Origin of the sequence: Williamsia muralis (genome assembly GCF_051487485.1) — a bacterium.
Taxonomy (GTDB): Bacteria; Actinomycetota; Actinomycetes; order Mycobacteriales; family Mycobacteriaceae; genus Williamsia; species Williamsia muralis_B.
Genome location: NZ_JAHVCV010000005.1, coordinates 460,482 through 574,525 on the forward strand (window position 1 = coordinate 460,482; position 114,044 = coordinate 574,525).

The 114,044-nt window shown below is 63.6% G+C and carries 112 protein-coding genes, 1 tRNA gene and 3 pseudogenes (1 of these 116 only partly in view); 52 read left to right on the forward strand and 64 right to left on the reverse strand.

The features are described from left to right. Positions 1-24 precede the first annotated feature (24 nt). A complete protein-coding gene (locus KXR83_RS16415; protein ID WP_437425703.1) occupies positions 25-903 on the forward strand; it encodes an alpha/beta fold hydrolase in 879 nt (292 codons plus the stop codon). Between the two features lie 236 nt (positions 904-1,139). Then, positions 1,140-2,009 carry a universal stress protein gene (locus tag KXR83_RS16420; RefSeq protein ID WP_437425704.1) on the forward strand — a complete coding sequence of 290 codons (870 nt, stop codon included), beginning with the start codon at positions 1,140-1,142 and terminating at the stop codon, positions 2,007-2,009. A 153-nt stretch (positions 2,010-2,162) separates the two neighbouring features. Here KXR83_RS16420 and KXR83_RS16425 read toward each other — a convergent pair whose 3' ends face one another. Next, complete coding sequence (locus KXR83_RS16425) at positions 2,163-3,395, reverse strand: globin domain-containing protein (RefSeq protein WP_317714596.1); 1,233 nt, start codon at positions 3,393-3,395, stop codon at positions 2,163-2,165. A gap of 64 nt (positions 3,396-3,459) precedes the next feature. Beyond that, a complete protein-coding gene (locus KXR83_RS16430) occupies positions 3,460-3,900 on the reverse strand; it encodes an RrF2 family transcriptional regulator (protein ID WP_317714597.1) in 441 nt (146 codons plus the stop codon). 575 nt (positions 3,901-4,475) lie between these two features. Between KXR83_RS16430 and KXR83_RS16435 the strand changes: the two genes are divergently transcribed. Then, on the forward strand, positions 4,476-4,868 hold the full coding sequence (locus KXR83_RS16435; RefSeq protein WP_437425705.1) for a hypothetical protein: 393 nt from the start codon (positions 4,476-4,478) through the stop codon (positions 4,866-4,868). Next, positions 4,865-5,236: a hypothetical protein gene (locus KXR83_RS16440; protein WP_437425706.1), complete on the forward strand. Its 372-nt coding sequence runs from the start codon at positions 4,865-4,867 to the stop codon at positions 5,234-5,236. The genes KXR83_RS16435 and KXR83_RS16440 overlap by 4 nt, the downstream gene beginning before the upstream one ends. A 41-nt stretch (positions 5,237-5,277) precedes the next feature. Here the strand turns inward: KXR83_RS16440 and KXR83_RS16445 are convergent. From KXR83_RS16445 to KXR83_RS16460, 4 genes and pseudogenes are all read right to left on the reverse strand, one after another. Beyond that, positions 5,278-5,367, reverse strand: a pseudogene (locus tag KXR83_RS16445) (carbonic anhydrase); the annotation flags it as partial. Between the two features lie 78 nt (positions 5,368-5,445). After that, positions 5,446-6,798, reverse strand: a complete 1,353-nt coding sequence (locus tag KXR83_RS16450) for a lipase family protein (RefSeq protein ID WP_437425707.1) — start codon at positions 6,796-6,798, stop codon at positions 5,446-5,448. 228 nt (positions 6,799-7,026) lie between these two features. Then, the gene (locus tag KXR83_RS16455) at positions 7,027-7,152 is read right to left on the reverse strand and encodes a hypothetical protein (RefSeq protein ID WP_437425708.1); all 126 of its coding nucleotides are present in this window, start codon (positions 7,150-7,152) and stop codon (positions 7,027-7,029) included. Between the two features lie 39 nt (positions 7,153-7,191). Further along, entirely contained in the window at positions 7,192-7,812 is a 621-nt protein-coding gene (locus KXR83_RS16460) for a TetR/AcrR family transcriptional regulator (RefSeq protein WP_437425709.1), read from the reverse strand. Positions 7,813-7,987: 175 nt separating this feature from the next. On the opposite strand from KXR83_RS16460, the gene KXR83_RS16465 reads away from it, so the two are divergent. From KXR83_RS16465 to trhA, 6 genes are all read left to right on the forward strand, one after another. Next, positions 7,988-9,652 (forward strand): FAD-binding dehydrogenase, encoded by a 1,665-nt coding sequence (locus tag KXR83_RS16465; RefSeq protein WP_437425710.1) that lies wholly within the window; start codon positions 7,988-7,990, stop codon positions 9,650-9,652. Continuing rightward, the gene (locus KXR83_RS16470) at positions 9,649-10,677 is read left to right on the forward strand and encodes an MBL fold metallo-hydrolase (RefSeq protein WP_437425711.1); all 1,029 of its coding nucleotides are present in this window, start codon (positions 9,649-9,651) and stop codon (positions 10,675-10,677) included. Before KXR83_RS16465 ends, KXR83_RS16470 begins: the two co-directional genes overlap by 4 nt. A 4-nt stretch (positions 10,678-10,681) precedes the next feature. After that, positions 10,682-12,031: a lipase family protein gene (locus KXR83_RS16475; protein WP_437425712.1), complete on the forward strand. Its 1,350-nt coding sequence runs from the start codon at positions 10,682-10,684 to the stop codon at positions 12,029-12,031. Positions 12,032-12,264: 233 nt separating this feature from the next. Continuing rightward, positions 12,265-13,047 carry an alpha/beta fold hydrolase gene (locus KXR83_RS16480; RefSeq protein ID WP_437425861.1) on the forward strand — a complete coding sequence of 261 codons (783 nt, stop codon included), beginning with the start codon at positions 12,265-12,267 and terminating at the stop codon, positions 13,045-13,047. Positions 13,048-13,978: 931 nt separating this feature from the next. After that, positions 13,979-14,605: a DUF2867 domain-containing protein gene (locus KXR83_RS16485; protein WP_437425713.1), complete on the forward strand. Its 627-nt coding sequence runs from the start codon at positions 13,979-13,981 to the stop codon at positions 14,603-14,605. 376 nt (positions 14,606-14,981) lie between these two features. Further along, positions 14,982-15,647 carry a PAQR family membrane homeostasis protein TrhA gene (gene trhA, locus KXR83_RS16490; protein ID WP_437425714.1) on the forward strand — a complete coding sequence of 222 codons (666 nt, stop codon included), beginning with the start codon at positions 14,982-14,984 and terminating at the stop codon, positions 15,645-15,647. 345 nt (positions 15,648-15,992) lie between these two features. Here the strand turns inward: trhA and KXR83_RS16495 are convergent, their stop codons facing one another. The 6 genes from KXR83_RS16495 to KXR83_RS16520 all read right to left on the reverse strand — a co-directional run bounded on the left by KXR83_RS16495 (position 15,993) and on the right by KXR83_RS16520 (position 22,497). Next, the gene (locus tag KXR83_RS16495) at positions 15,993-16,751 is read right to left on the reverse strand and encodes a 3-hydroxyacyl-CoA dehydrogenase (RefSeq protein WP_437425715.1); all 759 of its coding nucleotides are present in this window, start codon (positions 16,749-16,751) and stop codon (positions 15,993-15,995) included. A gap of 90 nt (positions 16,752-16,841) precedes the next feature. Continuing rightward, complete coding sequence (locus tag KXR83_RS16500) at positions 16,842-17,993, reverse strand: acyl-CoA dehydrogenase family protein (RefSeq protein WP_437425716.1); 1,152 nt, start codon at positions 17,991-17,993, stop codon at positions 16,842-16,844. A gap of 8 nt (positions 17,994-18,001) precedes the next feature. After that, the gene (locus KXR83_RS16505; RefSeq protein WP_437425717.1) at positions 18,002-18,790 is read right to left on the reverse strand and encodes an enoyl-CoA hydratase/isomerase family protein; all 789 of its coding nucleotides are present in this window, start codon (positions 18,788-18,790) and stop codon (positions 18,002-18,004) included. Then, complete coding sequence (locus tag KXR83_RS16510) at positions 18,787-20,451, reverse strand: long-chain-fatty-acid--CoA ligase (protein WP_437425718.1); 1,665 nt, start codon at positions 20,449-20,451, stop codon at positions 18,787-18,789. The genes KXR83_RS16505 and KXR83_RS16510 overlap by 4 nt, the downstream gene beginning before the upstream one ends. Before the next feature lie 7 nt (positions 20,452-20,458). Continuing rightward, on the reverse strand, positions 20,459-21,634 hold the full coding sequence (locus tag KXR83_RS16515; RefSeq protein ID WP_437425719.1) for a thiolase family protein: 1,176 nt from the start codon (positions 21,632-21,634) through the stop codon (positions 20,459-20,461). Further along, on the reverse strand, positions 21,631-22,497 hold the full coding sequence (locus tag KXR83_RS16520; RefSeq protein WP_437425720.1) for a CoA transferase: 867 nt from the start codon (positions 22,495-22,497) through the stop codon (positions 21,631-21,633). The genes KXR83_RS16515 and KXR83_RS16520 overlap by 4 nt, the downstream gene beginning before the upstream one ends. A gap of 94 nt (positions 22,498-22,591) precedes the next feature. On the opposite strand from KXR83_RS16520, the gene KXR83_RS16525 reads away from it, so the two are divergent. Continuing rightward, on the forward strand, positions 22,592-23,185 hold the full coding sequence (locus KXR83_RS16525) for a TetR/AcrR family transcriptional regulator (RefSeq protein WP_437425862.1): 594 nt from the start codon (positions 22,592-22,594) through the stop codon (positions 23,183-23,185). Here the strand turns inward: KXR83_RS16525 and KXR83_RS16530 are convergent. The 3 genes from KXR83_RS16530 to KXR83_RS16540 all read right to left on the reverse strand — a co-directional run bounded on the left by KXR83_RS16530 (position 23,091) and on the right by KXR83_RS16540 (position 25,434). Continuing rightward, positions 23,091-24,386, reverse strand: a complete 1,296-nt coding sequence (locus KXR83_RS16530; RefSeq protein WP_437425721.1) for a hypothetical protein — start codon at positions 24,384-24,386, stop codon at positions 23,091-23,093. The genes KXR83_RS16525 and KXR83_RS16530 overlap by 95 nt on opposite strands. After that, a complete protein-coding gene (locus KXR83_RS16535) occupies positions 24,374-24,721 on the reverse strand; it encodes a hypothetical protein (protein ID WP_437425722.1) in 348 nt (115 codons plus the stop codon). The genes KXR83_RS16530 and KXR83_RS16535 overlap by 13 nt, the downstream gene beginning before the upstream one ends. A 92-nt stretch (positions 24,722-24,813) precedes the next feature. Next, on the reverse strand, positions 24,814-25,434 hold the full coding sequence (locus tag KXR83_RS16540; protein WP_437425723.1) for a TetR/AcrR family transcriptional regulator: 621 nt from the start codon (positions 25,432-25,434) through the stop codon (positions 24,814-24,816). Between the two features lie 133 nt (positions 25,435-25,567). Here KXR83_RS16540 and KXR83_RS16545 point away from each other — a divergent pair, with 133 nt between their 5' ends. The 4 genes from KXR83_RS16545 (at position 25,568) to KXR83_RS16560 (ending at position 28,650) form a co-directional block, all read left to right on the forward strand. After that, positions 25,568-26,032, forward strand: a complete 465-nt coding sequence (locus KXR83_RS16545; RefSeq protein WP_437425724.1) for a hypothetical protein — start codon at positions 25,568-25,570, stop codon at positions 26,030-26,032. Positions 26,033-26,037: 5 nt separating this feature from the next. After that, on the forward strand, positions 26,038-26,589 hold the full coding sequence (locus KXR83_RS16550; RefSeq protein ID WP_437425725.1) for a hypothetical protein: 552 nt from the start codon (positions 26,038-26,040) through the stop codon (positions 26,587-26,589). 113 nt (positions 26,590-26,702) lie between these two features. Beyond that, the gene (locus KXR83_RS16555) at positions 26,703-27,566 is read left to right on the forward strand and encodes an SDR family NAD(P)-dependent oxidoreductase (protein ID WP_437425726.1); all 864 of its coding nucleotides are present in this window, start codon (positions 26,703-26,705) and stop codon (positions 27,564-27,566) included. A 13-nt stretch (positions 27,567-27,579) separates the two neighbouring features. Beyond that, entirely contained in the window at positions 27,580-28,650 is a 1,071-nt protein-coding gene (locus KXR83_RS16560; protein ID WP_437425727.1) for an NAD(P)H-dependent amine dehydrogenase family protein, read from the forward strand. Between the two features lie 8 nt (positions 28,651-28,658). Here the strand turns inward: KXR83_RS16560 and KXR83_RS16565 are convergent, their stop codons facing one another. Both KXR83_RS16565 and KXR83_RS16570 read right to left on the reverse strand, forming a co-directional pair. Continuing rightward, a complete protein-coding gene (locus tag KXR83_RS16565) occupies positions 28,659-29,054 on the reverse strand; it encodes a hypothetical protein (protein WP_437425863.1) in 396 nt (131 codons plus the stop codon). A gap of 53 nt (positions 29,055-29,107) precedes the next feature. Next, positions 29,108-29,635, reverse strand: coding sequence for a TetR family transcriptional regulator (locus tag KXR83_RS16570; RefSeq protein ID WP_437425728.1), 528 nt, complete (start codon positions 29,633-29,635; stop codon positions 29,108-29,110). Between the two features lie 71 nt (positions 29,636-29,706). Between KXR83_RS16570 and KXR83_RS16575 the strand changes: the two genes are divergently transcribed. From KXR83_RS16575 to KXR83_RS16595, 5 genes and pseudogenes are all read left to right on the forward strand, one after another. Further along, positions 29,707-30,945 carry an NAD(P)H-dependent amine dehydrogenase family protein gene (locus KXR83_RS16575; protein WP_437425729.1) on the forward strand — a complete coding sequence of 413 codons (1,239 nt, stop codon included), beginning with the start codon at positions 29,707-29,709 and terminating at the stop codon, positions 30,943-30,945. Between the two features lie 158 nt (positions 30,946-31,103). Further along, positions 31,104-31,487 (forward strand): annotated as a pseudogene (locus tag KXR83_RS16580) (cytochrome P450); the annotation flags it as partial. A 32-nt stretch (positions 31,488-31,519) separates the two neighbouring features. Continuing rightward, positions 31,520-32,632 carry a dihydrodipicolinate reductase gene (locus KXR83_RS16585; protein WP_437425730.1) on the forward strand — a complete coding sequence of 371 codons (1,113 nt, stop codon included), beginning with the start codon at positions 31,520-31,522 and terminating at the stop codon, positions 32,630-32,632. Beyond that, entirely contained in the window at positions 32,629-34,638 is a 2,010-nt protein-coding gene (locus tag KXR83_RS16590; protein WP_437425731.1) for a molybdopterin-containing oxidoreductase family protein, read from the forward strand. Before KXR83_RS16585 ends, KXR83_RS16590 begins: the two co-directional genes overlap by 4 nt. 93 nt (positions 34,639-34,731) lie before the next feature. After that, on the forward strand, positions 34,732-34,908 hold the full coding sequence (locus KXR83_RS16595) for an Lsr2 family DNA-binding protein (RefSeq protein ID WP_437425864.1): 177 nt from the start codon (positions 34,732-34,734) through the stop codon (positions 34,906-34,908). 128 nt (positions 34,909-35,036) lie between these two features. On the opposite strand, the gene KXR83_RS16600 is transcribed toward KXR83_RS16595, so the two are convergent. From KXR83_RS16600 to KXR83_RS16610, 3 genes are all read right to left on the reverse strand, one after another. Then, entirely contained in the window at positions 35,037-35,549 is a 513-nt protein-coding gene (locus tag KXR83_RS16600; protein ID WP_437425732.1) for a hypothetical protein, read from the reverse strand. Beyond that, positions 35,546-36,352, reverse strand: a complete 807-nt coding sequence (locus KXR83_RS16605; protein ID WP_437425733.1) for a hypothetical protein — start codon at positions 36,350-36,352, stop codon at positions 35,546-35,548. The genes KXR83_RS16600 and KXR83_RS16605 overlap by 4 nt, the downstream gene beginning before the upstream one ends. 122 nt (positions 36,353-36,474) lie before the next feature. After that, complete coding sequence (locus KXR83_RS16610; RefSeq protein ID WP_437425734.1) at positions 36,475-36,990, reverse strand: hypothetical protein; 516 nt, start codon at positions 36,988-36,990, stop codon at positions 36,475-36,477. Positions 36,991-37,364: 374 nt separating this feature from the next. Between KXR83_RS16610 and KXR83_RS16615 the strand changes: the two genes are divergently transcribed. The 5 genes from KXR83_RS16615 to KXR83_RS16635 all read left to right on the forward strand — a co-directional run bounded on the left by KXR83_RS16615 (position 37,365) and on the right by KXR83_RS16635 (position 41,294). Beyond that, positions 37,365-37,682 carry a mycothiol transferase gene (locus tag KXR83_RS16615; RefSeq protein WP_437425735.1) on the forward strand — a complete coding sequence of 106 codons (318 nt, stop codon included), beginning with the start codon at positions 37,365-37,367 and terminating at the stop codon, positions 37,680-37,682. A 478-nt stretch (positions 37,683-38,160) separates the two neighbouring features. Next, positions 38,161-38,973, forward strand: coding sequence for an ABC transporter ATP-binding protein (locus tag KXR83_RS16620; protein WP_437425736.1), 813 nt, complete (start codon positions 38,161-38,163; stop codon positions 38,971-38,973). A gap of 3 nt (positions 38,974-38,976) precedes the next feature. Further along, the gene (locus KXR83_RS16625) at positions 38,977-39,738 is read left to right on the forward strand and encodes an ABC transporter permease (protein WP_116914671.1); all 762 of its coding nucleotides are present in this window, start codon (positions 38,977-38,979) and stop codon (positions 39,736-39,738) included. A 15-nt stretch (positions 39,739-39,753) separates the two neighbouring features. Then, a complete protein-coding gene (locus KXR83_RS16630; RefSeq protein ID WP_437425737.1) occupies positions 39,754-40,569 on the forward strand; it encodes a MerR family transcriptional regulator in 816 nt (271 codons plus the stop codon). A 275-nt stretch (positions 40,570-40,844) separates the two neighbouring features. Next, entirely contained in the window at positions 40,845-41,294 is a 450-nt protein-coding gene (locus KXR83_RS16635) for an Hsp20/alpha crystallin family protein (protein ID WP_437425738.1), read from the forward strand. A 104-nt stretch (positions 41,295-41,398) separates the two neighbouring features. On the opposite strand, the gene KXR83_RS16640 is transcribed toward KXR83_RS16635, so the two are convergent. Continuing rightward, a complete protein-coding gene (locus tag KXR83_RS16640) occupies positions 41,399-41,632 on the reverse strand; it encodes a hypothetical protein (protein WP_437425739.1) in 234 nt (77 codons plus the stop codon). Positions 41,633-41,899: 267 nt separating this feature from the next. Next, on the reverse strand, positions 41,900-42,694 hold the full coding sequence (locus KXR83_RS16645; RefSeq protein WP_437425740.1) for an ANTAR domain-containing protein: 795 nt from the start codon (positions 42,692-42,694) through the stop codon (positions 41,900-41,902). Positions 42,695-43,079: 385 nt separating this feature from the next. Here KXR83_RS16645 and KXR83_RS16650 point away from each other — a divergent pair, with 385 nt between their 5' ends. The 3 genes from KXR83_RS16650 (at position 43,080) to KXR83_RS16660 (ending at position 44,739) form a co-directional block, all read left to right on the forward strand. Further along, the gene (locus KXR83_RS16650) at positions 43,080-43,238 is read left to right on the forward strand and encodes a hypothetical protein (RefSeq protein ID WP_437425741.1); all 159 of its coding nucleotides are present in this window, start codon (positions 43,080-43,082) and stop codon (positions 43,236-43,238) included. Positions 43,239-43,970: 732 nt separating this feature from the next. Then, positions 43,971-44,405 (forward strand): hypothetical protein, encoded by a 435-nt coding sequence (locus KXR83_RS16655; protein ID WP_437425742.1) that lies wholly within the window; start codon positions 43,971-43,973, stop codon positions 44,403-44,405. Further along, a complete protein-coding gene (locus KXR83_RS16660; RefSeq protein ID WP_437425743.1) occupies positions 44,398-44,739 on the forward strand; it encodes a hypothetical protein in 342 nt (113 codons plus the stop codon). Before KXR83_RS16655 ends, KXR83_RS16660 begins: the two co-directional genes overlap by 8 nt. Before the next feature lie 70 nt (positions 44,740-44,809). Here KXR83_RS16660 and KXR83_RS16665 read toward each other — a convergent pair whose 3' ends face one another. The 3 genes from KXR83_RS16665 to wrbA are packed head-to-tail and all read right to left on the reverse strand — an operon-like array spanning position 44,810 to position 47,351. Then, positions 44,810-45,223 carry a hypothetical protein gene (locus KXR83_RS16665; protein WP_437425744.1) on the reverse strand — a complete coding sequence of 138 codons (414 nt, stop codon included), beginning with the start codon at positions 45,221-45,223 and terminating at the stop codon, positions 44,810-44,812. Then, the gene (locus KXR83_RS16670; RefSeq protein WP_437425745.1) at positions 45,220-46,740 is read right to left on the reverse strand and encodes an MFS transporter; all 1,521 of its coding nucleotides are present in this window, start codon (positions 46,738-46,740) and stop codon (positions 45,220-45,222) included. Before KXR83_RS16670 ends, KXR83_RS16665 begins: the two co-directional genes overlap by 4 nt. After that, entirely contained in the window at positions 46,737-47,351 is a 615-nt protein-coding gene (gene wrbA / locus KXR83_RS16675) for an NAD(P)H:quinone oxidoreductase (RefSeq protein WP_437425746.1), read from the reverse strand. The genes KXR83_RS16670 and wrbA overlap by 4 nt, the downstream gene beginning before the upstream one ends. Before the next feature lie 87 nt (positions 47,352-47,438). Between wrbA and KXR83_RS16680 the strand changes: the two genes are divergently transcribed. Continuing rightward, positions 47,439-48,080 (forward strand): TetR/AcrR family transcriptional regulator, encoded by a 642-nt coding sequence (locus tag KXR83_RS16680; RefSeq protein ID WP_437425747.1) that lies wholly within the window; start codon positions 47,439-47,441, stop codon positions 48,078-48,080. Here the strand turns inward: KXR83_RS16680 and KXR83_RS16685 are convergent. After that, positions 48,061-48,252 carry a hypothetical protein gene (locus tag KXR83_RS16685; RefSeq protein ID WP_437425870.1) on the reverse strand — a complete coding sequence of 64 codons (192 nt, stop codon included), beginning with the start codon at positions 48,250-48,252 and terminating at the stop codon, positions 48,061-48,063. The genes KXR83_RS16680 and KXR83_RS16685 overlap by 20 nt on opposite strands. Here KXR83_RS16685 and KXR83_RS16690 point away from each other — a divergent pair. After that, on the forward strand, positions 48,169-48,420 hold the full coding sequence (locus KXR83_RS16690; RefSeq protein WP_437425748.1) for a DUF6924 domain-containing protein: 252 nt from the start codon (positions 48,169-48,171) through the stop codon (positions 48,418-48,420). The genes KXR83_RS16685 and KXR83_RS16690 overlap by 84 nt on opposite strands. A 14-nt stretch (positions 48,421-48,434) precedes the next feature. Here the strand turns inward: KXR83_RS16690 and KXR83_RS16695 are convergent, their stop codons facing one another. The 3 genes from KXR83_RS16695 to KXR83_RS16705 all read right to left on the reverse strand — a co-directional run bounded on the left by KXR83_RS16695 (position 48,435) and on the right by KXR83_RS16705 (position 50,593). Next, entirely contained in the window at positions 48,435-49,073 is a 639-nt protein-coding gene (locus KXR83_RS16695; RefSeq protein ID WP_437425749.1) for a DUF6461 domain-containing protein, read from the reverse strand. 39 nt (positions 49,074-49,112) lie between these two features. Further along, a complete protein-coding gene (locus KXR83_RS16700; protein WP_437425750.1) occupies positions 49,113-49,730 on the reverse strand; it encodes a DUF6461 domain-containing protein in 618 nt (205 codons plus the stop codon). 68 nt (positions 49,731-49,798) lie between these two features. Further along, positions 49,799-50,593: a hypothetical protein gene (locus tag KXR83_RS16705; RefSeq protein WP_437425751.1), complete on the reverse strand. Its 795-nt coding sequence runs from the start codon at positions 50,591-50,593 to the stop codon at positions 49,799-49,801. A 359-nt stretch (positions 50,594-50,952) separates the two neighbouring features. Between KXR83_RS16705 and KXR83_RS16710 the strand changes: the two genes are divergently transcribed. Together KXR83_RS16710 and KXR83_RS16715 are read left to right on the forward strand one after the other, a co-directional pair. After that, positions 50,953-52,461 carry a hypothetical protein gene (locus KXR83_RS16710; RefSeq protein WP_437425752.1) on the forward strand — a complete coding sequence of 503 codons (1,509 nt, stop codon included), beginning with the start codon at positions 50,953-50,955 and terminating at the stop codon, positions 52,459-52,461. A 33-nt stretch (positions 52,462-52,494) separates the two neighbouring features. Beyond that, positions 52,495-52,812, forward strand: a complete 318-nt coding sequence (locus tag KXR83_RS16715; protein WP_437425753.1) for a hypothetical protein — start codon at positions 52,495-52,497, stop codon at positions 52,810-52,812. Between the two features lie 518 nt (positions 52,813-53,330). On the opposite strand, the gene KXR83_RS16720 is transcribed toward KXR83_RS16715, so the two are convergent. The 6 genes from KXR83_RS16720 to KXR83_RS16745 all read right to left on the reverse strand — a co-directional run bounded on the left by KXR83_RS16720 (position 53,331) and on the right by KXR83_RS16745 (position 63,747). Continuing rightward, entirely contained in the window at positions 53,331-54,125 is a 795-nt protein-coding gene (locus tag KXR83_RS16720) for an SDR family NAD(P)-dependent oxidoreductase (protein ID WP_437425754.1), read from the reverse strand. A 71-nt stretch (positions 54,126-54,196) separates the two neighbouring features. Further along, entirely contained in the window at positions 54,197-56,206 is a 2,010-nt protein-coding gene (locus KXR83_RS16725; RefSeq protein WP_437425755.1) for a fatty acid desaturase, read from the reverse strand. 162 nt (positions 56,207-56,368) lie between these two features. Beyond that, a complete protein-coding gene (locus KXR83_RS16730; protein ID WP_437425756.1) occupies positions 56,369-57,607 on the reverse strand; it encodes a PucR family transcriptional regulator in 1,239 nt (412 codons plus the stop codon). Positions 57,608-57,899: 292 nt separating this feature from the next. Then, positions 57,900-59,531 (reverse strand): purine-cytosine permease family protein, encoded by a 1,632-nt coding sequence (locus KXR83_RS16735; protein ID WP_437425757.1) that lies wholly within the window; start codon positions 59,529-59,531, stop codon positions 57,900-57,902. Between the two features lie 107 nt (positions 59,532-59,638). Next, the gene (locus tag KXR83_RS16740) at positions 59,639-61,651 is read right to left on the reverse strand and encodes a hydantoinase B/oxoprolinase family protein (RefSeq protein ID WP_437425758.1); all 2,013 of its coding nucleotides are present in this window, start codon (positions 61,649-61,651) and stop codon (positions 59,639-59,641) included. A 44-nt stretch (positions 61,652-61,695) separates the two neighbouring features. Beyond that, positions 61,696-63,747 carry a hydantoinase/oxoprolinase family protein gene (locus KXR83_RS16745; protein WP_437425759.1) on the reverse strand — a complete coding sequence of 684 codons (2,052 nt, stop codon included), beginning with the start codon at positions 63,745-63,747 and terminating at the stop codon, positions 61,696-61,698. A gap of 323 nt (positions 63,748-64,070) precedes the next feature. On the opposite strand from KXR83_RS16745, the gene KXR83_RS16750 reads away from it, so the two are divergent. Continuing rightward, entirely contained in the window at positions 64,071-65,174 is a 1,104-nt protein-coding gene (locus KXR83_RS16750) for a transporter substrate-binding protein (RefSeq protein WP_437425760.1), read from the forward strand. Here KXR83_RS16750 and KXR83_RS16755 read toward each other — a convergent pair. The 8 genes and pseudogenes from KXR83_RS16755 to KXR83_RS16790 form a co-directional block, all read right to left on the reverse strand. Continuing rightward, on the reverse strand, positions 65,157-66,662 hold the full coding sequence (locus tag KXR83_RS16755; RefSeq protein WP_437425761.1) for a PucR family transcriptional regulator: 1,506 nt from the start codon (positions 66,660-66,662) through the stop codon (positions 65,157-65,159). The two genes, KXR83_RS16750 and KXR83_RS16755, sit on opposite strands and share 18 nt — an antisense overlap. A 224-nt stretch (positions 66,663-66,886) precedes the next feature. After that, positions 66,887-68,149, reverse strand: coding sequence for an allantoate amidohydrolase (locus KXR83_RS16760; protein ID WP_437425762.1), 1,263 nt, complete (start codon positions 68,147-68,149; stop codon positions 66,887-66,889). A gap of 14 nt (positions 68,150-68,163) precedes the next feature. Next, positions 68,164-68,262, reverse strand: a pseudogene (locus KXR83_RS16765) (helix-turn-helix domain-containing protein); the annotation flags it as partial. Between the two features lie 56 nt (positions 68,263-68,318). Then, positions 68,319-69,632 carry an FMN-binding glutamate synthase family protein gene (locus KXR83_RS16770; protein WP_437425763.1) on the reverse strand — a complete coding sequence of 438 codons (1,314 nt, stop codon included), beginning with the start codon at positions 69,630-69,632 and terminating at the stop codon, positions 68,319-68,321. Positions 69,633-69,675: 43 nt separating this feature from the next. Beyond that, entirely contained in the window at positions 69,676-70,410 is a 735-nt protein-coding gene (locus KXR83_RS16775; RefSeq protein ID WP_437425764.1) for a protein glxC, read from the reverse strand. Further along, positions 70,395-71,294 carry a class II glutamine amidotransferase gene (locus KXR83_RS16780; protein WP_437425765.1) on the reverse strand — a complete coding sequence of 300 codons (900 nt, stop codon included), beginning with the start codon at positions 71,292-71,294 and terminating at the stop codon, positions 70,395-70,397. Before KXR83_RS16780 ends, KXR83_RS16775 begins: the two co-directional genes overlap by 16 nt. A 45-nt stretch (positions 71,295-71,339) precedes the next feature. Beyond that, positions 71,340-72,713, reverse strand: coding sequence for a type III glutamate--ammonia ligase (gene glnT, locus KXR83_RS16785; protein ID WP_437425766.1), 1,374 nt, complete (start codon positions 72,711-72,713; stop codon positions 71,340-71,342). A 47-nt stretch (positions 72,714-72,760) separates the two neighbouring features. Beyond that, entirely contained in the window at positions 72,761-73,951 is a 1,191-nt protein-coding gene (locus KXR83_RS16790; protein ID WP_437425767.1) for an NAD(P)/FAD-dependent oxidoreductase, read from the reverse strand. Between the two features lie 277 nt (positions 73,952-74,228). Between KXR83_RS16790 and KXR83_RS16795 the strand changes: the two genes are divergently transcribed. From KXR83_RS16795 to KXR83_RS16830, 8 genes are all read left to right on the forward strand, one after another. Beyond that, complete coding sequence (locus KXR83_RS16795) at positions 74,229-74,612, forward strand: ethanolamine utilization protein (protein ID WP_437425768.1); 384 nt, start codon at positions 74,229-74,231, stop codon at positions 74,610-74,612. A 14-nt stretch (positions 74,613-74,626) separates the two neighbouring features. Further along, positions 74,627-75,130, forward strand: a complete 504-nt coding sequence (locus tag KXR83_RS16800) for a dimethylamine monooxygenase subunit DmmA family protein (protein WP_437425769.1) — start codon at positions 74,627-74,629, stop codon at positions 75,128-75,130. Further along, the gene (locus tag KXR83_RS16805) at positions 75,127-76,098 is read left to right on the forward strand and encodes a PDR/VanB family oxidoreductase (protein WP_437425770.1); all 972 of its coding nucleotides are present in this window, start codon (positions 75,127-75,129) and stop codon (positions 76,096-76,098) included. Before KXR83_RS16800 ends, KXR83_RS16805 begins: the two co-directional genes overlap by 4 nt. Continuing rightward, a complete protein-coding gene (locus KXR83_RS16810; protein WP_437425771.1) occupies positions 76,098-77,108 on the forward strand; it encodes a heme-dependent oxidative N-demethylase family protein in 1,011 nt (336 codons plus the stop codon). The genes KXR83_RS16805 and KXR83_RS16810 overlap by 1 nt, the downstream gene beginning before the upstream one ends. 180 nt (positions 77,109-77,288) lie before the next feature. After that, on the forward strand, positions 77,289-78,653 hold the full coding sequence (locus tag KXR83_RS16815) for an ammonium transporter (RefSeq protein WP_116914683.1): 1,365 nt from the start codon (positions 77,289-77,291) through the stop codon (positions 78,651-78,653). A 113-nt stretch (positions 78,654-78,766) separates the two neighbouring features. After that, on the forward strand, positions 78,767-79,429 hold the full coding sequence (locus tag KXR83_RS16820) for a helix-turn-helix domain-containing protein (RefSeq protein ID WP_437425772.1): 663 nt from the start codon (positions 78,767-78,769) through the stop codon (positions 79,427-79,429). A 494-nt stretch (positions 79,430-79,923) separates the two neighbouring features. Further along, a complete protein-coding gene (locus tag KXR83_RS16825) occupies positions 79,924-81,387 on the forward strand; it encodes an APC family permease (protein WP_437425773.1) in 1,464 nt (487 codons plus the stop codon). 260 nt (positions 81,388-81,647) lie between these two features. Further along, positions 81,648-82,277: an LppP/LprE family lipoprotein gene (locus KXR83_RS16830; protein WP_437425774.1), complete on the forward strand. Its 630-nt coding sequence runs from the start codon at positions 81,648-81,650 to the stop codon at positions 82,275-82,277. 4 nt (positions 82,278-82,281) lie between these two features. Here the strand turns inward: KXR83_RS16830 and KXR83_RS16835 are convergent, their stop codons facing one another. From KXR83_RS16835 to KXR83_RS16915, 17 genes are all read right to left on the reverse strand, one after another. Next, positions 82,282-83,556 carry an MFS transporter gene (locus tag KXR83_RS16835; protein ID WP_437425775.1) on the reverse strand — a complete coding sequence of 425 codons (1,275 nt, stop codon included), beginning with the start codon at positions 83,554-83,556 and terminating at the stop codon, positions 82,282-82,284. 60 nt (positions 83,557-83,616) lie between these two features. Next, positions 83,617-84,009, reverse strand: a complete 393-nt coding sequence (locus tag KXR83_RS16840) for a RidA family protein (protein WP_437425776.1) — start codon at positions 84,007-84,009, stop codon at positions 83,617-83,619. Then, positions 84,006-84,338, reverse strand: coding sequence for a hypothetical protein (locus KXR83_RS16845; RefSeq protein ID WP_437425777.1), 333 nt, complete (start codon positions 84,336-84,338; stop codon positions 84,006-84,008). The genes KXR83_RS16840 and KXR83_RS16845 overlap by 4 nt, the downstream gene beginning before the upstream one ends. Continuing rightward, positions 84,338-85,429 carry a Rieske 2Fe-2S domain-containing protein gene (locus KXR83_RS16850; protein ID WP_437425778.1) on the reverse strand — a complete coding sequence of 364 codons (1,092 nt, stop codon included), beginning with the start codon at positions 85,427-85,429 and terminating at the stop codon, positions 84,338-84,340. The genes KXR83_RS16845 and KXR83_RS16850 overlap by 1 nt, the downstream gene beginning before the upstream one ends. A 1-nt stretch (position 85,430) precedes the next feature. Further along, a complete protein-coding gene (locus KXR83_RS16855; RefSeq protein ID WP_437425779.1) occupies positions 85,431-85,664 on the reverse strand; it encodes a recombinase-like helix-turn-helix domain-containing protein in 234 nt (77 codons plus the stop codon). Next, on the reverse strand, positions 85,661-86,116 hold the full coding sequence (locus KXR83_RS16860; RefSeq protein ID WP_437425780.1) for an alpha/beta fold hydrolase: 456 nt from the start codon (positions 86,114-86,116) through the stop codon (positions 85,661-85,663). The genes KXR83_RS16855 and KXR83_RS16860 overlap by 4 nt, the downstream gene beginning before the upstream one ends. After that, a complete protein-coding gene (locus KXR83_RS16865; RefSeq protein WP_437425781.1) occupies positions 86,113-87,792 on the reverse strand; it encodes a thiamine pyrophosphate-binding protein in 1,680 nt (559 codons plus the stop codon). The genes KXR83_RS16860 and KXR83_RS16865 overlap by 4 nt, the downstream gene beginning before the upstream one ends. A gap of 28 nt (positions 87,793-87,820) precedes the next feature. Beyond that, positions 87,821-88,603, reverse strand: coding sequence for an SDR family oxidoreductase (locus KXR83_RS16870; protein ID WP_437425782.1), 783 nt, complete (start codon positions 88,601-88,603; stop codon positions 87,821-87,823). A gap of 38 nt (positions 88,604-88,641) precedes the next feature. Continuing rightward, complete coding sequence (locus KXR83_RS16875) at positions 88,642-89,385, reverse strand: SDR family oxidoreductase (protein WP_437425783.1); 744 nt, start codon at positions 89,383-89,385, stop codon at positions 88,642-88,644. Beyond that, entirely contained in the window at positions 89,382-90,179 is a 798-nt protein-coding gene (locus KXR83_RS16880; RefSeq protein WP_437425784.1) for an alpha/beta fold hydrolase, read from the reverse strand. Before KXR83_RS16880 ends, KXR83_RS16875 begins: the two co-directional genes overlap by 4 nt. Beyond that, a complete protein-coding gene (locus KXR83_RS16885; protein ID WP_437425785.1) occupies positions 90,176-91,174 on the reverse strand; it encodes a VOC family protein in 999 nt (332 codons plus the stop codon). Before KXR83_RS16885 ends, KXR83_RS16880 begins: the two co-directional genes overlap by 4 nt. An 11-nt stretch (positions 91,175-91,185) precedes the next feature. Then, the gene (locus KXR83_RS16890; protein WP_437425786.1) at positions 91,186-92,139 is read right to left on the reverse strand and encodes a PDR/VanB family oxidoreductase; all 954 of its coding nucleotides are present in this window, start codon (positions 92,137-92,139) and stop codon (positions 91,186-91,188) included. Between the two features lie 54 nt (positions 92,140-92,193). Then, a complete protein-coding gene (locus KXR83_RS16895; protein WP_030173083.1) occupies positions 92,194-92,712 on the reverse strand; it encodes a cupin domain-containing protein in 519 nt (172 codons plus the stop codon). A 44-nt stretch (positions 92,713-92,756) separates the two neighbouring features. Next, positions 92,757-93,125, reverse strand: a complete 369-nt coding sequence (locus tag KXR83_RS16900) for a RidA family protein (protein ID WP_062799343.1) — start codon at positions 93,123-93,125, stop codon at positions 92,757-92,759. Then, entirely contained in the window at positions 93,122-94,669 is a 1,548-nt protein-coding gene (locus tag KXR83_RS16905) for an aldehyde dehydrogenase (protein WP_437425787.1), read from the reverse strand. Before KXR83_RS16905 ends, KXR83_RS16900 begins: the two co-directional genes overlap by 4 nt. A gap of 241 nt (positions 94,670-94,910) precedes the next feature. Further along, positions 94,911-95,435, reverse strand: coding sequence for a MarR family winged helix-turn-helix transcriptional regulator (locus tag KXR83_RS16910; protein WP_437425788.1), 525 nt, complete (start codon positions 95,433-95,435; stop codon positions 94,911-94,913). A 136-nt stretch (positions 95,436-95,571) separates the two neighbouring features. Continuing rightward, positions 95,572-95,648: transfer RNA gene (locus KXR83_RS16915), tRNA-Leu, on the reverse strand. Between the two features lie 117 nt (positions 95,649-95,765). Between KXR83_RS16915 and KXR83_RS16920 the strand changes: the two genes are divergently transcribed. Both KXR83_RS16920 and KXR83_RS16925 read left to right on the forward strand, forming a co-directional pair. Next, the gene (locus tag KXR83_RS16920) at positions 95,766-96,395 is read left to right on the forward strand and encodes an ANTAR domain-containing response regulator (protein ID WP_030173097.1); all 630 of its coding nucleotides are present in this window, start codon (positions 95,766-95,768) and stop codon (positions 96,393-96,395) included. Between the two features lie 243 nt (positions 96,396-96,638). Then, on the forward strand, positions 96,639-97,988 hold the full coding sequence (locus KXR83_RS16925; protein ID WP_437425789.1) for an ABC transporter substrate-binding protein: 1,350 nt from the start codon (positions 96,639-96,641) through the stop codon (positions 97,986-97,988). Positions 97,989-98,173: 185 nt separating this feature from the next. On the opposite strand, the gene KXR83_RS16930 is transcribed toward KXR83_RS16925, so the two are convergent. From KXR83_RS16930 to KXR83_RS16945, 4 genes are read right to left on the reverse strand one after another with little or no spacing between them, the layout of a single operon-like run. Then, positions 98,174-99,022, reverse strand: a complete 849-nt coding sequence (locus KXR83_RS16930) for an ABC transporter ATP-binding protein (protein WP_437425790.1) — start codon at positions 99,020-99,022, stop codon at positions 98,174-98,176. Continuing rightward, positions 99,019-100,140, reverse strand: coding sequence for an ABC transporter ATP-binding protein (locus KXR83_RS16935; protein WP_437425791.1), 1,122 nt, complete (start codon positions 100,138-100,140; stop codon positions 99,019-99,021). The genes KXR83_RS16930 and KXR83_RS16935 overlap by 4 nt, the downstream gene beginning before the upstream one ends. Then, complete coding sequence (locus tag KXR83_RS16940) at positions 100,133-101,122, reverse strand: branched-chain amino acid ABC transporter permease (RefSeq protein WP_023960754.1); 990 nt, start codon at positions 101,120-101,122, stop codon at positions 100,133-100,135. The genes KXR83_RS16935 and KXR83_RS16940 overlap by 8 nt, the downstream gene beginning before the upstream one ends. Positions 101,123-101,125: 3 nt before the next feature. Then, positions 101,126-102,448: an ABC transporter permease subunit gene (locus KXR83_RS16945; protein WP_437425792.1), complete on the reverse strand. Its 1,323-nt coding sequence runs from the start codon at positions 102,446-102,448 to the stop codon at positions 101,126-101,128. Positions 102,449-102,670: 222 nt separating this feature from the next. Here KXR83_RS16945 and polA point away from each other — a divergent pair, with 222 nt between their 5' ends. The 9 genes from polA to KXR83_RS16990 all read left to right on the forward strand — a co-directional run. Then, entirely contained in the window at positions 102,671-105,412 is a 2,742-nt protein-coding gene (polA, locus tag KXR83_RS16950; RefSeq protein ID WP_437425793.1) for a DNA polymerase I, read from the forward strand. A 133-nt stretch (positions 105,413-105,545) separates the two neighbouring features. Then, entirely contained in the window at positions 105,546-105,968 is a 423-nt protein-coding gene (locus KXR83_RS16955; protein WP_437425794.1) for a YciI family protein, read from the forward strand. 59 nt (positions 105,969-106,027) lie between these two features. After that, the gene (locus KXR83_RS16960; protein ID WP_437425865.1) at positions 106,028-107,233 is read left to right on the forward strand and encodes an RNA polymerase sigma factor; all 1,206 of its coding nucleotides are present in this window, start codon (positions 106,028-106,030) and stop codon (positions 107,231-107,233) included. A gap of 83 nt (positions 107,234-107,316) precedes the next feature. Then, entirely contained in the window at positions 107,317-107,610 is a 294-nt protein-coding gene (locus KXR83_RS16965; protein WP_030173116.1) for a hypothetical protein, read from the forward strand. Continuing rightward, a complete protein-coding gene (locus tag KXR83_RS16970; protein ID WP_437425795.1) occupies positions 107,607-108,431 on the forward strand; it encodes a hypothetical protein in 825 nt (274 codons plus the stop codon). Before KXR83_RS16965 ends, KXR83_RS16970 begins: the two co-directional genes overlap by 4 nt. Before the next feature lie 76 nt (positions 108,432-108,507). Further along, positions 108,508-110,430: a fumarate reductase/succinate dehydrogenase flavoprotein subunit gene (locus KXR83_RS16975; protein WP_437425796.1), complete on the forward strand. Its 1,923-nt coding sequence runs from the start codon at positions 108,508-108,510 to the stop codon at positions 110,428-110,430. A 36-nt stretch (positions 110,431-110,466) separates the two neighbouring features. Next, a complete protein-coding gene (locus KXR83_RS16980; protein WP_062799328.1) occupies positions 110,467-111,213 on the forward strand; it encodes a succinate dehydrogenase/fumarate reductase iron-sulfur subunit in 747 nt (248 codons plus the stop codon). Positions 111,214-111,409: 196 nt separating this feature from the next. Further along, complete coding sequence (treS, locus tag KXR83_RS16985; protein ID WP_437425866.1) at positions 111,410-113,443, forward strand: maltose alpha-D-glucosyltransferase; 2,034 nt, start codon at positions 111,410-111,412, stop codon at positions 113,441-113,443. Next, positions 113,380-114,044, forward strand: the 5' portion of a protein-coding gene (locus tag KXR83_RS16990) for a maltokinase N-terminal cap-like domain-containing protein (protein ID WP_437425797.1). It continues 601 nt past the right edge of the window; only the first 665 of its 1,266 coding nucleotides appear in the window; its start codon is at positions 113,380-113,382; the stop codon falls past the right edge of the window. The genes treS and KXR83_RS16990 overlap by 64 nt, the downstream gene beginning before the upstream one ends.

A 114,044-nucleotide genomic window follows, 5' to 3' on the forward strand; every position in this document is an offset into this window, starting at 1 on the left:
ACGTGCTCCGCGTAGCCTGCGACGGTGAAAGAGTTCAAGGTCTCGGTCGGTGATCGGTCGGTCATGGTCAGGGATGCGGGAGATGCGCGAGGAGTCCCGGTCGTGCACTTTCACGGAACGCCAGGTTCCAGACTGGAGCCGGGTTTCGGTGATGAGATCGCCCGACATCTGGGTATCCGGGTGATCAGCTTCGACCGACCTGGCTACGGCCAATCCGGCGCCGCCGTCAGCAGTCTGCAGCGGGTGGCCCGAGGTGTCGAGGCAATCGTCGACGAACTCGGTATAGCCGTGTTCGCCACCTTTGGTTGGTCGGGAGGCGGGCCCTTCGCACTGGCGGCTGCAGCTGCGATGCCAGGCCGAGTAACGCGAGTCGGTGTGTCGGGTGGTCTTGCGCCCACGCAGGAAATGCCCAACGCCCGAGATGCGCTGACTCAGAACGATATTTCAGCTCTGTCATACCTTCCGGACGACCCCATCAGGTCGGCAGAGAGTTTTCGTCAGGGTAACGAGGAACTGCTCGACGCGATGATGGGCGTGCGTGACGATGAGCAGGCTCCGTGGATCGACTGGATGTGGGGAGAGAGTGACCCGAAAATCGTCGGTGACGAAACAGCACGACAGGCACTCCATGGCTCGTTCAGAGAAGCGCTGCGACAAGGGCCAATGGCCATTGCGTGGGACAACGTCGCCTTCGTAGGACCATGGGGGTTCGATCTCGCGGAAGTCAAGTCGCCGGTGCGGCTTTGGTACGGCGACCGAGACCAGATGGCCCCGGTAGCCAACGGCCGATGGCTCCAGCGACACCTCCCCGAAGCCGAACTAGTCGTCTACCACGACGGAGGTCACCTGTTGCCGCTGGAGCACTGGGCCGAGATGCTGCAGGCGGTGACAGCTGGCGATTGACTCGGCTATCGCCGCTGCCGAGCCACAGGGAGGGTCGCTGGAGCGGTTGCTTCCTGATCGTGCAGACCTGACGGCCGACGATGTGCCGGATGACGAGCACGCGGCGCAGCCCAACGCTTCTTGCTCCCGTCCGAAACGGCCCATTCTGCGTTCGGGATTGATTAGCGTGAAGCAGACGCCTGCGCGGCGACGGTGTGGACATTCGCCTGCACACTCCCATCGAAGGAGACGGTCTGATGAACGTAAACGCCCCTGTCGTGGTGGCCGTCGATGGGTCCGTCCACTCGCACCACGCTCTACGGTGGGCCGCCGACGCTGCGGTTCGGAAGAACCTGCCGCTGAAGGTGGTCACAACAGTCCAAACCATCACCTCCGGATACGCGCCGGGAGTATCGAAGACACAGGCCCTCATCGACGCAGCCCTGCGAGATGACGCCCATAACGTCGTCGATGCGGCCGTCGAGAAGGTCGCCAAAGAAGACTCTTCCGTTGTTGTCGACGGTCAGGTGATCGAGGGAAGGCCGGAGCTGGTACTACGCGACATCTCCAGCGATGCGCACCTCATGGTGCTAGGGAGTCGAGGGAGGGGTGGAGTGACCGGGCTTCTGCTCGGTTCAGTCAGTACCGAAACTGCCGCTCACGCCGACTGCCCTGTTGTCGTAGTACACGGTCAGTACCCGGCAACTGGCCCGGTGGTGGTCGGAATAGACGGCTCGCCGACATCACATGAGGCGCTGACGCGTGCGTTTGCCGAAGCCGATGAACGAAACACCCCGCTGATTGTGGTGCACACGTACCTCGGATTTTCCAGCGACGTCTTCTACGGCCATTCCGAGGTGATACAACAACTCCGCGACGAAGCTGCTGAGCTTGTGGGAGAACTGCTTTCGGGCTTCCGTCAGGACTACCCCGACCTCGTTGTCGAGACACGAATCTCCGCTCTCGACGCCGCACGCTACATCCTCGACGTCGGCAACGATGCACAACTCATTGTGGTGGGAAGCCGGGGGCGTGGGGGGTTTCGAGGACTGTTGTTGGGCTCGGTCAGCCGCGCCATTCTCCATGGCGCACCGTGTCCAGTCATGGTTGTGCATCCAGTTAGGTAGGCCGGAGACTCGCGCACCGCCCCCAAGACGTCAGCGTCCAGATCCCCGAGATTCAGGTTTGCACTATGGGCGGGACGCGGAGATCCATTGGGGTCATGTCTGGGGTGCCTTATGCGGCGTTCCGCGACGAGACCCTAGGTAAACGGTTGCAGGTCAGGAGAGGAGCCAGTCGTTGGGGGAGAACAGCTCACAGTGGATTCGGGCAGGATTGACATCTTGGTCGAGGAGCTGTTCGCGCACATGCTCGACAAATCCGTTGTTGCCGCACACGAAGATCGAGGACTTCGGATGTAGGGCTATGTCGGTCAGGTCAATTTGCCCGCGGTGAGCGTGTGCCGAGTCGCCTGGATCGGCGTACCACAGGTCCAGTGTGGCAGCAGGTAGGGCCTTGATGAGTCGCAGATGCAATTCTCTGAGTGGGTGAGTGGCTGGTGAGGTGTCCGCGTGCAAAACCTGGACGGTAGCAGCGGTGCCGGTGTCGTGCAGGTGGTGCAGGATGGCGATCATCGGGGTGATACCGATGCCTGCGGAAATCAGCACGACGGGTTGCGACCCGAGGTCGGCGGTGGGTAGGTCCCCGAAGGCTGTGGTGATGTCGATCAGGTCGCCTGGTCGCAGGTGCTGGGAGATGTGGTTTGACACTTCTCCGGCGGGCCCGTTGGCGTTGGCTGCGACGGGCTTCACGGCGAACGTCACCTCGTGGGCGGCGCCGGTGATCACCGTGTACTGGCGAATCTGACGGGCACCGTCGGGCAGCGTGATTCCGACGGATACGTACTGCGCCGGATGACGTTGGTAGAGAACAGGTTCTTCCGCGGTTACGGTGATGAGGACTGCTCCCGACGGGTCGTCGACCCGACTTGTGATGCTGGCGCGGTGGAAGACCTGCCCATCGCCGACGCCTGCTTGCTGATATAGCTGGTGCTCGAGGTCGATGAGAGTTTTCGCCATCAGCCAGTAGACCTGGTCCCAGGCAGCTGCCACATCAGCGGTGACAGTCTCGGCACCCAGTACCTCGACTATTGCCGCGAAGAGGTGCTCGTGGACAATGTTGTACTGGTCAGCGGTGATGCCCAGAGAGGCATGTTTGTGCCCGATTCGCGACAGCAATTCGGCAGGATGTGGCAGATTCGGATCGACCAGGTGGGTGGCGAAGGTGGCAATGGAAGCGGCCAAGGCCCGTTGCTGGGCACCTTGCGCCTGGTTTCCCCGGTTGAACAGGGTCCGCAGAAGCTCAGGTCGCGCGGTGAACATCCGGTTGTAGAACACTTTGGTGATGTCATCGACCTTTCCGCCCACCAGGGGCAGGGTGGCGCGGATGACCTCGGCGTGGCCGGGGTCTAGTTCTGGGGCAGTAGCGGCGTGGCTGGAGGTTGGAGTGGGCATGGAAGTGCTCCGATCATGTTGCGGGAAGGAAGAAGCGGTCAACAACGAGAGATGCTGCGTGGGTTCAATGTTCGCGCGGCGATGCCGCTGTCAATGTGAGGAGCGTTGGCGCTGTGAGATCGTCCAGGGTGTACTTGTCGAGTTCTTGATAGAACGCTTCTTTCGCGGTGGCCAGCGCGTGGCGTAACCGGCACGCGGCGACCAGGGGACAGGGACGTGCCCCATCGCAGTCAATGACCTCCCGGTCGTGTTCGAGCGTACGAATTACATGGCCCACCGGCATCGCCCGTCCAGCGTCCGTGAGAAACAATCCCCCCGTTCGGCCACGTCGTGCACTCACCCACTCGAGCTCAACGAGCCGAGTCACTGCCTTGGCTACATGATGCTCGGACGCGTTCACGGCCTTGGCAACGGAAGCGGTTGTCAGTCTGCAGCGTGCGGGGTCGGAGGCTGCGAGCAACATCATCGTCCGCACCCCCAGGTCGGTGAACCGTGTCAGCTGCATAAGACCCACGCTAGTTAACCTCTACGCGGGGAGCGACATTTATCGACGTGGCCTCAAACACCACGTTTCGTGCGGGTTTTCTACCAGCACTTACGCCCAATACAACGCACACTCTGCCGGTCTAGGCAAAGTCCGGTTGGGGCCTGACGAGAATCCGGGGAGTACGCACTCTCGGACTGTCAGACAGCGTCTTCGCAGACGGTCTGCACGGTCTTTCAAGAGCCGCGATCGGAACGGATTGCACGTGGTGTTCAGGCTGAGGACAGAAGTCGGCCTACTAATGCCAGTTAGCGCAGTGCCGACAGATACTCACAGGAAGCCAGAGTCTGCACGCTCGAGTTCACTTTCCGCTTGGAACTGTGCGGCCACCCAACGCCAACAAATCTGATTACGTCTACTGCAGCAGGGTCGTCGTCCCGCGAAGGACGTGGTCGTGATCGCTGCGGCCGACCGTTCCTGGTGGGGTTGTCGGTGGCCGCTGTTAGGTTCGGCGGGTGGTAGGCGCGTCACGCCCAGCTCGCTCGCCGCTGTCGCCTAGGGTGCACAGTGGGGTTTGGTCAGCGGAGGATGATGACGTGACGGTGGCGGTCAGCATGCGCGCTGAGCTACGCGATGCGGTGGTGGGCGATTGCCCTACGTGGCTGAAATCCGCGTTTGCCGACATGTATCCCGATGACACAGTGATGTGGCCATCCGTGGATGCGCCGACGGTGCTGGCGGCCGAGGACGAATGGGACTGGATCACCGAGCACCTGGTGGTTGTTGCCGGCGCCGTCGACCACACGCTGACCATGCTGCCCAAGGTTCCTGCCGGCGGGTGGATTATGTGTAGGTACTCAACTGGCAGCGACCACTTTCTGGTGTCGACGACACCCCCGTCCGCCACTGCGATGGCACTGGGCTCAGTCGTCCTATTCTCGCGCCCTCCAGCACGTGACGCGCTGGAGCCGAAAGGTGTTGTGGCGTGACGGAGTTACTGTCACCCGCTGTTTCTGCTCCGGCGCCTAATGCTGTGGCGTCGTTGGATGTTTCGGCGGAGGTGCGGCGGCGGGTGGACACCTCGCTGCTCGATACCCGGGCAGCGTCTACGCGCCGCAACTACACGCGGGCGTGGTCGGTGTTCGAGAAGTACTGCGACCAGCACGGGCATCAGGCGTTGCCGGCGCATCCGCATGTGGTAGCCGATTACCTTCTCGCGCTGGAGAACACCGTCGACGTTCGCGGGTATGCGGCGTATTCGATGTCGGCGATCGAGGGTGCGGCCGCGGCGATCAAGTTCGTCCACAAAGCCCAATCAACTGGTCGAACACATCACCAACCTAATCTGATGCACTAGCGGCCCGGCACGCTGCACGTGAGTGATGGCCATGCAGTGTCCATCAACCGCCGGCTTGTTTCGGTGACGTGGCGGACGGTGAGCTCGTCGACGGTAGATAGCCCTTCGCTGCGGCCGAGCAGGATGCTGGGGGGGGGACACGGTCGACGGCCCGTGCCCTGGTCGCCGTCCAGGTGGGGTACTCGGCCTCATCGCCGCACGGCATCTGCTCAGCGTCGGGGAAGTCCCAGCAGGCTCCGCACAGTTTCGTCGACGGTCTGCACGGTCGCGGCCGGGTCCGCTCCCACAAAACTGGGAACTGTGCTGATGTCGCAATACGGTTGTGTCGGTGCGGGTTCGTCCGACAGGGTGTCGAGCCAGTCCATGCTGAGCGCAAGCCCGGACACGGCGGTGGTGAGGTGCAGCCCCAGCTCTTCTCGTCGGACGGTCAGACGCGCGCCGCGCTCGCACTCGGCGCGCACGTACCGGTCGAGGCCGGTCACGGGGACCGCTTCGTCGTTCACGCTGTGGTAGAGCAGGCGGGGAACGTCGGTGGCCGTGGTACCGAGGCGGGCCTGGTCCAGCACGGCGCGGATCTCAGGCTTGCCCCACACCGATGCGAAAGGTTCGGTGAACAGGGTGTCGTACTGTCGTGCGATGTTTGTGAGCTGGTTCGACGTCGAACACGCCGTGGCCATGGCATCGAGGGTCGTGCGGCCCAGCGGGGTGAGGTACGGGTCCAGTCGTGCTTTCAGATCGGGGTAGGTATGGCGAAGTCCGGATATGAGGAACAGTCCCGTTCCAGCCTGGGCGGAACCGTCGAGGTTGTACGGCGATGCGGCGAGATCAACTGGTGTCCCGCCCATTGCGGCACCGACGAGGTCGATCTCCGGGGCGTACGTCGCGTGTTCCTCTGCGGCCCATCCGGTGGCGAGCGCTCCGCCGGAGTATCCGGCGGCCCCCACGCGTACCCATTCGGGGAGACCCAGCGGGGCGAAGTCCCGTGCAGCTCGAATCCCATCCAGCACTGCACGACCCGGCTCGACCGCGGCTCCGAATTCAGACATCGGCCCGCCGTGGTCGGGTATCGACACTGTCCAGCCCCGATACAGAGCGGCCTGCACCAGGGCGAGACCCGCCGAGATCGCCGTGACCCCGTCGAGGTCTGGGTCGGTGGACAGATTCCTCGACGGCGCGCACTGCGGCGCGGTGGCATCCTCGAACACCTGGTAGGACAACAGTCGTTGCGTCGACGTCCCTTCGGGCGGAGCCAGGACGGTGGTGACGGTGGTGCTGGGTGACCCCTGTGCGTCGGTGGTGCGGTACAACAGCTGCCACGCCGTGACTCCGACCGGTACCGGGAGTCCGAACAGGGCGACCGAGGTCGCTCTGGATCGAAGCACCGTCCCCGGCTCTGCGTCCTCGAAACCTGGGGGCGGAACGTAGAACTGCTGCGGCGGCGCATCGGCACCGGCGCGGGCGGTTCCCCACAGCGAGGTCGAGGCGAGTGCCATGAGTATCGCTACGCCGAATGCCATGATGCGTCGACCCACGGTCGATGTCTGCACAATCCGAGTGATCACTGTGTGTTCCCTGTTCGATGTCCGAGCGACGCGTGGCCGCCCGCGGCGCGGCGCGGCGCGGCTGACTTGGAATGGTCGTTCCTGGTCGGAACTGGAATCGCCGCGACCCTGATCGAGGGCGAAGCAGGGATCACGGTACGTCCCCCGCGACGCAATTCTCAGCAGAATCACCGAATCGACCGAATACGTCGCCCCGCGGAGGAGCCCCCCGGGTTGTGGTGCCTCTCGTTACCACGGCCGGAATGCGAGCAGGACCGTCACGGCGAGCTGATCGAGGTCGCTGGTGGCCGTCGGCCAGAAGATCGGCCGAACGAATACATTCGCGGTCGTGAGCGTTCCGACACCTATGGACACTTCAATACGGTTGCTGGCGTGCACCATCGGCGTGCATCCTTACGCCTGCCGGCGGGTGTAGTGCCCGACCAGTACCGTGAACAATTCTGTTCGCCGCACGCGAGCAGCCTCGGCATTGTCTTCGATCAGACACTGCACCAGGGTGCCGTCGTGCGCGGCGACTAAGGCGGGCCCCAAAGCCTCGCGGTCGGTGATCACGAGCCCGAGCTGGTCGAGTAGTTGGTCGAGCAGTGGCATCAGTGTGGCAAGGATCCCCTGTTCACGCGCAACAATCACTGGTTTGAGCGAGGAGTTGCGCAGCGCGTGGGCGGTGAACTCGGCGTTGACCCGATACCACTTGTCGTCAATCGGTACCACTGCTAGAACGCATTCGACGATATCGCTCAGTGAGTGGACCCGTGGCTGCATACCTGGAGAGAGCAGCGCCTCGACGTCTGCCAGCATTCGTGTTGACCGCTGCTCCCACATCGCGAGGAACAGCTCCTCCAACGAGTTGAAATTGGAATAGAAAGCACCTCTAGTGAATCCAGCACGCTCGCACACATGTTCGACACTGCTGTTGCCGAATCCGCGCTCTGCGTACACCTCCAAAGCGGCATCGAGCAGCCGCTGGCGGGTCTGAGGTCGCCTTCGTTTCACCGGTCCGGTGGTGAGGGCCATGTAGGCAGCCTAGCGAACAAGATGCATCCTCGTTTCAATACGATTTTGCATTGAATGCAATACTGTATCAAGCGGGGTGTGGCTTACAAGTCGATCAACCCATGTGTACGCCAGGTTGTAGTCGAGTTGTTGCCTGGCTCGTATCCAGGACTGCGAGAAGGTCAAAAGGCGGATGATGGACGCGGATGTAATCGTGGTCGGAGCTGGGCTCGCGGGCTTGGTGGCGACAGCGGAACTGGCCGGTACAGGCAAACGGGTGTTGCTGCTCGATCAGGAACCCGAGCAGAACCTGGGCGGGCAGGCATTTTGGTCGCTGGGTGGCCTGTTCATGGTCGATACCCCCGAGCAGCGGCGGATGGGTATCAAAGATTGCGCCGAGTTGGCGTGGCAAGACTGGCTGGGCAGTGCCACGTTCGATCGCGGTATCGACGATCCCGTTGGTGAAGACTACTGGGGCCACAAGTGGGCACGGGCATACTTGGAGTTTGCTGCTGGCGAGAAGCGATCGTGGTTGCACGCGCAGGGCGTGCGCTGGGTTCCGATCGTGGGCTGGGCCGAGCGCGGAGGGTATCTGGCCGAGGGGCATGGTAATTCGGTTCCACGCTTCCATCTGACCTGGGGAACCGGGCCCGGTGTCCTCGCACCCTTCGAGAGACGTGTTCGCGAGGCCGCGGACAAGGGTGTGGTGCAGTTCGGGTTCCGTCACCGAGTCGACGAGTTGACCACGACCAATGGAGTCGTCGACGGTGTCAGGGGAGCAATTCTTGAACCCAGTACATCCGAGAGGGGTGCATACAGCAGCCGAGCCGAAGTCGACGACTTCGAACTACACGCCGGAGCCGTGCTGGTGACTGCGGGTGGTATCGGTGGCAATCACGATCTGGTGCGCGAGAACTGGCCGGCGCGATTGGGCACAGCTCCGGCCTCGATGATCTCCGGGGTTCCTGAGCACGTCGACGGCCGCATGCTCGGCATCACCGAACGCGCCGGTGGGCGGCTGGTCAACAAGGACCGAATGTGGCATTACACCGAAGGCATCAGAAACTGGAATTCGATTTGGAAGAATCACGGGATTCGGATCATTCCCGGTCCGTCGTCGATGTGGTTCGATGCTCGCGGCAAGCGGTTTCCCGTCCCGAACTTCCCGGGATTCGACACCCTCGGAACCTTGAAAACCATTCAGGACAGTGGGTTCGACTACTCATGGTTCGTGCTCACGCAAAAGATCATCGAGAAAGAATTCGCCCTGTCAGGATCTGAGCAGAACCCTGACATCACCGACAAGAATCTCAAATTTGTGCTCGGCCGCGTACTTCCAGGGGCAAGCCAACCGGTGGAGGCATTCAAGAAGCACGGTGAGGACTTCGTCGTCGCCGATACCCTCGCCGAACTCGTCGACGGGATGAACAAGATCACCGGGGACGATCTGATCGACCGAGTCGAGCTGGAACGTCAGATCGTGGCCCGCGACCGCGAAACCGAGAACCCGTTCACCAAGGATTTGCAGATATCTGCAATCCACAACTCGCGTCGCTCGCGTGGTGAACGACTCGCACGAATAGCGTCCCTGCACAAGATCCTCGACCCCAAGTCCGGTCCGCTGATCGCGGTGCGACTCAACATCATCACCCGGAAAACACTGGGCGGCATACAAACCGATCTCGATGGGCGCGTACTGAGTCTCGCCGGTACGGCAGTGCCGGGATTGTGGGCGGCGGGGGAGATCGCCGGCTTCGGCGGCGGCGGTGTACACGGATACCGCTCCCTCGAAGGCACCTTCCTCGGCGGTTGCATCTTCAGCGGCCGGCAAGCCGGTCGAGCCCTCGCCGAGCAGGCATGACGACGCGACTGCGGTGGGGTCGTCCCGATCTGGCCGCGCACAAGGCGATGACCACGACGGCATCGTCGTCACCGTCCTCTGCGGTCACCGTGTCGTTCCTCGGCGTCACCACACTGCTCTTCGACGACGGCGAATCGGCCATCATGACCGACGGATTCTTCACCCGGCCATCGATGGCACGGACGCTGCTGACACCGCTGCGAACGGACCCCGATCAGGTCGACTACGCCCTGAGACGAGCAGGTGTCGACTCACTCGACGCGGTGATCTGCGCACATTCCCACTACGATCACGCTCTCGATTCGGCCCTCGTCGCGCAACGCACCGGCGCGGTACTCGTGGGGGGTGAATCGACTGCACTGATAGGACGCGGAGCCGAAATGCACCAGAGCCGGATCGTGACGGCTCATCCAGGTAGTGAATTGGACGTGGGGCATTACACGCTCACGTTAGTCGAATCAGCGCACTCGCGCCCGGACCGCATGCGCGGGGCGATCGATCGCGCTCTCGTGCAACCCGCTCGGGTCCGGGCGTACAAATGCGGTGCGGCATGGTCGATCCTCATCGCCCACAACCGAACCGGTCATACCGCGCTCGTGCACAGCAGTGCAGGCTTTCGGTCGAACATGCTCGCTGGTCGCACCGCCGATGTCGTGTACCTGGCCGTCGGACAACTCGGTCACCAGCCTCGCAGCTTCATCGAAGAGTACTGGGTCGAGACAGTTGCAGCTGTGGGAGCACGCACCGTGATCCTCACCCACTGGGACGACTTCTTCAGGCCTCTGACTGCACCATTGCGGGCGCTTCCGTACGCCGTCGACGACCTCGACGCCTCGGTAAGGGCACTGTCCGATTGTGCCCGACGTGACGGTGTACGCCTCGAATTACCTACCCTCTGGCGGCGAACGGACCCGTGGGCCACTCGATCGTTCAGGCAGCGCCTGATTCCCGCCGAGCGTCCGACAGCCCTGCCCCGCCCGCGACAACGCAGTGCGCCATCCACTACTACCGCAACAGACAGGTGACACCGTGCTCCGCAGAACTCGTTCGCTCCTGATCGTCGGCCTTGCCGCCGCCGCCATCCTCACCCAGGGAGCAGCGGCGGTGTCCGGGCAGCCGGTCGACGATCCCTTCTTCCGCTACACCGGCACGGCCCCCCTCGAGAGTTACGTGCCAGGATCCGTTCTTGGTGTGCGCACCGTCCCCTATCACCTGCTCAATCTGGCGACCCCACTCGATGCAGTGCAGATCCTGTACCGATCGACCGACGCGCAGGGACGACCATCCGCCAACGTCACCTCGGTGCTACGGCCCCCGAACGCGCAACCGGACAAGGTCATCTCCTACCAATCGGCGTACGACTCGCTCAACCCCGACGACGGCCCGTCCCGAGCCATCGCCGGCAACACCCCCCTGCTGTCGCTGACACCGAGCGGACGGAACGTCGGTGTCGGCGGCGCTGCCGCATCCGGCGAAGGCACGGTCATCGCACCGTTCCTGGCTCTCGGTTACACCGTCGTTCTCGCCGACACCCAAGGCCCTACCGCGGACTTCGCAGCCGGCCCCGAGTACGGAATGATGACTCTGGACTCGCTGCGCGCTGCACAACAGGTGCCGGGCAGCGGCGTCACCGACACTTCCCGCATCGGACTGCTCGGATACTCGGGCGGCGCCATCGCCACAAATTGGGCGTCGATCATGGCGGCCGACTACTCGCCCGACATCGCGGACAATCTGATCGGTGCCGCCCAGGGCGGTTTGCTGGTCAACCCGGCGAACAATCTTCGATACGCCAGCGGCAGCATCAGCTGGGGCGGAGTGGTCGGAATGGCCATCGTCGGTATTGGACGTGCGTACGGTATCGACTTCGACCCGTACATCAACGACTACGGCCGTGAGATCATGGCAAAGCTCAATGATGCTTCCATCCTCAACGTCCTTCTGCAGTACCCCGGATTGCGGTGGACCGACCTGGTCAAGCCGCAATACGCTGACCCGAACACAATCCCCGAGTACGTCGACGTGGTCAACAAGATCAACATGGGTCAAGCCGCCGTCCCGACCGTCCCGATGTTCGTCGCGCAAGCATCCAACGGAATTCTCGAAGGCACCCAACCGGGCCCGATCGGCACCGGGCCCGGCGACGGCATCATGGTCGCCGGCGACGTCCGCGCCTTGATGAACAAGTACTGCGACGCAGGTGTGACCGTGCAATACGACGAATACGACACCATCAGCCACATTCCCGGAGCCGCACTGTGGCTCCCCGGTGCCGTCGAATGGCTGATCGACCGCTTCTCCGACAAGCCGGCACCGACCAATTGCGGGCGCATCGCCCCCGGAAACTCTCTCGAACCTCAACAACACTCACCGCGCTGACGAACGGGGCGCCCACGACCAGTACAGCTGCAGAGGGCTCGCCGCCGGGCGAGCGCCGTCGAGCAGAAGGCGCGGCCCTATCTGGTCTGACTGCATGTCCGACACATCTACGGTTCCGCCGCGTGCACGTGGACGGATTGGTATGCGACACAAACATTGAACGAATTCACAACGGGGGTACTGTGCGAGCGCGTCACGTTTTCGGCCGAATCATTTCGATGTCCATGGGTCCGATGCACGTCCGAGTCGACGGGCCGATTTATGGCCCAGCAATCGTTCTAATTCATGGGTTCGCCGGATCCGTTCACTGGTTCGACCGTGTCGTGTCCCTCCTCTCGTCCGACTCCCGCCTCATTCGGGTGGATCTATTCGGACACGGGTGCACGGGCGGAGATGTGCACCTTGAGGCCGACCTGCAAGCGCAAGCGGTGATCGACGTTGTCGAAGCTTTTGGTCTGATGGACGCCACAATCGTGGGGCACTCCTTCGGCAGCGACGTCGCATTGGAAGCGGCCGGATCGTCATCGCGCATCTCGCGGGTGGTTTTGATCGACCAGGCCCCCGACCTGGAATCCGGCCACTTCCCAGCAGGGAACGCGATCATGACTATCCGCTGGGTCGCTCAACTCGCTCGGGCGAGCGCGTTCCCTGCGCTCGTTCGCCGGATCGGGCACCACGCATTCGCCGACGGCTTCGACGCCCGCACGGCATTCGACAACCCACAACAACCGTTCCACGACTTCACAGCCACAAGCCCGGCCATGTATCGAACCGTGTTGATCGATCGCCGCCGACGCCTGCAGAACCAGCCACTCGACTCCCTTGTTCGCACCATCGACAAACCGGTAACGGTGATTCACGGTCGCCGCGACAAATTCTACGATTGGGAACCGACGCTGGCGCGGTATTCCACTGCCGGTGCTCACACAGTTCTGATCGACAATGCTGGTCATTCGCCGAACGTCGAGCAGCCGGACGAAGTCAGCGCCGTCCTGCGCCGGGCCTCGCGTGCTTGACCTCGACCTGTCACTTTGCACGATCGAGTTCAGCAATCGGACGTGCTCGGCTGTGAGTCGCTGGATGAGGTAACGACAGGGAAGCCTAGGCGCAGGCCGACGTCACTCGCGGCGGCGCGAGACGTTGTATAAGAGCGGCACCGTCTCCGTTGTCGCTCTTGTGTCTTGCGGGTCGACCGTCGACCGAGTTGGTGATTCACTGCTGCATTCAGACGACTGCGTCGATATCCGCCACTGCCCACTGCCCACTGCCCACTACCCACTACCCACTACCCAGTCCATAGTCCTACCAGGAGGCCCTCGATCCGCATGCTCCACATCGACCACGGTTCGCCCTTGCCGGAGCCGTACATGGGCCACGATCGCTCGCGTGTGGTCGATTAGCTCGACGTGCTCGACGCCCGACGCCGCGCGCCACAAGCTGCTGACCGACCTCCGGGGCTTCTCTCGAACCCGACATGACCTGGCGGTGAACTGGTCCAGCGAGGTTTGCGACCGGGGCATCGGTCCGAAGCGTTCGTCGAAATGAATCCCGCCTTTGCCCAAGCGAAGGCGGACCGCGAACCCAGCTACAGGTGCACCTGCGTGCTGCCGATATCTCCATTCAGTGAGTCGGAGAACGCTGTCCAATAGTTCCATGGCGTTGGCGCGTAGTCGATCTCGCGCGGGAGCGTTGTGAGTCCCGAACCGCAGGTCGAACCATTTGGGCTTGAGGGGTCGGAATGACCCCCAGCACAGGTGCTGTCAATCACACACGGCCCGCGACGAACAACATCAGAGCCGCGTTAGTCTGACCACGTTGACCGATGAACGGATGTCGACTGACTCGGATCTGAAAGGTGGGCGCTCCGATGAGAGTTTCCAATTCCGAGTTTACGGAGCGCCCGTGGCGCATTCACGAATACGCAGGTGATTTTGAGGTCGAAGATGTGTGGTCGTTACCGACCCGGGCGGTCCAGGTGAATTGAGTCGGTTCGCGCGCGGATTCAGTGCTTCGCAAACTAACGAGAACCAATACTCGGCGACGGCGATTCTGTTCGCCATTCGGTGGCGTCTTGGCACAATATTCGGATGGGACGATCCCAGCAATGGTGTGTCGAAGCGGGTGCCGAGCTTGCGGGACCGTCTTCCCCCGAATCTACTGAACGGTAACCGGGGTCCTGATTTCGCCGATGGACCGTTTCGGTCGGTGTACTTGGCCGAGGACGAGTGGGTGTCCGAGTTGGCTAACAAGACCGTCCACGCACTGATGCACGTGGGGTGGATATCGGACGGGCAGGGCGGGTTTCATGCTCAGCTGACCGCGCTGGTCAAGCCCAATTCCAAGCTCGGACTGTTGTACATGGCAGCGATCAAGCCGTTCCGGCTCGCGGTCGTGTATCCGCAAATGCTTCGGACGATCGATAGGAACTGGCCGCTGTACAGATCAACTTCGCGATGCGCCGAGCCGCTTCGGCTGGGCGCTAACGGTGACCGATCGCTAGCTAGCGCAAGACCGGGCGGGCCGCCGAGAAGATCTCGCGGATTCTGCAGGATCTTACGCGGTTCGCGGACCTAGCCAAGCCGGCCGGGCGCGAAGATTTCCGAGCGCAACCAGGTTGAAATCGAACCGGGACTCGTCAATCGACATCCCGTCCGCAGCGTGGGACGCGGCAGTGAACGCCTTCGCAAACAGAGCAGCAGAATTGGATGCTGAGTGACGGCTCTTCTGTAAAAGAGTTCACGTGAGCCCTAGGGACATCGCTGGCGAGATACCGGTTGTGGGCGCCATCTCCCCACTGGGGCCGCTGTGTTCATCCTGAGCAGCTACACCGAGCCGCTGAAACCCGTTCTTGCCGCTCCCAAACCCAAGGACAGGTCACGCCGAAAGCTACTCATCGGTACATTACGTGAAGCTACGGTCACGTAGGTTACCCAGCGACGGAGGTCATCGAATGACGATGTTCGGAATTGACGAGCTACCGGTTAAGCCTCGCATGCGCGGATGGATCCATCTCTACGCGTTCTGCGTCGCAGTCGTGGTCGTTGTCGTTCTCGTCACAGTGGCGTTCAGCCTGGTGTCCGGCACCGCCGGTGTGGCAAGCGCCGTGTATGCCGTCTCCGTGTGCGGCGTGTTCGGCGTGAGCGCTGCATACCATCGAATCCACTGGGCCACGACGACAAGCCGCACATGGATGAAGCGCGCCGACCATTCGATGATCTTTTTATTCATTGCCGGCAGTTACACACCGCTCGTGGTACTCGGACTCCCCTCCGACACCGCTCGCACCCTGCTGATCGTCGTCTGGCTCGGCGCGCTCGGCGGCGTCGCCCTCAAAATGCTCTGGCCGCAGTCACCGAGTTGGGTCGGCGTGCCGCTGTACATTATTCTCGGCAGCGCCGTAGTCCCCGTCGCGCCGACGCTCATCGAGCACGTCGGCCATGCGCCGTTCCTGTTACTTCTCGTGAGCGGCATGCTCTATAGCGCGGGCGCAATCCTGTACGCGACCAAATGGCCGAACCCATGGCCCAACACATTTGGCCATCACGAGTTCTTTCACGCTGCCACTGTGCTAGCAGCGATCTGCCACCTCGTAGCAGTTGGGCTTGTAATGTTCTAAGCGTTCGCTTGCTCTGCGCCTAGCCTTGTGCGCGGTCGAGCAGTGGGTAAAGGTGGCTAGTGCAGTGCACTTCTGACATTGTGCAGTCGTCTTCTGAAACTGACAGATTCACCTGGGAAAATTTCAGCGTGTCCCGTCCATTTTGCTGTCCGTTGAAATAATCCGGTATGGCATAGTTTCTAGTGGACGATTCGTGTGCAGGATCCCAGTGGGCGGCTAAGTCGACGAGTTCGGCCTCGGTCACCGTGTGTGAGCCTAAGTCGAAACGCTGGCCGATGCCCAGGTCCTCGGCGTACACAAGGCGTGTGTGCTCACGGTGCGATCCCACCTGCGCGCCGACGGGTTTCACCGCGGCGCCATGCGGATCGCGCCGTCGAGGCGGATGGTTTCGCCGTTGAGCATCGGGTTGGTCACGATCGCCTCGACCAGCTGCGCGTACTCGGCGGGGTCGCCGAGCCGGCTCGGGTGCGGCACCTGCTGTCCCAGCGAAATCTGAGCCGCCTCGGGCAGAGTGCCCAGCAGCGGGGTCTTGAACAGGCCGGGCGCGATGGTGTTCACCCGGATCAGCAGCGACGCCAGGTCGCGGGCGATCGGCAGGGTGGCGCCGACGATCCCGCCCTTCGTTGCCGAGTAGGCGGCCTGTCCGATCTGCCCGTCGAAGGCCGCGACCGAGGCGGTGTTGACGATCACGCCGCGCTCGCCGTCGACGGGCTCGTTCTGCGACATCGCGTGCGCGGCGAGACGGATGACGTTGAAGGTTCCGATCAGATTGACCTTGACGATCTTCTCGAAGTCGGCCAGCGGGAACGGTCCGTTCTTGCCGACGGTCTTGACGGCGTTGCCGATGCCGGCGCAGTTCACGGTGATTCGCAGTGAGGACTCCGCGTTGGCGCGCTCGACCGCTTCGGTGACCGCGGCCTCGTCGGTGACATCTGCCGGCGCGAATTCCACGGTGTCGCCGAGAGCAGCCAGCGCATCCGTGTTCGCGGTGGGCAGGTCGACGGCGATTACCCGGGCGCCCGACTTGGCGAGGGCGGTGACGGTGGCCAGTCCGAGACCCGAGGCTCCGCCGGTGACGAGTGCGGTGGTTCCGGTGATATGCATGAATGCTCCTGCCGTAATAGGTTGAGAACAGTGGTTTTTGACAAAGTGATGTGTGACTGACGCAGTGGTGTCACTGCGCGAAGGTCAACCTCATAGGGCGCGGCCGATGAGTTCCTTCATGATCTCGTTGGTGCCGCCGTAGATCTTCTGCACGCGGGAAGCGGCGTACATCTGCGCGATCGGGTACTCCATCATGTATCCGTATCCGCCGAAGACCTGCAGGCAACGGTCGACGATCTCGCACTGCTTGTCGCTGCCCCACAGCTTGGCCATCGACGCGGTCGACGCGTCGAGGGTGCCGTCGAGGTGCCGCTGGATGCAGTGGTCCATCAGGGTCTTACCGGCCAGCACGTCGGTCTTGCACTCGGCGAGTACAAATTTCGTGTTCTGGAAGTTCAGGATCGGCTTGCCGAAAGCGTGCCGTTCCTTGGCATACCTGATGCTCTCCGCCACTGCGGCCTCGGCCACCGCGACACCGAGGATCAGCCGCTCACGCTGCAGCTGACCCATCAGCTGGTAGAAGCCCTGCCCCTCGACGCCGCCGAGCAAATTCGCTGCCGGCACCCGCATGTCGGTGAACGACAACTCGCGGGTGTCCTGGCCGTGCTGGCCAATCTTGTCCAGCACCCGCCCACGCTCGAACCCGGGAAGGTTCTCCGTCTCCGCGACGAGCAGCGAGATGCCCTTGGAACCTTGGGTCGGATCAGTCTTGGCGACGATGACGAGCAGGTCGCAGTGCGACGCGTTCGAGATGAACGTCTTCGAGCCGTTGATCACATAGTGGTCGCCGTCGCGAACCGCAGTGGTCCGTACGGCCTGCAGGTCCGAGCCGGTCCCGGGTTCGGTCATCGCAATGGCGAGAACGTTCTCACCGCTCGCACATTTCGGTATCCAGCGCTTCTTCTGGTCCTCGGTGGCATAAGCGGCGATGTAGTGCGCGACGATCGTCGAGTGCACGGCGAAGCCGAACGCGGTGTCGTGGGCGTAGGCGATCTCCTGCTGGACGATGGCCTCGTGGCCGAAGTTGCCGCCCCCGCCGCCGTATTCTTCGGCGATGTCGAGGCACAACAGCCCCGCCGCACCGGCCTTTGTCCAGAACTCGCGGTCGACCTGGTGCTGCGCGGCCCAACGGACCTGGTTCGGGGTGGCTTCCTTACGGAAGAACTCGGCTGCGTGCTTGCGCAGCAGGGCCTGATCGTCGGTCTCCCACGGGGAGCGGTAGTCGGGGAACAGCTCGCTCATGATCGGTCCTACTTTCCGGTGAATTCGGGGGCGCGCTTGGCGAGGAACGCGGCTTGGCCCTCGCGACTGTCGGCGGAATGGATGGCAACGTGAAAGTTGCGCTTCTCGTGCTCGAGTCCTTGCGTCAGAGAGGTTTCCAGGGCCTGGAGTGCGGCATCCTTGGCCAGCGCCACCGCGAGCGGTGAGTTGGTGGCGATCCGCTGCGCCATAGCGACCGCCGCTTCGAGGGCGGTGCCGTCCGGGACTGTCTCAGCGACGATGCCAGCCGCGCACGCCTGCTGTGCGGACAGGAAGTCGCCGGTGAGCAGTAGGGTCATCGCCTTGGACTTGCCGACGGCCTGAATCAGGCGCTGGGTTCCGCCGCCGCCCGGGATCACGCCGAGCTTCACCTCCGGGACACCGAACTTGGCGGATTCGCCGGCGATGACGATGTCGCAGGCAAGCGCCAACTCGCAGCCGCCGCCGAGTGCGAGGCCCTCGACCGCAGCGAGGACCGGCTTCGGGAATCGGCCCAGGTCGGCCCAGATGGTGCCGCCAAGCGCGGAACGATCGCCGAGCAGCGACTGGTCGCGAATGGCGTCGAAATTGGTGATGTCGGCTCCGGCGCAGAAGATCCCGCCGGCGCCGGTGAGCACGATGGCACGGATCTCGTCGTCGTGCCGAGCCGCGGCGAGCTCGGTGTTCAAGGCGGTGAGCACCGCCTCGTTCAGACTGTTGCGAGCCTTGGGCCGGTTGATCTCCAGGATCAGGAGGTGGCCGTCGCGGGCCGGGCGTAGCGGGGCGTTGTCGGGGTTCATCGGACTTCCTCGTAGACGTTGGTGTGCGCGGCGCGCATGGCCTTCTTGTCGAGCTTGCCGCCGCTGGTGCGGGGCAGCTGGTCCAGATACAGGACGGTCTCGGGCAATTGCCATTTGGCGAATGCATCAGCGAGCAATTCGTGGATCTCCGACAGTGGAAGTTCCTGCCCGTCGGTCGTCACGACGAGTGCTACTGGACGCTCCTGCCATTTCGGGTGCGGGACGCCGATGACGGCCGCCTCGGCGATCTTCGGATGGGCAACGAGTGCGTTCTCCATGTCGATGGAGGAAATCCATTCGCCACCCGACTTGACCACGTCCTTGATCCGGTCGGTGATCTTCAAGTAACCATTCGGGTCGATGGTCCCGACATCGCCGCTACGCCAATACCCGTCGAGGAACTTGTCGGCGTCGTCGTCGAGCTTGTGATAACGCTCGATGATCCACGGTCCGCGCAGCAGCACTTCACCCTGACTCGTGCCGTCGTGTGGGAGATCGTTGCCTTCCGCGTCGACGATCCGGATGTCGATGCCGTTGACCGGAAAACCCTGCTTACGCTTGAGGTCCCACTTCTCCTCGTCCGAGATCGCACCGCGCAGCGAGGGCTTCAGTCGCCGGTTCACCGCGACCAGAGGGGTGGTCTCGGTGGCGCCGTAGGCGTGGATGACGTCGGCTCCAGTGATGTCGTGGAAGTCGCGCATCAGCGACAGCGGCGGCTCAGTGGCACCGGACAGCAGCCGCGCCTGGGAGAAGTCCGGTGCGATGGCAAGCGTCTTGATGTAGTTCATCATGGGCTGGAAGATCGCCGGCGCACCGTTTGCGACGGTGACTTGCTCCGCGATCATCGCGTCGACGAGGACGGATGTGTCCTCGGCGATGTAGCGACCGGGCAGCACGATTTTTGCGGCACTGTAGGCGGCTGCCTGGGGTAGGCCCCAGCTCTGGCCGTGAAACATCGGCGTGATGAGCATGACGGCATCGTCGCTGCTCATCACGAGTCCGGCGACCTCGGCGAGGGTGTGCAGGTAGATGCCGCGATGCGAGTAGTAGATGCCCTTGGGCCTGCCGGTGGTGCCGGTGGTGTAACACGCGCTGTAGGAGGAGGTTTCGTCGATGACCGGCCAGTCGATCTCCGGGCCGGCGTCCGCGAGCAGGTCCTCCCAGTGCACCGCGTGCGGGAGCGTGGTGATGTCGGCGAGCGGCTTATCGGTCATCACCACCCACGTCTTCACGTTCGGCGTATGCGGTGCCAGCGCCTCGGCAACCGGAAGCAGCGACTCGTCGATGAGGACCACCGATGCATCACTGTGTCCGGTGACGTAAGCGAGATCCTCTGGCGCCAAACGCAGGTTCATCTGCAACATCACAGCAGCGAGGCCGGGAATCGCCCAGTACAGCTCGTAGTGTCGCTTGCTGTTCCAATCCAGGATCCCGACCACATCGCCCGGCCCGACGCCGATCGAGCGAAGTGCATTGGCACTTCGTTGGATTCGCGCGTAGGCATCGGCGTAGGTGTACCGGTCCCAGCCGCCGTCGGCGGTGCGGTACACGATCTCCTGCTCGGGATAGGTGCGCGCTGCGTGCCGGATGATGGTGGTGGTGTTGAGTTGATAGTGATCACCGTGGGTGGAGGGCAGACCCTTCACGATCTCGTGGCTCATGGCGTCCTCAGATGCGTTCGATGATGGTGGTGTTCGCGGTGCCGGTGGCCTCACAGATGGTCTGCAGGCCGAGCGACTTGTTGCTGCGCTCCAGTTCGCACAGCAGATCGGTAAGCATGCGAGCCCCGGTCGAGCCCAGCGGGTGCCCGAGCGCGACAGACCCGCCGTTGATGTTCAGCTTCTCGTCGGAAACGCCGAATTCCTGCTGGAACATCAGCGGCACACCGGCGAACGCCTCGTTGACCTCGAACAGATCGATGTCGCCGACGGTCAACCCGCTTCGCTCGAGTGCCTTGTGGGTGGCGTCGAGGATCGCGGTGAACTGGATGATCGGGTCGGCGGCGGCCACCGACAGCGCCCGAAAACGGGCCCGTGGGATGAGGCCGTTGCGCTCGGCGTACGCGCGGTCGGCGATCAGCAGCGCGGCCGCACCGTCGCTGATCTGCGAGGAGTTAGCCGCGGTGGTTCGCCCGCCGGCACCGAAGACGGCCTTCAGGCTCGCCATCTTGGCGGGATCGATGTGCTCACGGATGCCTTCGTCCGAGTCGATGACCGGACCGTCCGAGTCGGCGGGATCGGCGGTGATCGGCACCAACTGGTCGCGGAACTTTCCTGCCTGCGTCGCGGCGTATGCCCGCTCGTGACTGCGAGCACTGAAGGCGTCCAACGCTTCCCGGCTGAGGTCGAACTTCTCGTTCATCAGCTCCGACGAAGGGCCCTGCGCCATCAGCCCACCGTCGTAGCGATCGAGTTCCCGCGGGCTGTACTGCGGTCCGAGCGGTGCGCCGGGCAGAAACGCCGGCGGCATCGGCACCCGCGACATCGACTCGACGCCGCAGGCGATCACCAGGTCGTGGGAGCCCGCCATCACCGCTTGGGCGGCGAAGCTCACCGCCTGCTGACCGGAACCGCACTGCCGGTCAATCGTCACCGCCGGGACCGACTCGGGCAGCCCCGCGGCGAGCGCCGCGTGGCGACCGAGATTGCCCGACTGCAGGTCATGTTGAATGACGCAGCCGGTGATCACATCTTCGATCGCGGCGGGGTCGACTCCGGTCTTCGTGACAAGCTCCCGCAGGGTGTGCCCGAGCAGATCCACCGGATGCCATGCTCTGAGCACCCCTCCGCGACGACCGACCGGGGTACGGACTGCGCCGACGATCACGGCGTCACGAACGCTCATTGCAAGGCTCCTTGTATTGGATTAGGTTGTGCTGAATTGCGGATTCCGATCAGGGGAATGTCGAGACGCTCGGCGACCTCTTCCCACTCGCGCGTCGACCTGGACAGAAACGTCCGTTCTAGTTCTTCCTGGGTGCCGTCCACGCCGAGACCGTCGCGAGTGCGCTCCCAGAAGTGCGGCTCGAGCGCGGCCAAGGCGACGTGGCCGTCTGAGCTGGAGTAGATCCGGTAGCCCGGATGCGCCCCGCCGAGCGGCGCACCCGCACCCATCAGACCGTGTCGGACGGCGGCGCCGGCATCGGCGGCCGCCTGTTCGAGGACGACTCGCTCATGGTGTCCCGCACCTGATTCCACAGTGGTGCGCAGGGCGAGCAGCGCAGCGGACACGGCGCGCTCGGCGCCGAGGAGGTCGGCCACCGGGACGGTAGGCATCGCCGGCGGCACCAGCGTGCCGTGCACGGCCTGATAGGTCAGGTCGTGGCCGGGTTGCTCCGCTGCCGCGCCGTCATGACCGACGATCTCGATATGCGACAGCCGCGGATACACCGCGGCCAGATCGTCGAGGCCTAGTTTGACCAGCGCCGAGGGACGCATGGCGGTGAGCAGCAGGTCCGCGCTCGACAGTGTGTGCTCGGCGACCGCCCGCTCGGCGGTGTCCTTGAGGTCGAGCGTCAAGACCCGCTGTCCCTCAACGAGCTCGTCGTACCAGTTCGGCACAACGGCCCGCAGCGGGTCGCCCGTCGGCGGCTCGATCTTGGTCACCGCCGCGCCCAACGCCCGCAAACGTGCAGCCGCGAGCGGGCCCGGCAGATTGATCGCGAGCGACACCACGTGCACACCCTGCAGCGGTTTCGACTGCGGCATCACCAACCCCTTTCGACTATATGAATGTATAGCTATTAATGCGTACGTATTGGAACCTGTCAAGGGTGTATGATCTTTTCGCTGATAGGAGGCAATTTCTGTGACCGACCCCCGCGCTAGTGACGAGGATCTCACCGCGAAGGCGCGCATCCGCAACGCCGCACTCGACCTCTACGCCGAGCACGGCGAGGACCGCGTCTCGATGCGCGCCGTCGCCGCTGCCGCCGGGGTCGCCGTGGGATTGGTGCAACACCACTTCAAGACCAAGGACGGGCTACGCGTCGCCGTCGAACAACTGGTCGTCGACTATTACGCTCTGGCGATCGCCTCTTCACCGAACGAGGGCACCCCGGCGCAGGTCGCCGCCGCTCGAGACGAGGCGGTGCGACACATGCTCGCGACGCATCCGACGGTGGTGAACTACATCCGGCGCGCTGTGCTCGATCCGCAGGGAAAGAGCGAGTTACTCGAGCGGCTGACCGACCTGAGTCGCAGAGAGATCTCCAAACTCCGCTATTCGGGCAAGACCTTGACACGGCGGTCCGAGTCATCACAGGTCATCGGGCTGATGGTTCGTCAGCTGGGGCAGCTGCTCATGCAGCCGATGATCGATGACATGTGGGACTACCTCGACCGGACGGGCGCGCCGCACGGCGACAAACCGACGATCTCCGTGACCGTAATCTAGCGGTAGTTTGTTGGGTCAGGTCGGGAGGTAGAGGTGCACGCCGTGGCCTGGTTCCCGGCTCAGGTTCCCGGCTCAGGAGAGACTTCCGCCGACATGCGTCGTCAGGTCCTGAGCGGTCATCCGCCACCCTTCGACTCGCTCTATTCGTCGTCGTGGCGATCTGATCCGAGCTCGACGCCGAGGACGCCCAGAACGCGAACAGGTACAACAGCGTCGCGACGGGCTTGAACAGCAACGCGCCGAGGGTAAAGGCGATCATCGACTTGTAGGAGCTACGTCCGGTGCCGGTCGCCGACGCAGCGGCGGCAATGGGGATGACGGCGACGACGACGCACAGCACCGCTTCGCGGATCAACAGTGCGATCAATTGCGCGACGGAGCCGAGGAAGGCGAACCCGGCGCAGGCGAGCGCGAGGATCGGGCCAAGGCCGGTCTTGTCGTCGAAGGCCGTGATGGCAGTGATCTTCTCGTCGAGATTGCCGCCGACGAACTTCTCCAAAGCGTAGGAGGAGGCGATGTCCCCGCCCTGGTGGAACATCAGCACCAGGATCGGGAGCAGTGAGACGGTGATGACGGTGCGGACCAGCATGTTCGCGGTCTCGGTGGCTCCCTCCATGACTGCTTGTTTGCGGGCGATGGCGAGTTTGGTCATCGCGATGACGATTGAGGCGAACAAGGCGACGACGGTGAATGCGGAGATGATGTTGCGGAGCCCGGACATGGCGTTCTCGGCGGCGAGGCCGGGGATGCCGGAGGACATCCAGAAGGTCATCACCGACCGGAATGCTTGGGTGTTGCCTTCCATGACCGATTTGGCGAAGTCTCCGACCGGGTCACCCCAGAATGTCGAGAGTGTGGAGTCGACAGCGGTGGAGAACGCGTCGCCGGGGTGATCGGTGAACGCGTTGTCAAGGCACAGTGCCTCGTCCATGAAGCCGCCCACCGCGGTTCCCTCGAGTGCGTCGTTGAGCCAACCGTCACCGAGGACCGGCGAGCCTTCGGCAACGCACTCGCGGCGTTGTTGCTGAAAGTCGTTGCCGTCGGCGTCGGGGTTGATCTGCTCGGTCAGATTCGGTGTGGGTGCCGGTGTCGGATCTTGGGCGTGGGCGAGTCCGCTGGCCCCGACGACCGCGATCAGTGAGAGCAGTGCGATGACGACAGCGCGGGCGGCGTAGGCCGCTGTGCGAGTCACAGTGCCCACCGGGTGAAACCATCGAGTGAGGTGTACGGGCCGCCAGTAGTGGCACCGTCGAGTTTGCTGACCTTCCAGGTACCCCCATCCCACGCCATATTCAGGCGCAGTCCTGTGTAGGTCGGGTTCTGCATCCGTCTACCGGCGTCGTCGACATCGCGGATCTGAGCGAGCTCGACGACGGCGAAACTGTCTGTGCAGGAGAGGATCTTGAACGCCATGGGTGCCCGCAGTGCCACAGTCTCGGTGTTGACCGGTTTCGCGAGTTCTGCTTCTTTCTTCTCCTGGGTACCGATCTTCTCGTCGGGTATCAGGGTGAGCTTCTCCGTGGATTCGACAGCCACGGGTCCGCCCGCGAGTCCGCGGGGTAGGAAGTTCGCGGCGGCGGGTCAGGTCGCCAAATTGGAAAGGCCCGGCGCCCGTAGAACGCATTCCGTCAACGGTCCTTATCGATGTAACTACTGATGACGTCGGCGAGTATGGCTCTGTCGCTGGCGGTATCGACGGGTCGGGCCATGATCAGTTGGGTCGCGACCAGTCCGCGGAGGTTGCTCAGCAGGAGGTCGCCAATGGCGACGCTCTGCGTGGCATCGAGGTCCGCTCCCACCGTACTACCCAACTCCGCGAACGTCTTTGCAAGACGATTGAGATGCTTGGCGGCTGCGGTTCCCCGCGTGGCGCGGGTTCCGATCAGGATTTCGATCGCCGCCCGTGACGTAGCGCTTGACATCGCCTCCCATGCCGCATTCACCACCTGTTCCACCCGTTGTCTGGTGTCGGTCTCCGCGGCGGGCGGCGGCAGCGTCCGAAGCGTGGCCAACAGATCGGCGAAGCCCTGGTCGGCGACGGCCATCAGCAGGCCATCGCGATCGCCGAAGTGATACTGGATGACACCCCAGGTCATTCCGGCCCGCTCGGCGATGTGTTTGGCGCTAGCAGCAGCAAACCCTTCCTCCAGCACGCACCGCACGGTCTCGTCGATGGCCAGAGCACGGGTGCGCTCAGCGCGTGCCTGGTTACCGTGCGCGGGTCGGCGTGGAGCAATTCGGGGAGCCATGCCGCTAAGGGGACCACACCGGTCGCGGCCCGAGAAGCTATTGACACCAAAACATTAATAGCTTTATGGTTCTGGAAATGGTGGTCGGCGCCGCAGCGTCGGTCGGCTTCCGCGTCGATGCGAAGGAGAAACCGTGGGCGATCCGTTGGCAAACGGCAAGCGGTACAAGGTGATCCTGTGGGCCACCGGCACCATAGGACGGTTCGCCATCCGCACAATCCTCGACCGGCCCAATCTGGAATTGGCGGGAGTGTGGGTGCATTCGGAAACAAAGGACGGCCAGGACGCCGGCACGTTGGCCGGTCTGGATCCAATCGGTATCGCCGCCACCCGCGACGCCGAGGCGCTGTTGGCGTCGGACGCCGATTGTGTGATGTACGTGGGGACCGGCACGTCGCGGCCCAAAGAGGCCCGCGACGACTTCTGCCGGATCCTGCGGGCGGGCAAGAACCTGGTCACTACGTCGATTCCGGGCTTGGTCTACGAGCGTGGCTCGCTATCGGCCCGCTGCGCGAAGCCGCGCTTGCCGGAGCAAGTTCGTTGTTCTCCTCGGGCGTGGAGCCAGGATTCGGCTGTGACCTACTGCCGATCGCGCTGACGACGATGTCACACACCGTGTACTCCATCCGGGGTCTCGAGATCACCAACTATTCGGAGTATCCAGTCGCCTTCGATGTGCGCGACACCTTTGGGTTCGGCATACCGCTGGATTATCAAGGGGGACTTCGCACTCCGGGTGCGTTGAGGTTCGGGTGGGGCGCAGCGGTGACCATGGTGGCCGACGCCATGGGCGTCACGCTCGACGAGATCCGGGAATCGTGTGAGTTTGCACCGGCGACACGACGCATCGACGCGGCGTCCGGGGTCGTCGAGGAGGGCAAAGTCGGAGCGGTGTGGACGCGCTGCATCGGCGTCGTCGACGGCGTTGAAGCGATCACCATCGAGCATATCGACCGGATGGCCGACGACTTCGCGCCGGACTGGCCCAAAGGTCGTGACGGCGGCACCGACGGCATCTGGCGGGTCATCATCGACGGCGAACCCAGCTTCGACGCCGAGTTCCAGGTCGGGTTTCGGCCCGGCGAAAACACCAGTAACCAAGGGCTGTTTAGCGACGGGAATGCGGGCGCTCAACGCGATCCCGTGGGCGTGTGAGACCGACCCAGGCATCGTCGACGCCCTACACCTTCCACTTACCCCAGCGGTAGGCGGCATGCGACCGCACCGCGACGGCATTCGCGCCTTCTGAGCAGAGAAAAGAGACACCGATGGGTTCACTTGACGGAAAGATTGCGATCGTCACCGGCACCAGCCGCGGCGTCGGGGTCGGCATCGCCCACGAACTGTTGCGAGCGGGCGCCACCGTCGTCGGCTGCTCGCGCAAGCCGCTCGACACCATCCCCGGTACCGACGAACATCCAAATTGGGCGGACCGCTCGGCGCAGCTGGTGTGCGACCAGGGCGACCACCACGCGATCGATGCCATGGTGCAACAGGTGGCCGACACCTACGGCCGCATCGACATCCTGGTCAACAACGCCGGCGGGACAGTACCCGCGCCACACGCCGAAGACATTCCCGAACTCGTGCAGAAGATGCAGGGCGCGCCGCGCAGCGACGATGACTACGAACGCACTGTGCTGTTCCACGCGTTCGCCATCCAGATGAACCTCACCAGCCCGCTGTGGTTCGCCATCAGGGTATATCGGCAGATGCGGCGCCAAGATGGCACCGGTTGCATCATCAACATCTCCAGCGGCGCCTCGCACCCGGCCGGCTCGCCGACGCTGGTGTCCTATGGCGCGGCCAAGTCCGGCCTGAACCATCTCACCCGGTCACTGGCCGAGGAATGGGGACCGCACGCGCGCGTCAACGCGATCGCTCTTGGGCCACACATCACCGAGAACTTCCGCTCGTTCGTGCTGCCCAACGACGATCCCACCGGCGCCGGATACTTCGCCAGAATCCCGCTACAGCGAGGAGGTGAGCCTGCGGAGGTCGGGCGCACCTGTGTGTTCCTCGCCGGTGGCGGGGCCGATTTCATCAACGGCACCACGATCGAGATCGATGGCGGCATGATGCCCGGCGTGCTCTACGAAGCCGGTTTGAAGACAATCACCGATCTGCTCTGAAGGGACGATTCTGATGAAACGCAGAGTGATTCAATTCTCCACCGGCAACGTCGGCGAGCATGCCCTGCGCGCGCTGATCGGCCGGCCCGATCTCGAACTGGTCGGCGTGCACGCCAACGGAACCGACAAGATCGGGCGCGACGCCGCCGAACTGTGCGGGCTGACCGCACCGACCGGCATAACCGCGACCGACGATCTCGACGCGCTACTGGCGCTGGACGCGGACTGCGTCGTCTACACCACCCAAGCCGAAACCCGGCCACAGGAGGCCGTCGATGAACTGACTCGGTTCCTGAACGCGGGCGTCAACGTGGTGGGCACCTCGCTGGTTTGGATGGTCGCGCCCCAGCATGCCGATGCCTGGCTGCGCCAGCCGCTGGAGCAGGCCTGCAAGCAGGGCGACTCCACGTTGTACGTAAACGGCATCGACCCCGGCTTTTCCGGGGACACCTTGGCGCATGCGGCGCTGAGCCTGTCCACGCGGGCCACCGCGGTGACCGTGCAGGAGATCTGCGACTACGGCAGCTACGACGACGCCGAATTCACCGGCGTCAGTTTCGGATTCGGCACGACACCGGACCACACGCCGATCATATTTGCGCCCGGCGTCTTGACGTCGCTGTGGGGCGGACAGGTGCGCACCCTCGCCGACAACCTAGGCATCAAACTCGACGAGGTGCGCGAGCGCCACGAAAAGTGGGTCGCCGAGCGACGCATCGATTGCACAATGATGACGGTTGAACCCGCCCAGGTCGCCGCGGTGCGGTTCGGCGTCGAGGGCGTAGCCAATGGTGACGTCGTGATCACCATGGAGCACGTCAACCGGCTCACCGATGCCGCCGCGCCGGACTGGGCCTTCCCGCCTGACGGGCGGCCTGGCGTGCACCGCGTCGTCGTGGACGGCGATCCCGGGGTCGAGATCAACACCCACATCGGGATAGGCGTCGACCACAACCAGGGGGGCGTCATCGGCACAGCAGCGCGTGCGGTCAACGCCATCGACGCGGTCTGCGCGGCTCCGGCAGGCATCCTCGCCGCACACAATTTACGGCCGACCGATCATCTACGCGGCACCATGTGGTGACGCCAGTTTCAGGGTAAGTCGGTGGCCAGCAACGTCATTGGCAGGCCCAGTACCGTCATCTCCGATTCGTCGAGTGCGAAGCCGTCACCGTCTCGATGCTGGCGGAACCGGGTGATCGCCCCATACCGGGCGGCCACCTGCTCACCGGCAGCCATGTCGGCGACCCGGATCGCGACCGAGTAGACGCCGTCGCCGCGGGAGGCGAGAAACTCGGCCACCGCGCTGCTGCGTCCCGCCTCGGTGTCCAGCGGGCTGATCAGCTCCACCCCTCCGGTCCAATCCACCCTCACCTGCAAACCGACGTCTCCCAATTCGACGGCGGTGAAGGTGAATCCGACTTCGGAAAAGAACGCAGTGGCCGCCTCGAACCGCTCGCGGTCAACGGCATAGATCACGTGATGCATTCTCGGCGATGCGGTCACATCGGCCTTTCCGACGGTGCAAAGGTGGACATCTTTCAGACCCCGACGATGCTCTGGATAGCCTGGCCGTAAACCGCGACGACCGCGGCGGGATCGTCATCGCGCAACGCTTCATCGGACATGCTCAGCGACTGCAGCAGCCCACCGACCTGGGCGGCGATCAACCTCGCACGCAGCACCGGATCCGGCCCGGGTAGCCGCTCCCTTAGCAGCTCGATGAACGACGAGTCCACGATCTCGTAGAGCCGCGCCCGCACCGCCGGGCTGTCGGACGCCCGCACCAACGTGGTGTGCACCCGCAGCATCTTCCCCGACGCGCGACTGAGCACGAAATCCACCAGCCGGGTACCGAGCGTATCCAACGGGCCGGCCAACACGTCGTCCCAAAACCCTCGCACCGGGAGCGTTTCGAGGAACAACTCCTCCTTCGATCCAAAGTGGCGGATGACCAACGCCGGGTCGACGCCGACGTCCGCGGCGATCGCGCGCACCGAGGTTGAGGCGTAACCGTCGCGCCAGAACCTTCGGGCCGCGCAGCGCTTGATCGCTTCGGCGGTCGTCATGGACCGACCGCGTCGAGACGCCGCGTTTGTGGCTGCCTGCGCCATCGTGGTCCTCCTAGGACTCGAAGTGAATGCCCATCCTGCCCTCAGCTCCCCATCTGGTCAACACTGTTGACGGGCATGGGGTCAACGGTGTTGACTTGGCGAGATCATCCGCATCTGGGCAGGAGCTGTGCACCATGACCAATCCATTGGACAACATCGATAAGAACTACAAAGTCGTGGTCTGGGCGACCGGCCGGGTCGGTAAGCTGGCCATTCGCTCGGTTGCCGGCCGCCCGAATCTGGAACTTGTTGGAGTGTGGGTCCATTCGGAATCCAAGGACGGTCAGGACGCCGGCACGCTCGCCGGGATCGACCCCCTTGGTGTCAGCGCAACCCGAGATAAAGACGCGATTCTGTCCGGTGACGCCGACTGCATCATCTACACCGGGCCGGCGACCAACCGTCCACGTGAGGCGTTCGAGGATTTCTGCAGGATCCTACGGGCGGGTAAGAATATCGTGACGACGTCGGTGCCGGGGATGGTCTACCCGCGTGGCTCGTTGAAGCCCTCGACGCTGCAGCGGGTCGTCGATGCCGCCCGCGAAGGCGGCAGCTCGATCTATTCGACAGGCATCGAGCCTGGCTTCGGATGTGATCTTTTCGCGGTGGCGCTGTCGTCGATGTCGAACCGGGTGTATTCGGTTCGCGGCTTGGAGATTACCGACTACTCCCGCGACAGCACGATCTACGAGATGCGCGAGTTGTTCGGCTTCGGTCAACCGCTGGACTATCAGGGCGGCGTGATGATCCCGGGCGTCATCAAATTCGGTTGGGGTGCGGCGGTGACGATGGTCGCTGAAGCGTTCGGGGTGCAGCTCGACGAAGTTCGTGAGGACTGCAAGTTCGCGCCTGCGCCGCGCCGACTCGAGACGCTCTCCGGGGTCATCGAGGAAGGCACCGTGGGCGGCGTCTGGTTCCGCTGCATCGGCGTGGTGGACGGCCATGAAGCCATCACCATCGAGCATGTCGACCGGATGGCCGACGATATCGCCCCGGATTGGCCGAAGAGCCGCGCCGGCGGAATTGACGGAGTGTGGCGCGTCATCATCGAGGGCGAGCCGAGCTTCGATGCCGAATTCGAGGTCGGTTTCAACGACGACGAGGACTCCACAGATCACGGCTTGCTCGCGACTGGCATGCGGGCCATCAACGCCATCCCGTGGGTATGCGCTGCCGAACCCGGCCTTGTCGATGCATTGCGCATCCCGCTGACCCCTGCCATCGGGTCGCTGCGTCTGAAAGGAGAAGGCATCCGGGCAATCTGACTGCATCGCATGTCTTCAGCACACGTCAATCCATTCCCGAAAGCCAGTTGCTTCGGCGATCGACAGGAGGCCAACTGTACCGAGCCCGTGGTGCGCTTGCCGGCCTCGCTCGTCGAAGTACCCAGCAGGTCAATTCACCACTCGAACAGGGATCGACAATGACACTTGACACCGGACCGCGGAAACGGCCAGATGTAGACCTGACCGACGGCACGTTCTACGCAGACAGCAGCACTCGCGATGCGTACCGGTGGATGCGGACCAACGAGCGCAACCCCGAGTTGTTCTCGTCCACCGGCGGCATCCGGCCCGACCAGCCCGGGATGCCGTACATGATCGAGATGGACGATCCCGCCCATCTGTGGCGGCGCAAGTTGGTCAACGCCGGCTTCACCCGCAAACGGGTGATGGACAAGGTGCCCTCGATTGAGCGGCTGTGTGACACGCTGATCGACGCCGTGTGCGAACGCGGAGAATGCGACTTCATCCGCGACATCGCCGCACCACTGCCGATGGCGGTCATCGGCGACCTGCTCGACGTGTACGGCATTCCGCACGAACAAAGGCCAATCCAGTGACTGAGGCTGAGCAGCGAGTGCTCCGCGTCGTGCAATGGACGACGGGCAACGTGGCTGCGGAGGTCGTGCGTGCCCTCACGAGCCGACCGGATATCGCTGTGGTCGGCGCATACGCCCGCTCGCCCGAGAAAGTCGGGGTCGACCTGGGCGCGCTGTGCAGTCTGGGAACGGACCTGGGCGTCTGGGCTACCGCCGACGTGGATGCCTTAGTCGAGTTGCGGCCTGACTGCGTGGTGTACACGCCCCTGCACTTCAACCTTGCTGAGGTGCAACGCATACTACGAGCCGGTGTCAATGTCGTCACCAGCGCGGAATTCCTGACAGGCGTCAATCTGTCCAGCAATGACCGTGCAGCGCTCAACTCTGCTGCGCTCGGCGGTGGCTCGAGCATTTTCGGCAGCGGAATGAACCCGGGGTTCGTGCAGCTTGCCGCCGCGGTGGCCAGCGGTGTCTCCACGGACGTGCGCAGAGCAACAGTAGTGGAGTCCGTTGACGTCTCCGAGTTCATCGGAGATGCCAACTTCGCTGGGGTCGGATGGGGTCGACCCAAGAACGCGCCCGGCCACGTGGAGGACGTACGCGCCGGGACGGCGGTGTTCGCCGAAGCGGTTGACGTGTTAGCGCGCATGCTGCGCGTCGAACTCGACGAGATTTCCTGTTCGGTCGAGTTCGCGCACGCAACAGAAGAAGTGGTCGCAGACGGCGTCCTGATTCGCGACGGCCATGTCGGCGGTATCGAGGTCAGATGGAGCGGACATCAGGCTGGCCAGGAGGTGGTTTGTGTCAAGCAGCGATGGGCCGCCACGCCGCTGCTGGAGCCAGCATGGCACATAGAACACGGCTACGTCATCGACATTTCTGGCGACCCGAACGTGCGCATGAAGATCGACCTGCTGCCCACCGATGCAGATCTCGCCGATTGGTCAACGCAACGCATGCGCAACATTGGCCTACGGATCACCGCCGCACCATTGGTGAACGCCATTCCGGCGGTGTGCGCGGCGCCGCCCGGCATCGTCACCTACGCTGAACTTCCCGCGATTGCAGCGCTTCTCGCACCCGAGTCCGGAGCACGCCACAGACGGTGCACCGACGAGGTGACCGCATGATCCGAAAGTCCTTCTGCCGAATCTGCACATCCGCATGTGGGGTGTTCATCGAGGTCGACGACGAAGAGCATGTGCTCAGCGTCCGCGGCGACGCCGATAACCCACTCTCGCGCGGCTACACCTGCTCCAAGGGCCGGGCCATGGGACACGGCCACCACCGCGAGGACCGGCTGCTGTATCCGAAGATACGCAACGGCGTTGCAATGGAGCGGGTTTCGTGGGATGAAGCGCTTGACGACGTCGCTGCCAAGCTGCGCGCCATCATCGACGAGGCCGGACCGGACGCCGTCGGCATCTTCCTCGGCGGCGGCGGGTACCTCGACAGTGCCGCCTACGCGACCGCGCAGCTGATGCGCAAGGCACTTCGCACTCGCTCCTACTACAGCGACATGACGATCGACACCGTATCCAAGATACTCGTGGGCGAGATGATCGGCGGCTTTGCCGCTTTGCCGCGTCCGGACTTCGGCCGCTGCCGAATGACGATTTACGTCGGCACCAATCCCCTTGTCTCACATGGACACACCGCGATGCTGAACAGCCCGGCCGTGCGGATGCGGGAGTTCACCACTGAGGGGCAGGTGTGGGTGCTCGACCCGTGCCGCTCGGAGACCGCGGTCAAGGCGACGCGACACCTGCAGACCAGGCCGGGGACCGACTACGCGGTGCTGGCCTACCTGGTGCGCGAGCTGCTGCGCGATGGCGCCGATCGCGAATACCTCGACCGGCACGCGCAGGACGTCGAGGCGCTGGCAGCGGCCGTCGAGGGCTTTACGTGCGCCCGGGCGGCGGCGATCAGCGGCATCGCGACCAAGGGCCTGGAAGAGTTCCTGGCCGCAGTACGGCGCGCCGGCAGGGTCAGCGTCGAGTCGGGCACCGGCGTGTCAATGTCGCCTGCGGCCAACGTGACCGCGTGGATGACCTGGGCGCTGATGATCGTCACCGGGTCACTCGACCGCGAGGGCGGCGCCTGGTCGAATCCCGGCATGCTCACCCAGCTCGACAACCGCCGCATCCCGACTGCCCCGGAGGAGGGGTTCCGCGGGCCCGGACCCGCGAGCCGCCCCGACCTGCGCTCGGTCGCAGGCGAATACCCTTGCTCGGCAATGCCGGACGAGATCGAGAGTGGTAACCTGCGCGCGCTGATCAATCTCAGCGGCAACCTGGTCACCTGCATGCCGGGAACCGAGCGGATCACCGACGCGCTGCGACAACTCGAGGTCCTGGTCACGGTCGAGATCGTCGACAACGCGACGACGGCGCTGTCCACTCACGTGTTGCCCGCCAAGGATCAGCTGGAGCGTCCCGATGTGTCGCTGGGTACAGACCTTTCGTTCCCCGAGCTCGGTGCGCAGTTCACCCCCGCGGTGGTAGCGCCGCGAGGTGACGTCCGGTCCTACTGGTGGATCCTGACCCAAATCGGAAAGCGGATGAGTCAGGACTTCTTCCCCGGAGTGAACCCAGACACCGCCACCGACGACGACGTGGTGGCGCTACTCGCGCTGGGCGCGCGGACGCCCATCGACAGCAGCGGCGAAGCGAATTATACGGTGGCGGGGCCGCGGCCATTTGGCTGGCTGCAGTCACGAGCCGACGAGTTCGGGGGCTGGCGACTGGCACCAGGCCCGCTCGTGGCTCAGCTTGCAGCGCTGGCACCCCCATCCGAGCTGGTACTGATCTCGCGACGGCAGAAGCAGCACCTCAATTCCCGCAAATCGGCCAGTCCCGACACCGGGTGCATCTACGTCAATCCCGACGACGCCGCCAAACGAGGCCTGGGCGACGGGGACATCGCGGTCATTCGAAGCAGGCACGGACAACTCAAGGGCCCCGTGAAGATCGATCCCACCCTTGTGTCCGGTGCCGTTTCGGTGCCGCACGGCTTTGAGGGCAGCTTCAACGTCAACCAGCTCACCAGCGCCGAAGACATCGATTCGATCACCGGGATGCCCGTCTTCTCGAACTTGCCTGTAGAACTTGCTAGAGCGGGCAACCCCTGGAGGTAGTAGCACTTTGATACCAGCACAATCAATCTCGAGCGAATCGAGGCTGGGCACATATCTGTGGGAGTGTTGTTGGACAAGTCGGTTCGGATCGACATGGGACGAGGTTCGGCGGCTGGCGGCGGGGTTGCCGCTCCCACGAACACGGTTACGTCGGCACGAGCTACGGTCGGCGATGTGCGTTCCTGGGCCTTGGCTAACCATTGCAACGGCGTGGGAATGCGTGGACGCCTGTCCCAGAACATCATCGAGGCATACAACCGAGCCCATTGAGTGCGGTCCGGGCACCCGTACCTGGCGCCGTAAGCAAAATTGAATCCATCGTCGTGGGCTCTGCATTTCGTCACTGGTAGCGAAATGCGTTGCGCGACAATTTGTTACGCCGATAATAGATATTATGTCTAGCGGTGGGTGGCTTTGGTGTCGACGGTGAGAGCGTTGAATCGGATGTCGTGTTCTGCGGGGATGTCGCCGGCGGGGGTGTAGAGCGGCGACCCGCTGTAGTGGATGTCGAACCATCCGGGTAGTGGGGTGGGTGTGAGGTGTCGGCGCTGGATGATGTGTCCGGCGCGGTCGACGAGGCGGAGTTGGCCGGTCGATTCGGTGCGGTAGGTCAGCCACAGGTAGCGATCCCACATCAGACAACCATGCAGGAGCGCCTCGCCTGCGGTGTGGTCGCCGGGGAGCATGGTGGTGAATCCGTCGCCGAGGTCGGCGACCCATTCCACGTGACCGTTGTCGCTGGCCCGGCTGATGACAGCTGGCACGTGGGAGCACACCGCCGCGGGTAGTAGTTGGTTATCGAGGATGGCGGTGCGGGTGTCGACCCAGAAGGTCGTGGGCGTAAACAGCTCGCCGGGTTCGGGTCGGTCAGGGAACGGTTCGAGGTCCTCCAGGAGCCACAGCTGAGTCATAGTGGCTCGTCGAGCACCAGGACGACGAACAGGTGCCGGTCGACGTCGGCGGCGGGAACGCCGGCGCCGGCGTCGATATAGGCGGTGAGCCCGACGAGGCCGAGCCCTCCATTCTGAACCGCTTGGCTCACCTGTGTTGCGACGCCGGTGACGACACCGCGCGCCTCGGGTGGCCCGTTGCTGATGGTGGCGGTCGGATCGTCGAGGTCGACGGTGATGCGATCACCAACGCGAGGGATGGTGGGTCCGAACGCTATTGGGGGAGCTGTGATGTGAATGGTGCGCCGCGCGCGCTTTTGCTGCACACGGAATTCCGCGACCTGCTCCACTGTCGGTGCAACGAGCAGCAGGTCGGTCAGCGTGACGACGGCACCGCCGGGTTCGCATACCCCGTCGGGGATGCGCAGTGGCTCGGGGAACTTGTCGACTCGCGCGGCCGGGACGAGGGTTTCTGCGGCGGTCGGGTCGGCTGGCGAACCGAGATAGATTTGGCTCAGCTTGTCGATGGTCGCTGTTACTTCGACACCGGGTTGACCGTCGCGGTGCCAAGACAACCAGATGCCGACAGGCTGCTTGTGGGGGTCGCCATAGCTCGGGTCCCACCGCGCGAGGCCGCCGTGCACGACGATCAGGTCTCGCGTACGGTCCCAATCTGCTACGGAGACAGGGGATTGGTGATGTGAGGTTGGGTGGGCGGTCAGGGTACCGGCGATGGTGGCGCCCACCTCGGGTGGTGTGCGGCAGCATCCGTACTCGAACGGGGCTACCCGAACGGTCAGCGACGGCGGCGGGGGTGTTGTCACGGATTCACCGGGAGATCGACGATCCGCAGCGCGAAGGCAGCGGGTCCCAGTGCACCTGGCCAATGACCCTACGTCCGGCGGACGTCCTGCGTCAAGTAAACGGTTCTGGCGGTTACGTTTCGTCACCGGTGACGAAATAGGTTGCGGCACAACGGCTGCACCGATAAGCGGCGATAGTACGTCAGCTGGCCGAGGGGGGCGACTACTTCCAGTGTTCGGGGTCGGGTCCACACCAGGTTGTCACCCCGGAATTGCAGACTCAGTAACCCGCCATCGTCGTCATGTGGCCAGGCCACATTGGTGTGGCCTGCCGCGTCCTGTGTGAGCTCTGCGAGCCACTGGGTGACTTCTGTGGGTGAATCTTCCATCCGCCATGTCGTACCGCCACCGAGACCGCCGGTCGACTTGTCGAGAAAGATCCAGACGTACACAGTGGTGTAGCCGTTTGCGTCGGGTTCACGGCTGATTTCCCAACTCACACGGCGCGCGGCATTGCTGTACTGGCGCCGACCGAGATCATGGCAAATGCCACGTAAAGCCTTCGACCAAGCCTCTGGGACCTCGACGTCATCAACAGCTCTGGCGCCGCCGTTGGGCGTCCACTCGATTGCGAACGACTCTGTTTCGGTCGACCCCATCTAGTGACTCTGGCACACAACTACGTTGGACGCCTCTACTTTCGTCACTGGTGACGAAATGCGGTGTGCTGCAACATTTTAACGCCGATAAGATACCTTATGTCAAGTAAACTTGACAACGTGCTGGCGAGAGTGGTTGTCGGCCCGCTGTGGTGTCATGGGTCTGTGGTGCTAAACCGCCCTGGATTTTCCCGTGATGTGTTAAGCGTGATTGGAACGTGAGTTGAACGCACCTTTGCCTGCCTGGGCTGACGCCCTGCGTGGCCTGATCATCGAGACCCTCGACGGCCTCGGCGCCGTCGCCGATCAGATCGGCGACGAACTCATCAACGTCGTCCCGCCGCTGCCGCAGGCCAATTTCGGGATACGGGATCGTGTACCACTGCACGCAGGTCGTCCTGTTCTGGGCGGGCAGCGTGATCGGTGGCGAACGCATTCCCCGCGACCGTGCCGCCGAGTTCACCGCGACCGGAACAGTCGCAGGCCTGCACACGGCGCTCGACGACGTCGCTGCCCGATTGCCGGCTTGGATCGCGATCGCCGCTACCGACGGAGTTCGCGACCGGACCGCGGCCGGATCCCGCGCCGCGACGGCCACCCCGGAGTATCTCCTTGGCCACCTGGTCCGGGAACTGGCCCAACACCTCGGGCAGCTCGAGATCACGCGCGACGCCATCGCGACCGGGCCGTAAGGCCGTGCTCCGGCGCGGCTGCTCTACCGCACGAGGACATGCATGCTTCTGTTCTGAGTCAAGTGACGAAATGCGTTGCAGCACAACCTGTGGGCCGATGAGATAGGTCATGTCAAGTAACCTTGACGGCGCGCTGGTGGGGTGCTTGCCCGAAGAGCGGTTCGTCGGGCCGAGGTGGTGGCACGAATCTGCGGTGTGTTTGAACTCAGGTCGTCACTTGCTTGTGCCAGTCATGCGTGCGCGGGCGGCGACGAGGGGGTCGACGGCCACCCTTGACATTGACCCATGGTCAACCTTTCATCCTGTTTCACATGAGCGCTCACGCAGTCAGCGTGAACGCTTCGACAGGGAGGTCGACCATGCCATACCCGTACACATTCGGCGGTGTCACTCGATGCGGTGACCGCTGCAGCAGTCTGCATGACACCACGGACGATGACTTCAAATGTCCTCACACTCAGCGTGATCGGGCACTCGCATGCCGATAGTATCGGATGCCGATCGGGCCATTCGTGTAGAGAATCTTCGGAAGTCGTTCGGTGAGCTCGAGGTGCTTCGAGGCGTGGATTTCGATGTGGCGCGAGGCAGCATTTTCGCGCTTTTGGGCTCGAACGGGGCGGGCAAGACCACCGCCGTGAAGATCTTGTCGACGTTGCTGCGACCCGACGGAGGTTCGGCCGTCGTCAATGGTTTCGACGTCACTACGCGACCCGGTGATGTGCGCGAGTCGATCAGCCTCACCGGACAGTTCGCCGCGGTGGATGAGATCTTGACCGCGCGGGAGAACCTGGTCCTCATTGCAAAGCTCCGGCACCTTTCAGACCCTGCGGGCACCGCAGATGCCCTCTTGGAGCAGTTTTCGCTGGCCGACGCGGCTTCTCGGAGAGTGTCGACGTATTCAGGTGGGATGCGCCGTCGTCTGGACATCGCCATGAGTCTCATCGGAGATCCGCCGGTGATCTTCTTGGACGAGCCGACGACCGGGCTTGACCCTGAGGCGCGCGTCGAGGTGTGGCGGACCGTGAAAGAGCTCGCCGGGCGCGGTACAACCGTTTTGCTGACCACGCAATATCTGGAGGAGGCGGAACATCTCGCGGACAGGATCGCCATACTCCATCGTGGTCGGATCATCGTGAACGGTTCACTCGATGACCTCAAACAGCACCTTCCTCCCACAAAGGTTGAGTACGTGGAGAAGCAGCCGACACTCGAAGACGTGTTCTTCGCCATCGTCGGTGACAAGTCAGACACGACACGGGCTGCAGAGCCTCGACCGACGACCAAGGATTGACTCATGGCCATTCAGTCTCTAGGGGACACCGCTGTCCTCACCGGACGCACATTGCGTCACGTCACACGCAGTGTGGACACCATCATCACCACCGCGCTCATGCCGATTGCCATGATGCTCATGTTCGTCTACGTGTTCGGAGGCGCAATCGACACCGGTGCAGTCGAATACATCGACTACATGCTGCCCGGCATTCTGCTCATCACGATCGCCTCTGGCACCTCCTACACTGCATTTCGACTCTTTCAGGACGTGCAGGGCGGCATCTTCGAGCGTTTCCGTTCTATGCCGATCGGCCGATCAGGGGTGCTGTGGGCACACGTGCTGACCTCACTGGTCTCCAACATCATCTCGTTGGTGATCGTCGTTGTGGTGGCTCTGCTCATGGGATTTCGTTCCGCCGCGGGGATGCCGGCCTGGCTCGGAGTTGTCGCGATCCTGCTGTTGTTCACGCTTGCGCTGACCTGGATCGCGGTGATCCCCGGGCTCACCGCGACATCGGTGGAAGGGGCGAGCGTGTTCGCCTACCCACTCATCTTCCTGCCCTTCGTCAGCTCAGCATTTGTGCCCACCGAGACCATGCCCGGCCCGGTGCGATGGTTTGCCGAGAATCAGCCTGCGACGTCGATCGTCAACGCGATCCGAGAACTTCTGACCGGTCAGGCTGCGGCCTCGGACACGTGGATCGCGGTGGCGTGGTGTGCCGGTATCTTCGTCATCGCATACGGTTTCGCGGCAATCACCTACCGGCGGAAGATCGGCTGAGGCAGTCTGAGACCCATGCTCACCATCAGTCAACTGGCCACCTACGCGGGTGTGACTGTGCGGGCCATCCGGCACTATCACAAGATGGGGCTGCTGGCCGAGCCCGTGCGCGACCACTCCGGGTATCGAAGCTATGACGCAGCGGCGGTTGTCAGGCTGATCCGAATCCGCACATTGGCCGACGCAGGTGTGCCACTTGCCCGGGTGGAAGAGTTACTCGACGCAGAGTCGGACGAGTTCGCCGAGGGGCTGACCGAGATCGACAGAAAGCTACGCGCCGAGATCCGCCGACTTCAAGACACTCGCAAACGGCTGACCCGTCTCGCCGCAGGGGATCACTTGGCCCTCCCGCAGAGCGTGGTCGATTATCTGGATCGGTTGCGCGGTCTCGACGTTGAGGAACGCTACATCGAGATGGAACGCGACGCGTGGATCATGATCGCCGCCCAAGTACCGGACCAGATCGACGACATAATCGTGTCGAAGCACAGGCAGCTGGACGACCCGGATACCTTACGGCTCTACAGTCTGCTGAGCGATGCGTTCGATTGGGCCGTCGATGATCCGCGAGTCGATGAGGCGGCCGAGATCATCGAGCGCCAGATGATCGCGGCTGTGCAGGCAGGCGAGATCGAGGTCGACGGACTCGACGACCCGTTCATCAATTTGTTGGACTCCACCACTTTTGATGCTGCGCCGGTCATGAAAGCAATTTTCTCGAACCTCGAGAAACGAGGATGGAAAGGGTGGACGCGCATCGAACGGGTACCAGCCGACAGACTCGACATGACGCCCTTTGGTGTGACGCCTGCCCAGTCGAGCGGTACCTGAGCGGCTGGACGGGTTACCGCCGCCGGTATCGCCGCAGCTGGTCGGGCATCGCGTCTGCTTCGCGCTGTGCGCCCTGTTGAAGCTCGTCGTCATTCTCTGGGTAGCAGGTGACGGGAGCCTTGCTGACGGAACGTTTTCGGGATCGGGGGGGTCTAGAACCGGTGGTGGGGTCTCGGACGTGCGGAGGCTTGTTGAGTCTGGGAATAGAACTTGAGTTTGATTCGCTCAATGGGGTGTCACTGTTTTGGCTCTGTGCAGGTAGGAGGTTGATGACAATGGCTGTTCCTGCTCGTCGTAACACTGCTGTGGCGCAGTGGAATCCGTTCCGGGAGCTCGATGATTTCCACACCCGGATGAACCAGTTGATGGAGTCGGCCTTCGGCGGGTTCGCGGGTGTGGACTCGTGGGTTCCGCCGGTCACCGTCGAGGAAACCGAGTCGTCGTTTGTCGTGGAAGCTGAGGTTCCCGGGGTGAAGCGCGAAAACCTGACTGTGGACGTTCAGCGCAACGAACTGTCGATTTCGGGACAGATCGACGACAGTGATCGTGAGGGCGTGGTGCACAGCTCCACGCGTAGAACGGGTTCGTTCTACTACCGTACGACTGTTCCCGGGAACGTCGACGCTGACTCAGTCAGCGCCACCCTAAAAGACGGTGTCCTGCGGGTGGAGGTACCCAAAACCGAACCAGTGCAGGGCAAGCGGATCGAGATCACGGCAGGCTAAGGCTCTGCGGCACACAGGGGGCCTCGGCCAAGGCCCCCTGAGTGGCGATTGCGCCTCGTGCCCGGTCCGCGCCGACCCGGGTGGTCGTGTTGAGTGCGGCCGTGTCAGAGCATGGCTGCAGCTAGCGCCACCACACACGCCGCGAGGGCGCCAGCGATGAGGGCCACTGCCACGCTGCTGACGAATAGTCCCGCGACCGTGACCACCGTGGCCGTGGTGGCCGTGAGGATGGCTGCGGTACTCATCCGGATCGGTGCATCGACCGCGTCGGTCGGCGTGTCATCACGGTGTATCAAGGGCGCCGATGGATCGCGCTCGGGTGGGTAGTTCAAGGCCATTGGTTCTCCGCTCCACACGGTGGGCCGCCCAGATGGGCAGGGTGAGTCGGTGAACCAGCGTCAAGGGTGCAGTGGCGGCCGGGATTCACCAGGGAACCGATCAACGGGTGAATCGCCGCAGGTAGCTGAGAAATGAGCGGCGGCGCCTGCCGCGGATGCAGGCTGCTGGTCGGGCACGGCTGGTGATCAACCGTTGTGCGTAGCCTAGGTATTCGGTGCGCCACCCGCAACATATGCGCTGCTCTGGTCGTTCGCGCACAGACTGGCTTACCAGTTGTCGGAGTCGTGGTGGCGGGTCGCCAGTGTTTGGGCCAGGGTGGTGAGTTTGATGTTGAGCTGCTGGGACGTGCGGCGCAGGACGTCAAAGGCTTCGTCGGCACTCATGTTGCGTTTGGCCATGAGGATGCCTTTGGCCTGCCCGATCACATCACGGCTGTCGATCGCTTGACGCATGCGGGTGGCGTGTAGCTCGGCGGCGGTGGCGGCCGAGGTATGGGCCACGGCCAGGGACGCATGGGTGGCCAGCAGCAGGGCCGCTGTGTGGTCGTCTTCGGTGAACCCGCGTGGTTGCCGCGTGTACAGGTTCAGGGTCCCAGCCTTGGCTGGTGCCATGGCGTCGGGGTGCAGGGACGTCGACATCACCGCGGAGATGCCCAGTTCGCGGGCAGCGGTGGAGAATTGGGGCCAGCGTTGTTCCGTCGCGAGATCGGCTGACTCGGTGAGGCCGGTGCCGTTGAAGGTGACGGACTGCAGCGTGGGTCCTTCATTGAGTTTGTGCTGCAGGTCGTCGAGTTCGATGGCGAGGGGGTCGGTGTAGGCGGGTGTGTGGAAGATTCCGTCGGGTCCCTTGATGCTGACGCTGGCGACATCGACGTCAGCGATGACGTGTCGAGCCGTGTCGACGACTTGCTGAAGTACCTCCCCCACCGACTTGATCTGCAGCAGTGCCCCAGTCAGGGTGGCGAACTCCCGGGCGAGGCGACCGAAACCGACGCCGGCGTCCGAGTCGGCTGCATCAACAAACCGTTGTTTGTCTGCGCTCCAACCAAAATTCTCTGACATTGTCCGCTCGTTAGGTCGCTGTGGAATCCCAGGGTGTGAGGTTCAGGACGAGGACACCGATAATACCGGCAACTGACTGCCGGTTGACCGCCGTCAGCACCCGGGTGATTGCTCACTGGTACCGGATCTGGCCCCATGTCGCCGCTGCTATGGCCCTGCTCGCCGCCGGCAGTCATCGTCGCCTAGCCGTCGTGGCCTGTACACGCATCAACACTCAGTTCCTGTCGGGCCGAGCGACATTGACAGTGGGGGGATACACCCACCCATCGACCGCGAGCGTGATCGCCGCGCGGACCGGTGGTGGCATCGACTGTTCGCCGGTGTTACAACCGACGGGGTTGACCCACCGCAGGTGGGTGGATTCGAGTCGACAGGAGGTGACACCATGGACCGCATTTTCGACACCACGGTGTGCAATGAGGCAGACCGTGCTGAACAACAACTCGAGCTCTCAGAGGACGTCAGCGGCACCGACGAATATCCTTACACCGATCATTCCAGTGCAGGGCACATTGTTGGTCGCTCGACGCGATCGGTTTGGTGACCCGACGTGGCCCGGCCATCGTCAGACGCGTGCCAGGTTCCGTCGTCCCCGCAGCGGTCCCGGCCCCACCAGGGCGGTCGGCCGGACAGCGCGCTGGACTTGTTCGAGTTCGCACTGCGCTGGTATCGATACGGAGGTGGGCCGGCAGTGGAGATCCTCACGCGGTTTGGCCTCGATCCTCGCACCTTCTTCTCCTGGGAACTCGACTACTTGGAGACTGACCCACCTACGCCGGTACGCCCACAGGTCGTTGGCGCGATGAAATCGGTTGCACGCAAGAGGCTCTGGCTCCTTGGCCCTTAACCCAGATCGGCTGTGCCAGCGACGGGTGGCTGCGATGGACCACCTGCTTTTGCACACCCGGTGGGCAGAGTTAAACTACGTGCAACGGTTGATCACCAGCCGTTTTCCGAGCGCCGGTCGATCAGAGCTGCCGATGTGTCGGTGCTCTCCCGTGTGTGATACGACTGTGGGCAGCGGCCTGGCGGCTGTGAATCGACGGCTTCGCCTGTGTCTGAGGTTCATTGGGCAACCCTCTGGTCTGCTGTCATCTGCGGTGGTGTCAGCCACGCGGGCGCTTGGATTCACTCAAAGTGCGTCCCTGAGTGCGCACTACTTCGACCTTTAGGGGGCGCACGTGTCCACGCCGCTATGCAGCGAAACTGCCAGTCTCGCTGCATTGTTGAACCTGACAGCACTGTGGGTGGCCGCGCACCTACGGACGGTGCCGGCATGTTGAAGGGTGAACGCGTGCCGCCCTGGCAGTGGTGCACCGGCCCCGAGGCCACCAAGGCGTCACCGCACGACATTTCGCCCTCGCCCCTCGCTGCCTCCACCGCCTGGCCGGACGCGCCCGCACCACAGGCTCGGACCCAAGGGCGGCGTTTCCACCATCACGGCCAAGCTGCCGGCACACGCGGTCCCCACCGGCCGGCCGGCTGCGATGCCACCGCCGAGGTCGGCAGGGCGACTGTCTGCGACCTGCTGGTCCTCGCGGCGGCGATGTTCGCGATCGTCGCCTTCCCGTTGTGGTTGTTAGCCGGCAGTATCGGGGCGGGACTCGGGCAGATCGGGGCGATCGCGGCGGCTACCTGTACGACGCTGTCGCCCGTTGGTCTGGTCGCTCTGGCCTGGTGGATTCGCGAGGGCGCCAACAACAATGGATGACGTCGTCGTTGCACAAACACACCCTGCTGCCCAGGCCCAGTCAGGCGTATCCATGGTGGAACGGCTCATCGCGATCAACCCTGACCGGTACGGGCTGCTGGTGGCGGCCACATGGCTGTGGACACGGTTTGATGACGCCCGCAACGCGGTCTTGGTTGGTGAGTTGGCGGCACGCGATATGGCCCCGGAGGACATGAGCAACCTTAAAATGGTGGAGCAGGCACTCCGCCTTGCATGCCTGGAGGCGCCGGACATGGTGCGCCGCTGGTGCTTAGGTGAGGACCAGCTATTCTCCCACCCCTGTCCGCCGCCTCAGGCCGACCAGGTCGCCTAACTCCGCCGCCCCGATTCGCATCACTTGCCCGCCTGATCGGGGGTGGGAGTCAGCAGCGATGAACGGTAGCTCACCAGGGTTGCGGTTCGGGGAGCGCTTTTTGCCTCCGCACGAAGCCGACGTGGTGCGCTCCGGTGAGGTGTGCGACGCCGTCGGCGAGCATCGACGACAGGCCCTCGGCCACCGTGTCATCGGGCTCGCCGTACACCTGCAGACTCTCGACGGTGCAGTGCTGCATGACGTCGCTGATGTACGGGTCTGACAGGCTCCAGTGACGCAGCACCGCTGCCGAGTCCGGGTACAGCTGAAAGCTGTGCGCGATCATCTCTGAGTCGTCGATGAACACCTGCACGGTCAGTTGCGGCCCGTGCTGCTGCACAAACTCCACTGCGCGGCGCACAGCCTGTTTGAACTCCTCGAGGTGGCCGGGGGTGATGCGCATGGTGTTGTGCATCAACAGGGGTGTGCTCTGCGTGACTGTCATGACTCCTCCTTCATCATTCTCGGTTCGCTGGTATCGGGATGTGTTCTGCAGGCAGAGACCGCACTAGTGTCGGATACCCAGCCATTCGAACGGTGTATTCGCTTCTGTGACCGTTGAGCTATCAGGGCAATGCCCATGGCTGCGGTGAGCAGGAGCAGCGCTGCGATGAGACCAGCGTGTGCGTAGCCTGCGACCGCGGCCTCGACTGGTTCGGCTCCCCTGGCCAGTTCGGTGCGGGTGGTTATCGTCATCGCTGTGGCCAGCAGGGCGGTGCCAGTGGCGGCACCGATCTGTTGTGCGGCGTTGACCAACGAGCCGGCCACACCACTGTGTGGTCCGGCTCCGGCGGTGGCGACCTCACCGGCGGTGATCATGACGAGGGTGCCGCCGGCGCCGAGCAAAAGCATCGCCGGCAGAACGTGGGTGCTGTAGCGGCTGCTGGGCTCGAGAGCGACGAAGGTGGCGATCGCGGCCGCGGTCAGCATCAAACCTACGGCGAGTACCACCGCTACCGGCAGCCGTGTGCGAACGCGGGGGAGGGCCCAGGTGGTGACCACGGCACCCACCGCGAACGGCAGGAAGGCCAGGCCAATCTGTGTCGACGACAGACCCAGGACGGTGTGGAGAAGCGCTGTGAGCACATACATGCCAGCGAACATGCCAATACCTACCAACCCCGAAGCGGCATAAGCGATTACCCGCAGACGGTCGCCGAGCAGTGACGGCGGTATCAGTGGCTGGTCTTTGCCGGGCAGGGTCGCGGCGAAGATGCCGATTCCAGCCGCCCCACCAACCAGCAGGGCCACGGTGCCGGTGTGGCCCCACCCCCAGGCGGTCGCACGATCGAGTCCCAGCATTATCGCACCCAGTGACAGGCAGATCAGGATCGCGCCACCGACGTCCAGGTGCGCCTGCGTCGTGCGGGGACCTTCCGGTGCGGTGTGGGCGATGCCCGCGGCGAGCAGCAGCGCGATCGGGACATTTACTAGAAGGCACCACCGCCACGATGCGAGGTCGACCAGAACGCCGCCGGCCACGAACGATCCCGCGGTGCCGATGCCCATGACCACACCCAACGTGGTGAAGGCGATCTCGCGGCCACGACCGCTGGGGAAGATTACCGACATCAGCGATACCGCAGTTGCCGCGACCAATGCGCCCGCCGCACCCTGCGCAAGGCGCGCCGCCAGAAGCACGCCCGGCTCGGGGGCGAGGCCGCCAAGCAGGGACGCTGCTGCGAAACCCACCAATCCCGTTGTGATGCAGCGTCGTAGTCCGACAATGTCGGCGAGTCGACCCCCCAGCACCAGGAGAGCCCCGAATGCCAACGAATAGAAGGTGACCACACCCTGGGCCTGCCCGTGCGACAGCAACAAGTCCGTCTGAAGGTCGGGCAACGCGACGTTCATGATCGTCACCGACGCAAACACCAGGAGGTTCGCGCTCGTGAGCAGGCCAAGGGCGAACCCACGCCGGGCACCGAGTGCGGCGGGAGTGGGGACGGCGCTCGAGCTCATGAGACCGGCTCCTTGCAGGTGCTGACGGCCTCAGCGAGCGCGGCCAGGCGTCGCCCCTGAAAACGTGCCAGATCCAGGACATCACTATTTGGCGGACCGTCACCACCGACGCTGCTGACCCCGTACGGGTTGCCGCCTGCTGCGTGGGCAAGGTCCTGGTCGACATAGCCGGTGGGTACGACGATCGACCCCCAGTGACAGAACGTGTGATACAGCGCGAGCAGCGTCGCCTCATGACCGCCGTGGCGTTCGTAGGCACTGGTGAAGCCGGTCGCCGGCTTATCGGCGAGTAGGCCGGCCTGCCAAGCGGCGCTCGTGGAGTCGATGAATTGTTTGAGCTGGACAGCCGGTTGCCCGAACCGGGTTGGGGTGCCAAGGGCGAATCCATCGGCCCACACCAAGTCCTCCACCGTCGCCGTCGGTATATGCGCTGTTGCCGCGAGGTGGTCGCGCCACTGTGGATGTCGCGCTATCACCTCATCGGAAACGATCTCGGCGACACGGCGAAGGCGAACCTCGGCGCCGACGTCACGACAGCCCGCTGCAAACGCTTCCGCGATTGCATGGACCGACCCGGTCGAGGAGTAGTAGGCAACGGTGATACGGGGCATCTCTCCCTCCTAGATCCATATTATGGAATTACATTCCACAATATTAGTGATCTAATGGCGGGTGGGCAACAGCGTGGAGGAGTCGGGATGACGGTGCGACGAGGACGGCCTCGCAATGACGAAGCCAGGACTCAGGTGGTCCGGACGGCGACCGAGTTGTTCATACAGCACGGCTATGTGGCTACCACCCTCACCGATATTGCCGCGGGCGCCGGAGTGGCGGTGCAAACCATCTACTCGACGTACTCATCCAAGGTCGGAGTCCTTGCAGCTGCCCATGACGTGGCACTGGCCGGCGACGACGAACCGATTCCACTCGCCGACCGGGCGTGGTTCGGCCAACTGGCTGCCAGTGCGAGCGCTCACGATGCCTGGCACGTGGCGTTAGCGGAGATGCATCTCAGGACAGCTCGCGTGGCTCCGCTGTACCGCGTGATGCTCGCGGCCGAGGCGGACGCCGACGTGGCCGCGCTGATGGAGACGTTGCGTTCACAACGCAACACCTTCAGCCACCTACTCGTCGACCAAATTCTCTCGCGGCCCGGCGCCGAACACGCCGACCGTGAACGACTTGCTGCTGTCATCTACGCGGTTGAGTCGGTCGAAACCTACACACTGTTCGTCACCGAAGCAGGTTGGACCCTGCAGCAATGGCGCGACTGGGTCCACACCACCGTCGAGCGAGAACTCGTGCATGGCCAGAGCAGCATCATTGCTGATACGGACTGACTTCTCCGACGAACAGGCGTGAACCGATATCCGCCGGCGCGCGACGACTCCGGTCCTGGTCGCTGGCGGCGATGAGTTCCTGGCTGACGTGCGCGTCGTCGACGACCCGCAGTTCGAAGGTCTCGAGGCAGCCGAGTTGGCTGCCGCGGGTGCCGATTCGAGCCCGGGGCAAGTAGCCTTCCTGGTCGACGACACAGCTTCAATTCGGCCTCACCCCATCGTGGCCGTCGAGCTGACAACGGGACAAACTTTGCGGGTCCTGGTGATGTCCCTGTGGGTTATTGAAAACAACATGTCAGGGGAAAGCCTCTGTCGCAGTATGTCGAGAGACATCCGGTAGGGACGCTTCTACGCTCAGTCGCGCGCAGCGGCTTGGACTAGCCCAAGTATAAATTCGTTGCTGTGGAGCATCTCTGGGCGTACGGGGGTTCCGGTCACCCGTTCGGCTAAGGCGAGGGTGGCTTCGTTGATCGGGACGTCGCGAACATCGCGGGTCATGGTGGTGTCGAGGCCAACTTCACTCATGTCCTGGAGGTGATCGTCGGGGTGAGCACCGGTACGGCCGGCGCCTGGCCCCAACGGTTCAAACTGCAGTTCTAGGGTCCCATCGATCCACCACCAGAACTGGCTCAACCCCACCGCGCAATAGCACGACACGACTTGCCGGCCACGGGACATCGGCTTCATGTGCTTCGAGGTGACGCCGATAAATCCGGCGCTTTCGACCATGAGTGCGGTGGTGCCAATAGCAGTAGCTGCTACGAGCGTCTTTCCGAACGGGCCTCCTCCGCGCGTGTCCCAGGCTTCGCCTGCCCGAATGTGGAGGTCGTCGACGCCTCTCACTGTGGACGTGTGCTCGGCCTTTAGCAGGGTTAGGACCTCGACGGGTGTGGCATCGGTGATGTGCGTGAAGCAGTATCCGACCTCCTGCCACACCGCGAAGTCGTCGGATGTGAGCCATGCGTAGTCGCTGTATGTAGCGGTCGAAATCATAAGCAAAGATCCCTAACTGGGCGGACGGCTTCGTGGGTGTTACGACATCTCAACGCGAAAGACTGAGAATGCGGTGTCGGCAATCGTGCGTGGTTCCAGCTGCACGCCTGTAAATCGATCCGACAGGGCGAAAGCTGCTGCGCGGCCGTGCTGCTGCCCATCGACCGGATCCTCTTCCGGTTGATCGAATCCGACTTCTTGCATCAGCGAGGTCAACGTGGACAACATGTCTGGGTCCGCGGCCCACAGATCGGCGATACCTATTCCGGGGTCAACGCTCGCTGCGAGCCGCCCGTCCATGTAGAGCTTGAAGCTGTGGCTGAGGTTGCCGTCGCTGTAGTGGTGGCTGACGATCCGCCGGCCCGTCGACATCGGAATGACGATTTGGCGGGTGATCCCGACGTACCCGTTGACCTCGTACATCGCTGTCCACGAATCGATTTGGAGCAGCCCGACGAGCAACCTGTCTGGATCCCAGTCGCGGTAGGAATGCTCGTGCAGTTCGGGGAAGCTCAGCGACCCGAGATCTTCGATCACCGGCAGCTGCGCCCTGATGTCGTCGACACTCGAATCCTGCACGAGTGCAAGGCAGAATGACTGGAATTCGAGGTTGCGTTCAGTCCAGAGATAGTCCTCGTACGTTGCTGCTTCACCCATGCAGCCACTGTAGAGATGCACCAGCCACAGCAGAATTAGCGGCGATTGACAACCCCTATCGGTAATTGTCAGGACGAGGTCGATTCGTCGCTGCGGGCGTAACGGGGTCGGCGGTGAAACGCAGCCCGTAGCTCTTCGTCATCCATGATGTAAAACTCATTCGCGACTCGATGCGCGATCCCCGGATTGATCCTCAAAAACGCGGCCTTGAGCCCGCAGGGGTCGTCCACGTTGCAGACAACGCATTGCTTGCTGTCGTTCTCGTTCATGTGATCCCTGGTGAGCCTGACCAGTGCCTCAAGCCAGCGATTGCGAGCTGCGTAAAGCAGTTGCAGCCGCCGCTCGGGATCGTCGGCGGTCATCAACGAACTGTCCGACCCGCTGCCCGCTCCCCATACCGCGATCTCGCCGACGAGACCTCGGTCGAGTTCTGTCAGCGTCCGCTTCGTCAGGCACGGAGTTCGTTGGCTGCATACGCCGCACCGGCCGGTGCCGTCGTCGGCGATGTGATCCTTCGTCAGCGCGACGAGTGTCCTGCGAGTTTTGATCAGGGAAGCCATCGCGGTCTCGATCTGGGCCTCGAAGTCGACGGGCGGCTCTGGTGGCGGCCCCTGCTTGATTGGACGGACCGGGGTCGTCGCCACGTGTCGGAGCCACTCGCTTCGCTGTTGAGCCTCTCGGCGGTCAGCGCTCACGTAGCGCAGCAATGCCTTCTGGTCCTTGACCGACAGCATGGTGTGCTGGTCATTGGGCCTGACCTTGGCCTTTGTGCGGTAATCCCGGAACTGTGGCCGCGTCAGTCCGTAGTGCTTGCAGAAGTCGCGAACGGACCGACGCGTGAGCGGTGGTTCATCATCAGGCAAGGGGGTTACCTCCTGGTTCGTTGCGCGACCAAGACATCAGCGACCCCGATGTGGCGGAACCCCTACTGCGTGGCGAGGCCCGCCCTCTAGGCTGTAGCTGTATAGCCAAATACGCGTCGGAGCCCTGTCGGAGTCCGCTCTGGCAGGGCCTCGGCGTCTCTCGGGCAGATCGAAGAATCTGCTGCTCACAGGGTACGGCTCACCGCCGACACCGGTGCGCACGTTGAAAGACGCGTCCGCACCCGCGACCCCGAGACCAGAAGTATGAGGAAACAGCCGCGATCATGACACTGACGTAGATTCCGATTTGTGGGCGCCGAGACCGACCGAAATTAATGACCAACACCACTGGAGAAAGCGTGTCCGAGCGACGTCGCACGTTGACTGTTCTGGTCGATCGGACCGCGATCTCAGACGGGCAGATCGATCCGCCCGAGATTGGGGCGGTGACCTCATTCCCGCTGCTGTTCACCGAGACCCCTGCAACTGCACCCGACGCGGTCACCGTGCGGGGCACGCTCGAACCGGCAGGCCGCGGTCCGTCGCAGTGGCGCGACGTCTGGCAATGGAGCGGATTGCTACGTGGTGACGGGTGGACGGCGACTTGGCACGGTCGACGCCCGCTGGCCGGTCGAGTTGAGGTGACCGGACAGTTCATGGGGGTGATGGGGATCGACGCCACCGGATGGGTACGCGGGCGAGTGACCAGCGTGCAGATTGCTAGCACTTTCTGGGAACGCGTCGACACTCGTGAGCGGTGGGCACCCGTGGCCGGGCGTCGCGAATACAAGACAGTAAAGCGGGCTCCCCGCTTCTTCTCCGATGAGCGCATGTTTAACAACAACCCCCCAGCGCCGGCTCGTGCTGACATCGGTGTGCTGATCACTCTTGATCTCGACGACGTTCCTCCGCTCCCGCTGCGGCCCAGTCTCGTTGCCGGCGACATTTCGGCCAGCGGTTCACATGTGTGGGTGCTCGATCGACTACTCCCGACCGCGATTCGCTTAGATGAGACCGGTGTCAGCACAACACATCTCTTTCCAGCGGCAGTCGCGCCGGGCCGGTCGATATGGGCCACACCCGCCGGCTGCTGGATCAGTGGACCCGACGGCACGTACCGAATCGAAACCACAGCCGAGATCGGTCGTCAGGTGAACGAGACCCCAATCGTGGCCGGCGCCGTGAACGGTGAGGTTCTTCTCGCATGCACCAACGACCAACCGTGGCTCCTTCACACGCCCATCGGCAAGCCCGTCGAAGTTAAGACGCCTGAGGGTTCACCGATCGACGCAGTTGCCGACGGGAGTACCTTCGTCGTCCTGCTCCGCCGCAGCGCCTCTAACTCGAGGCGCTATCAGCTCGTCAGAATCGCAATGAACGGCACATGCGAGACCGGCCCGCTACTGCCGGCCGAAGGTGACCCCTATCCTTCTGACCCTGGCCTGCTCGGCAATCCGCTTACGGTGGCCCACAAACACACTTTCACCGACATCACACCCGAACTCACCGCCGCCGACGATCGACACGTCCCACGCCAGTTCTTTCGAGCCGGAACCGTCGGCGACTACATCTGGACCATCGGCCATCCGCCCGACAGAACCAGCCGTTCATGGTGGCCGCTCGCAGGACCGACCTCCTACGACCACAGCCGTGGACAATTCTGGCTGCTGACCATCCTCGACCGCGCAACCTTGCAACCGGTGCACACCGCACCGGTGTTCACATCTCAACCTGAGTTGGCTCAAGACGATCACGGAACCATCTGGCTCACCGCTTCCGGACTGATTCAGCACATCGTCGAAGTCGGTAGCACCATGGCGTGGCCCGAGACGGTCGAGATCACCGACAGTCGGCCGCCCTCCACCTAGCGGACACCAACGAGTCTGAGCGAGACTGGTGCGATGAGTCCTTCCGACTACCCCGACGACTGGAGACCAACCGCCGACGACGGCCCGATCACCCTCACCGTGCAGGGCGAGACCTTCCAGGTCACTGTCAAGCCCGACGGAGGATGCTCCTACAAATGGGCGTCGGGCCCGAACCCGGGATACGGATTCGGCTCAGGCGCACCAGCAATAGCGCGGCGAGGAGTCGGCAGAAGCACGTCATCACTCCCCCCGGTTCCGACACGCACCATTGCCCAACACCGCACACCGATCCGAGGCTTCCTCGCCGAAATAGACCCCAACACCGGTTACATGACCGAGGCCCCGCAGTAGACCGACACCTGAGCACTTCACCCGACGTACCGAGGTGTTGTCGCTTCAGCTAAAGCTGTTGTTGGACAATAGCTGTCGCCGGTAATAGATACTATGTCGCCTCAAGGCAGTCTTGACGAGACCATCCCCCGGCAGTCGGTGGCGAACACCCTGCAGCAGCTGAACCGAGTCGCCGCAATTCAGCCACACGCAATCTGCGCTATAACCAGTTAACGCAGGGCCGACGGGCACTGACAGCAGGCTGGAGGTTGCATGTTCGAGTCATGTGCCACTGGGTAGGTATCCGTACGGTACGGCGACCTAGCGCCGATAATCTCTGTTTATGTCGGGCTGGGGCACCGAGTCTTTGGTCCGCCGCCGCCGCTGCCAAAACTAGTTAGCGCGCAGGCACCCATCGGCAGGGTTGACTCTGCAAGCGTTGCGGTTTCGTCCAACTACCTTGGGCGGATGGCATCGCGTCGGAACCCGCAGCCGTCTGCGCCAGCGCTCTCAACGCAGGCGATGGGCCGAAGAACTGGTCAATTTCGTTGGGCGCCGGTGCGTGCGGTCACGTAAGCCATCGGCCGGGGGAAGGCGCGGGCGATGGGAGCCATCATCGCCCACCGCCACGGGAGATGGACGTCGCGGCGTTCACGTTCGAGGGTCGACAGGATGCTGTGGGCAACGGCCTCGGGCGTGGTGGAGCCCAGTAGCGCTTCGGCTTTCGGGATCCTCTCGGCTGCCCCCGGGTTGTTGTCGAAGTAGGGACTGTCGACCCGCGTGGGAGTCACCGAGCTCACGACGAGACCGGTTCCGCGAAGGTCCTGGCGAAGAGCTTCGGTGAATCCCTTGAGGGCGAATCGGGCCGATGCGTATCCGACGGCGCCGGGCCACGGCATGACCGACACCGGCGAATTCACCATCAGGACAACGCCTGTGCCACGGGCCAGCATTGGCTCGATGAACACGCGCGTGGTGAAGAATGCCGCGAAGTAGGGCGCAGCCATCATCTCCTCGGCCTCCGCCGGATCGGTCTCCTCAATGCGCAGGAAGCGACCGGCGCCGGCGTTGTTGACGATTGCGTCCGGGACCCCGATTCTTTCGAGCACGTACTGAGCCATCCGCGCCGCATCTTCGTGGCGTCCGAGATCGGCAGCGACGGCGGTTGCAGCTAAACCCTGTCCTCGCAATTCGAGTGCGGTTGATTCGATTGCCCCTGCGTTGCGGGCGACGAGTACCACGTGAGAACCGGCGCGCGCCAACACATGTGCGGTCTGAGCTCCGATACCCGATGACGCACCGGTCACCACGATCACGCTTTTGTCGATGTTCACGGGGGTTCGTCCTTCACGGATGAGGGTGATGTTGCGGTCGCGGCGCGAGGTCGCCGGTCTGTGTTCTGGATCTAGGCGGGTTGGCTGTCGTAATCGACTGCGACAGTGTCGGTTGTCGGGTGTGATTGGCACGTCAGGACGAACCCTTGTTTGACCTCGGTCTCGCTGAGTGCGAGGTTCTGATCCATCGATACCGATCCGGACGTGACCTTCGCGCGGCACGTGCCACACGCACCGCCGAGGCAGCTGTAGGGGACGTTGATCTTGTTGGCGAGTGCAGCTTCGAGAACACTCGAACCCCGCGTCGACGTCAGTTGATGATCGGCTCCCGACAGTTTGATGCTGATGGTGGACTCGAGCTCGTCGCCGGCCTGCGCCGCACGGGTGGCACCGCCGAACAGTTCCACGTGTACCTGCTCGGATGGGACACCGTTTGCGAGAAGGTCGGAGCGCACCGATGTGATCAGGTCGGTGGGACCGCAGAGATACCACGTGCCTATCGCGGTCACGTCGGCGTCGAGCAACTTGACGATGAGCGGTGTGTTGATCCGGCCGCTGAGGCTCTCGGGGTGGTCCGGTTGCTTCGACCGGATATGGAGAACTCGCAACCGCTCCGGGTAGCGCGTCGCGAGCTCGTAGAGTTCGGTTGCGAACATGGTCGATTCGGCAGAGCGGTTGCCGTAGAAGAGCGTGAATCGGCTGTTCGGTGTGGTCTCCAGCGTCGTTGCCACGAGCGACAGGATCGGGGTGATGCCGCTGCCGGCAGCGACTGCGACATGGTGGTCAGAGGTGACGGACTCGCTAGGTGCGCCGAATGTCCCGGTGGGTGGCTCCACGTCTAGGACGTCCCCGACACGTAGGTTATCGACGGCGTAGGTGGAAAAGGTGCCGCCGTCGACCTTGCGGATCCCGACGGCGAGCACGCCCGAGGTTGCCGACGTGCAGATCGAATAGTTGCGGCGGACCGGTTGTCCGTCGACGCGATGGTGGATCGTGATGTGCTGCCCCGGCTTAAAGCAGAACTCCTCGCGCAAACTGTCAGGGATCTCGAACGTCACACGGACGCTGTTGTACGTGAGCTGCTCGATCCCGCTCACCGTGAGTGGGTGAGTGGTGCGGGTGCCCGCGCCGGTGGTGTGGATTCGTCGGATCGGCAATAGGGGGATTGTCTTGCCGTTGAGCTGCTTCCACTCCCGGTACTCCTGCGGGTCGAGTTGCTGGCCGAACACGGTCCCGATCGCTGCGCCCCGCTCGAGGTAGGCATCTTCGTTGCGCCGCCACGCAGCGACATATCGGTAGAAGGGTATGGAGGGATGCAGATGATGGACCAGGTGGTAGTTCTGCGACAGCAACAGCGGAGTCAGTATCCATTCCGACCCCATTCGGTTGCGGGTGGTGCGATAGCGGTTTTCGCGCGGGGTGTCGTAGAGGTCGTGATGCGGAAGCCAGTCGAACCACCACGCGAGAACGAACATGGCGACCCTAGACGGGATGAGGTACACAACCGCGAACATCCACAGGTGCCCGAGGACTGCGGCGGCTGCGATCGCAATGACCGTTGCCGACATCAGGAACGCCGTCTCCGCTATCTCGGAGCGAGGCCGCCGCTTGATGTTTCGCACCAGGCAGCTGAGGTAGGGAAGGTCCATGATGGGAAACCGGAAGGGTAGCTGCCAGTAAGTCGCGGCGCTGACAAAATGATCGGGATCGGAATCGTCGTCGTTGGTGTTCCGGTGATGCTCGATGTGGATGAAGGCGAACGCCGAGAACGAGATCAGGGGAGATACGAAGAGCATCGCAACCCGACCGAAAGCAACGTTGACCCATCGGTGTGAGCTGATCGAGTAGTGCGACGCGTCGTGCAGGACGGTGAACATCATGAAGATCGCGACGCTGCTGGCTGCGATGGTCGCGGCGGCGGGAGCCGCGTGATTGACGGCAGCAACGCTGGCCCCGGCGAACACGGCAAGCGACAGGGTGAAGATCCCGACGATGGGCCACGACAGGGTGGGCACCCGCTCACCGGGGTCGGGCAAGGGGAGGCTCGAATCTGGCGCCGCAAACGACGGTTGCTCGGTCATTGTCGACACAGGTACGCCTCCAGCTCGGGATATCAGGACATCTCGAGGCTAAGAAGTTTCGCTCTTCGTCAACAAGGCCTTTGCGCCCACCGTCATGTGCTGAGCGCACACTGTCTGGCGGTAGGTGTGCTGGCGGTGGGTCGAGAGGGTGCCGCGCTGCGGTCAGGGCTGGGACGGCGCGAGAACGGTGGGACCTATCGCGTCGCAGACACGTAAAGCCGCGTGTAACTCGGCGACCCGCTCGGAGACCGGGCGACCGCGACTGTGCTCGGCGCGCCGGACCCGCTGCAGGACGGTGTTGCGGTGGACCCCCAGGTGGCTCGCGGCACCGGCCAGACTTCCCTGTGCGTCGAGCACCGCGAGCAACGCAGCTCGTTCGTCGGCTTTCCGCGGGTCGTTCGACGCGAGGTCGCCGAGCTCGTCCGCGACGAAGGACCGTGCTGACTCGAGATCGCGAGTGATCACATCGACCAACGCCACATCGGCGAATCGGGTGATCGACGCAGTGGTGCGCTCCGACATCTCGGCGACCCGCCGTGCACGTCGCGCCTCGTCATGCGAGCGCCGGAAACCTGCCGGACCAGGGTGCGGAGAGCCTACTGCCACGTGCGCGATGGATCCGACCGCTGAGGACGTGATCGTGGGCTGGTCGGTCGCGGCTCTGCTCGAGATCGACACCCAACCCTGCACTGCCTCTGGCCCGTCGATGAGGACCAGCGGATGCGGCGAGCCCAGCAACACCGCGACCCGCCGAGCCACCGTTTCGAGGTCGACGTCGCGGTCGTGCGACCAGCAGATGAAGCCGACTTGCATCCCCGTAAGGCGGTGCCCCAGAGTGCGTTCGGCCATTGCTCTGTTAATCGGTTCGCCCGCCAACAGTGCACGGACAACCTCGCCGCGTTCGGCACGCGCCTGGTTCTGCCGACGTCTGAGTTCTGCGAGATACTCGACCGCCACTGCGCTGGAAATGCGATCGATGTAGCGAATTCCGTACCGCTGGAGCGTGATGAACGTACTCAAGGCCACCGACGGATCGTCGATCCAGGCCGGAATCGCGTCGCCCAATTTGCCGAGAAAGAACTCGTACCCGAGCCGATAGAAGCGCAGCATCACGTCGACGTCGTATCCGCGCGCTGCCATCCCTCGTGCATGCTCCAGCGCGGTGACTGGCGCCTCGGCAGCCGACACGTCGATGCCGTGGCGCACCATCGACAGCACTGATTCGATATTCGACGAGCAGGACCCGAGGGTGAGCCCGCGCAACTCGTCGTCGACCACGGCCTCCGGGATCCGCTCAGCGAGATAGGCAAGCATCTCGTCGGCGAACGGGGTGATGTCGGAGAGCAGTCTCGTGGCCACCACCCCGGCGCCCGCCATCTCGCCGGACTGTTCGTCTTCCATCATCGGACCCTAACCGCGCCCGCCGATGTTTGAGGACGTGTGTGCGTTAGGGGGTGTCGCTCATGGGGGAGTGGCGCCCTGAAGCCTGACGTTGGTCTCTGCCCTGTTGAAGAGGTTCGGGCCCTGGCCTCGATTGTCTCCGCACTGCTGAGCGCGCCCGCGGATTGGGGAGCGGTCGGCGTTCCCAGTTCGTCGGCGAACTACGAGTCACTGTGCTGCGCAGATGTTCCGGACCCGAAAAGACCCGGGCCGCCAATGGCGAGCCCGGGTCTTGGTGGATCTTCGGTACTTCTTACAGTTTGCTGTCCGCGCGGAATTGCGCTGCTTCTTTGGCCGCCGCCCGCTGGAACTCGAGGTCGTCGGACGCGCAGGCCAGGCAGATCGGTGCGTGACCTGCTGCCGGATCCCGGTCCATTTCGTATGCGATGTAGCTGTCTTCGCAGCGGTGGCACTGGATCCGGGCTTCCCACATGTCGTCGACTTCGTCGCGGGGATCATGCGGTCGCCGCATCGTGAACCAGCCGTCGCGGCTGAATCCGAGGGCTACCCCGTAGATGGCGGCGGCGAGGACGAATGACACCGGTGGCGCCCACACGGCACCTTCAGGTCCGCCGGTAGCGACCATCACGATCCCCACCGCCGAGGACACCCCCCACGCGGCGACACCTGCCGGGTTCACCGCAGGCACGCGACCCGGCCGGAACTCGAGAGAATCAGCAGGGATCGACCGCAGTCGCATCCATGCGATGTGGGTCAGGGCGATCGCCACCCAGCCGACGATCACCACGCCCTGGTACTGCAGCGCCTGCACGATCCAGGACAGCACGTTGGTGAGCATCATCAGGTACACGAGGACTGCCACCACGAGCACCCAGAAGGTGCGCGGCATCGAGAACTTCAGTGTGCGGGCGAAGAAGTTCTGGAAGTTTGTCGACGCCAGGTAGAAGTTGCCACTGTTGACGCGGGTCTGGCTGACGACCACCCACAGCAGGCCCCAAATGCCCATCATGCCGATGATTCCCAGGATCGCCGATTCCTCGGACAGCGGGCCGGCGATGGTGATCGTCTGTGCCAGGAAGATCCCGACCATGGCATTGATCAGCAACGTCACGATGTAGAAGGGAGTGCCGAAGCTGAACCGGGCGTTGAACTTCGCGTCCTCGGGCCTGCCGAAGCGTGCGTAGTCCCACGCCATCATCGTCACGACCCAGACGCCCATGTAGATCACGAAGGCATACCACCAACCGGGAACGCCGAGATCTGCGGTGGATTCAGGTGTGTAGGTCAGCCATTCGTTGCTGTAGCCGTACTCGATGATGGTCCAGACCACCGATCCGACGAGGCCGATCACGTAGAGCGGCAACAGGACCCCGTTGAGCTTGTCGAGCCACGTGGTGACTCCGCGCCACGCCAGCGGCGCCTGATAGAGAACAACGACCAGAGACCAGAAGGCGATCGGCAACGCCCCGAAGTACGCATGGAGCGCCGATGCGACGATGGAACCCTCTGCCACCACGTAGTAGGCGATGGTGATCCCGAACAGTGCTGCTGCGAAAGCTGATCCGGCGCGGCCGAACAAGACTCTGGAGAACAAAGAGACACTGGTGCCGGTTTCGTTCGCAACCTTCGCTGCGATCGAGTTGATGACACCGTAGGCCACCACCGACAGGCCGATGCCGATGATCGAGTTGATGGTGCCGACCGCCAGGGCCACGGTGGCACCGATGACAACGAAGAACATGGCGCTCATCAGTCCGAACCACGCCATCGACACCGATGTGCGGGATGTCCGCCAGGAGCGCGGAACGATGTGCATCGAGTAGTCTTCGCTGGCCGCCTTGGCAAGCACATGGGGATCGTCGGTGAATGTGACTGCGAGTGGGGGTATTTCACTGGCCGCAGGTCTGCGTGCTTCTGTGGTCATGACCGGTTCCTAGGTGAGTTGTGAAGCGAAACAGAAGTGGATGAACAGGAGGTCTGGGTGCCTCCGCGGCCCTGAGGAGGCACCCAGACAGCGAGAATCGAGCTGTACTAAACGGTTGCGTAGTCGTGGACAGTCAACGTTCCCTTGACGTACGGAACGTTTGCGTCGTCAGTCCAGTGGACGATGGTGCGACGTTGAAGCATGGCGCGGAACTGTTCGGTGGTCGTTGTGAGGACCTCGCCGCTGCCCCAGTCCAGGATCACACCGTACTGGCGCAGGCAGTCCATCTCGTTGATGAGGCCTGACTTGTATTCGGCGGACACTTCCAGCGGATCTCGCGTCATCCAGGCATGTCGGTTGTTCCGAATGTATTCGCGGGCAGCGAGTGTGGCCTCGATGTCGACCTCGTAGTCGAAGACCTCCGGATCGATCTCCTTGATGACGACGCCGTAGTCCTTCTCTGCCCGGGCGATGGTGACGTACCCGTCGATGACGTCTTCGAGGATGGAGTCGACGTCACGTTGCAGGGCGTCTCCGAGACCGCCGCCGCCGGCGGACGGCCGGGTGAACACGTCGCCTGCCTTGATCGGCACCGCGGCGAAGATCGAACCGAGATACTCCTCGCGGTCGGTGCCCTTGTTCAACCACACGCCGTGCGGGATGGAGGGCAGCCCACCCCAGAGGCCCCAGGTGACCGAACGCTCGCGGTCACAGCAATAAGACATCACGGTCTTGCTGCTGGCGGTCAGATACCCGCCCTTCTCCGCGCCCACACCGCCGCGGAACTTTCCGGGGCCACCGGAATCGGGAACCAACTCGTGACGGGTGGTGAGCACCGGAGCCAGACGCTCTTGGCCTTCGAAAGGCTGTGTTCCGTACTGGACCCCGAAGACTGCGGCTGACGCGTTGTGTCCATCGCCACCGTTGCGGGCCCCCCAGCCGCCCATCATCCAGTCGTACCACATGAAGCTCTCGTTGCCGTCTTTGCGTTTGTCACGGCCACCGACCAACAAGTACTCGAGATTGAAGGTGCAGGCCATGGCCCGATGCGGCTGGATGTCCGACCAGATCTCGAAGACGGAGCTCATGATCTTTTCGAAAGGGCCGGAACAGAATCCAGCACAGGGTGACGGCCAGTCCGCGTTGACAACCGAGCCAACCGGACCGAGATCGGCCGTGACCACCCGATAGAAGCCTGAGTTCAAGGGGATGTCCGGGAATTGCATCTTGGTACCGGCGACAATGCCGGCGAAGGACCCGCCGAACCCGGCGTTGAGCATCGAGGCGATCGACGCGTGCGAGCCACTGAGGTCGTAGTGGCATGTATCGCCAGAGATGGTCATCTTCATGGTGACCGGGATCAGACCTTCCTCCTCGCCGGGGTCCTGGTCGATGTAATCCTCGGTGTACCAGACGCCGTCGGGCAGGGCGCTGATCTTGGCGCGCGTCAGATCCTCGACGTAGTCTTGGACTTCGGCCATGGCGGTCTTGATCGTCTCGACTCCGTATTTGTCGCAGAGACGCTGGATTTCACGCTCGGCTACGCGGGTGGCTTCGGCCTGCGCCTGCATGTCGCCGATGATGTCGCGCGGATTGCGGGTGTTCTTGGCGATGAGGTACGCGACGTCTTCGAGGAACTCGTCCTTGCTCCACAGGCGAGTCGGCGGAATCCGCAAGCCCTCACCCATGTGATCGAGCGCCTTGACGTTGAATGAGCCCGGAGTCGCGCCGCCGACGTCGGCCCAGTGTCCGTTCGCCTGCGCGTAACCGAGCAGTTCACCCTTGTAGTAGATCGGCCGGATGATCCGGGTGTCGTTGAAGTGGCTGCCACCTTCATAAACGTCGTTGATGACAAAGACGTCGCCGGGGTGGATGTCGCCGTCGAACTGCCGGATCACGGCTTTGGCCGTGTAGTGCAGGGTGCCGACGTGTGCGGCGATGTCGCCCGTGCCCTGCATGACGGTGTCTCCGTTGGGGTCACAGAGTGCCGAAGAAAAGTCGCGCGAGTAGATGACAAACGAGTAGCAGGTTCGGAGGATCTGCTCGGCCATCTGGTCGACGGTGTTGATGAAGGCGTTCTTGAGTACTTCGAATGTCACTGGATCGAGTGATGCGGGCATGTCTTGTACCTCTAACGGTGAGTGGTGTTGTGACGGAGAAGGAGTCAGGCGTCCTGGCTGAGGATCAGGTTGCCCCAGGCATCGACACGGGCTGTTGTCTGCGGCGGGACCACGGTGGTGGAATCGAGTTGATCGACGATGCACGGACCGGAGAGCACAGCACCGGCCGGAAGGTCGGTGCGGTCGTAGACCGGAGTTTCTTGCCGGGTCGTCTCGTCAGGGAACAGAACCTGACGAATCTCCGTCGGCACCGGTGTGAAGTCGGCCGGGTCGATGAGTTCGGCGGGCTTTGCGTCCACACGGGGTGTCAATCCGATGGCGCGCACCGAGATCCGGTAGATCTCCACGCCTGCTTCGTCGCTCGCGTAGTTGTGTTCTTTGAGGTGGGTGGCGTGGAATGTTGCAACCACCTCGTCGAGGCCACCGAATGGCATGGTCACCGGCACGGCGATTGCTCGCCACTGGCCGTTGTAGCGCATGTCCAGGTAGTACTCGAAGACCATGTCGGCGTCGTTGACGTGTTCGGCCGTCAGTCGCTGCCGACCCTCGTCTCGGAGGTCCGCGAAGGTTTGCGTGAGGTGGTCGAGGTCGGCGTTCGCCGCGTCGGTGAGATACATCCTGGTGATGTCGTGCTGGACGTCCACGAGCATGCAGCCCATCGCGGATGTCACCCCCGGATGTGGTGGAACGATGACAGTCGGGATCCCGAGCTCTTTGGCAAGGTACGCGACGTGCAGTGGGCCGGCACCACCGAATCCGACCAGCGCGAAGTCGCGAGGATCGTGGCCTTTGCGGATCGAGATCAGGCGCACAGCGTCCGCCATGTTGGCGTTGGCCACCTTGATGATCGACTGCGCGGCGGTCTCCACTTCGAGACCCAGTGGTGTGGCAACCTTCTCGACTGCCGCATACGCGGACGCCACGTCGAGTTCCTTGACACCGCCGGCCAATTTCTTGCCGATCGTTCCCAGGATCAGGTTGGCGTCGGTATTGGTCGCGAGTTCCCCGGCGGCGCCATAGCAGGCGGGCCCGGGATCAGAACCCGCCGATTGTGGTCCGTTGCGCAGCGACCCGGCTTCGTCGAGCCAGGCGATGGATCCTCCGCCGGCGCCGATGGTCAACACCTCGATGCTCGGGAAGCAGATCGGGTATCCGAACTCCACGCTCCACATGTTGGTGGTTCCGAGAACGCCGTTGTCCGTCAGAGACACATCGGTGGACGTGCCGCCCATGTCGAACCCGATTGAGTTCTCGTAGCCGCACTGGCGCGCGATGTGGCGGCTGGCAATTGCGCCTGCAGCGATGCCCGAGGCCGCGAGTCGAGCACCGTACTTCTCGGCCATCTTCGGGGTCATGACGCCTCCACCCGAGTGCAGTAGCAGTACATCGTTCGTGTAACCGCTGTCTTCCAGGCGAGCCTCCAGGGTACGGGCGTAGGGTCCGATGATCGGTACCAATGCCGCGTTCGCGACGGTCGTCGAGAACCGTTCGTACTCAAAGATTTCCGGGAGAACGTCGCTCGACGTCGTGACCGCGACACCCGGCAGTTCCTCCGCGAGGATCTCTGCCATCCGGTTCTCGTGTACCGGGTTGGTGAATGAGTTGATGAAACACACTGCGATGGTCTCGATTTCACGTCTCTTGAGGATTCGCGCGATATCCCGTGCGCCGGCTTCATCGAGGGGTTCGATGATCTCACCGTCGTATCCGATGCGCTCGGAGACGGTGAGGCGGTGGCGGCGGGGAACAAAAGGCTTGCCGACCTCCTCGTACGGATCCCACGATTCCCGGTCACCACGACGGATCTCGATGACGTCGCGGAATCCCTCCGTGGTCACGAGAGCGATCTTCGGGAATGTCCGTGTGATGAGGGCGTTGGTCGCAATTGTTGTTCCGTGAGAGAAGAATTCGACGTCCTTCCACTCGACTCCCGCGCGGTCCATGCCGGCGAGCACGCCTTCGATCGGATCCGATTGTGTCGGGTACTTGGCGGTGGTGATCAGACCGTCACCGTGCTGAACAAAGATGTCGGTGAATGTTCCGCCGATGTCGACGGCTGTGCGGATCTTCCGTGGCCTGCTGATGGCTTCGGTCATGGGTGCCTCCTCGGCGATAACTCGGACGGTCCATACGAAACCGCCTGGCGGCCGCTTCAACAATTGGCGCATCACCCAACTCGAATGCCGCACCGACTGGACGTTGACACACCCCGCCCCGACGATCAGGCGCTGACCTGCGCACATACGTCTGCGCTGGACGTAACAACCGCGTGACCGATATGCGTGCGTTACGTTTGTTCATCGGATCGAAACGTCGCCGAACGTGCTTTTTGCGACCTGGCCACGCCCTCGCACTGTTCCCAAAGATGCGGCTACAGTGGGCTTGTCCGCTGATGACATCCACCGACGGGAGCGTGTGAGTGAAGATCGGCATGCTCTTCTCGCTGACGGGTCCGCTGGCTCAGATGGAACAGTCGATTCTCGACGGTGCCCTGCTGGCGGTCGATGAGATCAACAACGATGGCGGAGTGCGCGGTCAAGATTTGCGTCCGGCGATCTACGACGATCACTCCGAGGTGTTGTCGAGCGCGCGCGGAATCAACCATCTGTGTGGGACGGAGCACGTCAACGTGATCGTTGGCGGCTACACGTCGGCGAGTCGGGTGGCGATGCTTCCGGCGATACACGCCAACCGCGCACTGTTGATGTACCCGACCTATTTTGAGGGCGAAGAAGCCGATCCTCGAGTCTTTTATTGCGGAGCCGCGCCCAACCAGTACCTCGCCGACTACCTGAGCTGGGTCGCCGACAATCTCGGCCGTCGGGTCTACATCATCGGATCGGACTATGTGTACCCGCGCGTCCTGGCCGAGGCCATCGCACGGCACGGCGTTCATCTTGATGTCGAGACTGTTGGAAGCTGGTACGCCCCGCTCGGCGAGACCAACTTCCAGACCGTTCTGGACGACATCCGCCGTAAGAATCCGTCGGTGATCATCTGCAACCTGGTCGGCATGGACTCGACCTCGGCTTTCTACCAACAGTTTCACGACGCCGGATTCAGTGCGGCGACTCTGCCGATCGCGGCCACTGTCACCACCGAGGTCGACTTGGCCCACATGTCGCCCGAGTTGACCAACGGACACTTCATGACCGGAACCTATTTCTCCGGCGTCGATTCAGAGGTGAACAGCTCGTACCGTGAGTCTCTGTGGAAGATCCGGGGGCAGCGATGGTCGCATCCAGCCCAGGTCGGTGCTTACAACGCAGTTCATGCGATTCGGATCGCCGCCGAACATGCGGACTCTTTTGACCCCGCCCACTTGTCGGCCGCCCTGCTCGGGGTTCGATTCGAGCGCAACCCCGAGGGGCTTCCGTTCTATTTCCTGAACAATCATTACAGCGCCCATCCGTCGTACGTCGCACGGGCGTCAAATGGTAAATACGATGTCCTCGAGGAGTTTTCACCACGATTGCCAGAGCCGTGGTGGTCAGGAAAACGGTCGCTAACCGCTCCCGGGTAACTCGCGCAAACACAGGGCCAGGTAGTAGTCCGAACGGTCGGCCGTCGTGTGGAGCCCCCGTCCGGTCAGTCTTTCGATACGTTTGAGCCGGTATCGGAGCGTGTTGATGTGAATACCCAATTCCGTGGCGGTGGTGGCCCATTGACAGTCCAACGCCAGGAACGTTCGAAGCGACTCCAGATAACTGGTGCCTTTCTCCCGGTCGTAGTCGATGACCGGCTGCAGCAGCGCTCGGCCCAGAACCGCCGCGAGTTCGGGTTCGGCGGCGAGCAACGTTGCCGACAGCGGCACTGCCAGTGGGATCTCGTCCATCTCGGCGACTGTCGATCGCGCCTGACGATCAGCAAGCTGTCGTGCGTTGATCAAGCCGCGTACCAGATCGTCACTGCCTCGGAGAACGCAGGAACTCACCCCCAGAGACAAGGCCTGCTGGTGGCGGAACTCGAAGAGGTCCGCCAGAAGCTTCAATTGATGCTCGAATCCGGTGATCTCGTCCGATCGCCCGAATTCGCCGTCGGGCAGGGTGATCAGCGCGTACGCACAGCCACCGTGTGCCCCGGTGACGCAGATACCGCCATCCAGTAAACCCAGGTCACGCAGGGCATTGCCCACGACCTCGCTCTCGGACTTCAAGAATTCGGGTAGCACGGCTGCGATTGCCCGGACACGGCTCCCTGGCGCGAGATCGAAGGACCCGACCCACGGATCAAGGGTGGCAGAAGCGACGTTGGCCTCGATGAGTTCTCGGACCAGCGCGGTTTCGATCTGTCGTCGAGCTGACCGCTTCACCTCGATGGCCTGGGCGTAGGTATCGATCTCGCGGACGAGACTCTCGATACCGGTGAGGTCCAGTGCGACACGACTCGGATTGTGGATCGCCAGTGTGTGACCAGATGCAGGTAGCGGAACATTGAGAGTGGCCATCGCACACATGCTTTGCTGTAAAGCTATTGGTTTGCGCGCGAGGATCTTGATCAGATGTGCGATGTCCACCGGTGCACTGGACACCACGGCGCCTTCCATGACGACCCACGCTTCGGTCCCGGTGACCGCGGTGAAACCGTTCAGCGCTCTGCGGATCGCATCGAGTTCGGAGATGTGCACACCGCGGGTGTCGAAGCGAGTGGTCTGCTCCGCCAGAGCAGCTCTCAGCTCATCCAACGTCTTGGACTTCGGCAGGAGAAGGACCGGAATAGACGCGTGCACGCAGGCTTCGACGAACTCGGGCGGGAGTTTCAGATCGTCGTTGTTGACCACCACCGCCAACGCTCCTGCTGACTTCAGTTGCGAAGGAAGCGTTTCCGGTGTTGTCAGAAATGACCACGAGGTCGACGGGACGTAGACCACGGATCCGTCGTCGAGATCCAACGGACCCTGCGTCGTCATCTCGACAACCGTTGCGACCGTGCGGTCCAGGATCCGGTCGGCGGAACCTGGAATCAATGACCCGAGGCCGACACAGGTGACGAAGTCACCAACCGTGGCCATGTGACTCCTTACACCTTGGGCGATCACCCGGGCCTGCTCGTGCAGCACGATTCAGGTGAGACGTCCAGCAGTGACTCGCAGTACGTCTCGCCTGTACAGGGTAGCGGGACTCGCCGGTGCGCACCCGAGTTCAAACGCCGCGGCGGTACGTCAGCGACTGGGTGGCAACGCAGTTCGAAGCCGAGGTCCAGAGCCGTGGCCGAGATACAGATCGAATCCGTGATCTAGCTGGCGGAGAAATCGTTGGAGTGGCGATCAGCGCTCGGCTCTTGAACCCACTCCGCCATCACATCGGCCAGTGCCTCGGCACCACGATGGCAGTCCGCGGCTTCAGCGAATTCGAGCGGCGAGTGCGACACCCCAGTCGGATTCCGGACGAAGAGCATCGCGGTGGGTACTTTCGCCGAGAGAATGCCTGCGTCGTGTCCGGCGGCGGTCGGGAGCGCCGGAATGTCACCGAGGTGACCGAGCGCGGTTTGCAGGCGTTGCCGTGTGTCGGCGGGGAATTCGACGATTGGGGTGATCGACTCGGCTTCGACGGCCAGGCCGATGCCATCTGCGTCGGCGTACTTTCGGGCCTCGGCTGAGATCTGCTCGACCATCGCGCTCAACGTCGGTTCGTCGGCGGCGCGGGCGTCGAGCCAGGCGAGAACCTCGGACGGGATGGCGTTGGCGCCGTTGGGCAGTACCCGGACCTTGCCGAACGTGGCGACGGCGTCGTGCAGGGTTGCCGCGCTGCGGGCGGTGTGAACCGACGACGCGAACGCGAGCATCGGGTCGCGGCGGTCGACCAATCGGGTGGCGCCGGCATGGTTGGCCTCACCGGTGAAGCTGAACAACCACCGCCCATGCGGCCAGATCGACGACGCCACAGCGATCGGCTGATCGACCAGATCGAGACCCCGGCCCTGCTCAACGTGCAGCTCGACGTAGACCCCGACGCGGTCGGTCAGTGTGGGATCGGCGCCGAGGTGCGACGGATCACGGCCGGAGCGGGTGAGCGCCTCGGCCAGCGTGACTCCGTCGGCGTCGCGGAGCCCCAGTGCTCGCCCCGGCGTGAGTGCGCCGGTGGTCAATTGCGACCCCACGCACGCCACGCCGAACCGTGCACCCTCTTCGTCCGAGAATGCCGTGACAGCAATCGGTTTGGTGGGGACGATCCCGCGATCTCGCACGATGTCGATGGCGATGAACGACGACACGACTCCGAGTGGTCCGTCGTACGCGCCGCCGTCGGGCACCGAATCGAGGTGCGACCCGGTGACGAAGGCGTCGGTCGGATCGCCCTCCCAACCGGCCGGCATCCACCACGCCCAGAGGTTCCCGTTCCGGTCTTCTTCGACGGACATGCCGCGGTCGGTGGCGGCGCCGGTGAACCACTCGCGCAACGTCATGTCGGCGTCGTTCCATGCGAAGCGACGGTAGCCGCCGGTCGTGGCACGACCGACATCGAGTATTGATGCCCACATGGAATCGAACGCGGTCATGTCAGGTCCTTCTGTCATTCTGAGTAGTTGTCGGGATACGCGGTGACGGCGAGGAATCGGATCGGCAGGTGCGTGAGTTCGGTTGGGCCATGCACACCTTCGCCGTCGAACACCTCGCGAGGGGTCGTGTCCTCGACAACCCCCGGCGAGAAGGCGGGCTCGGGCAGGGTCACATCTTCCCAGGGATCCAGGTGGTGCCCGCCAGCGGCACGCGAGCCATCGCCGACGATTCGACTGTCAGTGCCACCAGGTCCTCGGGTTCGAGGTTGCGCAGATGCGACTTGCCGCAGGCGCGTGCCAGGGTTTGGGCCTCCATGGTCAATACCCGTAGGTAGTTGGCGAGTCGACGTCCGCCCTCGACGGGATCAAGATTCTTGGACAATTCGGGATCCTGGGTGGTGATCCCGGCAGGATCGCGACCGGCCTGGAAGTCGTCGTAGAATCCGGCATCGCTACCGAGCTCTTGATATTCCTTCGCATACCGAGGGTTGTTGTCGCCCAACGCAATGAGGGCAGCGGTGCCGATCGCGACGGCGTCGGCACCGAGAGCCATGGCCTTGGCTACGTCGGCGCCCGAACGGATACCGCCGGAGACGATGAGCTGGACCTTCCGGTGCTGACCCATCTCTTGCAGCGCTTGGACTGCCTGCGGGATCGCTGCGAGCGTCGGGATGCCGACGTGCTCGATGAACACGTCCTGGGTGGCGGCGGTTCCGCCCTGCATGCCGTCGACGACCACGACGTCGGCACCGGCTTTGACGGCCAGTTTCACGTCGTAGTAGGTGCGGGTGGCACCGACCTTGACGTAGATGGGCTTCTCCCAGTTGGTGATCTCACGCAGCTCGATGATCTTGATCGCGAGGTCGTCTGGTCCCGTCCAGTCTGGATGTCGGCACGCCGACCGTTGGTCGACTCCCATGGGCAGCGTCCGCATCCCGGCGACACGTTCGGTGATCTTCTGTCCCAGGAGCATCCCACCGCCGCCGGGTTTGGCGCCCTGGCCGAGCACGATTTCGATCGCGTCGGCCTTGCGCAGGTCGTCGGGGTTCATGCCGTACCGCGACGGAAGGTACTGGTACACCAGGTTCTTCGACTGACCGCGCTCTTCGGGGGTCATGCCGCCGTCACCAGTGGTGGTCGAGGTGCCCACTTCACTGGCACCGCGGCCCAGGGCCTCCTTGGCCTGTCCCGACAGTGCACCAAAACTCATGCCTGCGATGGTGATCGGGATGTCCAGGTGCAGTGGAAACTTCGCGTTGCGGTCGCCGAGGACCACGTCGGTATCGCAGCGTTCGCGGTAACCCTCGAGCGGGTATCGCGACATCGACGCGCCCAGGAACAGTAGATCGTCGAAGTGGGGGAGTTTGCGTTTGGCACCCCAGCCGCGGATGTCGTAGATGCCGGTGTCGGCGGCCCGTTGGATTTCGGCGATGACGCCTCTGTCGAAGGTGGCCGATTCACGCAGGGTCGGGTTGTATGTCATCTGTATCGCTCCTTGTACGCCGGAATGTCAGGACGCCGGGATGTCAGTACGCCGCGGCGTTGTCGACGTGGAAGTTGTAGAGCTGCCGGGCGGAGCCATAGCGGGTGAAGTCGGCGGGATCGGCGTCGATGCCCGCGGTGGCGAGCAGGTCACCCAGTTCGGCGAGGTGTTCATCGCGCATCTCCTTCTTGATGCAGTCGGCACCCAGCGATGCGACCGTGCCGCGGACGTAGATACGGGCCTCGTACAGCGAATCACCAAGGGCTTCACCGGCGTCGCCGCAGACGACAAGACGTCCGGCCTGGCCCATGAAGGCGCTCATGTGGCCGATGTTGCCACCGACGACGATGTCGGCGCCCTTCATGGAGATCCCGCAACGTGCTGCGGCATTGCCCTCGATGACGAGCAGGCCACCGTGGGCGGTGGCTCCGGCCGACTGCGAGGCGTCGCCGGTGACCCGTACGGTCCCGGACATCATGTTCTCGGCCAGCCCGACACCGGCGTTCCCGTTGATCGTGACTGTGGCCTGCTGGTTCATACCGGCGCAGTAGTAGCCGACATGCCCTTCGATGGTGACGTCGATGTCCTTGTCGAGTCCACAGGCCAGGGCGTGCGCGCCTTGCGGTGCCGTGATGACCGACTGGTTCGGCGCCTGCAGGGACTGCAGGGTCTCGTTGACCGAGCGGACGGTGGTGGACAGCAGATCGAACGTCGTGAACTCGGCGGTGTCGTCCGCTGTGGCGACGGCGTTCGGCGTCTCGGTCACTGACGGTGCCATACGTACACCTCTTCTGGTTCGGGTTCGAAAATGCGGGCGGTGTCGACGCCGGGCAGTCCTGCCAGCGCACGGTATTCAGAGGCCATCGCGACCCAACGGTCGGTTTCTGCGATGACGGCGGGCTTGCATGAGATGGGGTCGCGGACAACGGCGAACGAGTCCTTGTTCGAGACCAACAGTGTGTAGAAACCGTCGAAGGTCTCGTTGAGCATCAGCAGTGACTTCTCGAGATCGACGCCCTCGGCGAGTTGCTTGGCGATGAACCGTGCGCCGACCTCGGTGTCGTTCTGACTGTCGAACACAACACCGGTGCGTTCGAGTTCGTGCTTGATGCTCATGTGGTTGGAGAACGATCCGTTGTGCACCAGGCACTGATCCGTGCCGACAGAGAAGGGATGCGAACCTTCAGCGGTGACAGCCGATTCGGTCGCCATACGGGTGTGGGCGACGCCCTGCCAGCCTGAGGCGTTCGGTAGGCCGAAGCGGTGGGCGAGCTCGGTCGGATTGCCCATTCCCTTGAGAACGGTGACCTCGCTACCGAAGCCGATGATCCGCGCCGCCGGTGCGACACCGCGCACTGCCGCGACGAGCTCATCGGACGGAACGGCCGCGTGGAGCACGGTGGTCGGTTCGAGGTCGATGACTGTCGCCTCGACGCCGAGCGCGGTGGTCAGAGCCGACGCCAGGTCGGATGCCGAGAGTGGGTTCTCGAGAAGGGAAACGGTGGCGTGGCCCTCGGGCGACCACGTCGGGTCACCGTAGATCGACATGCCGGCCGAGTCGGGGCCGCGGTCGCACATCTGGTCGAGCATGCCGGTCAGCAGTGCGCCCAATTCGGGGTACAGAGCCCGGTCACGTAGGTGCAAACCCACGATTCCACACATGTGGAACTCCTGTTCTTCGTTGTTGGTGGCAGAAAGTCGTGGTGGTCAGAAGGCCGTGAGATATTCGTCGATCTCCCACGCAGAGACCGTGTTGTGCCAGGCGAAGAACTCTTCGCGTTTGCGCTGGGCGAAGTACTCGCTCACGCCTGGACCCGCGACATTGAGTGCGGCGGTGAGGACGTCGTCCTTGTCGAGGGCGTCCATCGCGTGCAGCAGGGTCATCGGGAGCATCTCGCTGGGGCTGTCGCCGCTGCCGGGAGCGCCGGGATCGAGGTTGCGCTTGACGCCGTCGAGTCCGGCAGCGATGGCGCCGGCTGCCGCGAGATACGGATTGGCCGATCCGTCGCCGCCGCGCAGCTCGACGCGGTTGTGGTCGGGCACGCGCAGGTAGTGGGTGCGGTCGTTGCCGCCGTAGGTGGCGAAGCGCGGCGACCAGGTTGCGCCGCTGCTCGTGGTGGTGGCGCCGGTTCGCTTGTACGAGTTGACGGTCGGGGCGATCACAGCTTGCAGGGCGCAGGCGTGCTCCAGGATGCCTGCGATGAAGCCGTAGGCGATGCTCGAGAGTCCGAGTCCTTTGTCGTCGGACGCATCGGGGAAGACGGCACCGGTCTCGCTCCACAGTGACAGGTGCATGTGCATGCCTGACCCGGTGCGGTCGGTAAACGGCTTGGGCATGAACGTTGCCTGCATCCCACGTTTTTCGGCGATCACCGAGAGGAGGTATCGGGCGGTGATCACGCGGTCGGCGGTGACCATGGCGTCCGCGTAGTCGAAGTTCTGCTCGAACTGTCCGTTCGCGTCCTCATGGTCGTTGGCGTAGTTGCCCCAGCCCAGCGAGTTCATGGCCGTCGAGATCTCGGTGAGGTGGTCGTACATGCGGGTCACGTCGCGGGCGTCGTAACACGGCTGTCGTTTGGAGTCGGCGGGGTCGGCGGTGGTGAGCGCACCGGAGTCGTCCCTGTTGACCAGGAAGTACTCGATCTCTGCGCCGACGTTGACGCTGAACCCGAGGTCTGCAGCTCGGCGCAGGGTCTCTTTGAGGATGATGCGGGGAGCAAACGGCCAGGGCTTGCCATCGACGTGGGGATCGCAGTGCACCAGGGCGAGGCCGGGCTGGATGAACGGGATCGGGGTGAAAGACGACGCGTCGGGCATGGCGACCAGGTCGGAGTCCTTAGGTTCCTGGCCCATCATGCCTGCCGCATAGCCGGCGAAGCCGACGCCGTCTTCCTCGAGCATGCCGACCGACTGTGCCGGAACGAGTTTGGCGCATGGCTTGCCCGACATGGTCACGAACAAAGCGAGGATGAACGTGGTTCCGCTGGACCGGACCAACTCGGTCAAGGTCGGTTCGGCACCCACGGGATCTGGGGCGGCTACGGGTGTGGGTGTGAACGCGTCGGCTGTGTCTATGGCCATGGCAGGCTCCTGGTCGGGGGTTTCGGTCGGGGGAAGGGAGGTGGTGGTCATCGCATCTCACCGGCGCCCTCGTAGGGGTTCAGGCTCAGCAACAGGTCGTTCTCCTCGAATCGGCTGTACCGGAAGTCGTGTGGATCAACGTTCGGCAGCGTCGTCGTCCCGGTGGTGAGAAGGTCGGCGACGAGTTCGCCGACGGCGGGGGAGATCTTGAACCCGTGACCGGAGAATCCGGTGGCGAGGAACAGCCCGTCCGCCGGGGAGGGGCCGATGATCGGGTTGTAGTCGGGAGTGACGTCATAGGCGCCGACGTAGGAGCCGGCTATCCGCGGATCGGGCATGTCCGGCAACCGGTTCCCGAGCTTCATGATGTTCTTCTCGATCGCCGAATCGTCCGCGCGGTTCACGTAGTCGTCTGGGTCGATGTACTGCGGTGCCTGGTGATCGGAGTTCCCGACCAGCAACTCACCGTTGGGTTCACGGCAGATGTATTGCAGCCCGGCCAGATCCGACAGCACGGGAACCTCGGGGGTCGGCGCCCCCTGGTCGACCAGGACGAGCTGTGCACGCTGGGCCTTGACATCCACCGGAACGCCGACAGTCGCGGTGAGCGCCGGTGTCCACGGCCCAGCAGCAACGATGACATGCTCGGCGTGGATCTCGTCTCCGCCGGCCAACGTGACGCCGTAGACGGTCCCGCCGGCATTCTGCAGCAGACCGCTCACCCGGGTCGATTGGCGCACCGTGACGCCGAGTCTGCGGCCCGCGGCACCGAACGCCATGCCGGCCATGTAGGCCTCGCCGCGTCCACCAAGTGGCTCGTAGGCGAACGCCGCGAAGTCGTCGAGGTGCAGGCCGGGCCAGAGACCGGCCATGGTCTCGTGGTCGATGAAGTCGACGTCGATACCCAGACTTTGCATCATCGCCACATTCGCCTTGAGGGGCACGGTGTTGTTCTCGCCGACGCCGACCACGTAGCCGCACTGCCGGAAAGCCATGTCGTCGTCGAAAAGCTCAGGGGCGCGCTGGAAGACGTCCACGCTGTACCAGGACATCGCCGCCAACGACGGGGTGCCGTAGTGGCAGCGGACCACCCCACTGGACTTGCCGGTCATCCCCGAGCACAGGGTGTCACGCTCGAGGATCAGCACATCGGTTTCCCCCCGATTGGCGAGCGACCATGCGATGGCGAGCCCTTCCAGGCCGCCGCCGACGATCACGTACTTCGCTGTCTCTGTCACTGTCAGTCTTCCGCTCGTGTGTTTCTTCATGTGATCCGGTGTTCTCTGTTATGAAACAGGCCGATTGTGTCAGCGAAGTTTCCGGACAGTGTCTGGCGTATCACGGAATCGGGCTATGCCAACCGAGATCGCAGGGATTCAGGTGATCTACGCTGGGCGTTTGTCGAATTTAACGTGCATGTCACGCGGCTCATCGTTTCCTGCCACTATATTTGGTTTCACGCCTTACTCGCGGCGCTCTGCCGCATCACCTATACGCCCCCTCAAGGAGAAGCCAATGACCACAACCGATTCCGACAAGACGACCGCCTTCCGGGTCACATCAGATTTTTGGGCGACGCTTCCGCAGATGCCGGTCACCGAATACCCCGGCACGGAGGGCTTCATCGATGACGTCTACGCGAACCCGGAAGGTTCCGAGATGTCCGCCGGGTACTTCGAACTGCGCCACACCGACGCACCGCTCGACTACTACTACGCCTACGACGAGATGAAGGTGGTTCTCGAAGGCGTCTTCCATCTCGAGAACCTCGAGACCGGCCAGGTCGAGACCGCCGGACCGAAGGACGCCATCTTCTTCCCGAAAGGTTCGACCATTCGCTTCACCACCGAGGACCGGGCTCTGGCGTTCTTTGTCGGCCACCGCTCGTTCGCACCGTAACCATGGCGGTCTCGATGGCCACCACCACCGTCCCCCGGTGGCAGGCCACTGCTTTCACCGACGTCGAGTTCGATGAGGCGGCGTCACATCACCTCGTTGTGACCACGGACGAGGAGGCTGCCGAACATGTTGGTGACCCAGCAGGTGTATCGGTGGTCCGCCTTGCCGGTCCGGAGGATGACGCGCTGGCCGCTGCACTGCGGCCGGCGCGGGTGGGTTGGCGTTTTGTGGTCGTCGGGCGAGGGGCCGCGCCGGTGCGGGTTCGGGCTGCCATCATCGACGCAGGTGCCGTTGACGCAGAAGTGACTGTTGTCGACCTCGGCGGCGGGGACGGATTCTCGCCCGGGGAGCGCGATGTCTACTGCGCGCATTGTCATTCCGTCACCACCACCTTCGCTGGCATCGACGAGTCGCTCACCTGTTCCGGATGCGGATCTCCTTTGGTGGTCTACTACCACTTTTCGCGACGACACCACGCCTACTTGGGATTTCACCCAGACGCGGAGGAACTACTATGACGCGCACGGTCAACGCGCCACCCACCGGGCTCACCGGCACCGACTTGCTGGTGACCGTCGGCACCGTCCGGGATCTCTGCGACGGCATCCGTGAAGTCACATTCACTGGCGCGCAAGCGCTGCCTTCGTTCACTCCCGGAAGTCACATCGGCGTGCGGTGGGGGACCGGCGTCCAGAACTCGTACTCGCTGACCGGTCCATGCACTGATCCCGACCACTACGCGATCTGTGTGCGCCGTGACGATGCCGGTAGGGGCGGCTCTGCGTGGATTCACGCTCTGCGAGTGGGCGATCAGGTGGTGATCACCCCGCCGCGCAGCGCGTTCGCGCCGATATCCGTTGCCCGCCATCACGTCCTCATCGCGGGTGGCATCGGGGTCACGCCGATCTTGTCTCATGTCCGAGCAGCTGTGCAGTGGCACCGATCTTTTGAAGTGATCTATTCACACCGGCCCGGGCAAGACGCGCTCGCCGACGAGTTGCAGAACCTCTGTGGAGATCGACTGACCATCGTGCATGACGTCGACGACTTCTGGTCGCACCTGACTCCGATCCTCGAAGACTCGGTGCTCGGCACCCACCTCTACACCTGCGGGCCGGCAATGATGATCGACGCCGTTGCGGCAGCCGCCACCGCCGCCGGTTGGCCGGCCCAGCGCATCCATTCCGAACAGTTCTCATCCGCCGTGGCGACCGGCGGTGCACCGTTTGCCGCCCGCCTGCGCCGTACCGGGGTGCTGGTCCCCGTCGGCGCCGACGTGTCGCTGCTCGAGGCATTGCTCGAACGCGGTGTGGCCGTGCCCAATCTGTGTCGCCAGGGCGTCTGCGGCGAATGCCGGGTCACCGTGCTCGGTGGCCGAATCGACCACCGGGACTTCTATCTGACCGACGACGAGCGAGCCGGAGGCGACGCGATGATGCCATGCGTCTCTCGGGCCGCCGGTGACCAAGTGGAGCTGGAACTGTAATGACCGCAGCAGCTGTGTTCACACAGAACGACATCGAGAACTTCCCCTTCCCGTTCCCGAAAGACCAGTACCGCTACAGCGCCAATGTCGAACCGACCGGGCAGAAGGGGTCGACCGCGGCCGGTTCCTGGGGAGAGCACCGAGTGGTGATCGACGCCCACTATCGGCGAGAACTCGACGAACGCTCACGGATTCTGGCGGCTGATCCCACCCGATCACAGTGCTTGCCGCACATGATTCCCGCGGCCTGGGACGCGATGCTCACCCTCATGCACGAGCTGGGCGATGGGTATCCGCAGCACATGACCCTGGAACGGGTCACTGCTGAACCGGCGTCGTACCGTTGGCGCAACGCGCTCCTCGACATCGACGAGACCTTCACGTTCGGCGTCGCCGATACGCTGCCGACCGATCCGCTGCACTACATCTGCAGCCAGATACAGGAAGACGTGGTGCTACTCGATCAGCGCGACGACCAAATGTGGGGCGACGCGGGAGTGGTGACGTTCGCCGCCGACTGGTCCTTCGGGTTCGACGTCGGCATGAGCTTTCTGCAGATCCACGGTCCGGTGCCACGACTGCACAGCGAGAAGATCGCCACGCGCGCACACGAATTCATCAAACGCCTGCAGCCGGCCCAGAGCTACCGACGCACGAATTGGACACTCACCGTCGACGGCAAACTCGACACCTCCACCGAGACCTACCCGGAGTGGGGAAAAGATCGGCGCACGCTCGCCGAAGGGCCATTGGAGGACGTGGGGGACAGGCTGTTCTTGCGCACCGAGGTTCAGCACCTCATTCGGCTGCCGCAGTCGAATGCCGTCATGTTCCTGATCCGGACCTACCTCTTACCGTTCAAGGCCATCGCGACCATTCCCGAATGGGCCGACAGGCTCTACCGGGTCCTCGAAGACCTGCCCGTTGACATGGCCGACTACAAAGGCATCACCCGGACCCGCGGCCCCGGTCTGCAATGGCTGAGGACTCACGGCCCCGTGGTGCCTTGATCGTCGGGTTCACGACAGCGACTGGCACTCAACGGATTCAGCCGAACCGCGCAATGTGGACTTCGTAACACGGCCGCAACCGGCAGTCTCGAAACCGCAACACGCGAGTGGTCCACTATCGGTGAACTTCGATTCCCGTAAGCAGACTTCCGGTCTGCGCCCGACTCTTGAGGATTGACAATGGACGAAGCGATCGCGGCCGCCGATACGGCCTGGCTGCTGGCTGCATTTGCTGCGGTGAGCCTGATGGTTCCTGGCCTGGCCATGTTCTACGGCGGCATGGTCAGCGCCAAGAACACCCTGAACATGGCGATGATGACGTTCGGTGCGTTTGCCGTGGTGGGCATCTTGTGGATCCTGTTCGGCTACTCGGCCGTGCTCGGTGATTCCCTTGGCGGAAAGGGCATTCTGGGCGATCCCCTCGAGGCGATGGGACTCTCGTCGATGCTCGAAGCACCTGCTGATCCCGGTCTGCCGCCCGCGCTCGTCGCCGGATTCCAGCTGCTGTTCGCAGGCATCACCGTGGCCCTCATCTCGGGTGCGGTCGCCGACCGCATGAAGTTCGGTGCGTGGATGCTGTTCGCCGGAGTCTGGGCGACGCTCGTGTACTTCCCTGTCGCGCACTGGGTGTTCGCATTCGATTCTGAAGACGGATCGATCACCGGTGGCTGGATTGCCAACCAGCTGGCGGCGATCGACTTCGCCGGCGGTACCGCGGTCCACGTGAACGCCGGTGTTGCGGCCCTGGCCCTGGTCATCGTCCTCGGCAAGCGACGCACCTTCCCGGCCGCGCCGCGTCCGCACAGCCTCCCGCTGACCATGCTCGGCGCGGGCATCCTGTTCTTCGGCTGGTTCGGCTTCAACGGTGGATCGGCCCTGGCCGCCGGCAACAGCGCGGCCGTCGTGGTCCTCAACACCGTTGCAGCAGCGTGTGCCGGCATCTGCGCCTGGCTTGTCGTCGAGAAGTTCCGTGAGGGACATGCGACGTCACTCGGTGCCAGCTCGGGCCTGATCGCTGCCCTCGTCGGCATCACGCCGGCCTGTGGTGCGGTCTCACCGATGGGTGCGCTGCTCGTCGGTGCTGCCTCGGGTGCCATCTGCTGCCTTGCGGTGTCGATCAAGTTCCGACTCGGCTATGACGATTCGCTCGACGTCGTCGGGATCCACATGGTCGGTGGCATCCTCGGCACCATCCTGATCGGCTTCATCGCCGACCCGGCCGCGCCCAATGGTGTTGCGGGACTGTTCTACGGCGGCGGATTCGACCTGCTGTGGCGCCAGACGGTGGCTGTCCTCGCGGTTGTCGGATACTGCTTCGTCGTCACGTGGCTGATCGCCAAGGCAATCGACAAGACCATGGGTTTGCGAGCACATGAAGATCACGAGACCGAAGGTCTGGACGTTGCCGTGCACGGTGAATCGGCCTACGTCATGGAGAACGCGACGTTGACCGGCAAGCCTGTCACCGAGGCCGACGCCGTCGAGGCGGCCGAAGCCATTGCGACCGAGGCGGTTGAGAAGCCGACACCGGCAGCCTCCACATAAAGCCTCTGGAAGCTCTCAGCCCTCTTCCCGGCATCGCCAGGAAGGGGGCTGAGGCGTATCCCGTGCGCGCAGTTGGTTTCACGACAGTAGACGCAGTCGGCTAGGATCTGTACATGCCACCGCGGTCAACCAAGACGGTCCGGGATACCGGTGACCCCGCACCCGTGCAGCGTGAAGTGCTCGGCGAACCACCAACCGGCAATGACCTCGAAGAGGCGATAGCGCGACAGGTCCGCGCGCTGCGACGTGCCACCGGACTTTCGGTGGGGGACATGGCCGAGAAGGTCGGCATCTCGAAAGCGATGTTGTCCAAAATCGAGAACGCTCAAACGTCCTGCAGTCTCTCCACTTTGGCCAGACTTGCTGCAGGCCTCGACGTCCCGGTCACCTCACTCTTCCGCGGCGCAGACAACGAACGCGAAGCGGTGTTCGTCGAATCCGGGCACGGCGCCGTGATAGTCGGGCGGGGCACCCGGGTCGGACACCACTACGAACTCCTCGGCGCGCTGCGCGGTCAGCACAAGCGACTCGAGCCCGTGCTGGTCACCCTCACCGACGCCAGCGAGGTGTTTCCTCGCTTTCAACACGCCGGAACCGAACTGCTCTACATGCTCGAAGGCGTGATGGTCTACGGCCACGGCGATGCCGAATACACCCTGCGGCCCGGGGACTCGCTCTTGCTGGACGGCGAAGGCATCCACGGACCGAACGACCTGGTCCGCTTGCCGATCCGCTTCCTGGCGGTCACGGCATACCCGGACAACCACGAAAGCTGATGTTCTCGATCTAGTTTGCAGTGGACTATCTGATCCACAATCGCGTTGCGCAATTGGTTCAGGCGGCAATCATAATCCGCTGTATGACGATTGGACCAAGTTTCTGTCGCTGAAACCACTTCGTTCGGCTAAGCGGATTCACTGTGTCTGACAATGCGTTCCACAACGACGCCATCGACAAGAGCAGATGATTTGGGCCGACTGGGTCAACTGGCCGTGCGGTGGCCCCATCCCCATGCCCGCCTTCGCGATTCGATCGCGAGGGCGGGGTTTCTGCTTTAGAGTTCCCGGCAACACCGCCACAACAGATCGGGTTGCTCGATGAAAGCAGAGATTGTGGCGACTTCCGCTGTGATGCGCGCTCTGGCCGCCGACGTCGGCCCCGCAATGAACAAGGCGTCTGAATCGCACCGGGCGAGTGATGGATTCCCCACGTTTGAGCCACCCGCGACCGCACGTCCTACAGAAAGGCCTGTGACGCAGTGACAAAGAGCATGGCAGGAGATGAGGCCGCCGACGAAATCGGGCGGGATCTCGGGTATGAGCCCGAACTGAAACGGTCGCTCAACGGATTTCAGATGTTCGCCATCTCGTTTGCGTCGGTGTCGGTGGTCATCGGCATCTTCGCGACGTATGACGACGTCCTGCAGAACGCCGGACCTGTAGGGATCTGGTTGTTTCCGGTCGTTGCGCTCGGACAACTATTGGTCGCACTGGTGTACGCGCAGTTCGCGGCGCGAATACCTCTCAGTGGATCCAGCTACACGTGGGCATCACGGCTGGCCAGCCCGAAGATCGGCTGGGCGTTCGGTTGGGTTGCGGTCCTCAGCGCCGTGACCGCGCCGGTGGCGATCGACAACGCTTTGGCAAGTCAGTGCCTGATGCCGCTGCTCAACATGGAACCCGACGAGACGACCGCGCGCGTGATCACCGTTGCGCTACTTGTGATTCAGACCGTGCTGGCAATAGCGGCAACACGCATCGTCGGCTGGGTCAACTCCTTGTCGGTGGGCGTCGAGATCGGCATTCTCCTCGTCCTTGGAACCGCGTTTGCTATCGCGGTGATGGTGACGGGCGATGGAACGACGGACAATTTGTTCTCCCGTGGTGTCGCCGGGGGAGACCCAGACTATTTCGCCATCGGCGGTGGTTTGATGGCGGCCTCGCTGATGGGGCTGACCACCCTGGTCGGATTCGAAACGGCCGCAAACATGTCCGAGGAGGCCGAGAATCCCTTCCGAAGCGTGCCCCGCGCCATCATCGGGTCGGTTGCCGCCGCAGGCGTGCTCGGTTTCTTGTTCATCCTGGTGCTGACAGTGGCGATCAAGGATCTGCCGTCAGCGTCCAATAGCGAATCGTCGGTCGCGGAGATCATGCACCAGCAGTTCGGAAACGGCTTGGAGCGGCCGCTACTTGCTGCCATCGCCGTGGCGTTCTTCGGAGCCGCGCTCGTCACCATGACTTCGACAGCGCGTTACATCTTTGCGATGTCGCGCGACAAGCGGTTCCCAGGCCACCAAGTGATGCGCAGAGTCAACCCGCGCACCAAGACACCCATTCCCGCCACACTCCTGGTGTTGGCCGTCGGCGTGATCTTGATGCTTGTGATGCCGGGCTCGGCACTGTTACAGCTCATCGCAACCGGTGCCATCTTCAACATCGGCCTCTACCTGATGACGATCGTGCTCTACCTGGGAGTGCGCCGAAAGTTCGGGCGCGGACAGAGCGGCTTCGACCTCGGCCGGTTCGAAAAGCCCGTGGCGATCGCGGCCCTGGTGTGGGTGGTCACGGCGTTGGTCGTTGTGCTTACCGCCTCCACGACGTGGGCGACCATCGTGATCGTTCTCGGTCTGCTGATCCCCGGCCTCGCATATTTCCTTTACATGCTGCGGTTCGACCGCGAAGTGCTCGAGACCACATCCGACGACACAGACCTCTTCACTGACCCCACGAAGTGACGAACTGGTACGACGACCGGTTCCGGACGTCCTGACGGAGCAGAGTGGCGTCAGCGTCAGGGCGTCCCGATCTCCGACCCAGGCGTATCCCGGTTCTGACCTCGATAACAGCCCCGTCTGACTGTCGTTTGGCCGGTCGACGCTCGTGCCCACTGACCTGCGACGACTCCCGGCGCACGTCATCGACACCTTTCCGTGACTAACTGTTCTGACGTTGGTAGCGACGTTGAGAGTGGGTCGGCAACGAAAGGATCTGCTCAATGAAAAGTATTGTCAGCGCTCGGATTTTGAAGTCAGTAGTCGGTACGGCGCTCACCGCCTTCGCGGCTGTGGCGCTCATGTCGGGATGCGCCGGCAGCACCACGGACAGCTCTGCCCCCGTCACGACCACGTTGACCGAGACACGCACCGCAGGTCCTGCCATCACCTCTCCGCCGCCGGCAGCAATGGACGTGCCGGCCACCGAGCCGGATGTGGAGGAAGCGCCCTGCGGGTCGCAGGTCGATACGACGACGATCGACGATGCGATCGCGCAGATCGCGCCCCCGATGCCTGGTGTGAATTGGGTGAAGGGTGAAAGCAACGCCGGTACTTGTTCGTTGCTGGTTTTCGTGGCGCTCCATACCCAGGGTGGCACGGGCTCGTCGCCAAATCAGCTGTTGCTCTTTCGTAACGGTGACTTCCTCGGTACCGGCACCGCCTGCAACCTGAGCTACCAGATGATCACTGGTGCGGCCGACGATCAGATCGACGTTCGATATAGCTACATCGTCGCCGACGAACCCAATGCCGCCCCACAGGGCGAGGTGAACGTCGCCTACCGATGGAACGGGTCTGGCATCGACATGATCGGCGAACTACCCGAGGCGGCCACCGAAGGTAAGTGCTGAACCGTCACCGGTGATCGCCCGGGGCTTGACGCGCGGTGCCGTCGGAGTAGCGCGACTGAACCTTGCCGAGCGCCAGAACGACCACCAGCGCAGCCGCCACGGGTAGGCAGGCAATCAGAACGATCCAGCTGGTGGATACACCGAGCCCGATGAGCGCTCCGCCGATGATGGGTCCGATGACTGATCCCAATCGCCCCATCGAGCTCGCCCAGCCGACGCCGGTTGCCGCGGTGGCCTGCGGGTACAACGAGACGGCCACGGCGGCTTGCCCGATCATGCCGGCCTGTAGACCGAGGCCCACCCCGCCGAACACCAGCAGCAGGAGAGCCTTGTCTGCGCCCAGGAACGCAGACAGGACCAGAAAGACGATCGCGACCGCCGTGGTGCCGGCAAGAACCGAGGTCATCCGAAATCGCCTGGCCGCCAAGATCAATACGCCTGCTCCGATGATGCTGCCGACTCCCAGCGCCGCTGATCCGAGTGGGGCGAGTCCCTTGGTGAAGCCGTAGCTGGTCAACAGCGTCGGCAGCCACGAGGAGAAGATGTAGAAGACCGAGAACACCAGGAATGCGAAGACCCACAGCAAAATCGTGCGGGTCCGCACCCCGGGCTCGAAAAGGCGGGCGACCGATGCGCCGTGTTTGGCATGAGGCGATGCCACGGTAAGGCCTGTCATGCCTCGTTCGTCGGGAAGCCATCGCCACAGGAAAGGAAGCAGCAGCGTCGATGCCGCGGCGCCGAGGATGAAGACCCATTCCCACCCGAATGCGCCGACGATCTGGGAGCCCACGAGTCCGGCGATGAGCGCACCGAGTGAGATGCCCGTAGTGACGAACACCGCGATCGACTGACGATGGCGCGCCGGGTTCAGTGCGGTGGCCTGAGCAACGGCCGCCGGCATCACGGCGCCGAGTCCGAACCCGGTGATCAACCGCAGCGCACTGAGCTCGATGATGGATCCACTCCAAGCGGTGAGGAATGATCCGATGGTGAACGCGACGACCGCGGCGAGGATGACGTTGCGGCATCCGAAGCGCGCCGTCAGCCGCCCGACCGCTATGTAGCCCAGCGCGACCCCCAGGCTGGTCAAGGACAGCGCCGGGGTGAAGTGCGAGGTGGGTACGTCCCAGTCGTCGGCCAGGGCGGGTACCGACAACCCGAGCGCAATGGTGTCGTAGCCGTCGAGCACGACGGCGATGAATGCGAGAGCGAGCACAGGCCAGTTCGGTCTGGTGATCTCGGCTGTGGTGGCCGGCTGGGTCATGGTCGGTCCGCTCATGATGGCGTCCTTGTGGTTGTCGGCGCGTGAGCGCCGGTTCGGCTGATGTTAGTCGTCCGGCTATCGGACGTTCGGGAGAAAGCCTTGGGCTTCGACCTCGACGGTGAGGCCGGGTTCCACCAGCGCCGACACTTCGACCAGTGTCGAGCAGGGCAGAGGTTCGGAGAAGGCGGCACTTCGGGCGCGACCGACCGCTGCCTTCTCAGCGATGTCGGTGACGTAGATGCGCAGGGTGACGATGTCGTCGATCCCCGCACCGCACGCTTCAGCAAGTGCCCGGGTTCGCCGGAAGGCCTCGACCGCCTGTGAGTAGGTGTCGTCGCCGCCGACAGGTCCGTGTGGGGTACCCGCGTGCATTCCGGAGAGGAAGAACTGACCTCCGACGACCCGGGCATTGCTGAACATGCCCGGCCGTGGCGGTTCCGGGACTCCGGGGTGACCGACCGAGGTCATCGGCCCGACACCTCGCGGCGCGCATCGGACTCCTCTGTGAGGCGGGCACGCACCTCACGGAAGTCGTAGGTGGGGTAGAAGTCTGTCCGGAACGTGCCCCAGGCCCGTCGTTCGAGCTCGACGTTCACAGCGGACAGACGGTCAGGAGCCAGCCGGAGCGTCACGATTTGTCCGACACCCATCGCTACAACCCAGGAGACCACCTCGCAACCCTCCGGGGGGAACTCATGCCACCAGTCGTTCTCGTCGAGACGGGCCTGCAGCTGGTCCAGATTTTGGCCCTGGTCGTGGCGCAGGAAGATCGTCAGCATCATGGTGGCATCGCTCATCAGGCGTTCGCCGCCGCGAGAACTTGTGCCTGCGCGACGGCGTCGGCGCGGTACAAGCGCCTGATGCGGGAGACCCCCAGATCGTGCTGATACAGGTGCTCTTCGCGGTCGGCGTCACCGGCGAGCGCTTCGAGGACAGCCCGGTCTTGTTCGAGTACCTCCCAGTGCTTCTCCTCGAGCCGCGTCCGGTAGAGGAACCGCCAGGTCTCCCGTTCCCAGCCGCTCACCCGCCGGGTCCGCCAGTGGAAGATCGCAGACGTTTCGCGGTCGATCGGGGTGCTCATACCGACGATGCCGAACACTCCGCCCGGGCCGGCCGCTGGGCCATAGGGGATCTCGAGATCAACAAAATCCATGGATCCCCGGACGAACTCGACCCAGTCGAAGTTGACGCCGCGTTGATCGGTCTTCTCGAAGAAGAAGCCACGGTCGGTCTCGCGGATACGGAACCGAGCCGAGATGTCGCCGCCGAACATCGAGTGAGAATTGCGGTGCAGGAATGCGCCGTGCATTGGATCGAGGACGTTGTCCATGTAGAACCGCCAGGGACCTGCCCACTCGGCGTAGTTCGGGAACCACGACACCTCGGGGTCAGAGAGTCGGTCGGGGAGCGCAAACGGTGTCGGCACGGATTCTGCGGTGAGCGGCACGAACGCAAAAATCGTGTCGGCCGCCTCGACCACGCTCAGCGACACGGTTGCTCGCCGACCTTCGAGGGCGCACCCCGGCATGCCGGGAACCGAGACGACAGTGCCACCTCCGTCCACCTGGACCCCGTGGTAGAGGCAGGCGATCCGGTCACCGAGGTGCTGTCCGACCGACAGCGGGGCGCTGCGATGAGGACACCGATCCTCGAGCATGTGGACAACGCCCTGCGCGTCGCGGAACAGCACCCAGTCCACCTCGAGCCGGCGAACCGGCACCATTGCACCTGGTTCGACCATGTGCGAGGGGAGGATCGGGTACCACCGGTCGCGCAGACCCGTTGCCGCGATCTCGTCGGCATCGAGGTGTCGCCGTGTGCCCACGGCGAAAGTGGGTCCGCGATTCCGGGCGGTTTGTCTTGTATTGGTGACTGTTTCGGTGCTCATATCACTTTCCCAATCTGCGCATCTCGGCGCGGAAGCTCTCGTCGGTCCACCGATCGCCGCCAGGACCGTGAAGGCCCAGATCATTGAGACCCGCGACGACCTCGGCGAGAGTTGTTGCGCCGCCGGTGAACACCTCGGAGATCGAGCCGGCGAGTTTGGTCTCGTAGGGCGTGATCGGGTCCGGGTGGGTTTGGTGGACTTCGAGATAGGGCTCGCGGGCTGTGCGAGTTTTCATCGGAGGGCTCCTTCGACGAGAGGGGTTGGTGGGGTGAGTAATCTGCCCTCACGGGCGGCGAGTCCTTCGGCGATGGCGACGAAAGATGAACTCCAGTCTGTGAAGGATTCGCGGCTGGCTGTGTGGACAGGACGAGCAGAGCCGTCGACGACCACAAAAACCGCGTTGTCGATGTCGCCCGCGAAGAGCTGGGCGACCGCCAGGTCGGTATCAGGGCGCGGTGCCGAGGCGACGACAAGGGTGGGAACTGAGACTCTGGAGAGCAAGGCGGCCGAGTCTTCCTCCGGCGTAACAGGATCGGCCAGAACGAGGCTCAACACGAAGTCGGGGCACCGGATGGCGAGCCGAACTGCCTTGATGGCATCGGCACCTGCCGCGAACACGTGTGTCCGTTCGCCGGCTTCGACCGAAGCCTGGGCTCCGTCGTCCCACCACAGCATGGAGGCGTTCACGAGTGGGCCTCCGTCGGAATGTGGACAGGAGGAACAAAGGCGCCGGGTGCCGGGTCGAGTGCGGTGACGTCCACTTCGATCATCGTGGGACCGGTCCGGTGCACTGCGTCGGCGAGGGCGCCGGCGATGTGACCAGGGCCCTGGATGAGTCGATAGGGAATGTCCATCGAGGCGGCGAGCAGGTCGAAACGGGGTGTGTGTAGATCGACCCCGGAACGCCGGAACCCGTTCTTCTCCTGCATATTTCGGAGCACTCCGTATCCGCCGTCGTTGAAGACCATCACGATGACATGTGCTCCTGATCCGGCGAGCGATGCGAGTTCCCCGAGGTGAACTGCCAGTCCGCCGTCGCCGACCATGACAAGCGTCGGGACTTCGGGTCGGGCGTGCGCGGCCCCGATGCCCATCGCCAGGCCCTGCCCGATGCCACCGCCGAGGGGAAAGATGTTGGTGGCGCGGTGGTAGATCGGAAGAAGGCGATTACCCCACTGGCTGCTCGGAATGGTGACATCACGCGCGATCACCGAGCGGGCCGGAAGAGCCGACCGGATTGCGGTGCATATCTCGGCGTAACCGCCGATGTACGCGGACAGGTCGGCGCGGACACGCGCACGAAGCGTTTCGACCCTCGCTCGCCAGCCGTCGGTGTCGGAGCGGCTTTCGATGGCCTCGTCGAGTGCGGTGACGGTGCGCTGAGCATCGCCGATCAGTGCGACCTCGGCGGGGTACACCCGGCCGATGGTGGCCGACTCGACGTCGACCTGGATGAGTGTCCCCGGGAGCGAAAGTGTGTAGGAGGCTGTTTCATTCGAGCGAAAATGTGTGCCCACCGCGAGCATGACATCGGCATCGGCGATGAGCTCACGGGCTGCTGGGGTGGTCGCGAAGTTGCCGATCACCAGGGGATCGGCCTCGGAGACGATTCCGCGGCCCGAGTTGCTGGTGAAGATGCCCGCACCGAGTCGATGCGCCAGCGCGGACACGGCGTCGCCCGCGTCGGCAGCGCCACCGCCGAGCCAGATGAGTGGGCTCTTCGCGCGTGCCAACAGGTCGGCGGCACGGGCGATGGAGTCGGGGTCAGCGGCCGCGACGACGCGTGGCGAGCACTCCGCGGGTCGCTGCCGGTCAGGCCAAGCGAGATACTGCAGATCAGTAGGCCATTCGACGCTGGCAGGCCCGGTCGGTGCCGACTGAATGCGCGCTATCGCGGATTCGAGTTCGGCGTCGGCATCCTTGGCGTCGGTGATGGTCGAGGCGTGTGCTGACACCGCGTCGAGCATCTGCGGTTGCGCAGGGAACTCGTGGATCACCCCTCGACTCGCGGCCGGTCGCCCAGGGGCGAGGTACTCGCTCTCGATCTGTCCGGTGATGTGCAGGACACGACTACCGGCGGTCAGCGCCTCCACCATCGAGCCCGCGGCGTTACCGGCGCCGGTTCCGGTGCTGGTCAATGCGACTCCGATACCGCCCGACGCGCGAGCAAACGCATCGGCAGCATTGACGGCGGCTGCCTCATGCCGCATCTCGACAAACTTCAGGTCTCGGTCGACGGCCTCGACCAGCGGAAGGTTGTGGATGCTGATCACACCGAACGCGGTGGTGATGCCATGCCGGCGCATCACCTCGACCAGTACGTCACCGCCGGTGCGGCGCGGGGTCTCGGGTGCTGGATTCATCGTCTTCTCCTGATGTTCGGTGAATGCGTCAGACGTAGCGGTGGACTCCGCCACCGACGTCGAGGGATGCTCCGGTCATGTAGCTGTTGCGCGGTGAGAGCAGTGTGGAGATGGGAAAAGCGAGTTCGTCGGCGGTTCCGAAACGACCGAGCGCGATCCTCCGGTCCTGCGCGATGTCAGCGCTCCAGGTGTCGAAGTCGACACCCGAACCGTTCTCCTGAAATCGACGTTGCCACTGCCCGGTGTCGACCAGGCCCAGTAGAACCGAGTTGACCCGGATACCTTCGGGCGCGAGATCGTCTGCGAGGGAACGCGACAGGTTGAGCAGCGCGGCTCGGGCAGCTGCGGTGACGGCGAGCCGCAATTCGGGCTGACGCGACAAGATGGCGTTGACCATCACGATCGAACCCGCGTCGGACGCCGCCAACGCCTTTCGTGCCGCGCGGACCACGTTGAGAGCCCCGAAGATCTTGAGGTCGAACTCGTCTCGGACCTCTTCGTCGGTGGTCTCGTCGAGGGTGCGCATCAACGACCTGCCGGCATTACACACAACACCGTCGATTCCACCGAGTGAATCGATGGCGCTTGAGACGAAGGTGTTCACCGACGCTCTGTCGGTGACATCGCAGGCCGCCGTGACGACATCGGTCATCGCCGCCAGTTCGGCTGTCGCGGTGCGTAACCGGGATTCGTCGCGTGCACACAGGGCGAGCGTTGCCCCTTCTGCAGCGAGCAGTCGTGCCGTCGCAAGCCCGATGCCGGAGCTGGCACCGGTGATCAGAATGCGGCGTCCCTTCAACTGCAGGTCCATCGGTTCTCCTTGTGGCGTGATTGTTCGTGTTACCGGCGTCAGCGAAAGATGAATCCGCCGTCGACGACGATGGTTTGTCCGGTGACGAACGCGGCGTCGTCTGACAGCAGGAAGCGCACGACACCGGCGACATCGTCGGGTGTCTGTTCGCGTGAGAGCGCGCGGCCGTCGGCATAGGTCCGGTACCGCTCATCGGGAACGGTTTCCGTCGCCTCGATACGGATCAGTCCGGGAGCCACTGCGTTGACTCGTACTCCGTACTCGCCGGCGTCTCGGGCCATGGATCGCGTCATGCCGATCACCGCCGCCTTTGACGAGACGTAGTGCACCAGGCGCGGCGAGCCGTACATGGCTACGTCAGAGGCGATGTTGACGATGGCGCCGCGAGCGGCAAGCAGTTGCGGCCACAGGTATTTGGTCACGGACCACGTACCTCGAACGTTGACGTCGGTGACCCGGTCGAACTCGTCGTCGGCCAGCTCGAAGAAGGTCGCACCCCCGACACCGTCGGCTATCGCGGCATTGTTCACCAGGCCGACCAGGTGAGAGTCGAGACGCTGCAGCTCGTCGGCCAGGGCGCGGACGGACTCGACGTCCCCGATGTCGGTAACGACGGCTGTCGCGAGGCCCCCTGCGGCGACGAGGTCTTCGGCGGCGGCATGCGCCGTGTCGGGATCACGTTCGGCGATCACCACGTGATGGCCCTCGCCGCAGAGCCGTCCGGCAATGGCTCGCCCCAGTCCGCGTCCGCCGCCGGTGACCACCACGGTCCCGGCGTTCACGGCAGCGTCCTGATGAACTCTGCGACCATGTCGGCGACGTGTTCCGGTTGTTCCTGGATGGCGACGTGACCGGCGTCGGGCAAGATGCGCAGCAGTGCGCCTGGGATGCGCTCGGCCAGCACTCGTGACTCGTCCACTCCGGTGACGACGTCGTGCTCACCCACCAGAACGAGTGTGGGGCAGGAAATGTTCTGCAGGTAGGGCCCGTGGTCGGTGGCTGCCATGTACTCGGCCGCCGCCCGGAACCCGGGTAGCCGCAGGGCTGCCATCGAGTCGTGAACCATGGTGACGATTGCGGGATCCGCACCGGGTGCGGTCAACCGTGGCGCTCTTTGCAACGCGACCGTCGCGGCGCCGACCGCCACGAGTTCGTCAATGCGGCTCAGCATCGCAGCGGCCTTCTCCGGCGTGGTGCCCGAGCCCCGGGTGCTGTCGATCAGGACAAGCGCCGCGACCCGGTCCGGCCTACGAAGGGCCACCGCAGTGGCGACGACGCCGCCCCAGGACGTGCCGAGCAGCACGACGGGGAGCGTGGGTGAGACCGCCTCGAGAAACTCGATGACTGTAGCGATCAGGTCTTCGCCGGCCGACGGATCGGCCGACTCCCCGTATCCTGGCGCATCGAGGCACCATGATGAGAATCCCTGTGCCGCCAAGTTTTCGGCGACGGGTTCGCATGATCGGGCCGATCCGCCGATCCCGTGCAACAACAGGGTGCGCGGAGCGTCGAGCGGGTGTTCTGTGAAGCGTTCGACAGCGTGCAGGCGCTCGCGGACCGCCGATGCTGTGGTCATGACGCGCCCACCGTCTGCAAGGCGCCGTAGAAGTAGTCGGCGTCGCGGGCGGTCACCAGAGCTCGGGCGCCTGGGTCCGGTATTCCTGCCATTGCTGAACGGACGGTCGCGGTGGGAGGACCCGCCGTTCCCCACTGGTCAGACAGTTCGGCAGTTCGACGCCACGTGCGGCAGAGCCAGGCATCCTCGTCGATCTGCGCAACCTCGGAGGTGTACTCGCACACGAGGCCGGCAGGGTCGGTGAAGTACGAGAACGTGTTGTCGCCGGGGCCGTGCCTGCCTGGCCCCCACTGTGGCGAAATGCCATGAGAGCGCAAGCTTCCGATGCCTCTCATGAAGTGGTCGATGGTGGGCATTTCGTAGGCGATGTGGTTGAGCGAAGCCCACGGTGCCTGATTGAGTGCGATGACGTGATGATCGGAGTTGCATCGCAAGAACGTCATCTGGCGTTCCGACCAGTCCGAGATACGCATCCCCAGCACCTGGGTGTAGAAGGCCGCGGTGCGCTCGATGTCGGTGGTGTTGAGGACGACGTGCGCGATCTTGCGGGGGGCGGCCCTTCGGCCGGCTGGTTCCTGAGCGGAGACGGCGAACGTGTCGGCAGATAGTTCCACCACGCGTCCCTCCGGATCGACCAGTTGCAGGCCGTATCCACCGCCCGCGTCGTCGAGCAGACCCGGCGTGCGCAGCATCGGCACGCCGATCCGGTCCAGCGCTCGAGCGGCGTCGTCGACCTCGCGTGGCGTGCCGACGGCAAAGCTGATGTGGCCAAGCGCATTCAGATCACCTCGCCGCAGATCGAGGACGTGATGGTCTGTGCCCGTGGCGCGCAGCCAGAACCGGTCGCCGTCCTCGTCCACGGTCGACAGGCCCCACACCTCGTGATAAAAATCGCGAGAGGCAGCGGGGTCCGGAACGCTGAGCGCGACGGAACGCAGACTGCGCAGCGTGCACACCGGTGTGTCGGCGAGCACCGGGAGTTGGGAGTAGAGCATGAGCACTCCTGTCAGAGGTCGAGTACGAGTTCGGCAGAGCGGCAGCGGGATACGCAAGGGAACATGGTTGTGTTCGCGGCGTGTTCGGACTCGCTGAGCAGGAAGTCGCGGTGGTCGACGTCGCCTTTGACGACGCCCACCTCGCACGTGCCGCAGATTCCTTCGGTGCAAGAACTCGGAACATCGACGCCTGCGTCGATCAATGCATCGAGAACGGACACATCGGGTCCCACCTGCAGTCGCGTCCCGCTGCGTTCGAGGACAACATCGAAGGCTGATTCGTCGCCGGAGGGAGGGGCGGCAGGCGGCGCGGAGAATCGCTCGGTCCGCAGTGTGACACCGGTCGGGGTGACCGCTGCGACTGCGTCGAGCAGAGCTGCCGGCCCGCAGCAGTAGACCACCGCGCCGGGCCCAGCGGACCCGACAAATGACGCCAGGTCCGCAAGGCCGCCGTTCTCGTCGTCCGCATGAACGATCGACTGCCCGACGTGACCCGCCACCTCGTCGACAAAAGCCATCGAGGTCCGGGAGCGGCCCGCGTAGAGCATTTTCCATGCACAGCCGTCGTGGTTCAGCCTGCGCATCATCGTCACGATTGGGGTGATGCCGACGCCTCCTGCCACGAGCAGGTGTTCTTGCGCATCGGGGTCGAGCTCGAAGGCGCTACGGGGGCCCTCGACCTCGATCAGTGCACCCACGGACAACTGATCGTGCACGAGAGTGCTTCCACCCCTGGACTGTTCGGCGCGCAGGACGGCGACTGTCCACAGCGTTGTGTCCGTGGGATCAGAGCACAGGGAATACTCGCGAACGAGACCGCCGGGCAGATGCAGGGCGATATGTGCACCTGGTTCCCAAGAGGGCAGCGATGCACCAGCCGGGTCGACGAGCGTGATGCTGGTGACCCCGTCGGCTTCCCAGGTCTTCTGGTGTACGCGTAGAACTCGCGACGTCGGTTCGTGCATCGCCGTTCCTCTCGGTGTCGTTGGTCGGTGGGGTGTCGGTGTGGCTATTCGGTGTCAGCGGGTGACGCCGAACATCTCCGAGCTCGGGGGATAGGTGGGCAGCTGCGGCTTGGGTGCGCCGATGATCACGCAGAACAACGCGTCGGTGTCGCCGACATTGGCAAGGCTGCGGGGAACACCGGCGGGGACCCGGATCAGGTCCCGATAGCCCAGCCGTCGCACGGCCTTCTTGGTGCCGTCTTCGACGTCATGCACCGCGACCTCGAGCTCACCCTCGAGGACAAAGAAGACCTCTTCAACATCGTGGTGGGTGTGTTCAGGGCCGACTGCTCCTGCGGGCAGGCGCATGTTGGAGAACGTGAAGTGTTCGGACGGCAGCGTGCGATTGTCGCCGTCGTGATTGCCGGTCGCGCCAGAACCGATGTATCGAATCTGGGCACGCTTGAAGCGATCCCCGCCCTTGGCAGCCTGGAACCCGAGGGTGTCCCAGTCTTCGTATCGGGTGTCGCGGCTCGCGATGCAGGAGTCGATCTGCTGGTCGAGATCGGAGATCGTCTTTTCAGGGGCAGACATGATGTGTCCTTTCGATGGGTGTAGACAAGGGTTTCGGGGAGCGGTCAGGAGCGGTGTGCGATGGCTTCGATCTCGACCGTGGCGCCGTAGGGCAACGCAGCGACCTCGACGAATGACCGGGCCGGGCGCGGTGCATCGAAAATGTTCTCGTAGTGGAGATTTGCGGCATCCCGCAGAGACACGTCGGTCACGAAGTAGGTGGTCTTGACCACGTCGTCGAGTGTCATGTCGATGGTTGCGAGTCGTTCGGACAGTCGGGCGACGGCAGCGTCGAGTGCGGGCTCCACGCCGGCAACCGCACGGCCGTTCTCGTCGACCGACAGTGCGCCCGAGACGAATCCGAAACCGGCGACGGCGAAAGCCGGACTGTATGGGTGCGCCGAACCGGTGCCGGTCTGGGTTGAGGTGGTCATGAACGAGCCCTTTCAATCGGAGCGCCCCAGGCCAGGGGAGCGTCGGTGAGGTCGAGATAGATGCTTTTCTGGTCGGAGTAGTGGCGAATGGCGTCGCGTCCCTTCTCGACACCAAGTCCGCTGTCACGAAGTCCGGTGAACGGGGTGGAGATGGAGAACTGCTTGTACGTGTTCACCCAGACTGTGCCGGCGTTGATCGCGTCACCGATCCGCAAGGCACGGCGGTAGTTCTCGGTCCAGATACCGCAGGCGAGACCGTAAACGGTGTCGTTGGCTTGGGTGATGACGTCGGCCTCGTCGTCGAACGGCATGATCGCGGCCACGGGGCCGAAGACTTCCTCCTGGCAGATGGCGTCCTCGTTGGTGACGTCGGTGAGGATGGTGGGCGGGTAATAGCAGCCGTGCTCGAGCCGATCGTCATTAGGCGGCGCACCGCCCAGGCGTACACGGGCGCCGGCAGCGACGGCAGCATCGACCATCGACGCGACCGAATCGCGGTGCTGCGCCGAGATCATCGGCGCAACGGCGGTGTTCGGATCCGTTCCGGGGCCGAGTCGCAACTGTGCCGCCCGCTCGACCAATCGGTCTGTGAAAGTATCGAACATGCTGCGCTGCAAGAAGACTCGGGATCCGGCAATGCAACTCTGGCCGCTGGAGGAGAAGATGCCGAACAGCACTCCCTGGATCGCTCGTTCGATGTCGGCGTCCTCGAAGACGATGGTGGGTGATTTGCCGCCGAGTTCGAGTGTGATGGGCATGAGCTTGTCGGCGGCGATGTGGGCCAGGTGCCGTCCCGTCGAAGTTCCACCGGTAAAGCTCACTTTCGCCACGTCCGGATGACGCACCAGCGCTTCGCCGACGGTCCGTCCGGGGCCCGGAAGCACCGACAGCACGCCGGGAGGTAAGCCGGCTTCCTCACACAGGCGCGCCAGGAGCAGTGTCACCCAGGGTGCCCACACCGGCGGTTTGCTGATTACGGCGTTTCCGGCGGCCAGAGCGGGCGCGAACTTCTGCGCGTCTGAGGCAATCGGTGAGTTCCATGGTGTGATCGCTCCGACCACGCCCATCGGCCGATGGGTCGACATCGTCAGCCACGGCCCACGAGGAGTCGTCAGCGCGCCGTCCATGGTTTCCAGCGCCGCGGCCATGTATCGAAAAGTGTTGGCAGCACTGGTTGCAAGTGCTCGCGTCTCAGATAATGTCTTGCCGGTGTCGAGCGTCTGCAACGCCGCGATCCGTTCGCGGGCGTCGTCGATTGCGTTGCCGATCCGGTGCAACACGGCGGCCCGCTCGTGCGGGAGCTTGGTCGACCAACCGCTCGTACGCGCCGCTGAAAGACCCTCGCGGACTGCGACATCAACGGTGTCGGTGGTTGCTGCGTGCAGGGTTGCGAACACCTTGCCGGTCGCCGGGTCGACCGACTGGATCAGTTCGCCTTGTCCGCGCTGCCACCTACCGGCGACGTAGATCTGGTCGATGAGATCACGAGCGGGATCGTGGGCGGCAGGTGCCGGGTTGCGCGGGGCGCTCACTGCGAGTGTCATGCGGTGTCCGTTCCGACGGGTTAGACGTCCGGCGCGATGTGCGCCGTATGCGCAACTATCTTTGCGCTAAGACAGTTGTAATCCCTTAGCGCTAAGAGGTCAACGCCGGAACGCCCAGCGTAGAGCTTTGTAACGGCAGATTTACACGCCCGAAATCAGCGAGACGCAGGTCACACGGGGTGTGGTGGCAATCACTCAGTACCGAAAAAAGTTTGAGAAAGTTTGTCAGACGGGGCTTGAATCAGCCGGGAAAACCCGAATCCGCGCTGTCCTCGTGCGCCACCGAGCGGGCCGAGGTCTCGAGTTTGGTCAGGAGCGAGGCCAACGTTGAGGCTTCGTCCTCGGTGAGCTGACCAAGCATGGAATGGAGTTTGGCGAAATGTTCGTCGGCAACCCTGTCAACGAGGGCGGCTCCCGCCGGTGTGAGTTCGACGTACACGACGCGGGCGTCACCGGCGTCTCTGGAACGAGTGACCAGGCCTGCATCCTCGAGCCGTTTGACCCGAAGCGACAACCCGCCCGTGGTGACCAGCGTCTGTTCTGCGAGTTGACCCGCGGTCAATCGGTGATGTGGCACCGAACGCCTCAGGCACGCAAGCACATCGAAACCGGAGTCGGTGATGTGGTGTTTGTCGAAGGTCTCGGAGATCTCGCTCTTGTAGATGAGGAAGCTCCGGTGGAGTCGACCGAAAACCTTCAGCGCCGAAACATCGAGTTCCGGGCGGGCAATCGCCCAGTGCGACACGATGACATCGACTCCGTCCATGATGCATGGACACTACTCGCTCGGGTTACGGCTCGGCCGGTGGCGTGGCCGGAGTCGGGCGAGGTTCTCGGCTCGGCCGAGACGGCTGACTCCCGCCCGCGCGTTCCAAGCAAACTCCGACAAGAACCTTGCTACGTGGTGCCCCCGGTCAGACTCGAACTGACACTGGACGGGTTTTGAATCCGTTGCCTCTGCCAATTGGGCTACGGGGGCGCGTCGCAGACCACACTTTAGATGACGGGCCGGGCGCGGATCCAACCGGTACTGTTGCACCACATCACGGCGCTCGACTGCGCACGGGACGGCGATTTCAATGTGGAGGTGGGACCGATGGCAACGACGGACGCAAGTGCAGCTCAGGCCAAGGAGCCGGCAGCAACGGTCCGCCGTGTCCTGGTCGCCGAAGACGATTCCTTGATCCGGATGGACCTCATCGAGATGTTGCGCGAAGAGGGCTACGACGTGGTGGGGGAGGCTCCCAACGGTCAGGTGGCCGTAGAGCTCACCGAGGAGTTGCGTCCCGACCTCGTCATCATGGATGTGAAGATGCCCGTCCGCGACGGTATCGACGCGGCAGCGGAGATCGCCAGCAAAAGGCTTGCCGCCGTCGTCATGCTGACCGCGTTCAGCCAGCGCGATTTTGTGGAGAAAGCCCGGGACGCCGGCGCGATGGCATATCTGGTGAAACCCTTCACCAAAGCCGACCTGGTGCCGACAATCGAGGTCGCGGTGAGCCGTTACACCGAACTCAACGTCCTGGAACGCGATGTCGCCGACCTCACCGAACGTCTTGAGATCCGCAAATTGGTGGAACGTGCAAAGGGCATCCTGATGGAGTCGCATTCGTTCAGCGAGCCCGATGCATTCAAGTGGATTCAGCGTGCGGCCATGGATCGCCGCACCACGATGAAAGCAGTGGCCGAAGTGGTCATCGAGACCCTCGGCAACAAGGCCAAATAAGCGCTCTGTCAGGCGTTTCCGTCGCCGCCGGGACGGTTCGGGGCCCGGCCGGTGCAGACGCGTCGAAGCGCCGGCCGGACAACCGTGTTTCAAATCGGTCACGGCCAGGCTGCAGGTGCTCTCCAGTTTCACGAACGTTACTCGCGGGCAACACGATGGCGCTAGCTTTACCCAAGCGAGTGGCGGTCGTATGCGTCGTAGAAGACGCGCCGCGCTCGGTGGTTTACCGCGAGGAGAATGTTGATGTCCCACAGATATCTCTTGAGGGGAACGATTGCCGCGGCGGTTTCCGTCATGGCAATTGCCGGATGTAGTTCAGACGATTCTGACGACACGGCGACGACCGGAGGCGCGACCGGTGCATCCGCGTCTTCGTCCACGGAGGCAACAACCAACACCGACTGTGGTGAGAACGCCGACAAGGCGACGCCAGGACCGGTCAGCACGGCGCCCCTGAAGATCGGCACGCTGCTCCCCGCCACGGGAAGCCTGGCGTTCCTCGGACCGCCTGAGTTCGCAGGCGTCAAGCTCGCCGTGCAGGATGTGAATACGGCAGGCGGCGTACTCGACCAGCCGGTTCAGCAGATCGACGGTGACTCCGGAGACACCACGACCGACACCGCCAACGCCACCGTGGACCGCGAGCTCGCAGCCGGCACCCAGGTGATCGTCGGCGCCGCATCCTCGTCGGTGTCGCTGAAGGTCATCGACAAGATCAGCAATGCCGGGGCAGTGATGTTCTCGCCGGCCAACACCTCTGACGAGTTCACCTGCTACGCAGACAAGGGCCAGTACTTCCGTACCGCTCCTGCGGACACCCTGCAGGCCCAGGCGCTTGCACAGGTCATGGCCGAGGGCGGCGTGCAGCGTGTCGCCATCCTGGCGATGAACGACCCGTACGGCACCGGTCTGGCCAAGAACACCGTCTCCGATCTCGAGGCCGCGGGCATCCCGGCCGACCAGATCAAGACGATCATCTACGACCCCAACGCGCAGTCGTTCAACGCCGAGGTCGACCAGGTCAAGAACTTCAATCCCGACGGCATCGCCGTCATCGGATTCGAGGAGAGCGCCAAGATCATCACCCGTATGAACGAGGTGAAGATCGGACCGAAGGACAAGCTGGTCTTCGGTGTCGACGGCAACATGGGCAACGCCCTGGGTGAGTCGGTCGGTCCCGGCATCCTCGAGGGGATGAAGGGCACCACGCCGCTGACCAACGTCGGCCCGCAGTTCGAGGCCCGTCTGAAGTCCGCCGACCCGGCACTGATCGACTTCAACTACGCCGGTGAGAGTTACGACGCCGTGGTCATCTCCGCGCTCGCCGCTGAAGTGGCGAAGTCGACCAACGGCCGTTCGATCGCAGCGAACATCAATGCTGTGACCGAGGGTGGCACCAAGTGCACCACGTACCAGGAATGCCTGCCGCTGGCCAAGGCCGGCACCGATCTCGACTACGACGGTGTGACAGGCGAATTGGCCTTCGTCACCGCCGGTGAGCCGTCGGTTGGTTCGTACGGTGTGCTCGAGTTCGATGCCAACAACAAGTTGGTCGCCCCTGTCGCCGACTACAAGGTCGTCAAGGGCAACTGATCACCTCCCAGAGGTGAATGCACAACACTGAGAAAGGCCCGGGTCGCAAGACCCGGGTCTTTCTGCTTGCGGTCACTGATGAAACGTCTGCCCACAGGCCCTTGTGCACAGCACATTTCACTGAAACCAGAACGATCCGCCCCGGTCAACCGGGGCGGATCGTTGCGTAAAGCTATTGAGTCGAGCTACTTCTTCTCGGCACTTCCAGCCAGCGTCCCGAGATACAGCTCGATGATCTTCGGATCGTTGGCGAGGTTGGTGCCGGTGTCGGTGTAGGCATTGCGCCCCTGATCGAGCACGTAGCCACGATCGCAGATCTGCAGACAACGCCGGGCGTTCTGCTCCACGAGGATCACCGAGACGCCGGTGGCGTTGATCTTCTTGATCCGGATGAACACCTCGTCCTGGAACATCGGGGACAACCCTGCCGACGGCTCATCGAGCAACAGCACCGAAGGCTCCATCATCAGAGCCCGGCCCATGGCCACCATCTGACGTTCGCCACCGGACAGTGCTCCGGCCTTCACCTTGCGACGTTCGGAGAGCAGGGGGAACAATTCGGACACGAAGGCGAAGCGCTCGTTGAACTTCTTGGGACGCAGATAGATTCCCATCTCGAGGTTCTCTTCGATGGTGAGAGCCGGGAAGACGTTCTGGGTCTGCGGGACGTAGCCCACACCCTTGGTGACCAGCACGTGCGCCTTGGCCGAGGTGATGTTGTCTCCGCGGAGCGTCACCGCTCCGACCCGCACCGGGATCAGCCCGAACAGGGTCTTGAGCAACGTCGATTTACCGGCGCCGTTGGGCCCGATGATCCCGACGATCTCACCGTCGTCGAGGTAGAAGTTGCACTCCTCGAGGATGTTGATACCCGGTAGATAGCCGGCGGTGATGTCATCGGCGCGCAGCAGCGCGTTCGCGGCCAGTTTGCGGTGTTCCTCAGGCGTGGCGGCCAATTCAGCGTGGCTGAGCCCGCTTGGCGCCGCGGTTGCGCCCGATGAGGTGGGCGATTTCGAGAGGTCCGGTCCACTCATGGTTTGTCCTTTTTTCCGTGCGAGGTGGACGGAGTGATCGGGTCGGGCTGCGACAGGTCCCCGCCGGCCTGGAGGGTCTCTTCGATCGCGGCCTCGACCTGCTCTGCCAGCACGGCAGTTTCGCCGACCGGGTTACCGTCCTCGTCGAACTCGAGCGCTTGATCGTGGTGGCCGCCGAGGTACGCGTCGACCACCGCGGGGTTGTCGCCGAGGCGGCCGGGGAGCGACTCGGCGATCACCTTGCCCTGTGCCATCACCACCACCCAGTCGCTGATGTCGCGGATGACGTCCATGTCGTGTTCGACGAACACCACGGTCATACCCTCGTCGCGCAACGCCTTGATGTGTTCGAGCAGGCTCTGGGTCAACGCCGGGTTCACCCCGGCCATTGGCTCATCGAGCATGACGACCTCGGGATTGGTCATCAACGCGCGTGCCATCTCCAGCAACTTGCGCTGACCACCCGACAGCGAGCCCGCGTAGTCGTCGGCCTTGGCATCGAGCTTGAACCGTTTGAGCAATTCATATGCACGCTCGGTGGTTTCGGCCTCTTGCTTGCGCCACGTCCACGGCGCCAACGCCTGCAGCATGTGCTCGCCGCTCTGGTGACGAGCACCGAGCCGCACATTGTCGAGTACCGACAACTTCGACAGCGCCTTGGTGAGCTGGAAGGTACGCACCATGCCATTGCGGGCAACCCTGTGCGGCACAACCCTTCCCATGTGCTTGCCGTTGAGCGACCAGCTACCCGTGTCGGGCTTGTCGAACCCGGTGATCAAGTTGAAGAACGTGGTCTTGCCCGCCCCGTTCGGACCGATCAGACCCGTGATGCATCCGCGTTGGATCTCCAGATGCTTGACATCGACGGCTTTGAGGCCACCAAATGTCCGGGTGATGTTGTCCACCGAGATGATCGGGTCGGGTTTGGCCGAACCGGGTTCGGCGGTGACACCGGCGAAGAGCTCGGCACGCTCGGCCGCGCTGAACGCCTTCAACTCGGCAAGAGTGGCCGGGGCCGCCTCGGTGACCAGCGTCGAGGCATCCACCCCGATGCCGGGTTCCGAGGTCGATCCGGTGCCGTCGGGACCGGGGGGCTGTGTGTGACGTCCGTCAGGCATCGAGCTGGACCTCTCGCTTGTTACCGAGGATTCCTTGCGGTCTGAAGACCATCATCAGGGCTATCGCCAATCCCAACAAGACGTAACGGGTGGCGCCGACCTGCTGCTGCGTCATCTCGAACCAGGGGTCGGGGCCGGACGTGACCTGGCGCAGCAAGGCGTCGGGGATGGCCAGCAGGAACCAGAACAGCATCGCGCCGACAACCGGCCCGAATACCGTGGCGGCACCACCGAGAATCAGTGCCCCGTAGGCGAAGAAGGTTTGCGCCGTGGAGTAGAAGTCGGGGTTGATCGACTGGGTCTGCAGCGCGTTGTAGACACCCGCGACGCCACCGATGCAACCACCGAGCACCAGGGCCTGCATCTTGTAGAAGTAGGCGTTCTTACCCAGCGACCGGGCGGCGTCCTCGTCCTCGCGAACAGCCTTGAGGACGCGACCCCAGGGACTGCGCACGAGCAGCCACACCAGGAGGCAGAGCAACAGCACGATTGCCCAGCCGACCACCATCGCCCAGAGGTCGGTGCCCTGGAACTTGACGCCGAAGAACGAGTACTGCTTGCCGTTGTCGAATGGGCTGTAGTCGAAGAACCCGTCCGCGTATCCGAAGATGCCGTTGGTCGAGTGCGTCAGGTCGTCGGAGGCGGTGGACCGGAAGACCAGTCGCAAGATTTCCGACGCCGCGATCGTCACGATGGCCAGATAGTCGGCCCGTAATCGAAGCGTGGGCAAACCGAGCACAAGGGCCAAGATCGCGGCGGCGACGATACCCACGATCGCACCCACCCACAGTGGCTGGTCGTAGTTGTCGGCCATGATGCCGACGCCGTAGGCGCCGAGCAGGGCGAAGCCGATCTGACCGAAGTTGAGCAACCCGGCGTAGCCGAAGTGCAGGTTCAGCCCGATCGCCAGCAGCGCATAGAAAACCGCTGAGGGACCGATCAATTGGGCAAACGAGGTCTGAAGTGCAGAGATGAGATCCATGAGTCAGCCGATCCTCGCTCTGGACCCGAGGATGCCCTGGGGTCTGATGGTGAGAATGACGATGAGAACGAGAAGGCCACCGATGTACTTGAGGTCGGGGTTGATCCAGTAGGTGGAGACCTGGACCAGCATGCCCACGATCACACAGCCCAGCAGTGCGCCGTAGGCCGTTCCGAGTCCGCCGAGGGTGATGCCGGCGAACATGAGCAAAAGCAATTTGAAACCCATTTCCCATTGGACACGGCCACCGAGTTCGGACATCGCGAAGAGCACGCCGCCGAGGGTTGCGAGACCACCCGACAGCGCCCAGACGAACAAGATGACGCGGTCCACGTTGATGCCGGACGATGCGGCGAGGTCGCGGTTGTCGGCAACGGCTCGCATGGCCTTGCCGATCCGCGTCTTCTGCAGCATCAGCGCCACCAGCAGCAGCACCACGAGGCTGATGATGATGCACCACAGGTTGACCGGGGTGATCGCGAAGGCGCCGGAACCGATCTGCGTCTGAACCTGGTAGTCGTCGAACGGTTCGGCGCGGTCGGAGAAGAAGATCAGGATTCCGTAGCGCATGATGAGGGCCAATCCGATGGACACCACCAGCATGGCGATGAGCCCGGATCGGCGGCGCCGCAGCGGCCGCCATATGCCGAGTTCGTTGAGTATGCCGACACCTATGCCCACGATGATCGCCAGGATGGTCGCCGGTATCAGCTGGACACCGAGTTTGACGTTGATCGCCCAGGCCACCACCGCACCCAGGGTCACCAGCTCGCCGTGGGCGAAGTTGGTCAGCCCGGTGGTGCCGAAGATGAGGCTCAGGCCGACACCGGTGATCGCGATGATGAGACCGAATCTCAGACCGTCGATCGCCAGCCGCGTGAGTTCCTCGGCGGCGCCGATCTCCGTGGCGGAGCGCTCCTCACCGAAGAGGAAGATGACCGGCCGTGGAGAGCCGGCGGTGACCGTGACAGCGACGGTGTCTTTCTGTACCTCGACCCCACTCGGGATGGTCGACTTGTCGATCACCACCGAATAGGTGCCCGGCGGCAGATTCATCGTCCAGGCCCCGGTGTCGGAGGAGGTGGCCGACTGCACCACGGCGCCGGCCTGGTCTTTGGCGTCGACTTTCACTTCTGCGACGGGATCGGAACCATTTCGCAGCGTTCCGAACACCCGGACGGTGTCGTCTGAGGGTGGAGCTGGGGCGGCGACAGCGCTTCCGGTGCCGACTATCCCGGCAAGTAGAAGCGATGCCAGCAAGGTCAGGAGAGCGCCTGCCCCTAACTTGGCTCCCAAGACCCGTGCTCGCTGAGCATGACGGGGCATCACGCGTGAATCCTCCCGAAGGTGGTCGGCGCGCGGCACGTTTGCCGCGCGAACATCTCGTTTGGCGACCCTATAACCACCGAGGACTCGCGGCAGGGTTTCTATGTTTCCCCCGAGTTACTGTTGAGTAACTCGCCTTTGTGAGCTGGTTCGACGCGAAGAAAATTGGTTTTGGTGAGGCGTCTTGCCGGGACTGTCGGCGAAGCTCCATACACTTGCGTCGTGAGTCCCGCCCAGATCAGCAAACCCGGCCGTACATCGGCGAAATCAGCGTCCAAGGCGCAGCAGCCCACCTTGATGCTGCTCGATGGTCACTCGTTGGCGTTCCGCGCATTCTTCGCGCTGCCCGCCGAGAACTTCAAGACCGCATCAGGTCAGACGACCAACGCCGTGTACGGGTTCACCTCGATGTTGATCAACCTGCTGCGCGATGAGAACCCGAGCCACATCGCGGCCGCCTTCGACGTGTCGCGGCAGACGTTCCGTGCCGAGGTGTTCCCCGAGTACAAGGCGCAGCGCAGCTCGGCGCCTGACGAATTCCGTGGCCAGATCGACCTCACCAAGGACGTCCTGGGGGCGATGGGCATCCCGGTTCTGGCCCGGGAGGGTTACGAAGCCGACGACATCATCGCCACGTTGACCACGCAGGCAGCGGAGCAGGGTTTCCGCGTTCTGGTGGTCACGGGCGACCGCGACGCGCTGCAACTGGTGACCGAGAACGTCACCGTCCTCTACCCCAAACGCGGCGTCTCGGAGTTGACGCGGTTCACCCCCGAGGAGGTGGAGAAGAAGTACGGACTGACGCCTTCGCAGTACCCGGACTTCGCCGCGCTGCGTGGTGATCCGTCGGACAATCTCCCCGGCATTCCCGGTGTGGGGGAGAAGACCGCATCGAAGTGGATCCGGGAGTACGGGTCGCTGTCGGGGCTGGTGGAGAACGCAGACAAGGTGAAAGGCAAAGTGGGCGACGCCTTTCGCGCCCACGTGGCCAGTGTCCAGATGAACCGCCAGCTCACCGAGCTGGTACGCGACATGGACCTGCCGATCGGTCCCGACGAGCTGCAACTGGCGCCGTGGGACCGCAACAAGATCCACCAGCTGTTCGACGACCTCGAGTTCCGGGTGCTGCGGGACCGGTTGTTCACCACCCTCACCTCGGCGGAGCCGGAAGCCGAGTCGGGGTTCGATCTTCGCGGCAGCCAACTCGGCGCGGGCCAGGTCGCCCAATGGCTCGTCGCCCACGCGGCGCCCGGTACCGGCCGGGCAGGTCTGACCGTTGTCGGGCCCAGGCAGGTCTTCGGTTCGGATGTGACAGGCATCGCGATCGCTGCGGCCGACGGCGAGTCGGCGTTCCTCGATCCCGCCGAGATCGGACCCGCGGACGAGGAGGCCATCGCCGACTGGCTGGCCGACACCAACGCGGCCAAAGCCATCCACGAGGCCAAGTGGGCGTTCCACGCACTTCGGGGTCGGGGCTGGCGTCTCGGCGGGGTCACCAGTGACACCTCGCTCGCCGCCTACCTGGTACGTCCTGGGCAACGGTCGTTCAACCTCGACGACCTCGCCCTGCGGTACCTCCGGCGTGAACTGCGCGCCGACGCCGCCCCCGACGACGGTCAGCTCTCGTTGCTCGACGAGGATTCCGGTGCACAGGCCGCGGCCGACCAGGCGATGCTGCAGGCCCAAGCCGTCGGTGAGCTGGCCGACCGGTTCGACGAGGAGTTGGCGAAGATCGACTCGGCCTCACTCCTGACGGACATGGAGCTGCCACTGCTCTTTGTCCTGGCCGAACTCGAAGCAGCCGGCATCGCCATCGATTCAGCACATCTCGAGGATCTCGAGTCGGGATTCGCTGCGCGGGTGCGCCAATCCGCGGAAGCGGCCTACGAGGTGATCGGTGAGCAGATCAACCTGGGATCGCCCAAGCAATTGCAGGTCGTGCTGTTCGACAAACTCGAGATGCCCAAGACCAAGAAGACCAAGACCGGGTACACCACCGACGCCGATGCACTTCTCGCGATGTTCGAGAAGACGGGGCACCCGTTCCTGGAACATCTTCTGGCGCACCGTGATGCCACGCGGCTCAAGGTCACGGTGGACGGACTGCTGAAGTCCGTCTCGGACGACGGACGGGTGCACACCACCTTCAACCAGACCATCGCGGCAACCGGACGGTTGTCGTCCACCGAGCCGAACCTCCAGAACATCCCGGTCCGTACCGATGCGGGCCGACAGATCCGCCAGGGGTTTGTCCTGGGATCGGGCTTCGAGACGTTGATGACGGCCGACTACAGCCAGATCGAGATGCGGATCATGGCTCATCTGTCCGGCGACGCGGGATTGATCGAGGCCTTCAATACCGGTGAGGACCTCCACAGCTTTGTCGGATCTCGTGCTTTCGGCGTGCCGATCGACGAGGTGACCCCCGACATGCGGCGACGGGTCAAGGCGATGAGCTACGGGCTGGCGTACGGCTTAAGTGCCTTCGGTTTGTCGGCGCAGCTCAAGATCAGCACGAGCGAAGCCAAAGAACAGATGGAGGCCTACTTCACCCGGTTCGGCGGGGTGCGCGACTACCTGCACGAAACCGTCGAAGAGGCCCGCCGCAACGAGTACACGTCCACCCTGTTCGGTCGCCGTCGCTACCTGCCCGACCTCAACAGCGACAACCGGCAGCGGCGCGACGTCGCCGAGCGTGCGGCGCTCAACGCGCCCATCCAGGGCACGGCGGCCGACATCATCAAGGTCGCCATGATCGATGTCCAACGGGCGCTCGCAGAACAGAACCTGACGTCGCGCATGTTGCTGCAGGTGCACGACGAGCTGGTGTTCGAGGTCGCGCCGGGTGAGAAAGAGCAACTGGAGTCCCTCGTCCGCGCAAAGATGGGTGGGGCGATCGAGTTGTCGGTGCCGTTGGACGTGTCGATCGGCTACGGCCGGTCGTGGGACGAGGCCGCGCACTGACGGTCAGTGGACCGCCCGAAAAATTTTTTCGGACCCGTGTCGATCTGACGGATCGTCGTTCGACGTATGGCTGAGGACCTCGAACGGAACTCTCGCAGGGACACCCTGCGATCACACGGACAGGGAGAACACAATGCGCTACATGCTGATCATGCGGACCACTGAAGAAGCCATCGAGGCGAGCAAGTCGATGGACTTCGAGGAGATCATCGCCGCCATGGGGGCGTACAACGAGTCGCTGATGAAGGCTGGGGTACTGCTCGCCGGCGAAGGCCTCTCGGGTGCAGAAGAAGGCTTCGTGGTGGACTTCGACTCCGACCCGCCCGTGGTCACCGACGGCCCGTACGCCGAGGCGAAAGAACTCTTCAGCGGCTTCTGGATCCTGCAGGTCGCGAGCAAAGAGGAAGCGGCGCAATGGGCTTCGCGCTGCCCGCTGGGTCCGGGTGTGAAGCTCGAGGTGCGCCGCGTCACCGAGGCCGAGGACTTCCCGGCCGACAACGAGTGGATTCAAAAGGAAGAGAAGTGGCGCGCGGAGCTCGATCAGCGCACCAGCTGATCTGAGCGCAGGTGAGTTCGCCGGAAGCCATCCACCGCACCGTTGACGCGGTGTGGCGTATGGAGGCAGCCAAGATCATCGCCACCCTGACACGGATGGTGGGTGATGTCGGTGTCGCCGAGGACCTGGCGCAGGAGGCGCTGATCCAGGCGCTGACACAGTGGTCGGAGTCGGGTGTCCCACGGAATCCGGGCGCCTGGCTCACCACCGTGGCCAAGCGAAGGGCAGTCGATGGCTGGCGTCGGCAGGAACGTCTCGACGCGAGGTATGTGGAGATGGCCCGCGACCTGGATTCCAGGCCGGATGCCGACCTCGGCTGGGACCCCGACCACATCGACGACGACGTGTTGCGACTGGTCTTCGTCTCTGCTCACCCGGTGTTGTCGCGCGAGGGACAGATCGCTCTGACATTGAGAGTCGTCGGTGGTCTCACTGCCGAAGAGATCGCCAAGGCGTTCCTCGTGTCCACGTCCACCGTTCAGCAGCGCATCGTGCGCGCGAAGAAGACGCTCAGCGCGGCTCGGGTGCCGTTCGAGGTGCCGCCTCGCGAAGACTATCCGCGCCGGCTCTCCGCCGTGCTCAGTGTGATCTACCTGGTATTCAACGAGGGGTACGCGGCGTCGTCCGGCGATCGGTGGATCCGAACCGAGTTGTGCGATGAGGCGTTGCGGCTCGGCCGGATCCTGGCAGGACTTGTTCCCGACGAACCCGAAGTGCACTCGCTCGTGGCGTTGATGGAGTTCCAGGCATCACGTTTTGCCGCTCGCGCAGCACGGGACGGTTCGCCGATCCTGCTGGCCGACCAAGACCGCAGTCGGTGGGACCGTACCCAGATCCGCCGGGGCGTCGCGGCGCTGGCTCGCGCCGACGCGTGTGGTCGCGGACGCGGTCCCTATGGTCTGCAGGCGGCGCTGGCCGAATGCCATGCGACCGCCCCGACCGCCGATGACACCGACTGGTCACGCATCGTCCTGCTCTACGAGGCGCTCGGCCGCCTGTCACCGTCTCCCGTCATCGAGCTCAATCGTGCTGTCGCGGTGTCGATGGCCACCGGCCCAGCGGCAGCACTCGACATCGTCGACGGACTCGTCGCAGACGGTGCGTTGGCGCGCTCACACCTGCTTCCGGCGGTGCGCGGCGAGCTCCTGGGGCAGCTCGGGCGGGTTGACGAGGCACGTTCCGAATTGCTGGCCGCGGCGGGGATGACCGGAAACCGAAGGGAGCGAGACGTTCTCCTCGCGAAGGCTCGCGCATTCGACGCGTGAACGGACACATTGGGAAAAAGCCGAGAATCCAGCGGTACCCCCAGTAGTGTGGTTGAAGTCACACATCGCTTGGAGGTATGGACATGGCATCAGCCGGTATGAACGAACTCCATCACAGCATCGGAGCTCTGCGGCACCACATCGTCGCGCTGAAATTGCAGTACGGGGACGCCGACGCGGTGCGCCGACTGACCAATGATCTCGACCGGCTCGAGATCGACCTGCACGATTTCGAGCAGTCGCCACCGCGCATGCTGCGACCGCCGGTCAACAAGTCCGACGTGGTGTACGTACCCGACAGCAAGTCCGACGAGTCGGCATGGCTGGGCGCACAAGACGAAGGGTTGGGTTTCCACTCGCGTGAGCGGACGATGTGAGCGCCCCCGCGACTGAGCGGGGCACAACGGGAGTCTTTTCGCCGGGTAGGGCACGCATCTTGGTGCGCACCCTCCGCGAGGACCGGTGGTGGGTTCCGCCCCTGCTGACGGTGCTGGGGCTCTCCGCGTTCATCATCTACGCCACGGTGCGGTCGTTCGTCCGCAGTGCGTACTGGGTCGAGGACTATCACTACCTCACACCGTTCTATTCACCCTGTCTCAGCGAGTCGTGCGTGCCCGGTTCGAGTCACTTCGGCACCCCGTTCCCCGAATTGCCCATCTGGATCCCACTCGGGTTTGTGGTGTTGCCGTTCCTGCTCGGTTTCCGATTGACCTGCTATTACTACCGCAAGGCCTATTACCGCTCGATCTGGTTCTCGCCGCCGGCGTGCGCGGTTGCCGAGCCGCACAGTCGCTATACGGGGGAGACGCGGCTTCCGCTGATCATCCAGAACGCGCATCGGTACTTCTTCTACGCGGCGGTCATCGTGTCGGTGATCAACACCTACGACGCTCTCACGGCATTCCATGGCAAAGGTGGGGGCTTCGGCTTCGGTCTCGGCAACGTGATCCTGATCGTGAACGTGGTTCTGCTCTGGATCTACACGATCTCGTGCCATTCCTGTCGGCATGTCACCGGCGGCCGCCTCAAACACTTCTCTGCCCATCCCATCCGATATCGGATGTGGACACAGGTGTCCAAGCTCAACACCCGGCACATGCAGTTCGCCTGGATCACGCTGGGCACGCTTGTCCTCACCGATTTCTACGTGATGCTCGTTGCCAGTGGCACGATCTCCGATCTGCGTTTTGTGGGTTGATCTCTTGCCACACAGCACCTTTCGAGCGATCGATCCGCATTCGTCCCTGTCGTCAGCCCGGAGGAGTCAGCTGTAGATGACCGAAACAGAACGCCATCAGTACGACGTCGTGGTCATCGGCGCCGGTGGCGCAGGCCTGCGTGCGGTCATCGAGGCCCGAGAACGAGGCCATTCGGTGGCGGTGGTCTGCAAATCACTGTTCGGCAAGGCGCACACCGTGATGGCCGAAGGCGGTTGCGCAGCGTCGATGGGTAACGCCAACTCGAAGGACAACTGGCAGACGCACTTCAAGGACACCATGCGCGGGGGCAAGTTCCTCAACAACTGGCGGATGGCCGAGTTGCACGCCAAAGAGGCGCCGGACCGGGTCTGGGAACTGGAGACCTACGGTGCGCTGTTCGACCGGACCGAGGACGGCCGGATCTCCCAGCGCAACTTCGGTGGGCACACCTATCCCCGTCTGGCGCACGTCGGCGACCGCACGGGTCTGGAGCTGATCCGCACCATGCAGCAGAAGATCGTCTCTCTGCAGCAGGAAGACTTCGCGGCCACCGGGGATTACGAGTCGCGTATCAAAGTGTTCGCCGAGTGCACGATCACCGAACTGCTCAAGGACGGCGACGCGATATCGGGGGCCTTCGGGTATTGGCGGGAATCGGGGAGGTTCGTCCTGTTCGAGTCGCCGGCGGTGGTGCTGGCCACGGGCGGGATCGGGAAGTCGTTCAAGGTCACCTCCAACTCATGGGAGTACACCGGTGACGGGCACGCCCTGGCACTGCGGGCCGGCGCGAGCTTGATCAACATGGAGTTCATCCAGTTCCACCCGACGGGGATGGTGTGGCCTCCCAGTGTCAAGGGAATCCTCGTGACCGAGGGTGTACGCGGCGATGGTGGTGTTCTCAAGAACACCGACGGCAAGCGCTTCATGTTCGACTACATCCCGCCGGTGTTCAAGGGCCAGTACGCCGAGACCGAGGAAGAGGCCGACGAGTGGCTGGCCGACAACGACAGTGCCCGCAGGACTCCCGACCTCTTGCCACGAGACGAAGTCGCCCGGGCCATCAACGAAGAGGTCAAGGCCGGGCGCGGCACGCCGCACGGAGGGGTGTTCCTCGACATCGCCTCGCGGATGCCGGCAGACGAGATCATCCGGCGGCTGCCGTCGATGCATCATCAGTTCAAGGAACTCGCCGATGTGGACATCACTGCCGAGCCGATGGAAGTGGGCCCCACGTGTCATTACGTGATGGGCGGCATCGAGGTGGACCCCGATACCGGTGCGGCCGCGGTGCCGGGTCTGTTCGCGGCAGGTGAGTGCTCTGGAGGGATGCACGGGTCGAATCGACTGGGCGGGAACTCGTTGTCAGATCTCCTCGTGTTCGGTCGTCGGGCCGGACTCGGTGCCGCGGCGTACGTGGAGTCACTCGACTCGCACCCGTCGGTGTCCGACGACGACATCAACCGGGCAGCCAAGTTCGCGCTCGCGCCCTTTGATCCGCCGGCCGAGGGCAAGGCCGAGAATCCGTACACGCTGCAGACCGACCTCCAGCAGGCGATGAACGACCTGGTCGGCATCATTCGCAAGGCCGACGAGGTCGAGCAGGCCATCGAAGTCCTCGCCGAGATCCGCGGTCGGCTCTCGGGGATGCAGGTGGAGGGTCATCGCCAGTTCAATCCTGGGTGGCATCTGGCAGTCGACCTGCGCAACATGCTGATCGTCTGCGAATGCGTGGCGAAGGCCGCGCTGATGCGTACCGAGAGCCGCGGTGGCCATACCCGCGACGACTACCCGGGGATGGATTCGGCCTGGCGCAACACACTGCTGGTCTGTACGGCCGACGGGTCGGGTGACGATCCGGTTCCGGAGGTCTCGGTCCGCAAGAAGGAACAGACCCAGATTCGGCCAGAACTCCTCGAACTCTTCGACTTCGACGAGATCGAGAAGTACTACACGGCCGACGAGATCTCGGGGCATCCGAATGCCGGCGCCGGGGCATGATCGTGCACCCGGCTCCGACGAGGCAGGAGATTCGACATGGGGTATGACGCCAACTTCCGGATCTGGCGGGGGGACATCGAGGGCGGTGAACTGCAGGACTTCACCGTCAACGTGAACGAGGGCGAGGTGGTGCTCGACATCATCCACCGGCTCCAGGCCACCCAGACGCCCGATCTGGCGGTGCGCTGGAATTGCAAGGCAGGCAAGTGTGGCTCGTGCTCGGCTGAGGTGAACGGTCGGCCAAAGCTGTTGTGCATGACCAGGATGTCGACCTTCACCGAGGCGGACGTCATCACCGTCACCCCGTTGCGCACGTTCCCGGTGATCCGGGACCTCGTCACCGACGTATCGTTCAACTACCAGAAGGCCCGTGAGATCCCGTCGTTCACGCCGCCGCCGGGCCTCAAGGCTGGGGAGTACCGGATGAAGCAGGTGGACGTCGAGCGCTCTCAGGAGTTCCGCAAGTGCATCGAGTGTTTCCTCTGCCAGGACACCTGCCACGTGGTCCGCGATCACGAGGAGAACAAGGAGCAGTTCGCCGGCCCCCGCTATCTGATGAGGATCGCCGAACTGGACATGCACCCGCTCGACGTCGCCGAACGTCGCGATTCGGCGCAGGCCGAGCACGGACTGGGGCTGTGCAACATCACCAAGTGTTGTTCCGAAGTATGCCCGGAGCACATCAAGATCACCGACAATGCGCTGATCCCGATGAAGGAACGCGTTGTGGACCGCAAATACGATCCTCTGGTGTGGTTGGGTAACAAGCTCTTTCGGCGCTGAGCCGTTGGTGTTCGGCTGCTGGTCGGTAATTGCTGGGTGAGAAGCCGCCCGGAGCGGCCATCGGCCAGCGCATATCGGCTTTGCGGTAGCGGATGTGTGGCTTCGGCGGAATCCGGGTATGTGCGACCCGAACCAACACTGCGTTCAACACGTAGGGTTGGTCACGTCAACCGCCGAGCCGATCGACGAGGTGTGCATGCCGCTGGAGAACCCCCTGAACCCGCTCGAACCACCGGTGCCGCCACCGGACACGGGCGACGCCGAGCACACTGCCGACGGCCATCTGGTCGAAGCGCAGTCCGACGACTTCGCTCACGCGAAGCCGTTGCGCGTCGACAACGACTGGTTCAAGAAAGCGGTGTTCTATGAGGTGCTGGTTCGAGCATTCAACGACTCCAACAACGACGGTGTCGGTGATCTTCGCGGCCTGATCGAGCAACTCGACTATCTGTCTTGGCTGGGCGTCGATTGCCTGTGGTTGCCGCCGTTCTACGATTCGCCGTTGCGCGACGGCGGGTACGACATCCGGGATTTCCGTACGGTGCTGCCCGAGTTCGGCACGGTGGACGACTTCGTCGAGCTTCTCGAACAGGCTCATCGCCGGGGGATCCGGATCATCACCGACCTGGTCATGAACCACACGTCGGACACCCATCAGTGGTTCCAGGAATCGCGCACCGACCCTGACGGTCCGTACGGCGACTACTACGTGTGGGCCGACGATGACTCGGGCTACTCCGACGCCCGGATCATCTTCGTCGACACCGAGATCTCCAACTGGACCTGGGATCCTGTTCGCGGCCAATACTATTGGCATCGATTCTTCTCCCATCAGCCCGATCTCAACTACGACAACCCCGAAGTCGCGACCGCGATGATCGACGTGATGCGGTTCTGGCTCGACCTGGGCATCGACGGCTTCCGCCTCGACGCTGTGCCGTACCTGTTCGAGCGCGAGGACACCAACTGCGAGAACCTCTCGGAGACGCACGAGTTCTTGCGGCGTTGCCGCAAGGTCGTCGACGACGAGTACCCCGGCCGTGTGTTGCTGGCCGAGGCCAACCAGTGGCCTGCAGATGTGGTGGATTACTTCGGTGAACCCGAGGAAGGCGACGAATGCCACATGGCATTCCACTTCCCGTTGATGCCACGCATATTCATGGCCGTTCGGCGACAGAACAGGTTCCCCATCTCGGAGATCCTGGCTCAGACACCCGCGATCCCGAAATCGGCCCAGTGGGCGATCTTCCTGCGCAACCACGACGAGTTGACCCTCGAGATGGTCACCGACGAGGAACGTGACTACATGTACTCCGAGTATGCGAAAGACCCACGGATGAAGGCGAACATCGGGATCCGCCGTCGCCTTGCGCCGCTACTCGACAACGACCGGAATCAGCTCGAGCTGTTCACCGCGCTGCTGCTGAGTCTGCCGGGTTCGCCGATGTTGTACTACGGCGACGAGATCGGCATGGGCGACAACATCTGGCTCGGCGACCGGGATTCGGTTCGTACCCCCATGCAGTGGACGCCGGACCGCAACGCCGGGTTCTCCCGTACCGATCCGGCCCGGATGTATCTGCCCGTGATCATGGATCCCACCTACGGCTTCCAGTCGGTGAACGTGGAGGCGCAGATGAACTCGACGAACACCCTGCTGCACTGGACCAGGCGGATGATCGAGGTACGCAAACAGCACCCGGCATTCGGCCTCGGGACGTTCACCGAACTCGGTAACAACAACCCGTCCGTGCTGACGTATCTGCGTGAACTCGCCCCGTCGAACGAGGAACGTCGTTCCAGCGACGTGATCTTGTGCGTGAACAACCTGTCGCGTTTCCCGCAGGCGGTCATCCTCGACCTCACGCCGTTCGACGGCCGGATACCGGTGGAACTCACAGGATCGATCCCGTTCCCGAAGATCGAGGGTCACGACTACATGGTCACCTTGCCGGGTCACGGCTTCTATTGGTTTGCCTTGCAGCCAGATCCGGCTGACGCCAATATTGCCCCGGGATATCCGCTGAGCAGCGAAGCAGAGGCGGCGGTACAGCCATGGCCACCCCCGTACCCAGCGATGAACAGCTCGCCGTCGATCTCCGGAGCTGGCTGCCGAGCCAACGCTGGTTCTCCGGCAAGGACCGAACGATCGCCCAGGTTCGGGTGGTGTTGCGTGTTCCACTCCTCGACGAGGAGGGTTTCGCCGCTGAACACGTCCTGGTCGAAGTAGATTTCGACGCGGGTCCGCAGCAGCGTTACCAGATCCCGCTCGGGTTCCGGACACATTTGTCCGACCCTCTGCTGAACTGGTCGCTACCCGAACCACCGTCGGATGTCGCCGCGGGGTACGACGGACTGCACGACCCGGAGATCCTCGCCCGGTACCTCACCGCGCTGGCCGGTCAGGAAGACCTCGGACCGCTGGCGTTCCGGACGCTGCCCGACGTGAACGTCGACCTCGCCGATACGGGCCGAAGTCTGGGTGTGGAACAGTCGAACACGTCGGTGGTGTACGGAGAGTCCCTGCTGTTCAAAGCCTTTCGTCAGGTCAAAGTCGGGATCAATCCCGATGTGGAACTCCATCGGGCGCTCAGCGAGGTCGGGTGTGAGCACGTCGCCGCTCTGCGTGGCTGGGTCGAGACCGAGATCGACGGTGAGACCACGACGTTGGGCATGGCTCAGGAGTTCGTCGAGAACGCCGCCGACGGCTGGAGCATGGCGCTGGTCAGTGTGCGGGACCTCTTCGCCGAAGCCGATCTGCACGCAGCAGAACTCGGCAGCGACTTCGCGGGCGACGCAGAACGGCTCGGTGCGGCGGTGGCACACGTACA

Excerpts from the sequence above, each read along its gene's own strand:
- KXR83_RS16420 (WP_437425704.1), top strand. The coding sequence starts at position 1,140 with ATGAACGTAAACGCCCCTGTCGTGGTGGCCGTCGATGGGTCCGTCCAC.
- KXR83_RS16425 (WP_317714596.1), bottom strand. The coding sequence starts at position 3,395 with ATGCCCACTCCAACCTCCAGCCACGCCGCTACTGCCCCAGAACTAGAC.
- KXR83_RS16430 (WP_317714597.1), bottom strand. The coding sequence starts at position 3,900 with ATGCAGCTGACACGGTTCACCGACCTGGGGGTGCGGACGATGATGTTG.
- KXR83_RS16460 (WP_437425709.1), bottom strand. The coding sequence starts at position 7,812 with ATGGCCCTCACCACCGGACCGGTGAAACGAAGGCGACCTCAGACCCGC.
- KXR83_RS16465 (WP_437425710.1), top strand. The coding sequence starts at position 7,988 with ATGGACGCGGATGTAATCGTGGTCGGAGCTGGGCTCGCGGGCTTGGTG.
- KXR83_RS16470 (WP_437425711.1), top strand. The coding sequence starts at position 9,649 with ATGACGACGCGACTGCGGTGGGGTCGTCCCGATCTGGCCGCGCACAAG.
- KXR83_RS16480 (WP_437425861.1), top strand. The coding sequence starts at position 12,265 with ATGCACGTCCGAGTCGACGGGCCGATTTATGGCCCAGCAATCGTTCTA.
- trhA (WP_437425714.1), top strand. The coding sequence starts at position 14,982 with ATGACGATGTTCGGAATTGACGAGCTACCGGTTAAGCCTCGCATGCGC.
- KXR83_RS16495 (WP_437425715.1), bottom strand. The coding sequence starts at position 16,751 with ATGCATATCACCGGAACCACCGCACTCGTCACCGGCGGAGCCTCGGGT.
- KXR83_RS16500 (WP_437425716.1), bottom strand. The coding sequence starts at position 17,993 with ATGAGCGAGCTGTTCCCCGACTACCGCTCCCCGTGGGAGACCGACGAT.
- KXR83_RS16505 (WP_437425717.1), bottom strand. The coding sequence starts at position 18,790 with ATGAACCCCGACAACGCCCCGCTACGCCCGGCCCGCGACGGCCACCTC.
- KXR83_RS16510 (WP_437425718.1), bottom strand. The coding sequence starts at position 20,451 with ATGAGCCACGAGATCGTGAAGGGTCTGCCCTCCACCCACGGTGATCAC.
- KXR83_RS16515 (WP_437425719.1), bottom strand. The coding sequence starts at position 21,634 with ATGAGCGTTCGTGACGCCGTGATCGTCGGCGCAGTCCGTACCCCGGTC.
- KXR83_RS16520 (WP_437425720.1), bottom strand. The coding sequence starts at position 22,497 with ATGCCGCAGTCGAAACCGCTGCAGGGTGTGCACGTGGTGTCGCTCGCG.
- KXR83_RS16540 (WP_437425723.1), bottom strand. The coding sequence starts at position 25,434 with ATGGCTCCCCGAATTGCTCCACGCCGACCCGCGCACGGTAACCAGGCA.
- KXR83_RS16550 (WP_437425725.1), top strand. The coding sequence starts at position 26,038 with ATGTCACACACCGTGTACTCCATCCGGGGTCTCGAGATCACCAACTAT.
- KXR83_RS16555 (WP_437425726.1), top strand. The coding sequence starts at position 26,703 with ATGGGTTCACTTGACGGAAAGATTGCGATCGTCACCGGCACCAGCCGC.
- KXR83_RS16560 (WP_437425727.1), top strand. The coding sequence starts at position 27,580 with ATGAAACGCAGAGTGATTCAATTCTCCACCGGCAACGTCGGCGAGCAT.
- KXR83_RS16565 (WP_437425863.1), bottom strand. The coding sequence starts at position 29,054 with ATGCATCACGTGATCTATGCCGTTGACCGCGAGCGGTTCGAGGCGGCC.
- KXR83_RS16570 (WP_437425728.1), bottom strand. The coding sequence starts at position 29,635 with ATGACGACCGCCGAAGCGATCAAGCGCTGCGCGGCCCGAAGGTTCTGG.
- KXR83_RS16575 (WP_437425729.1), top strand. The coding sequence starts at position 29,707 with ATGCCCATCCTGCCCTCAGCTCCCCATCTGGTCAACACTGTTGACGGG.
- KXR83_RS16590 (WP_437425731.1), top strand. The coding sequence starts at position 32,629 with ATGATCCGAAAGTCCTTCTGCCGAATCTGCACATCCGCATGTGGGGTG.
- KXR83_RS16595 (WP_437425864.1), top strand. The coding sequence starts at position 34,732 with ATGGGACGAGGTTCGGCGGCTGGCGGCGGGGTTGCCGCTCCCACGAAC.
- KXR83_RS16600 (WP_437425732.1), bottom strand. The coding sequence starts at position 35,549 with ATGACTCAGCTGTGGCTCCTGGAGGACCTCGAACCGTTCCCTGACCGA.
- KXR83_RS16610 (WP_437425734.1), bottom strand. The coding sequence starts at position 36,990 with ATGGGGTCGACCGAAACAGAGTCGTTCGCAATCGAGTGGACGCCCAAC.
- KXR83_RS16620 (WP_437425736.1), top strand. The coding sequence starts at position 38,161 with ATGCCGATAGTATCGGATGCCGATCGGGCCATTCGTGTAGAGAATCTT.
- KXR83_RS16625 (WP_116914671.1), top strand. The coding sequence starts at position 38,977 with ATGGCCATTCAGTCTCTAGGGGACACCGCTGTCCTCACCGGACGCACA.
- KXR83_RS16630 (WP_437425737.1), top strand. The coding sequence starts at position 39,754 with ATGCTCACCATCAGTCAACTGGCCACCTACGCGGGTGTGACTGTGCGG.
- KXR83_RS16635 (WP_437425738.1), top strand. The coding sequence starts at position 40,845 with ATGGCTGTTCCTGCTCGTCGTAACACTGCTGTGGCGCAGTGGAATCCG.
- KXR83_RS16640 (WP_437425739.1), bottom strand. The coding sequence starts at position 41,632 with ATGGCCTTGAACTACCCACCCGAGCGCGATCCATCGGCGCCCTTGATA.
- KXR83_RS16645 (WP_437425740.1), bottom strand. The coding sequence starts at position 42,694 with ATGTCAGAGAATTTTGGTTGGAGCGCAGACAAACAACGGTTTGTTGAT.
- KXR83_RS16650 (WP_437425741.1), top strand. The coding sequence starts at position 43,080 with ATGGACCGCATTTTCGACACCACGGTGTGCAATGAGGCAGACCGTGCT.
- KXR83_RS16655 (WP_437425742.1), top strand. The coding sequence starts at position 43,971 with ATGTTGAAGGGTGAACGCGTGCCGCCCTGGCAGTGGTGCACCGGCCCC.
- KXR83_RS16660 (WP_437425743.1), top strand. The coding sequence starts at position 44,398 with ATGGATGACGTCGTCGTTGCACAAACACACCCTGCTGCCCAGGCCCAG.
- KXR83_RS16665 (WP_437425744.1), bottom strand. The coding sequence starts at position 45,223 with ATGACAGTCACGCAGAGCACACCCCTGTTGATGCACAACACCATGCGC.
- KXR83_RS16670 (WP_437425745.1), bottom strand. The coding sequence starts at position 46,740 with ATGAGCTCGAGCGCCGTCCCCACTCCCGCCGCACTCGGTGCCCGGCGT.
- wrbA (WP_437425746.1), bottom strand. The coding sequence starts at position 47,351 with ATGCCCCGTATCACCGTTGCCTACTACTCCTCGACCGGGTCGGTCCAT.
- KXR83_RS16680 (WP_437425747.1), top strand. The coding sequence starts at position 47,439 with ATGACGGTGCGACGAGGACGGCCTCGCAATGACGAAGCCAGGACTCAG.
- KXR83_RS16695 (WP_437425749.1), bottom strand. The coding sequence starts at position 49,073 with ATGATTTCGACCGCTACATACAGCGACTACGCATGGCTCACATCCGAC.
- KXR83_RS16700 (WP_437425750.1), bottom strand. The coding sequence starts at position 49,730 with ATGGGTGAAGCAGCAACGTACGAGGACTATCTCTGGACTGAACGCAAC.
- KXR83_RS16715 (WP_437425753.1), top strand. The coding sequence starts at position 52,495 with ATGAGTCCTTCCGACTACCCCGACGACTGGAGACCAACCGCCGACGAC.
- KXR83_RS16725 (WP_437425755.1), bottom strand. The coding sequence starts at position 56,206 with ATGACCGAGCAACCGTCGTTTGCGGCGCCAGATTCGAGCCTCCCCTTG.
- KXR83_RS16730 (WP_437425756.1), bottom strand. The coding sequence starts at position 57,607 with ATGGAAGACGAACAGTCCGGCGAGATGGCGGGCGCCGGGGTGGTGGCC.
- KXR83_RS16735 (WP_437425757.1), bottom strand. The coding sequence starts at position 59,531 with ATGACCACAGAAGCACGCAGACCTGCGGCCAGTGAAATACCCCCACTC.
- KXR83_RS16740 (WP_437425758.1), bottom strand. The coding sequence starts at position 61,651 with ATGCCCGCATCACTCGATCCAGTGACATTCGAAGTACTCAAGAACGCC.
- KXR83_RS16745 (WP_437425759.1), bottom strand. The coding sequence starts at position 63,747 with ATGACCGAAGCCATCAGCAGGCCACGGAAGATCCGCACAGCCGTCGAC.
- KXR83_RS16755 (WP_437425761.1), bottom strand. The coding sequence starts at position 66,662 with ATGGCCACGGTTGGTGACTTCGTCACCTGTGTCGGCCTCGGGTCATTG.
- KXR83_RS16760 (WP_437425762.1), bottom strand. The coding sequence starts at position 68,149 with ATGACCGCGTTCGATTCCATGTGGGCATCAATACTCGATGTCGGTCGT.
- KXR83_RS16770 (WP_437425763.1), bottom strand. The coding sequence starts at position 69,632 with ATGACATACAACCCGACCCTGCGTGAATCGGCCACCTTCGACAGAGGC.
- KXR83_RS16775 (WP_437425764.1), bottom strand. The coding sequence starts at position 70,410 with ATGGCACCGTCAGTGACCGAGACGCCGAACGCCGTCGCCACAGCGGAC.
- KXR83_RS16780 (WP_437425765.1), bottom strand. The coding sequence starts at position 71,294 with ATGTGTGGAATCGTGGGTTTGCACCTACGTGACCGGGCTCTGTACCCC.
- glnT (WP_437425766.1), bottom strand. The coding sequence starts at position 72,713 with ATGGCCATAGACACAGCCGACGCGTTCACACCCACACCCGTAGCCGCC.
- KXR83_RS16795 (WP_437425768.1), top strand. The coding sequence starts at position 74,229 with ATGACCACAACCGATTCCGACAAGACGACCGCCTTCCGGGTCACATCA.
- KXR83_RS16800 (WP_437425769.1), top strand. The coding sequence starts at position 74,627 with ATGGCCACCACCACCGTCCCCCGGTGGCAGGCCACTGCTTTCACCGAC.
- KXR83_RS16805 (WP_437425770.1), top strand. The coding sequence starts at position 75,127 with ATGACGCGCACGGTCAACGCGCCACCCACCGGGCTCACCGGCACCGAC.
- KXR83_RS16810 (WP_437425771.1), top strand. The coding sequence starts at position 76,098 with ATGACCGCAGCAGCTGTGTTCACACAGAACGACATCGAGAACTTCCCC.
- KXR83_RS16815 (WP_116914683.1), top strand. The coding sequence starts at position 77,289 with ATGGACGAAGCGATCGCGGCCGCCGATACGGCCTGGCTGCTGGCTGCA.
- KXR83_RS16820 (WP_437425772.1), top strand. The coding sequence starts at position 78,767 with ATGCCACCGCGGTCAACCAAGACGGTCCGGGATACCGGTGACCCCGCA.
- KXR83_RS16825 (WP_437425773.1), top strand. The coding sequence starts at position 79,924 with ATGGCAGGAGATGAGGCCGCCGACGAAATCGGGCGGGATCTCGGGTAT.
- KXR83_RS16830 (WP_437425774.1), top strand. The coding sequence starts at position 81,648 with ATGAAAAGTATTGTCAGCGCTCGGATTTTGAAGTCAGTAGTCGGTACG.
- KXR83_RS16835 (WP_437425775.1), bottom strand. The coding sequence starts at position 83,556 with ATGAGCGGACCGACCATGACCCAGCCGGCCACCACAGCCGAGATCACC.
- KXR83_RS16840 (WP_437425776.1), bottom strand. The coding sequence starts at position 84,009 with ATGACCTCGGTCGGTCACCCCGGAGTCCCGGAACCGCCACGGCCGGGC.
- KXR83_RS16845 (WP_437425777.1), bottom strand. The coding sequence starts at position 84,338 with ATGAGCGATGCCACCATGATGCTGACGATCTTCCTGCGCCACGACCAG.
- KXR83_RS16850 (WP_437425778.1), bottom strand. The coding sequence starts at position 85,429 with ATGAGCACCGAAACAGTCACCAATACAAGACAAACCGCCCGGAATCGC.
- KXR83_RS16855 (WP_437425779.1), bottom strand. The coding sequence starts at position 85,664 with ATGAAAACTCGCACAGCCCGCGAGCCCTATCTCGAAGTCCACCAAACC.
- KXR83_RS16865 (WP_437425781.1), bottom strand. The coding sequence starts at position 87,792 with ATGAATCCAGCACCCGAGACCCCGCGCCGCACCGGCGGTGACGTACTG.
- KXR83_RS16870 (WP_437425782.1), bottom strand. The coding sequence starts at position 88,603 with ATGGACCTGCAGTTGAAGGGACGCCGCATTCTGATCACCGGTGCCAGC.
- KXR83_RS16880 (WP_437425784.1), bottom strand. The coding sequence starts at position 90,179 with ATGACCACAGCATCGGCGGTCCGCGAGCGCCTGCACGCTGTCGAACGC.
- KXR83_RS16885 (WP_437425785.1), bottom strand. The coding sequence starts at position 91,174 with ATGCTCTACTCCCAACTCCCGGTGCTCGCCGACACACCGGTGTGCACG.
- KXR83_RS16890 (WP_437425786.1), bottom strand. The coding sequence starts at position 92,139 with ATGCACGAACCGACGTCGCGAGTTCTACGCGTACACCAGAAGACCTGG.
- KXR83_RS16895 (WP_030173083.1), bottom strand. The coding sequence starts at position 92,712 with ATGTCTGCCCCTGAAAAGACGATCTCCGATCTCGACCAGCAGATCGAC.
- KXR83_RS16900 (WP_062799343.1), bottom strand. The coding sequence starts at position 93,125 with ATGACCACCTCAACCCAGACCGGCACCGGTTCGGCGCACCCATACAGT.
- KXR83_RS16905 (WP_437425787.1), bottom strand. The coding sequence starts at position 94,669 with ATGACACTCGCAGTGAGCGCCCCGCGCAACCCGGCACCTGCCGCCCAC.
- KXR83_RS16910 (WP_437425788.1), bottom strand. The coding sequence starts at position 95,435 with ATGGACGGAGTCGATGTCATCGTGTCGCACTGGGCGATTGCCCGCCCG.
- KXR83_RS16920 (WP_030173097.1), top strand. The coding sequence starts at position 95,766 with ATGGCAACGACGGACGCAAGTGCAGCTCAGGCCAAGGAGCCGGCAGCA.
- KXR83_RS16925 (WP_437425789.1), top strand. The coding sequence starts at position 96,639 with ATGTCCCACAGATATCTCTTGAGGGGAACGATTGCCGCGGCGGTTTCC.
- KXR83_RS16930 (WP_437425790.1), bottom strand. The coding sequence starts at position 99,022 with ATGAGTGGACCGGACCTCTCGAAATCGCCCACCTCATCGGGCGCAACC.
- KXR83_RS16935 (WP_437425791.1), bottom strand. The coding sequence starts at position 100,140 with ATGCCTGACGGACGTCACACACAGCCCCCCGGTCCCGACGGCACCGGA.
- KXR83_RS16940 (WP_023960754.1), bottom strand. The coding sequence starts at position 101,122 with ATGGATCTCATCTCTGCACTTCAGACCTCGTTTGCCCAATTGATCGGT.
- KXR83_RS16945 (WP_437425792.1), bottom strand. The coding sequence starts at position 102,448 with ATGCCCCGTCATGCTCAGCGAGCACGGGTCTTGGGAGCCAAGTTAGGG.
- KXR83_RS16955 (WP_437425794.1), top strand. The coding sequence starts at position 105,546 with ATGCGCTACATGCTGATCATGCGGACCACTGAAGAAGCCATCGAGGCG.
- KXR83_RS16960 (WP_437425865.1), top strand. The coding sequence starts at position 106,028 with ATGGAGGCAGCCAAGATCATCGCCACCCTGACACGGATGGTGGGTGAT.
- KXR83_RS16965 (WP_030173116.1), top strand. The coding sequence starts at position 107,317 with ATGGCATCAGCCGGTATGAACGAACTCCATCACAGCATCGGAGCTCTG.
- KXR83_RS16975 (WP_437425796.1), top strand. The coding sequence starts at position 108,508 with ATGACCGAAACAGAACGCCATCAGTACGACGTCGTGGTCATCGGCGCC.
- KXR83_RS16980 (WP_062799328.1), top strand. The coding sequence starts at position 110,467 with ATGGGGTATGACGCCAACTTCCGGATCTGGCGGGGGGACATCGAGGGC.
- treS (WP_437425866.1), top strand. The coding sequence starts at position 111,410 with ATGCCGCTGGAGAACCCCCTGAACCCGCTCGAACCACCGGTGCCGCCA.